We start from the raw sequence: 115,343 nt of genomic DNA, 5'->3' as shown, positions 1-115,343 counted from the left end.
ACAGTATGGGAAGATGCTCCTTGGGCATTCATGGGCGTTGACCAAATCATCTCAGGCAAAAGATCTAATCTGGAAGGTGTTAAAGTCTTCCCGGATGGTTCCATTAATGTCCTAAATGCAGAAGTGAAATAATTCAAGTCAAACGCAAGATTTAATTTCCCAAGAATTGAACGAGGCCGCTTCTTAAGAATGGTAGGAGGCGGCCTCAGTTAAATCATTTGTCGATACTGAAGGGGGCTTATGAGTTGGGTAGATATGCTTTACAAAGACTCCTCGGGGTTATTCCGTTGCTATTCATTGTATCGGTATTAGTCTTTCTGTTTATTCACTTAATTCCGGGCGATCCGGCCCGGCTTATTGCGGGTAAAGACGCCACACTTGAAGAGATTCATGGCATTCAAGAGCAACTAGGTCTCAATCTGCCGCTGTGGAATCAATACATAAACTACATGAGCGATCTACTGAGTGGTAATCTGGGCAATTCGATTCGATCAGGGATTCCAGTAACCGATATGCTAGAAAGTAGAGTAATGCCTACCTTGTGGTTAACGTTTCTCAGTATGGCTTGGGCGCTTGTCATTGGTCTTCTAATTGGTGTTATTTCAGCGGTTTATCGCAATAGATGGCCTGATCACTTAGGCACATTGACAGCCATTTCGGGGATGTCGATCCCTGGATTCTGGTTAGGTTTGGTACTCATTCAGATTTTCTCGGTAGAGCTTGGCTGGTTTCCGACCGGTGGTGTGGATTCCTGGAAGTCTTATATTCTTCCTTCCATTACACTTGGAATGGGGATTATGTCGATGCTGGCTCGTTACTCTCGGTCATCGATGCTAGAAACGTTACGGGAGGATTATATCCGAACAGGACGTGCGAAAGGCTTACGCGAGTATGTTGTTATTAGCAGGCACGCGCTGCGTAATTCTCTTATTCAGGTCGTTACTGTAGCTGGACTTCAATTTGGGTTCTTGCTTGGTGGATCGGTAATGGTTGAGACAGTTTTCAGTATTCCTGGTCTTGGAAGACTGCTGGTGGATTCCATTTTGTTCCGGGATTATACAGTTATTCAAGCTTTGCTGCTGCTGTTTTCAACACAATTTATCCTTATCAATTTAATTGTAGATTTATTGTATGGCGTACTTAATCCGAAAATCAGGTTTTCTCAGTAAGCTAGAGTAACTGAGAAACAGAATTACGATAGTTTTCTGGAGGGTGAATATAGGATTAGGAGGGATATCATGAGCGACAATTCGGCGGTAATGGGAACTAATTCCCCTATACCCGGAGAGGTAATAGCCCCGGAGAAAACAAAAGGCCGCGCGGGTGTTTTTATTCGCAAGTTCAGCAAACAAAAGATGCCCCTTGTGGCTGCATTTTTTATCATATTGCTTTTTTTAATTGCCATTTTCGGGCCATTTCTGACCCCTTATAATCCAGATGAACCGAACTATGATGCGCTAATGCAGGGGCCGTCTGCCAAGCATTGGGCGGGAACGGATGAATACGGCCGTGATATTCTAAGTCGCTTAATTGATGGTACAAGGTTGACTTTGGCGGTCAGCCTGAGTTCCGTATTGATTGCGGGTGTACTTGGAACCATCCTTGGCCTTATCAGTGGATATTATGGCGGTTGGTTGGATCGGATTATTATGCGTGGCAGTGACGTATTGTTCTCATTCCCTGATTTACTGCTTGCCATTGGGATCGTCGCTATACTTGGGCCTGGTTTATCCAACGTTGTGATTGCAGTTGCAGTCTTCGGTACACCCTCGTTCGCCCGCATTATCCGGAGCGTAACATTGTCTGCGAAGGAAACGTTGTTTGTTGAAGCAGCCCGTTCAATGGGTGCGAAGAATCGCCGAATCATTTGGCGACATATTTTTCCTGAAACGGTCCCTAGTATTATCGTTAATCTATCCATGAAAATTGGCGGGGCAATCTTAGCCGCTGCGTCATTAAGCTTTCTTGGAATGGGTGCGAAGCCAACGGAGCCCGATTGGGGGGCAATGTTAAGCATGGGGCGCGATTATTTAAGTATTGCTCCACATATCGTTTATTTTCCGGGTTTAGCTATATTTTTGACAGTACTTGCATTTAACCTGGTCGGGGACGGACTGCGCGATGCTCTTGATCCCAAAATGAAAAACTAAGGAGGGACAAGACATGACTCAAAATTTGCTGGAAGTACAAGGGCTGAAAACGGAGTTTAAACGCGGCGATGGAAGTATAACGGCAGTTGCAGGTGTTGACTTTGTGATTAAGAAAGGTGAAGTGCTGGGTCTAGTTGGAGAATCCGGCTGTGGCAAAAGTGTTACCTCACTGTCGATTATGCGGCTTCTTAAGGATACGCCAGGCAGAATTTCTGGCGGTTCTGTTCGTTTTGAGGGAACGGATCTAACAAAGGTTACGGACAAAGAGATGCGCCAGATACGGGGAAATGAAATGGCGATGATTTTCCAGGAGCCGATGACTTCACTTAATCCTGTGCTGAAGATTGGCTTGCAATTGATGGAGCCGATCATGTTGCATCTTGGTTATGGTAGGAAGAAGGCCCGTGAACATGCCATTCATATGTTGCGGTTAGTTGGTATACCACGTGCGGAAGATTTGGTGGATGAATATCCGCATCAGCTCTCTGGCGGTATGAGGCAGCGTGTAATGATTGCGATGGCGATGTCTTGCCACCCGAAACTGCTGATTGCAGATGAACCAACAACGGCGCTTGATGTAACGATTCAAGCTCAAATCCTTGATCTAATGAAGCACCTGAAAGAAGAACAGGATATGGGGATGCTGCTCATTACCCATGACCTTGGGGTTGTAGCTGAACTATGTGATCGTGTAGTTGTAATGTATGCTGGCCGTGTAGTGGAGGAAGCTTCCGTTCATGAACTATTTGCAAGACCGCAGCATCCGTATACGAAGGGTTTAATACAATCCGTTCCAAAGCTGCGTCAAAACGTACGTCGCTTGGATTCCATTAAAGGGAATGTACCTGACCTTTCACAAATGCCAACGGGCTGTAAGTTTGCACCTCGCTGCGATTATGTCACGGAGCGCTGTCTCTCGCAGGAGCCAGAGTTACTTCCGATTGAGGGACTAGAGCGAAAGAGTCGTTGTTGGCTTACACAGCAGGAGAACACGGAAGGAGGGGAAGGTTTGTGAAGGAGACTCCACTCATTGAAGTTAAAAGTCTGAAGAAGTTTTTTTCGGTGAAGAAGGGCTTTTTCGGAACTACTAGATATTTGCACGCAGTTGATGGGATCTCATTCGCTATACGTAAAGGAGAAACGTTCAGTCTTGTAGGTGAAAGTGGCTGTGGTAAATCTACTACAGGAAGATTGGTGACTCGCTTGCTGGAGCCGAATGACGGTGAAGTGTGGTTTAAGGGTCAAAATATTAGCCATATCTCAGACAATCAAATGCGTCCTATTCGTAAAGATATACAGATGGTGTTCCAAGACCCTTATGCTTCGCTTAATCCACGAATGAAGGTGAAGGATCTTGTGGCTGAACCTCTGCTTATTCATACAAAGCTCTCGTCCAAAGAACGGGATAAACTAGCATGCGAGTTACTAGAGACCGTGGGATTAAATAGTATCCACGCCGAGCGCTACGCTTTTGAGTTCAGCGGTGGACAGCGACAACGGATTGGAATCGCCCGGGCATTGTCTGTTCGACCAAGCTTAATCGTGGCAGATGAACCTGTGTCAGCACTGGATGTTTCGATTCAGTCACAAGTGCTAAATCTGTTGCAGGATCTGCAGGAAGAGTATGGCCTGACGTATTTATTCATTTCACATGATCTAAGTGTTGTTGAGCATATTAGTGATCGAATCGGAGTTATGTATCTGGGTTCCCTCGTAGAGACGGCGGATAAAGATACCTTGTATGATCGTCCAATGCATCCATACACACAAGCACTGCTATCTTCTGTACCTGTACCCGATCCTACCTTAAAGAAGGAGCGCATTATTCTGAAGGGAGATCTTCCAAGTCCGGTTGATCCACCGTCGGGATGCCGTTTTCACACAAGATGTCCTTCCTGTATGGAAATCTGTAAGCAGCATGTTCCGATATTTCGAGAAGTCGAACCAGGTCATGAGGTTGCATGTCATTTATTTGATGAAGAAATGCTGAAATTAGAGCGGTAACTGAAATTGTGTGATTACTTTTACGGAAAAGAAGGGACAGCGATGAATATCTTATTCGATTCCGCTAATGTGGCGGATACTATTGTCTATTTAGCTTATGAAGAGGAGTCTTTTCCTTTTAGGCTGGGAGCGTCCCACAAACAGTGCAGCAGTGTGACTTGGTTACATGCTCGCACTGAGGAAGAGTCTGATGTGTTAGCGGTAGGAATGGGAAAGCGCAAGGATATTACGCTTGAGAGGATTCGCCGAGCGGGTGGATCTGCTGCTCGTGCAATTCTGAAGGAAGGACGAAGTAGTGCTTCACTTGTTCGCTTAGCATCCGAGGCAATAAATAGGAATAGGGATATTTCTGCTGCTGATGAATTACAAGCTTGGATAGAAGGTTGGATTCTCGGCTTATACCGTTTTCAAACTTATCGGGGAACTACCAAGGTGGAAGGCTCTGTTGATTTACAGCTTCAATCGATAGATTGGCCTGACCTATCATCAATTGAAATGGAAGCTGTACGGGTTTCTGCACAGATACGCGCAGAAGGTGCCGTAGTTGCTCGTGATCTTGTGAATGAGGTACCTGGTACACTGAATCCTGACCGTTTTGCGGAATGGATGGCAGAATTTTTCGACCGTGATGATGCTGCTTTGAAAGTCCATATCTATCGAGGACAGGAGCTTGTGGAACTTCAGATGAATGGGTTGCTCGCAGTTGGAGCAGGAAGTAAGCACGCTCCAGCCCTTGTTGAAATTCGTTACAAGAGTAACCCTGACTTACCGATGTTAGCACTGGTAGGAAAAGGTGTAACCTTTGACTTAGGTGGCATGAATGTGAAGACGGCTAGCGATATCAGCGATGCACGCATGGATATGGGTGGTGCGGCTGCTGTAATTGGGGCTATGGATATTTTGATAAGGAAGCATGCCAATGTAAATGTGACCGCACTTATTCCAGTCGTTGATAATGTGCCAGATGCTAAGGCGATGTTACCTTCTTCTGTTATCCGCTACCCTAACGGGCTAACCGTTCAGGTTGCGAATACGGATGGCGAGGGTCGACTTATCATAGCGGATGCGCTTATTCATGCCGCAAATATCGGAGCAAAGCAAGCAATTGATATTGCTACCCTAACTGGAAATGTCGGTGCGGCGCTCGGATTAGGCATCGCGGGCATATGGGGTGATGTTGATATAACGCAGAGCCTAGTGGAGATCGGTGAGCGCAATGGAGAACGACTGTGGCCCATGCCGTTAATGGATGAATATGAAGCAGATCTCCAGAGTAATTACGCTGATCTCCGCAATGTAAGTACTTCCCCCTTTGCAGGTGCGATTACAGCAGCCTTATTTATTCGGCGCTTTATAGCAGAATCGATGAGCTGGGTTCATATTGATATGGCTGGGACGGTACAGTACAAACAGGATGTGGGATACTCAGAAGCTGGAGCGACGGGATATGGTGCACGCCTGCTCGCCGATTATGTTATGAAGCAAGTGCATCATTAACAACTGGAAGAGTGGGTGAAAGTTATGAGATTGGAAATCATCGCTACTTGTATGGATGATGCTCTAACGGCTGAGGCGAATGGCGCAGATCGTCTTGAGCTCATTACTGCCATTACGGAAGGTGGATTAACACCAGGAATAGGGTTGGTGGAGCAGGTAATCAAATCGGTTAGCATTCCTGTCTTTGTTATGGTCCGTCCGCACAGTCGATCATTCATCTATTCCACGAATGATATTTTGACTATGGCTGCAGAGATCAGGCAGATTGCAGCCAGTGGTGCTTCGGGAGTTGTTCTAGGCGCATTAACACCGGAAAAAAAGATTGATGAGCATGCGCTTGAAATATTATTGCCGTTGACAGATGGCTTACAAGTAACCTTCCATCGTGCTTTTGACGAGCTGGAGGACCAAATTGCAGGTTATCGGACGCTTTGTAATTACCCGCAAATCACTCGTATACTTACCTCTGCTGGACCAGGTCCGGCACCTGATGCCATTCCCGCTATGCGTAGGCTAGTAGAGGAATCAAGAGGTAGTTCGATAAGTATATTGGCTGGAAGTGGTTTGAAGCCAGAAGGTATTACATCTTTTATTCAACAGACTGGAGTCACAGAAGTACATTTTGGATCGGCTGTTCGTCATGGCAAAGACGCTTTGTCGCCAATCGATCCAGCAGCCCTACGGGCGTTAGCTAAGAATATTCATTCGAACGGCTAATAATAGATAGTGAAAAGGTGAATGGTTATGCATAAGGCTGAGAGCTATGTAGTAGGAATTGATTTAGGTGGAACAAAAATTGCCGCAGCATTATTCGATTCAAAGGGTACTGTGTTGAATCGGGAATTAATGGAGACAGCTGGCGCGCGCACCGCTGAAGAGGTGGTGCAGCGAATGATCGGAATGATCCGCTCTGTATCCGAAGGCCGACCGCTGATTGGGGTCGGACTGGCTTCTCCTGGAGCTGTGAACAGCCAGGATGGAATCGTAATTCACGGTACCAATCTTCCTGAATGGGATAATGTTCCACTGAAACATTGGATGGAGTCAGAACTTGGCATAGAAGTGAAAGTGGTAAACGATGCGAACGCTGCGGCATGGGGCGAGTATGTAAGAGGAGCTGGCAAAGGCTCGAACAACATGGTGTATGTTACCTTCAGCACAGGAATTGGAGCTGGAATTGTCATGGATGGTGAGCTACTGCTCGGAACGAACTCATTTGCAGGAGAACTCGGCCATAATATTATTGACCCGAACGGAACGGAATGCAGCTGTGGAAGATATGGATGCTGGGAAGTATTTGCTTCGGGTACAGCGATTCGGGACATGGCACTGCGGAGTATGGAGAGCAGAACGTCGATGATTACAGAGCTGGCTAGTAGAAGTGGTGAAAAGATTAATTCTCGACATGTCTTTGAAGCGATGGCACTAAAAGATCCGCTGGCTGTCGAGGTGATTGAGCGAACGATTCATTATATGGCGATTGGATTAGCTAACGCGGTACATACGTTTAATCCTGATCGCATTGTAATCGGTGGAGGCGTAAGCAAAGCTGGTGCACTACTGTTTCCGGCGCTGAGAGAGAAAACAGAAGAACTTGTCATGAAGCCGTATAAAGGAACTTATACTATTGAATCAGCAGGTCTGAGGGATGATGTAGGTCTTATAGGCGCTGCGGCATTATTTCATACCGTCTAGACTATCTGAACCATTTATCAAAGCTAGCAAAAACGGAGGGGCTGAAGAGATGGGTACAAGAGAAGAAAGAACGAGATGGTTCTTGCAGGATAGATTCGGTATGTTCATTCATTGGGGATTATATTCCATTCCAGCACGAGGTGAGTGGATACGTGGAAACGAGCGAATGAGTAGAGAACATTATATGACGTATTTCAATGAATTTGACGCATCTCGATATGACCCGAAGAAGTGGGCCAGCGCAGCAAAAGCAGCGGGGCAGAAGTATGCGGTCCTTACGACCAAGCATCACGACGGATTCTGCTTGTTTGATAGCAAGCTGACAGATTTTAAAGCGACTAACACGCCTGCTGGACGTGATCTCGTTCGAGAATATGTAGACGCTTTCCGGGCTGAAGGTATTGCTGTAGGTCTGTATTACTCTATTATTGATTGGCATCATGATGATTACCCTGGATATGGCGATAAAGCTCATCCGGATCGGGACAATGAAGCGGCTAAAGACAAGCCGATTGATTTTGATCAATACTTGGAGTATATGCATGGGCAAGTGAAGGAACTGTTGATGAATTATGGAAAAATCGACATCATGTGGTTTGACTTCTCCTACGACAATATGACCGGAGAGAAATGGAAAGCAACGGAGTTAATCCGTATGATTCGCTCTATCCAGCCGGATATTATTATCGACAATCGTTTAGGTGGGAATATCCGCGCGGCCGAGCCAGAAGAATATGCTGGAGATTTCTTTTCTCCAGAGCAGATCATTCCTCCCGGTGGGATTGTTGACGTGAATGGCCAATCCGTTCCATGGGAAGCATGCATTACGCTTAATGATAACTGGGGCTATCATTCCGAAGATAAAAATTATAAATCCACCCAGCAGATCATTCGCTCAATGGTCGAATGTATCAGTAAGAATGGTAATCTCCTCCTTAATGTTGGACCTGATGCTAAAGGTGAAATGACACGGGAATCACTTGTCATCCTTGATGAAGTGGGCGAGTGGATGCGCCTGAATGGTGACAGTATTTATGGCTGCGGCAGCTCATTGCTTGCTAAGCCAGAGTGGGGTCGTTATACGCAAAAGGGCAACAAGTTGTATGCGCACGTCTACGACCGTGGAATTGGCCCGATCTATTTCCAAGGCTTGAAAGGGAAGATTAAAAAGGCTAGATTACTACGTGATGGTACCGAATTAAAGGTGGAGGTGCCGTGGATGGCTGAGGAATATTCGGATGTTGACGGCGGAGCGTTTATTACATTAAAAGGGGCTAAGCTTCCCGACGAGATGGATACGGTTGTTGAGCTTGAACTTTTTGTATAGTTGTTATTCACTATTATATCTCTTATGAGAACAGATCCTAGGGATTCACCTTAGGATCTGTTTCATTTTGTTGGAAATATTAGAGGCGGGCCTTGCGGAAGCCTTCATATATATTGAGGACCGCAATTAAAATCAAGACTGCTATTCCTCCACCTACTAGCCCCGTTTCAAACTGGTTAGCTGTAGTAGTTAATAAATTAGACATGTAGTTAATGAATTCTTGGTTAAATACATTCGGATTAATAAGGATAATAGCGAATACAATAAGTACTAAAAGCTCGAGGGCCGTATTACATAATGCTAATTCTCTAGTCCATTGTCTCTTGATTAATTTATATATAGTTAATGCGACTTCTAATCCGATCACAATAAGAATAATAGGCCAATAATCAAGTAACACATGCTGATTAAAAGCTGGGGCTACGAAGTTAAGTGCGCCTTCACCGCCTCTATAGACTCTGATCAGGTGTTCAGCATTAAAATAAACAGTAGCCCAAATGGCAGTCCACAGTAAACTTCCGAACACTTCGAAGCTTGTAATTGCTTTTTTCTTATGGACAAGCGCGATATCCTTCAAATCATCAGGAGTCCATTTCCTTAATTTTGTAGTAAGTGGATGACCTTCCTTTCCTTTATCCGCCCGTTCGATAATAGCGAACACAACAGTTATCCAAAAAAAGACTTGGATTCCTACTTCAAGGAAGGTTCCAATTCCTGTACTTATAACTGCAGTAACAATATCCGAAACTGTTTTATCGCCGTTATAGCCAATCAAGTAATCAGCAACCAGAGCGATTAAAGAAACAACTACAGCGATGGGTATAATCATTTTTAATAACGTAACATATAAATCGAAATAGCGTGGGCCGATGAGATACATGGGCTGATCGCGGTACTCACTAGCTAAAATAGCTGGATTGCCCAATTTTGCAAGGACGGCTTTTACCTCTTTTTCGTCATAATCATCCGGTAACATATCCTCGATGGTTGATCGTAATTCTAATGCGATGTCTTCCCGATTTTGTTCTGGTAACCTCCGAGTAACTTCATGAATGTAAATCTCAATCAGCTTCATGGTCATCCTCCCCTTGTAATAGGCCGTAAAGTTCTTTCGAATTCTTAAGCCATTCTTCCTTTAGCTGTGAAAAAATTTCTACGCCATAGTCACTTAGAACATAATACTTACGGGGTCTGCTCTCGGATGTGTCCCAGCTGCTCGTCACTAATTCCTGTTTCTCTAATCGGCGAAGTAATGGATATAGGGTGCTTTGATCGATGATGATGCTGGATTCCTCCAACAATTGAACGAGCGAATATCCATACTGGGGTGTTCGTAATTGACTTAAAACGGCTAGCGTTAACGTACCTCTCCTAAGCTCTGTGATTAAAGAATTTAATAAAGTACTCATTCACCCACCTCATTATATTTCTCGTTTAAACGCTATTCGTCCTTGAAAGGAGGCCGAAGACGTTTATATTTACTGTGTATCATACAGTATGTGTTTTATACTATGTATCATACACTATTGTTGTTCCAACATCAATTGAATAAAATAATCTCCTAAGAAATAAATAAGAAAAAATTATATTTGAGTGAAATACTCTAATTAAAGGAGGTTGTGAAATGATTTCATTCTATAGTGATATCCCGAATGCTTCTACATGGGAGGTGGGTATTTTAATAACAATGTCCCGGACTTGTTCTTCAGAATGATGGCTCTATCTATTGCTAGCAACCAGCTGTCAAGCATTCATTGGGCGATTCCATTTGGGGAAGAAGAAGTTGCTAATATGCTGAGCCGAGCGGAGAGTGTTCTGGAGTGGTATGATGATGATCAAACCTATATTCCGAAGTGGTATTTGGCAAGCGTGTAGGATTCCTACTGAGCTTGACTCCTTATCAGTTTACTAGTATACTCATATTAACAAATCAAATAACACATAAAATAACACATAAAATAAACAAACGATGGACGTGACCAAATGAGAAGCAATGGATTCACTGAAGATAACCAATTAAGCTTATTGATCTGGTTGCGGCTGGTTAGGGTATATGAGAATAGTAACGATCTTTCCAATGAATTCTTGAAGCAATTTAACTTAACCGTTAATCAATTTGATACCTTGGTACAAATATTATTACACCAGCCTGTAACACAGATGGAAATTGCCGAGCATCTAACTATTACTAAAGGTGGGGTATCCCATATGCTTGGCAGATTAGAGAAGGAAGGATGGATTGAACGCAAACAGGATTGGAAAGTGAAGTACATTACTTTAACGGAAAAGGGCCAAACACTTATTGAGAAGGTACTGCCCTTACAATCGGATTTCCAAGCCTCGTTATTCGATCCACTGACAGATGATGAGAAGAAAGTGTTTTACAGCATGCTTAAAAAGATTCATCGCCATAGCCAAGATGAGAATCGACTCCCGCGAGGTGTTCAGTAGTGACGCAAAAGCTTTATTGATAATAAAGCTTACTTTTTTCTTCGTCAGTATACTAGTAAACTAAAATACAACATTTATTTAGGAGGCTATTATAATGAAACAACAACTAATAAACGGACAACATCATGTATCGATGATTACTAAAAACGCAAAACAAAACTTATGGTTTTATACAGAGGTACTGGGACTGAGACTTGTAAAGAAAACGGTCAATCAAGATGATCCATCCATGTACCATCTATTTTATGGAAATCGTAATGGCGCCCCTGGCACTGAGGTATCTTTCTTTGAAATGCCAAATGCAGGTCAGACCCGCAAAGGGACGAACAGTATTAGCTCTTTCTCCCTTCTTGTCCCTAGCGATGAAGCCTTGTCGTATTGGGCTAGTCGATTAGATTCTTTTGAAGTTCTTCATGAAGCGATTGTAAGTATCGGGGAACATAAGTCGCTTACTTTTTATGATAGAGATGAATTGACGATCCATTTAGTATCGGCTGAAAAAGATAACGGTATCGAGTTAGTTGAGCCGTGGATTACAGAAGACATCCCTCCAAAGTATGCCATCGTTGGGTTAGGTCCTGTTGTATTGACTGTACGTGAGACTAGCCGCACAAAGGCGGTTTTGGAAGATATCTTGGGCTATACAAAAGTTCGGACAGTACCCTCCATGGGGGATTCGAAAGTGATGGTAGATATATATGAAACAGGGAAGGGTGGTTTATACACCGAGATCCACGTCAAAGAAGTAAATGATAAAGATCGGGAGAGACCAGGGAAAGGCAGCATCCATCATGTGGCTATAAGAGTGAAGGATGTCGAAGAACTAACCGAATGGGCCTCCAAGATCACTGCCGCAGGCTTTAAAAATACAGGGGTCATTAATCGTTATTACTTCCATTCCTTGTATTTTCGGGATCCGAACCATATTCTTTTTGAGCTTGCTACAGATGGCCCAGGATTTGAGATTGATGAAACTTTTGACGCGCTAGGAGAGAATTTGACCTTACCTTCCTTTCTGGAAGAACGTCGTGAAGAGATTGAATCGAAGCTTCCTCCTATCCAATGAACCTATTATAATCATGAAAAGAGGACATAATCATGATGGAACAATATAGAGTCGATGAGAATAAAGGGTTGGAGCTAGGTTTATACACATTAGGTGATCACACCACAGATGCCTTAACTGGAAGCAGCGGTGTTCTTTTAAAAAGAAGGGCACTGTTAGCCTGTATATGACTATCTATTGCACTATGCAATATCGACATAGACATGGGCAAGAACTTATCCATTTTGTTAATCACTGGAAGTATATTATTTAAGGGTTCATTTCTGAAGAGGGGGAGTAGTGTGACGAATAGCCTTATTTCAATTAGCAGGTTGTATAGTCAAATGATTGCAGGCTCTTTACATCACACACCAGAGCAGGTCGTGAAGAAAATGGGGGCTATGCAAGCGCAAGACTACATGCAGGCGGTTTGGGCCATCGGACTACGTTCTCCTGCTACGAAATTAGCTGATATAGAGCGTGCAATCGCTGACCGTAAGATTATTCTTACTTGGACGCTGCGGGGTACGCTTCATTTCATCCCAGCAGAAGATGTAAAGTGGATGCTACAGCTCACTGCACCGCGTTTAGCATCACAAACGAAGCGGCGAATGGCTGAGCTTGGACTTGATGATCAAACACTGGAGCGCTGTAGAAAAATTATAGTGGAAGCTTTAAAGGGCGGAAACAAATGGATCGTTCGGCCCTACTTCAGTTAATAGAAGAAGAAGGCATCCATACAGGGAATCAGCGGGGTTATCATATACTCTGGAATAGTGCCTATCAAGGACTGATTTGTTTTGGTCCTATGAATGGTAAACAGCAAACGATTGTATTGTTAGAGGAATGGGTGCCAGATTGCCGAGAGCTATCTTATGAGAAATCGTTGCAAGAACTCGCCTTGCGGTATTTTACAGCCCGTGGATGGGCGACCGTTCAGGACTTTGCTTGGTGGGCAGGCATAACCCTTACAGATGCTAGACGAGGATTAGAAACTGTAAAAAATGACCTTCAATCGGCGGATATAAATGGCAGTGAGTATTGGATGTCTACCGATCAACTAGCTCGTGCGGATGAAGACTCCTCGGGTGTCTATTTACTTCCGGGTTATGATGAGTACATTCTTGGTTATAAAGACCGGAGTGCTGTACTTGAGCCTGAGAAGGCTCCTTTAATTGTCCCTGGAAACAATGGTGTTTTCCTGCCGATGATTGTTGTAGGTGGCCAAGTTATGGGTACATGGAAACGTACGATTAAGAAAAAAGGAATAGAAATGGTCATTCATCCTTTTGGAGAGCTCAGGAAGGCTGAAGAAGCAGTGTTTAAAGCTGCTGAAAAATATGCTGCATTTATCGGTCTGCCGATCCTCAATCTTAGCGTGAAACGGACAACATAATCATTATTTGCCCATAAAAGCTCATTTTTTAGGTTATCGGACTCCAATGCACTTAATTCGTTGCAAGAGCCTCATTTTGTAATCCTTGGATAGGGGGTTCAAATAGCGCTGTATAAGAAACGAAACCCGCCAAGCGTCACCTGCCGGGTTTGCTATTTCCATAAGTCGGTCAGAGCCTTTCTTAACTAGATTCGTCTAGCTAATTCTGCCCCCTCCCAAATTGCATTAAGTGCTCTGCGAGCTTGCACAGCATCCCCAATTACATGATAAGGAATGGAGCTTTCCTCCAAAAATTCCTGAAGGACTTGCTTGTTTAGAGCATGTGATCCAACTGCGATTACTACATAATCGGCTGGCAGTTTATGAAGCTCTCCATCTTTTTCAACGATTACGCTATTCTTTTGGATTGCCTTGCATTTGCTGTTGGTCATTAATGTTACGCCGTGGCCATATAGGCTTTCCATTACACAGATTTTACGAAGGATACCCAGATCATTTGCTACATCGGCTTGCATTTCTACAACAGTGATTTGATTTCCGCGTTCGACCAATAGCTCAGCAACCTCAAGACCAACCAATCCCCCTCCAATAATAACGACTCGACCTTCAGGATGGCATGTTCCCCATAATACATCATGTGAATTCACTACATGACTACTTAGAACGCCTTCGATCGGAGGAATCGTAGGGGCTGATCCGATCGCAAGAATGACTTCATCCGGACTAATTTCTTGGATAAGTTCTGGAGTGACCTCCGTATTCATTCGGATTTCCACCCCTTCACGTTTAGCAGCTTCCCCCATATTCAGAGCAGCGGCGGCCATTTCTTCTTTACGTGGCGCGGCACCAGCGATATAAAGCTGTCCACCAAGAATGTCGTTCTTCTCGCATAAAATGGGAGAATGTCCACGCCGTTTCAGTGTAACCGCCGCCTCTAATCCGGCTGGCCCACCACCGGCAATAAGTACTTTCTTGGGTGTGCCCGCTGGCTTCAATTCATATTCCCGTTCACGTCCTGTTGCAGGGTTAAATACACAGCTGATGAAAGGCACCTTCGGATTCACGAAGCCATCAAAGCAGCCTTGATCACAACCTACACATTTAACGATCGTGTCTGCACGTCCGGCTAATGCTTTGTTACAGAATTCAGGATCTGCCAGCTGAGCGCGCCCTATAGCTACGAAATCAGCCAGTCCTTCAGCAATAATTCGATCCGCAATAGCTGGATCATTAATACGTCCTACGGCGATAACTGGGATATTAACCACAGATTTAATTTGTGCTGCGTTATCTACATTGAAACCTACGGGCAGATCGATTGGAGGGACTTCATATTTAATAGCTGCGCCTGCTGGAACTCCGCGCGATACATTTATCGCATCAATACCTGCTTTTTCAGCCAGCTTTGAGAAGAGCTTCATCTCATCCAGTGTAAGTCCGCCGGGAAGATCCTCGATAGCAGAAATTCTCATCAAGATAGGGAACCCAGGCCCAACAGCTTCTCGAATGGCACGAATACAAGCGAGCGGAAAGCGGCAGCGATTCTCCCAGGAACCACCGTACTCATCCTGACGGAAGTTCATCGCTGGGCTTAGAAATTGTTGCGGCAAGTAACCATGACCGGCATGGAATTCCACACTGTCAAAGCCAGCTATTTTTGCACGTAAAGCAGCATCGGCGTAAGCTTGGACCATCTCGCTGACTTCGTGATGCTCCAGCTCCCGGGGGATTTGTGTTACACCCTCGAAAGGAACAGGGGAGGAGGAGACTTGAATCAGGTTGGGCGTTACTTTCCCTCCATGCCATAACTGAAGACAGCTTTTGCCGCCTGCATCATGAATAGCTTGAGCTAACCGGGTCATACCAGGAATGAATTTATCATCATAAATAGCTGGAGCATCCTCAGAAGCAGCCGTTGGGTGAATGGTGGTTACTTCAACTGTATTTAAGCCGTTACCGCCTTTTGCGCGTGCTACATGGTAATCAATCAAGCGCTCGCCGACATAACCACCAGGAGCGTTCATTTTTGTGCCCATGGCAGGCAAAATGACCCGGTTCTTGAGCTCCATATTTCCTATCATACCTTTGCTAAACAAATGTGCGAATTCCATGCTATAACACCCTCTCAATATATAGGTTAAAATAATATAGGTTATTTTAACCTATATTATCGAATGAAACGATAAAAGTATGTGCATAAAATCACTAAGTATTTGGCATAGAGGCAGTCCTTGAGGTAAGATAAGAAAATAGCCGGAAATGCAGTCCGGTAGTTCGGAGGATGAACATGGATATTGAAGTCTTGATTCTGGCTCAATTAATGAAAGGGTCAAAACATGGTTATGAGATTAAAAAAAATATCATTTTCGTAATGAGTAACGATAAAATCGTTAATAATAATTCGCTGTATCCGAAGCTGAAATTGTTTGAAAAGCGAGGTTGGGTGATTAAAAAAACGGAAATGCAGGAAAACCGCCCCAAACGGTATGTATATTCGATCACAGCAGAGGGTGAGGAGAGGTTTCATATCTGCTTGAACGAATTTTCACTGGAGACTATTCGTATTGATAATGAATGGTCTATTCGCCTTGCTTATTATGAGCTGCTGGATCTGGAGGCCCGCCGAAGATTACTTGATTTCAGAGAGACTTACATGAAAGAAAAGCTGGAACATTTACAACAGTTATCCTTAGTGGTTGGGAACGGTGAAGATTTGGACTACTCTGAAGAGCTATATTTTTATACCCGTAGTATGGTATTACATGAGATAGAGTTAATCCGTGAGCTTTCCCATAAGCTGGACTCCCTCGATAGGCATTGATCCGTATTACAGATATCTTCTATACTCATCTCGCCGAGAAGTCTATCTTTAGGTTTTCCACTAATTGTTGGGATCATTATTTTTATTGTGGTTTTAATTAATCAAGAAGGGGGTTTTCCTTGAGAAAAGTATACTTATTAACCGTTGGTCTTATGCTCCTGTTTATTTTTTCAGCCTGCGATCAAGAACAGGCAAGTGATTCTGTAATTAAGGAAGTAACGGTTACATCCAACGGGAGATTCATTCAATCTGACTTAAAGCCACTTGAAAGGAACACTAATTCAGAAAAAGTTAATGCATCCTTTCAAAGCCTTATAGCTGAACCGGGTGTTTCAATTCCTTATGTGAAGCTTGGAGAAATCATAGAAATCGAATTTAGCAATACAGCCCCAAACAGCTACAAATTGACAGATTATATTTTGAAAGATGATGGTACTTTTAAGTATAAAAAAGAAACAGCAGAGCCGGTAAATGTTGAATGGGCGGATAAGACAGCTACTTTTAAGCTTGATTCGAATATGGCGGCTTTTCTTAGTTCAGATAGTAAGGATTATGAATCAGGGGAAACTTTAAGGGGATTTCGATTAACAGGCGAGTGGCTAGACCAGACTAAGGAAATCACGTTTGTTATTCGAACAGATGCTAAGTAATTATGGAGATCATCATAGTGTATAAGGGAGAACCCGGGATTGCGCTTCATCAATCAAAAAGACTAACCAGAAAATCTGGCTAGTCTTTTATGTTGTTCGATCTTTTTATTTCACTTTTATGCCCATGGCTTGCGCAACCTTAGTGAATACTTCAGTGTTTTCGTATACTCCTGTAAACAACTGAGCGTTTTTGCCCATGGCCGTAATTGGAATATCCACTGCTGTATGACCTGAAGTCGTCCAGTCTACAACGAAATTCTGTTTGGAGTTAGCGATGGCAAACGGACCATCTTCTTTGGAAATGCCATCACCTGATTCATCTTCAGCGTCTACGGCTTCAATAGAGAATCCACCTGTTTCATGGTCGGCGAGAACAAGGACAAGGGTATCCGGATTCTTTTTAGCAAAATCTTTGGCAACCTGCACGGACTTATCTAACTCTTGCCCCGCTTTAATCGTCATCTTGGCATTGTTTTGGTGTGCAAATTCGTCGGTACCCTCTTCTTCAACCATCAGGAAAAATCCGTTTTTATTTGCTGCAAGCGTGTCTATCGCTTTTTTTGTCATTTCAGGCAGGGATACAACCGGGTTGTAGATATCTCCTTCACCCTCTGGCTTCTGCTGGAACATTTCCTCATTTGCAAATAATCCGAGAAGCTTGCCGTTTTTCGCCTTTTGCATATCTGTTTTATTCGTTACGTAGGAGTATCCAAGCTGCTTAGCTTTGTCTACAAGGTTACCTTGCGTACCTTTGCTTTTCTCTGAAGGATCTTCAGCTGGCTCATCTGCGAACTTACCTGGATTCCCAGCAGGATACCAGAAGTCTTCGCCTCCACCGAGAAGAACGTCAACTTTGCTCTTGGTCAGAAGCTGCAGAGCGATGTCACTTTGTTTGGAGCGATCTTCGACATGTGCACCGAAGGCAGCGCCTGTAGCATCAGTAATTTGGCTGGTAGTTACAACGCCTGTAGATTTCCCTGCTGATTTTGCATATTCCATAATGGTTTGGACGGACTTTTTATCTGCATCCATCCCGATGGCTCCGTTATAAGTCTTGACTCCGCTGGCATAGGCTGTGGCTGAAGCAGCTGAATCTGTAACAGGGACAGTGGAGCTTGTATGAATTAGTCCAGCATATGGCATAGAATCCATCGCTAGATTACCTTGTTCACCTACTGTAGCTAGGCGGATGGCATTGCGCTGGGCAGTACCCATTCCGTCACCGACAAACAGAATCACATTTCTTGTGTTAGATGAAGCTGCAGTGGCCTGATTTGGTGCTTGTGTAGTGATTACGTTGGAAACGAAGAGTGCAGTTGCTGCAGTGGCTACAATTGCCGTCTTCACGCCGTACTTTTTCGGTGATTTCATAATTTCCCTCCTAATGTATGTCTACAACCTCATACTATAGTAATTACATTAAGAGAATGTTTTCGGATATTGTAAAAAATGTAAATTGTAGCGTGCTTGAACGCATAGGATTTACAGTAGGTAAGATTTCAAAATAAAATATATCTAGGTGTATTATTACAATATTGAATATATTCATCTCCGAATACAGATTTTAAATGCTGCTCTTCCTGAAGAATAAGTAAATGGATGGCTATAATGTTAAGAAAGAATATAATTAGTGTTAATGAATTTGGATACATAAGATACAATCCAAGAAACATGAGATCAAAACCGAGAAATGCGGCATTTCTACTAAATTTATATATACCGTGCGTGATGAGCTTTGTTACAGTAGACTTATCAATCCCAACTCTCCACGAAGTACGCATGGCAATCATTGCTTGTATGAAAATGGAACATCCGAGCGTTACTACACCAACACCGATAAAGTGAATCACCGGATGATTAAAATGTTCTCCTACTAGTGTAACTATGTATGACTCCGCTAAGGAAAACGTAAACCACGCTGCTCCCCACACAAAAGTAGTAGTCTTAACGAACAGCTCGGTATAATGGATTATAGATCGTTTTTTTCCTTTAGCTAATACGTTTCCTTTAATATGATTCTTCTTGTAAAGTATAACGAGCTTCAAAAGGTAAGATATAAGGAATATGGAGAAAAGAATTAGGGATAGGATATTTTTTAGATTACTCATTGGAATTACCCCCTCACTAATACATATGAATGATTGCTCATATGTTTACTTATATCTTATTTCCTGATGCTGTGCATGTCAACTAATAGGAGGATAATGTGAAAACGTCAACGTATAAAAGATGGTGGCTAGGGGTCCTGTTTATAGCGCTTGTTGCATTAGTAAGTACTGGAATCGGAATGCTGGTCAAGCCATCGGGGGTGTCAACATATATTTCAAAAGAGTATAAGGTCACTTTGAAGTATCCCTCCGAGTGGGTAGTGAATCCAGAATATGATGAGAGGTATCAGGGGCACGACGGATTTTTTCAATTATCCGCTATTTCTGGAGAGGGGGTATCCATCGATGAAGTAGCAAACATGGATGCATTTCATCAACTGAAGCCTTATGGCTCCGATCCACAAATTATTGAACTGACACTAGAGGGGCTAAAAGTGGAAGAGAAAGCACGATTGATTGTGCCTTCTGCTGATCAGCAAGAGGAATGGAATCATCAGGCTGCTATTATTTTGAAATATCCAGAAGCGGTAAAAATAGGAGATTCCTTCTACAATTATTTTATTTTATGGGCGGATATAAAACATGTGGAGGACATAGGTCAGACTGTTCGATTTACTGAAAAACCGTAAAGTGTTTGCGCACGAAGAAAGTCTGCTGGCTGAATTACCGGTATTTCTAGGAAATATTCCAACTGCCATTTTTGTGTTTTTTGAGCTTGACGACTCGTGGGATGATCCCATGGCGGGTACACTCGTAGTGCTCTTTTGCCACCGTCACCTCTATTGGATAATATATCTTGTTTACCTAGCACAGCTTTTGGAAATACAAATTGACCAAAGTGATTCTCATTGCGCGTACTTATAACGAAGAGATCAGCAGTATCTGATATATCATAGGGCTGGATGGGGCCATCTCCAATTCTCTCCCATAACGTGACAAACTGCCCGATCTTTGTAGGTGTGATTTTTGCAACACGAAATCTAATGGATAGTGCGTTTAAATTAAATATATACGCCCCATAATCAGCATTGTGTGGTTCATGAATGAGGTCAGAGCAATCAAGATTGCACGGGTTATATACAAGCTCTTGGGTAGCGAGCAGATCACTATGAATGATACCTGAACCGCTTTGATTCTTAAATTTCATCTGTTCAAATCTCCCGGTTGAGTTCCTTAGAAACTCCTAATGTTCACTATCTTAATGCAAGAATAGGGAGTTCACAACCGTGAACAGAGCAGCTTTCCCTTGAGACTGGAGGTAGTCGTATGGAATCCATACATAAATTAATTGAAATTTTTAAGCTGAGTGTTCTGAATATAGAGTCTGTTCCTGATTCGTTCAGTTCTGAAGTGTATAAACTTACTCTTTTTAACCTAGACAACGTATACGTGAAAATTCCATACAACAGGGATAAACTAGTTCGTGAATTTGAGATGCTTGAAAGACTAAAGGGTGTTATACCCGTTCCAAAAGTATTGGATTTCTGGGACGGTGATGATAGGAGTGTCGGTGCATTGCTTCTCTCCGCTATAGATGGGGGGCCTTGTACGAGTAACCTTGATCAGAGTCTGGCGTTTCAAATCGGTAATTATCATGCCATGCTTCATGAAGTTTCCATGCCAGCGTATGGATGTTATGGATCCGATGGTTTTCAGACAGTAGAGAACAATAGCTGGAGATTATACCTGAAAAATAATTTTGAAAAGTGGAAAGAACCTTGTAAGGAGGTCCTTCATCCTGATTTATTTGAGAAATGTATTACTCACTTTGATAGCGTATATTCGGCGTTACCTGAATCGGATGGGCCTAGTGTTGTTCATATGGATTTTCGACCAGGCAATATATTAATAAAAGATAATCGAGTCGTTGGTATAATTGATTACGAGAGCGCTCGTGGTGGTTCCACTGGAATTGATTTCACAAAAATAAACCGATACGTCTGGGAAGTGAACCCGCTAACACGGCTCCCTTATGTGCAAGGCTACGAATCGGTTCGTCCTTTACTTGATCTGGAAGCTATAATACCGTTTTATAGTTTTTATGATGCTTTTAGTGCGGTAGTTTGGTGTAAAACCAGAGGGATCGAGAACAATAAGGCCTTTCTTCAGGAAAGTATAGAGGTATTGCAAAGATCTATAGAAGGAATAAATGGATGGGGAAAAATATGAAATTACTTTATTGAATAATACTAACCATAGTTAGGCTAGACTTGGTATGTTCAGAAGTGGTTATGACGAAAGTGTTTAAATTTCAAGGGAAAGAAAAGTAACTAAATAGAAGTGAAATGTTTAATCGTATGGGGGAGTATAAGCTTTGGAAATAAAGAATAAACAAGTCGAACAACGGTATTGCCCTTTATGTAAAGAATTAAATCATTGTGGTGCTAATAGTGGTGAGTGTTGGTGTTTTCACACGGAAATTCCTGCAGAACTACTAGAAAGGGTACCTTTGGAACTGAGTGGTAAAGCCTGTATCTGTCAAAGCTGTGTAGAGGCGTTTAAAAAACATTAGACAGAAATTTAACTAACTCAAGACGAAAACAGTAATTATATTGTGTATACTTAAATAGTAATATAAAAAAACATATGGGGGACACAGATGAGAAAGCCTATAATTGCAGTTGATATGGATGACACGATATGCCATCTAGTCAAACGAGCTATATACCATAACAACAATGATTTCCCCACTCATGTACTGAAGTACGAGGAGATGCTTGATTGGAATACGGATCATTTACGTCATCCAGATTGTACACAAGATGTATTCTATGGGCGGCCTGGTTTATATGAGGAGCTTGAATTATTCGACGAGCATGTTGTAGGTGAAATGGAGAAGCTACACAATGCATATGATGTTATTATTGTTACCGCGGCCCAGCCCAATGCAGTTGTTGAAAAATGGAACTGGCTTCAGAAGCATATGCCGTTTATTCCCATTGAAAATTTCTTCCCTTGCAAACGAAAGAATCTTATTAATTATGATCTTCTGATCGATGACGGGGTTCACAACTTGGTTCCTGCTTTACAGGACGGAAAGAAAGTACTCTGTATTCCGCATCCATGGAATTTGAGAGCCCGTGAACAATATGGATTTCCATTATTGACCTCCTGGGAAGGTGCGAAAGAGAAGATTGATCAGATGTTTGAAAATTCAAGAGACTAACTGATTTGAGGAGAGTTGCTCACATAGAGCAATTCTCTTTTTTTATGCTTTTTAGATTTTTTTACCTATTTTTACGTAACTACTTCATCTGTCGTAGTAATTATGGTATACTGCAACTACTACGACAGATGAAGTAATCATAGGGGGTACCATTTTTGATCAGCAGTGATGTTATACGTGGTTACAACGATACGATGATCCTCTACATGCTGCTCGATGGGGAATCCTACGGGTACGAGATTTCCAAGAATATCAGGCAGCTGACTCAGGAGAAGTATGTCATGAAGGAGACAACGCTGTATTCCGCCTTTACCCGGCTGGAGAAGAACGGATACATTGAATCCTTTTATCTGGATGAGAGTCTTGGCAAGCGGCGCACATATTACCGGATTACCCCGCTGGGTCTCGCCTATTACCGAGAAAAATGTGAGGAATGGAAGATTACGCAGGAAGTTGTAAACCAATTTATCAAGGAGTGGTGATAGTGCATGGAGACGATCATAGTATATCTGGATAATATGTTTGCTAGTCTGCCAAAGACTTCGGAACTGGAGCATTTGAAGCAGGAGCTGCTGTCCGGGATGGAAGATAAGTACCTGGAGCTGAAGCGGGAGGGCAAGTCTGAGAATGAGGCGATCGGTATCGTTATTTCGGAATTCGGAAATATTGAGGAGCTGACTGCTGAGCTAGGCATCCATCCAGCCGGACAGGAAAAGACTGTGCCCATACTTAGTGAAGAAGAGGTTTATGCTTATGCGGCTGCCAAACGTAGCTCTGGATTATGGACCGGTCTCGGTGTTTTTCTCTGCGCATGCGGGGTGGCGCTATTGATTACTCTTAGTACATTGTTTGAAAATAATGCTGATATGGCTGATAAAGGTTCGATGCTGGGGATGGTCGGAATGTTCGTGCTGGTCGCTGTGGCCGTTGGGATGTTCATTCATAGCGGCATGAAACTCGAGCGCTTCGAAAGTCTAGAACAAGGCTTTCAGCTACCTTATGCGCTCAAAACGGCGCTTCAGCGCAGTCAAGCCCTTTATGCTCCGACTTATCGCCTGGCTTTGATTGTGGGTGTCTGTCTTTGTGTGCTGTCACCTACCTTTATCTTCGCAACTTCGTATGTCAACGATGACTATGCTCCATATGGAGTTGCTGCTTTTCTGTTTATTGCGGCTGTGGCGGTGTTTCTGTTCATTTATTACGGGAATATTCAGGGAACTTATACGAAATTGCTGGAGGAGCCGAACATCACTGCAGAGAAGCAGGAAGAGAACCGATTTGTTGGAGTTGTTGGGGCTGTTTTGTGGCCGTTGGCGACGGCAATTTTCCTGTTTACGGGCTTTGTCTATGGGCGCTGGGACGTTAACTGGGCTGTATTCCCAATTGCTGGAATCCTGTCCGGCATGTTCAGCAATGTGTATCATATTCTAAAGCGCAAAAATGTCTCCTGATTATGCTGACTGCACATTAAGGTAACCTCATCCTTTGGAGGTTACCTTTTTTCTTTCGTCCAATTTGCTGGAACATCATTGACATGATGTATTAAATGTATATAATTAGGATAGACCGACGGTCGGTCTATAAAAAGGGGGACTCAGAATAAATGAGAATTTCCAAAGAAGCGGAAGAACGCAGAAATGAAATATTAGATAAGGCAGAAATGCTTTTTTTTACTAAGGGTTATGCGAGAACTACAGTGAACGACATCTTGCAGGAAATCGGGATTGCCAAGGGCACGTTCTACTATTATTTCAAGTCGAAGGAGGAGGTTATGGAAGCAGTAGTCACACGATTCATCGATGCTGGAGTGGACGTTGCGAAGATCATTGCTGCTGATTCAAAGCTCTCCGTACATGAAAAGCTACTACAAATCATAATGGCGCAGAAACCTGATTCGGAGAGAAAGGGTCACATGATTGAACAGTTTCATCAAGCTGAGAATGCACTAATCCATCAGAAAAGCTTGGCTGAAACGATTTTGAAGCTGACCCCTGTGTTGACAGAGGTGATTGAGCAGGGAATCGAAGAGAGCTTGTTCCACTGTCCTTATCCTAAAGAAACGATGGAATTTCTGTTGGTAGCCTCACAATTTTTATTGGATGAAGGGATTTTCAAGTGGCAACCGGAAGAGATTATTCTCAAAATTCAGAGCTTTATTTATATTATGGAGACTATGTTAGGAGCTGAAAAGGGAAGCTTTTCCTACGTAGCGCAAATGTTTGAGTAAGGTCCGAGCAGGGAGGATGAATGAGACGCAGGGGAGAGATTGGCAATGCTGCTACAAATTGTGAAAAAAGATTTTCAAAGAAATAAAATCATAACGATTGTTTTATTTATTTTTATGATGTTATCGGCGTTGCTTGCTGCTTGTGCTTCTCAAGTCATTATGGAATTATACGGTTCTTTAAGTCATCTGCTGGATAAATCAAAAGCTCCCCATTTTGTTCAAATGCATGCTGGTCCAATAGATCACGCAGCTATTCAAAAATTCGCCGCTACAAATCCACTTGTTAAGAATCAACAGACCGTAGAAATGCTAAGGATAGATGGCTCGAAGATTGTCTTGGGGAACAGCAATAAGTCGGAAGAGAACAGCGTAATGGATATAGGTTTTGTTAAGCAGAACCCCTCATTTGATTTGCTGCTGAATTTAGAGAATCAAGTGATTAAGGTATCTGAAGGAGAAATCGCAGTTCCTATTTATTATATGAAGCAGAATGATCTGAACATAGGTGATCAGGTTACCCTTTCTAATGGACAGTTAGATCAAAAATTTATTGTTACGGATTTTGTTCGAGACATCCAAATGAATCCAGCTATTGTTAGCTCTAAGCGCTTTGTCGTAAATGACACGGATTATAATGTACTTAAGAAGAACCATGGAGAAGTTGAGTACCTAATTGAATTTCAAATCACCGATTTAAGTAGACTTAGCGAGTTCCGGAATGCCTATCAATCCTCAGATATGCCCGGTAAAGGACCCATGATAGACTATCCTTTGTTTAAGACGCTGAATGCGCTGACAGATGGGATTATTGCAGTTGTCATTATTTTAGTAAGTATCCTTCTTATGATTATTGCCACCTTATCTTTAAGGTTTACGATGATCGCGACCTTAGAAGAGGATTATAGAAAGATTGGCGTCATGAAAGCCATTGGGATCTCGCAGCGAGATATTAGAAGGATCTATTTGGCAAAATATATGGTGATGGCAGCATGCGCTTCACTGCTAGGATATTTATTATCTTTGGGTGTGGTGCGATTGTTTACAGCGAATATCACATTGTACTTGGGGACTGCTCCGAAAACGATCCTTCAGCCTATTGTTCCAGTCTTAGCGGTCGGTCTAATTTTCTGGATGATTGTGTTCTTTTGCAGCGTTATTCTTAGAAGGTTTAATCGTATAACCGTAGTAGAGGCTTTAAGGTCAGGGACTGTGGGAGAGTTGAAAGGCAATAAAAGAAGAATAGTGCTGAGTAAGCGCAGGCATATAAATGTGAATGTTTTTCTTGGCCTAAAGGATGTTTATGGACGCTTCACCATGTTCGGATTGTTATTCTTCGTATTTGTGATCTGTCTGTTTATCATTCTTGTGCCAGTGAATATATTGAATACCCTTCAGTCCCCTCGGTTTATTTCTTATATGGGTGTAGGTCAGAGTGATATGAGAATAGATCTACAGCAATCTGATCAAATAGACAAGCGATTTAATGAACTGATAACAACGCTAAACAAGGACTCCGATATAGCTAAGTTCTCACCATTAATTACTTCTCGATTTAAAGTGCTAAGCAGCGATGGCGTATGGGAGAATATCAATGTTGAAACAGGAGATTTCTCTATTTTTCCGCTCACCTATGTAAACGGAGGAACCCCTGAAAGTAGGGAAGAGATTGCCCTTTCTGATTTGAATGCCAAGGAATGGAATAAAAGGGTAGGGGATAGCGTTCTTTTGGAGGTTGACGGCACTTCGAAAAAATTGAAGGTTAGCGGGATCTACCAAGATATAACGAATGGAGGCCGAACTGCAAAAGCCCGATTACCTTATGACCCGAAGTCCGTGCTATGGTATATCGTAGCTTTAGATGTGAATCCGAATGTTTCAGTTCAGGAGAAAATGGATCAATATGCAAAGTTATTTTATCCAGCCAAAGTTACTCCTCTAGAAAGCTATTTATCTCAGACGCTCGGGAATACGATTCGCCAATTAAAGCTGGTCACTGGCTTATCCATTGCCATCTCGATATCAATTTCAGTATTGATTACAGCTTTATTTCTAAAAATGCTGCTAGCGAAGGACGTCTCGCAAATTGCAATTTTGAGAAGCATTGGCTTTACGTTAGAAGATATTCGAAAGCAATATCAGGTAAGGCTACTACTGGTTTCGGGCTTCGGAATCATTCTAGGAACCTTTGCAGCTAATACCATCGGTCAAAAATTCACTCAATTACTCGGATCTTTTATGGGAGCATCCAAAATACAGTTTGTAGTTAATCCGGTGGTAGCTTATCTTGTTCTCCCTCTTTTTTTCATGCTCATTGTAGCACTCACAACCGTAGTAAGCACGATATCGATGAAGAAATCCAATTTATCTAAACTGATTGTCGAATGAGGGTGAGGTGGTAGTATGTTCATATTAGAGACGAAGGGGTTAAATAAAACGTTTGTAACCGGGCAAGGAACCCCACAGACGGTATTAAAAGATGTTCATCTACAGGTATCAAAGGGTGAATTCGTAGCTTTAATGGGACCTTCTGGCTCAGGGAAATCAACATTGCTCTATACGATCAGCGGTATGGACCGGATGACTTCAGGAAGTGTTGTTTTTAAAGGGCAGGACATCAGTGGTCTTTCTGAGAGTGAATTAGCTGAACTGCGTCTACATCAAATGGGGTTTATTTTTCAGCAGATGCATCTTTTAAAAAATCTGACGATTCGGGACAATATCATCTTATCCGCTTATCGAGCTAAAATCGTTAGTCGTAGAATCATCAATAACAGAGCCGCTGATCTAATGAAAAAAACCGGAATCTCCGCGCTAGCTGAACGGGATATTACACAAGTGTCGGGTGGACAACTGCAAAGAGCAGCAATCTGCAGGTCTATCATCAATGAGCCTGATATTCTCTTTGGTGATGAGCCAACAGGTGCACTGAACTCTAAAGCTGCTAGTGAAATTATGGAGATCTTAATAGATATTAATCAGGCGGGTACAACGATTGTGCTGGCTACGCATGATGCGAAAGTCGCTGCTCAGGCAGAACGGGTTCTGTATATGCTGGATGGCAGCATAGCTGCTGAGCACTGGCTTGGAAAATTCAATCACATAAATGGGGACTTAAAAGAGCGGGAAGAGAAGTTGTCGACGTGGTTGTTTAAATTGGGATTCTGATTGTATAGGAAAGGGATATTGGTCAGGCTTTGAATCGGGAAGTGTAAGCAAAGATGCTTTTTGTACGCTTATTAAGGCATACCGCGATCATGACGGCGGGGTGTAACTAAGTATATTAAAGGAGAACTTATATATGGTTGTAGTAAACGCTACTATGGAGGATATAAGAGGATGGCTGGACCTGGCGGCAGAGGTGGAGACCCTTTTTGGACCGATGGTAGAAGATCCGGATTTCACTCTAGCGTTAGAAAAAAATATCACTCGACAAAGCGCTTTTTGTGTACGAGAAAACAATGGTTCGCCAGGTTCAAGATTACTAGGAGCTGTGTTACTCTCTTCATCCAAAGCCCCTAATTACAAGATTGGGTGGTTATCTGTTTCAGCCATAGAGAGAAATAAAGGAGTCGCGACAGCCCTTCTTAACTATATTCTCGAAAGTATCGAAACCCCAGCAGAGATATTCGTTACTACATTTGGTGAGGATCATCCAGAGGGTCAACCTGCTAGAAGATTTTATCAGAAGTTTGGTTTTGTTCCTCTGCAGGATAAGGAACCGGAGGGTCCTGAAGGTGGCTCAAGGCAAAATTTTAAGCTGGCGATTACTCCCAAGGGTTCGTTATGAACAAAAAGATTGTTTTATCGACAATTTCATTGTTCTTCTTAGCGATTTCTTTCAGCCCATTGTTCAACTATATCCGTGAGTATATGATTTCAGATCAAATCAATCAGCGTTATGAGATCAACCATGCTGAAAAAGGATATAACACGTTAAACGTTCAAGAACTAACGGTTGATGATAAGCATATTAAGATTGAGGAAGAAAATACAGGCAGGAAAGCAGAATTGACAATTTGGGATGAAGAGGAGAATGTCCCGCCTGGAGATATTGTGAAAGTTCAGTTTTTATTAAATGGTCAAAAAATCTCAACCGCTGATGAAATATGGCTATCTAATCGAGAAAGAGGAAGCAGATATTTTTCATGGATAGATATCCTTACTGTAAAGGATCGAAAGACTGATGAGAAAGAAATAAGTATAGTCCAAAGACTTACAGAGGATAGTCAGCCGATGGAAAAGAGAAAATGGAAAATAATCACGATCTCACATGATGGCAGTATAGAAGAAAAGATGCTGAGTTATGCTCAAAGAAATAACAATCATCTAGGGGTGAAGCTGATCGAGTTCTCGGGTACATCACTTATGGGTATGGGCTACTATTCGGATATTACTAAAAGTTATCCAAGTGTATTTTTCCCTCTAATGTATCCATTTTTAACAGGTGTCGTGGGAATCTTCTTATTGATCATTATAGTTGTTCAATTACTGATCGAGCTTCATAATAGACGCGTTATTAGGGAAAACGGGCGATAACGGTCATAAGATATGTTCTAAAATTACTTATAATTACGAATCACCTTTAACTTGTTCAAGGTTAATAAAGCAAACAGTAGTAACAGGACTCCGATGGAACCCATGACAGGGGCTGGGCTGAAGTGATCGGACAGGAATGAAACAGCTGTAAGACCAAGTGAGGGTGCTACACTCATAATGGAGCCAAGTACACCGAAGACTCTACCTTGTATATCCTCCGAAACTTCCAGTCTGAGGATTGTATTTATCAGCAATGTACAGAATGAGAACATAAAGCCAATTAGAAGAATGATGGGAATGGCTAAGGTAGCAGTAGTGACGAATGATAATAGGAGGTACAGGGGACCCATACACAGCAGTCCAGTCATGATAAAGAAGCCGCGATTCTTTAATTTGGAGCCGAGAAACAAGATCATGCTGGAACCAATCATATAACCTAGAGGAATGCAGGCTTCCATGAGTCCAAACTGAAAGGGACTAGAATTCCATACTTTGACGGCCATCACTTGCGTTAGCATCAGTGAAGGCATAAAGAACAAAGTGAGCGTAGGAAGCATTATGATTATTGCCCGGGCGAAGGGGTATCTCCAAATATAACGAACGCCATCCGCAAGATCCTGTGTAAATTTTCTTTCTTCTTTAGGTCCGGTATTCACTCGGTTTGGGAGTGGAAGGGAGCGGACAGTAAGAACTAGTAGAAAGGAAACGAAAAATGTAGCTCCATCAAATAATATGGCATCTGCCGCTCCAAAACTCGCTACAAAAATACCTCCAGCGGAATACCCAATCGTCCGAAAGACATTCTCTGACAGGTTCAGAATCCCGACTGCTTTTTGTACATGTTCTTTTCCAACTACAGTGGTAATTGAAGCTTGATACGCAGGGGATTGGAATAATGCTGAGACTGTCGTAAGTCCCGTTAATATGGCCACGATAATGAATGATGTAGAAGACATGGAAATGGCCAAAGCAAGCGTAACTGCTAGACCGCAGCTTATCAAATCAGTGATTAACATAATGGTTCTACGATTGATCCGATCTGCGAGTGTGCCTCCTATCGATCCGAGGAAAGAACTGAGCAATAAATTGATTATCGTAATAATGGCAATCATTTTAGCGCTTCCGGTGGTCTGAAGTACCCATAAACTTAAAGCAATGCTGTGAAAGGTATTTCCAAACAAGGAAATGGAATACGAGCTGAGTAGCAGCATAAATCTCCGGTTTCCCCAAAGAGTTGGATAGGATTGAGCAGTGGTGGATGCATGTTTTCCTAATAGAGGATCTGTCATGGTAACTCTCCTCTCAACTTAAACGCTTAAGTGAATATCGAAAAAAAATTAATTAACAAAATAACGATTATTCTCTTGTTTGGAGTAGTCAGGACGATGTAATAACTCCTGCATTAGTTCAAAAGCAGTGGCTGATTTATCCCCAGTGAATATGAATTTCTGAACGTCTTCTCCAAGCATTTCTGGGCAATTACAGGTACATAGAACAGAAAGACGTGTGAATACCCCGGATTTTTCAACACAACTTCCGATAAACTCATTAATAACTATGGCCTCTTTGTAAATCCCCTCCGATAAAATTGTATTCAATTCCTCCATATTTTGAACTTTGAATATTGCTTTCTCAGGTAAAGGAAGACTGTCTTGGATAAAGTGAGTGAGCAGGGTGTTATTGAAGCTCTCCATAATTAAACAAACCTGTGAAAGATCCTCCGGCATTATCTTTTGTAGAGCTGAACGATAATTGTAAAGAACTTGCTTAAACAGCTTATCTTCAATCATGCTGTCGATCAAAATTAAGGGAATCCCTTCTACAAAATGCTTGGAAATCGAATAGAAGGATTCCTCGCGGACATCAATCAGAAAGACGGCTTCGAGTTTTCTTTCGACGATGATATCCAGTGAAGGATGGTCGGTACCAAGAGAGTATAACATCGTATGATATCCGGCATCCGTTAAACGCTGTTCCAAAGTACGGATAAATGTGAACTGGGCATAGAGTTTCCAAGGGGGCATATAAGCAGAATTATTGATAAGTATTCCTATTAATCCCGTTTTTTTATTAGCTAGCGAACGAGCTGCTAGGTTTGGAATGTAATGAAGCTCTTCAGCCAGTAACAGAATTTGATTGCGGGTTTTCTCAGGAATGGTTTGGTTATTGACGCGGTTCAGAACATAGCTCACAGTTGCAACGGAGACATTTGCTCGTAGCGCGATGTCCTTCATTGTAGTCTTTTTCACCAGTAAACTTCTCCCTTGCTGAGATATTTATTTCCAAATATTATCACTAAAACTTGAGAAGAGTCAACGAGTGACTTTATACCAAGAAGAAAATGATTTATGTGTTCATTTTTATAATTTGGGTAAATGGATTTAAGAACCTAAATCAGTCAGCGAGAAGAGGTGTGACTCATGGGAACGAATTTTAAACGGGAAGCGGGAGAGTTGTGAAACCGCTTTAGATACTGACACAAATTTGTGAAATGATTCACTTAATTATTAAGAATTTTAATATATAATTAATTTATAATCAAAATTAGGGGGAAACGAAAATGAGACTATTTAAAATGATTTTAGTGGCTGGGGTTTCGGTAGCAGTATTGGCAGGTTGTGGAGCAAATGAGGATAAAGCAACCAATCCGGCGGCAACTACGGCTCCGGCTGCTGAGCAGACAGATGCTGTCACTACAGCATCGATTGTCAATCAAGCAGATGCATTTACTAAGGCTGTTAGCAAAGATGGAAACTGGATTGTTGCGATTCTAAATGATGTAACGATTCCAGAAGAGGTTGTTGTAGCTGGAGAATTCCATGATAAAGGCGCGGCTGATGGCGACATCTACCGTAAGATTGCCCTTTATTCGCAAGATGCTGATCACAAGATCACTGCTACTTATACACTAACCGTACCAAAGTTTACAGTACAAAGTGAGAATTTGAAAGTTGAAGGCGGAACGATTAAAGGCGATGTTTATGTAGAAGCGAAAGGCTTTACTCTGCCTGAAACCGCAACGATTGATGGTAATCTTTACTTCACAAGTGAGGATCTGAAAGCATCTGCAAAGATTGATGGAAAAGTGACTGGAACAACAGAAGTTAAATAATTTCGTAATTAACTTATACAGTAGAAGCCAATCCATAGACTATGGGTTGGCTTTTTTCTTTTCGTTTATATGAACTTTAGTTGATTTTCTTAATATTGAACTTATAATATTACTACCACTACTAGGAGGAACACATATGTCTAAGGAGTATTCACGCACATATATCGAAAGTGTAAAGCTTGAAATGTTAAATAGATTGGGACTTAAGCAAGTGTTCTTTAAGGAGCAAATAGGTGACGGCCTGATTTTTGAAGCGGTTGGTTTTGATAAAGGGAGCAAGCATCGTTTTTGTGTTAGACCGAAGACGAAAACAATTGACGAATTTATTTCAGGGAAATGGATGAAGGTCCGCAGCTTTACAATCAAAAGTGTGGAAATTTAAAATTGAATTCTAAAAAGGGAACCCCATTTAAATAGGAGTTTCCTTTTTTATTTTTGAGAAGGATTCATTGATAATGTGAAGTATCGCCGTACAGATCGATGGTTGTATTGTTGTCAGTTAAGGTTACTTTACACAATGCTGTAGAGAGAATATCCGGTAGTTCCCCTAATTCCTGCAGTGATTTATTGAGAAAATGAGCCATAATGACTTTCAGGGTCATCCGATGCGTGACAATAAGTACCTCATGTCCTTCATTATCGTTAATGATACGCTCAATAGTCGGCGTTACTCTTTGTTCAAGCTGACTATAGGTCTCCCCTGGGGCTAGTGGAATAAAAAGATCAGGTCTGGTGAAAAAATGGGTATACTGTAATGGATATTCTTGTTCAATCTGATCTGTGTTCATTCCTTCCCAAATGCCCATGTTAATTTCCATTAATGAAGCTTGCTGTTGAATCGATAAACTACGATTTCCTCGCAAAATCTGCGCAGTATGCAACGCCCTTGGACTAGTACTAGAATAAATGGCTCCTAAATTCTCACCTTCCAAACGTTCTCTCAACCATTCCGCTTGCTGTTCACCCAAGGTTGTTAACGCTGAATTTTGATGTCCTTGCATTCTTTTCTGCAAATTCCATTCGGTCTGCCCGTGACGGGTTAGAAATAATACTGTCTTTTTCATTAACGAAACCTCCCTTTTGAATAGTTGTAAGTATAAGATAAATAATTATAAATAAACAATATATAATAGTTAATATCCATAATGTATAGTTATAGTAAGAAGGCCGAACATTCGTTAAATATGATTTTATTTTATATAGTTAGGAAGAAATCAGGATGAACTATCATGTATTAAAATTGTTTTATTATGTTGCGATAACAGGGAGTGTGACCAAAGCCTCCGAACGTTTGCACATAAGTCAACCCGCTATATCCGCGCAGATCCGCAAATTTGAACGGGAGAATAATATCGTATTACTAGAGGTCATAGGAAAGAGAATGGTGTTAACACCGATTGGGGAAAAACTGATCGAACCACTTGAAAAGTTATTTGCTATGGGTGAACAGGTACAGCAGATAATTGAGGATTATCATAAATTTCCTGCAGGCCATATTCGGATTGCAGGTAATTATCTGGCTACAAGTATACTCATCCCCCGGTGGGCATCATTATTCAAGCAATCTTTTCCGGAGGTTAAAATTCAGATTTCTACTGCTAATTCTCATGAAGTCATGGAACAATTAAATAACTTTGAAGCGGACGTGGCGATTTATAGTGATATGGCGTTTCCTTCTCATCATACAGGGGTGTTCGAACATCGGGAGTTGTACAAGGACGAGTATGTGTTCGTAGTTTCTTCAAATCATTCTTTAGCCAAGCAGGAGGTTAGTTTTGAGGAAGTGATGGCTGAGGCATTTATTATGAGGGAGGAAGGTAGTGCAGCCAGAGAGAGAATTGTACAATTATGTGAAGAAAGAAAGGTACAACAACCGAAGATCGAACTTCAATTTAATGGAGTAAATGAGGTTATTCAAGCCGTCATTGCCGGTTATGGGATTAGTTTTGTATCGGCGTTGTTAGCAAAGCCTTATCTTGATCAGGGTATGTTAGCCAAGGTCGAAGTGGAAAATGTAGTCTCTAAGCATTCGATATGGATGAGCCACAGAAAGAAAGAGCTTCAAGAAAGCTATATCCAGTCATTTATTAAGCTCGTCATGAAACGATTAAAAGAAGAGGATAATTTATACTCGATTCCAACGCATACACCTTAATTAAAATAACGTATGAATTACGATGTATGCATTGAACTGAGATCAAAGATTGGAATGTAATTGAAGCAACTCAGGTGCACTAATGTCTTCTGCTTCAGAAGATTTAAATTGAATGTTATATAATTGTGAGTATAGCCCATTCATTTCTAATAAAGACTCATGTGTTCCTTCCTCAACAATCGAACCCTCATTTAACACGATAATTCTAGACGCTTCACGTATGGTGGATAGTCTGTGTGCAATAACTAATGTGGTTCGATTCTTCATTAATAAATCAAGAGATTGCTGAATCATTCGCTCAGATTCGTTATCGAGTGCGGAAGTTGCTTCATCTAGAAGTAGGAGTGGAGCATCCCGAAGAAAAGCCCTGGCAATGGCTATGCGTTGTCTTTGTCCACCAGATAAAGTCGATCCATGTTCACCTAGGATAGTGTCATAACCATCCTGCATCTTCGTAATAAACTCTTCTGCACCTGCGAGCCGAGCGGCTTCTCGAATACCCTCTTCGCTAGCTGTACTAGAACTGAAGGCGATATTATCTCGTATAGTTCCTGAGAACAAATATGGGGTTTGGGGAACATAGGTAATCATTGCTCGTGCTTCTTCAAGCTGATCATGTACAGACTTTCCATAAACTGTGATGCTTCCTGCAGTAGGCTCATAAAGTCCATTACATAATCGAACGAGCGTCGTCTTCCCTGACCCGCTGGGCCCGACAACCGCGATAGTTTCTCCATGTTGTACATGAATATTTAGCCCTGTAAATAGGGAGGCTTCATTATCCGTTGTCCCCGAGTAGTTGTAGTGGACATCCTCTATTTGTAATGCAGCCACCTCTACAGAAGCAAATGTTGATGAGCTGGATTCTGGCAAAGGATGAGTAGCTCCTTCATCAGGTGCATCAAGTATAGCGAATACGCGGTCAGCTGCACCTAAAGCCTCCTGCACACCTCCCCATGTTTGAGACATATGGACAAAAGGCCATTGAACCCTACCCATCAAAATAATAAAAGCGAGTACTTCACCTGCTGATGTTCCGCCACTTAGAGCTGATAACGCAATTAAAGCGGCACATGTCACCATTACGAGATTATTGATAAAGGCGGAAGATTGCCATAAGAGACCATTTAGAAGCGATTTTCGCAGCTGCATTCTTCTTAACTTCTCACGTTCTAGCGCATATTTATTTAAGAGAGTTTCTTCAAGCGAAAAGGCTCTGACGACCTTCATTCCTTGAAGTGTTTCTTGTAAGATACCTCGTAATTCTGCCTCCTTTGCATATATTTGAGTAGATAATTTTCGTAATCTGCGATCAAAGAAACGTCCGGAAAGAAAAACAAGGGGGCCCGATCCAAGAGCTAACAGGGCGATCCAAACATCCATTCTGGCCAAATATAGAAAGGAAATGAAACAGAGAAGTAGATTATAGCCTAGATCGTATACGATGCTGTTTATCATCCCCATGGCCATCCCTGCATCCTTAGTGTTACGCGAAGTCAAATCACCTGAATGCATGGACTGAAGGTAACGGAATGGAATTCGGTGACTTTTGTCAAAGAGCTTCGCACGAATATCCCAAGCCATCCGACTCTGCATAACGAAGCGGAAGTAATGCTGCACCATAAGACAGCAGATAATGATGACACAAGCAATGGCACAGATTACAGTTATACGTGTTAATGCATCCATATTGGCATTGTGGATCGTATCAATAAATACTTGCTGAATGGCTGCAAGTCCTATGTCCATTACGAGTTTAGCAGAGAGCAGGAGTATAGCCACAATAAATCCAATTCGATAAGGGCTTGCGTAAGAGAATAATCTACGTAGAGCATACCCTAGTTTTAGATTCTTGGATTCCAGCTCATTCATACCTCTACCTCCCTGACCAGAGTAGAAATATCAGCCTTCTTCATTGAGGTCTCAACCATATTGTAATACTGTCCTTGTAAAGTCATTAACTCGAGATGAGTCCCAGCTTCAACAATATAACCCGCCTCCATATAATAAATGTGATCCGCATCTCTGATGGTAGATAGTCTATGCGCGATAACAACCGTTGTACGATCATGCATGAGTTCTTGCAGGGCCTGGCCGACAATCTCCTCATTTTGGCTATCAAGTGCAGCTGTGGGTTCATCAAGAAGGAGGAGTTTAGGCGCTCGGACAAAAGCTCTGGCAATGGATAGCCGCTGCCTTTCGCCGCCAGATAAGGTATGGCCCCGTTCCCCAATAGAAGTCTGATATTGAAGTGGGGTTCTCATAATAAATTCATGTATCCCCGCACTTTTTGCTGCTTTAATAATTTCTTCATAGGTCGCGTCAGGTCTTCCCCATGCAATATTTTCATATAAGGTTCCAGTGAACAGATAAGGCTCTTGAGAAACATAAGCCAAATGATTACGCCAAGCTCGAGGGGGGATGCTGCTTAACGGCAACTTACCAGATTGGATGCCCCCTTCAGTAGGTTCATAGGTTGCGAGTATTAATTGAAGGAGGGTGCTTTTTCCACTGCCACTAGGACCGGCAAATGCAGTTACTTTACCTGGTTCTATGGTTAGATTGACGTTAGTTAATACTTGATGATTACCATAATGAAAACCTACATTCTCAAAGGTGATAGGGCATAAACCACGAATTGTTTGGTTGTTATTCATCGGCGTTTTTTGCTGAAAATGTTCCTGATTACATTCACGGTTTTCATCTTCTTCAGGTAAATCAAGGACTTCAAACAATCGCTTACCTTGCGCCAGCGAGGCTTGTAATTCAGTCCATAGATTAGCCAGCTTTGATACAGGGTTTGTAATTTGCTCGAAACAAATAAGAAATGCTGCTACTGCCCCCACATCCAGTCTTCCTTGGATAACTAGATATCCGCCATAGGAGAGAACATATAACAATCCACTAAGAATAACGGCAAAGGGCATATTATAGCCCACAGCTTCTAAGCGTGTGACAGGTAAATGAATGTTGAAATATTGCCTAACACGTTGTGTGAATTGATTATGCAGTTTAGATGCCAGGGAGAAAGCACGCACGACCTCAGCACCCTGTACCGTATCTTGAATAAACATTTGTTGCGCAGTTTCAATTTGCTGTCTTTGCTCGTGCATGGAACGTAGGCGGGAAGTGAAGGGAATCATCACAAGTGGAACAAGCGAGCAAATCAATATAGTTCCGAGCGTTAAGGCATATTGGAGTGAGAGCAGATAAGTTAATAGAAATGTAATTTGCATCAGATTACTGAATAGTTCGATGGTCTTCTGATTGATACCTTGCTGGGCAGCTGGGGCAGAATCATTGATGCGACTAATGAGATCAGCAGAATGATACCGGTCCAAATCTTTCATCTGTACATTTAGTAATCTAGCTAGCAAAGATACCTGAAGCTTGGAGGTCGACTTGAATTCAAGCACACCTGATAAGTAAGTCAATAAGAAGCTGGCTAAAGCATCTATAATAACGATTACTAGAGCAAAGATAGCACCAGACATCAAAAAGGACATGTTCTGATTCGTAGCAGCGTTGATTATACGTCGTAAAGATTCGGCTATCCCAACTGTTGCAAGGGAAACGACGGCTGCTAAGAGACATAATATGAGGTACCAGCCTAAATAGGGTTTTCCAAGTTTCAGTAAACGCATAAAAGTGTTAGAAACTACATTGGATTTTTTGATCGAGTCTGCTTCTATGTTTGTAGATCCATTCACTTTAGACCCTCCCCACTATGGTTTGAATTTGCTGTGGTTCAATTAAAAGATAGGAGGTTCCTCATCGAGCATGACTTTTGTGGTGACGGCAAGTAATTCTCTCAATTTATCCATTCGAAGATGGTAATATAATCGATGATCGGTTCTTTTTAGTTCGATAAGGTCTAAAAAGAATAGGAAGTTGGCATGATAAGTTACTGCCGCGGGCGTTATGCCAAGTGCTGATGCAATTTCTTGTCCATAGTGAGGGCGATTCCTTATGAGCAGCAAGAAGTCTAAACGCCGTTTATCCGAGAATGCTTTTAAAAAAAGTTCAGTTTTCTCTCGATCAGCAGCAGGTCCGAATACATAATCATTAAAAATGCCGAATATAACCCAAGCGATACGAGAACTTCCTGCGTAAAAGAAGAGAACATGATTCCCAACTTGTGAGAAAAAGCTGACATGAAAAGTAGTGGGAACATCATAAACTGCAGGTTCATTTTTGTTGATATCACGAATGAATCTTTCAGGATTTGCTAGGAACAGACCTTCATAACGCTGAGAGGCTTGTTCAGACTCCCTTCTTAACTCCTCTTTCCAAAGTGAAAAGACATCCTTGTAGAACTGGTGTAAGAGCTGCATATAACGTAGCTTGGCTTCTTCGGGATAAGCAAGACACTCTAGTAATGGCCCCTGCGCTTCAATCACATCCAGCTGCGGTTTTGTTCTTGCCACAAGCTCAGCCATTAAGCGGGTATCCTTCTTAACAATCTCCCAATCGTTTCCTTCTAGCAACTCATCTAATTTATCGTAATACACACCATATACCATTTCAGCGACTACCTTTTCTGCAGGACTCTTTTCCAATCGTTTTATCCATGCTTCAGCTGTTTGTGGTTCCGGACAGGTGCAAATGGATTCATAGAAAGCAAAATCGAGAGCTTTATGAAAAAAGTTGTACTGGAAAAAAAACTGAAGCTCTCGGTAGGAGTGAGGGGATAATCGTGCTCGTGCATCTTTATGATAAGACAACGCTTGTGGATCCATTTCAAGTTTGTAATCCTCTGCTGCCTTAAGCAACTGCTCTTCACAAGCAATCATTCCCATAGAAACAATGAATTCCAAAGCTTCGTTGTACGCAAATTTTATGTTCGATAGTAAGGTATCTTTCATGTTATCTTCCATCATAACCTCCGATGTTCTTTGTTACATAATTTAAATGTTTGGATAATTCGACTAATATTTAATAATTACTTAATGTTAAAATAAACCATTCCTTTTCTTTTGTAAAGGGATATTTTACAATTCGTACTAACTGCTGGGATTCGGTTGACGTGCATGGTAAACTATGGATAAAAAACAGGAGGGCTATGATGGACCCAATCGTGTTCAAACAAATTGAATTTGTACGGAGTGTTACCGTTCGTGCAGTTGAAGTACTTTCCGAGGAAATACTAGATATTATTCCACAGGGCTTTAATAACAACATTAGATGGAACTTGGGACATATTTATTTGGTGCAAGAGAAGTTTGCTTTTCATTCCGCTAGGGAGCTTATGCAATTGCCGGAAAGCTTTGAACGGTTATTTGCAAAAGGTACTAAACCTGCAGCGTGGAGCGAGAAACCACCAACACTTAAAGTGTTAATTGAGATGCTTTCGGAGCAACCCAAACGTATTCAGGAAGCTATGCACAATCGCTTAAGTGAGCAAGTAACCCCTCTTACAACGGGCAGTGGATTAACCTTAAATACAATCGGAGAATTCATAAATTTCACACTTTACCATGAAGGGATGCATTTTAATACAATCAAACTATTAAATCGGTTTGCTGATTAGAGTCTATAGAGATCTTTAGAAGACAGAAGTCTAAGGTCAAGGGGGTATCCGATGGAGGTTGGAAGAATTTTAGGTATTGCTTATAATGTGATTCCAGTTAAAGACTTGGAGAAATCTGCAGGTTGGTTTGTGAAACATTTTGGTTTTAATATTAGGGATCGAAGAGAAGGCAACCTAAGCTTATATAGAGAGAATAGACCGATCCTATGTTTAACACAAAGTGATCATGATTCTAGAGCTGTATTCGAGGTAAGAAATAAGAAAAGATGGGTGATCACTTTCTTTACTAATGATGCCGTATCACTTCATAACAATTTGAGTTGTGAAGATGTGAAAGTCGGAAACATTAGTGACGAAGGTGAGTATGGTAAGTTTTTTGTATTTGAAGATCTGGATGGTAATTTATTTGATGTTTGGGAACACCATGATTGTGAACTGGTTTATTAGCCTCACTAAGGATATCGAGTTCAATCGATATCTTTTGTTATATATTGGAACGAAAAAAGATTTGTAATGAAAACGGTTTTATGATAATCTAATTAATGTAATACATGTAACCGGTTACACATTGGGGGATGAATTGAATCATGATGACGATTAAAGATGTTGCAAAAATAGCAGGAGTGTCGGTAGCAACCGTTTCAAGGGTGTTAAATGAATCTGGTTATGTGAATATCGATACTCGAAAAAAAGTTGAGGCAGCTATCAAAGAAATGAATTATACCCCTAATGAGGTTGCAAGGTCATTGTATAAACGAAAATCCAAATTAATTGGACTTCTATTACCTGACATTACGAACCCATTCTTCCCGCAATTAGCACGTGGGATAGAAGATCGGATGCAGGAGCATGGTTATCGGATAATCTTTGGTAATAGTGATGAGAACGAGGAAAAGGAATTGGATTATATTCAAACCTTTATCCAAAATAATGTCATTGGCATGATCTCATCCACTAATTTTCCTGAGAAAGATATTTATTCTAATTTGAAAATTCCGGTTGTATTTCTTGACCGTACTTCTAATGACAGTCCCTCCGTATATGCAGATGGCAGAAAAGGCGGACGCCTTGCTGCTCAAGAAATCATTGCACGGGGGAGCACCAAGATTACAGTCATGCAAGGACCGGCACATATTAAACCGGCGCAAGATCGATTTCAAGGTGCAATTGAAGTACTTGATGAAATGGGAATCACTTATCAAGTGATCCAGACGTCATCCTTCTCCCACACAGAAGCGGAACAATGGGCTGTAGAGTTGTTTGATAAATATATAGATACAGATGGTGTAATTGCCAGTAATGATATCGTGGCTACAGCAGTAATTCATGAAGCACATCGCTTAGGTAAAAGAGTGCCACAGGATCTCCAAATCATTGGATTCGATGATATCCCACTCAGCAGCCTGTTGTCGCCTTCGTTATCTACTATCCGTCAGCCTGCACATGACATGGGCCGTGAAGCAGCTGGTTTACTTATTAAGTTAATTGAGCAAGATAAAGTAGAAGATAAAATCATTCAATTACCCGTCAGCTTTGTGGAGCGGGAAACAACAAGAAGAAAAGAATAGATGACAACATAAGAAAGGTTGATGGACATGGCTAAGATTTGTGTAATCGGAAGTTGTTCAATGGATTTGGTAGTGACCTCATCCAAGCGACCTCACGCAGGGGAAACTGTTCTTGGAGAGAGCTTCGCTACGGTTCCAGGAGGCAAGGGAGCGAACCAGGCTGTAGCTGCTTCGCGTTTGGGCGCAGAAGTTACGATGGTTGGTTGTGTGGGTGAAGATTTCTATGGTACGGAGATCATGGAGAATTTCAAGAGAAATCGGGTTCTTATCGCTAATGTGGAACCGGTTACACATATCGAGAGCGGGACTGCTCACATCATTTTAGCAGAAGGTGATAATAGCATTATCGTTGTAAAAGGAGCTAATGATTTAGTCACTCCTGAGTTGGTTGAGCGTGCGCTTGATACTATAAAAGGGTCTGATATGGTGCTAATCCAACAAGAAATACCCGAAGAAACAGTGTCTTATGTAAGTGAGCTTTGCGATAAATTCAAAGTGCCTATGCTGCTTAATCCAGCACCTGCTCGTCCCATCAATAACACGATTATAGAAAATGCCGCCTATCTGACACCCAATGAACATGAATGTACAATTTTATTCCCTGGGATGAGTACTACAGATGCTTTACGGAAGTATCCTAACAAGCTGTTTATAACAGAAGGAAGCAAGGGCGTACGATTTTATGATGGAGAACAAGAAGTTCTGGTTCCTACTTACAAAGTTAACGCTATAGATACGACTGGAGCTGGAGATACTTTTAATGCGGCATTTGCAGTTGCTTTAGCTGAAGGTAGCTCCATTCTGGATAGTGTAAAGTTTGCCAATCGAGCAGCATCTTTATCCGTTACTAAATTTGGTGCTCAAGGTGGTATGCCAACAAGAGCAGAGGTGGAGGCGAATCTGTAATTATGAAGAAACACGGAGTGTTAAATAGTCATATTTCTAAAGTGCTTGCGGACTTAGGTCACACCGACACAATTGTCATTGCCGATGTTGGACTTCCTGTTCCACCGGGTATTCCGAAGATTGATTTGGCGGTTAAACTAGGGGTCCCTAGCTTCCAAGAGATCGTTGATATGATCTCAGAGGATATGGTCATCGAAAAGGTGATCGTTGCAGAGGAATTAGAGACTGACAATAAAGTCACCTCTCAATATTTGAATAATAAATTCAAGGGAATACCGATAGAGGCGTATTCACATGAGCAATTTAAGCAGCTGACCCAGCAGGCTAAGGTTATTATTCGCACGGGTGAAGCTAAACCATATGCAAACTGTATTTTACAAGCTGGGGTCTATTTTGGATGAAAAGGGGGTTCTAAGTGTATGCACATTACGATGAAAGATATTCATAAGTCTTTTGGCGCTAACCGTGTATTGACCGGTGTGGATTTTGAACTTAAGGATGGTGAAGTTCATGCCCTGATGGGTGAGAATGGCGCAGGTAAGTCTACGCTGATGAATATTCTGATCGGTCTGCACCAACGTGACCAAGGCACCATTCGTATAGATGATCAGGAGAAATACTTTACGAATCCCAAAGAAGCAGAACAATATGGAATCGCATTTATCCATCAGGAGCTGAATGTATGGCCAGACATGACGGTGCTGGATAATCTGTTCATTGGCAAGGAACGAACATCCAAATTCGGCCTGTTAAATAGGAAAGAGATGAAAGCGTTAGCAAATGAACAGTTTGCTAAGCTCTCTGTGACTATTCCTTTGAACCAAGAGGCAGGGGAATGTTCAGTAGGTGAGAAACAGATGATTGAGATCGCTAAAGCGCTTATGACTCATGCGAAAGTTATTGTTATGGACGAGCCTACCGCTGCATTAACCGAGAGAGAAATACAGAAACTATTTGAAGTCATTGCTTCGCTAAAGAAAGAAGGCGTCTCTATCGTCTATATTTCGCATCGGATGGAAGAGATTTTTACGATATGTGATCGAATCACCGTTATGCGGGACGGGAAAACCGTGGACACGAAGCCCATTCCTGAAACTAATTTTGACGATGTAGTTCGGAAAATGGTAGGTCGTGAATTAACGGACCGGTTCCCTGAGCGTACTTCTAAACCCGGAGAAGTGGTTCTTGAAGTTAAGAATGCTTCAAAGAAAGGGCAATTTAAAAATGCTAATTTCTCTGTACGAGCTGGTGAAATTATAGGATTCTCTGGATTAATGGGATCTGGACGTACAGAGATGATGAGAACCTTATTCGGATTAGAATCATTAGACCAAGGTGAGATTTGGGTGAAGGGACAGAAGATTACCATTCGGAATCCCAATGACGCTATGCAAGCTGGAATCGGCTTTGTAACAGAAGACCGAAAAGATGAGGGGTTAATCCTGGATTTCTCTATTCGAGATAATATGGTACTTACGAATTTATATGACTTCGCCCCTAAAGGTGTAATCAATGCTAAGAAGGAACAAGAATTCGTGGACATGCTTATTAAACGGCTGCACATTAAGACACAATCATCATCGACTTTGGTCCGGAATTTATCTGGGGGTAATCAACAAAAAGTAGTGATCGCCAAATGGATTGGTATTGGCCTCAGTGTTCTTATCCTTGATGAGCCTACACGCGGCGTCGATGTTGGGGCTAAGAGGGAAATCTATCAACTTATGAACGAATTAACGGAACGTGGCGTCGCCATTATTATGGTATCCTCAGAACTTCCTGAAGTACTAGGGATGAGTGACCGCATCGTAGTTGTTCATGAAGGGGAAATCAGTGGAGAACTTTCACAACAAGAAGCTACGCAAGAAAAAATCATGACGTTAGCTACAGGGGGGCAATAGTAATGACTACTATCAAAGATGAGAGTGTGAAAAAAGGTTTCCAAATCGGGCAAATCACGCAGAAATTAGGGCCATTACTAGGGCTAATCATTCTAATTATTATCGTAACCGTGCTGAACCCAAGCTTTATGGAACCCCTTAATATCCTGAATTTGCTTAGACAAGTCGCAATTAATGCGCTAATCGCTTTTGGGATGACCTTTGTTATTCTAACGGGTGGTATCGATTTATCAGTAGGGTCTATTCTAGCTTTATCCAGTGCCTTCACTGCCAACTTGATGTTGTCAGGCTGGGATCCAATCTTAGCTATTGTTGTGGGTTGTTTAGCGGGTGGACTAATGGGGATGGTCAACGGACTGATGATTACGAAAGGCAGAATGGCGCCTTTTATTGCTACACTCGCGACCATGACTATTTTCCGCGGATTAACGCTTGTATACACGGACGGTAATCCGATCACAGGTCTCGGTGACAGCATGACGTTCCAATTGTTTGGTCGTGGATATTTACTAGGAATACCTGTACCTGCTATCACGATGATTATCGTATTCGCTGTCTTGTGGATTGTACTGCATAAAACACCATTTGGCCGTAAAACGTATGCTATTGGGGGGAATGAGAAAGCTTCCATTATTTCAGGGATCAAAGTAGACCGCATCAAAATAATGATCTATTCCTTAACGGGTATGTTATCAGCATTGGCTGGCGCCATCTTGACCTCTAGATTGAACTCGGCACAACCAACTGCAGGTACATCCTATGAGTTGGATGCGATCGCGGCAGTAGTATTAGGGGGGACGAGCTTAACCGGTGGCCGTGGACGTATCGTAGGCACATTAATTGGTGCTCTTATTATCGGTATTCTGAACAATGGCTTGAACTTGCTCGGCGTATCATCATTTTACCAAATGGTAGTTAAAGGGATCGTTATTGCGATTGCTGTACTCATAGACCGTAAGAAAGCCGTATAAGGGGGATTCCACATGAAAAAGCTCACATTAATTTTTACTTCCTTACTCTTGATTCTTATGACGGGCTGTTCCTTAGAGCCTCCAGAGTGGGCTAAGCCTAACAGCGGCGGGGGTCCAGGGAATATGAAGATTGGATTATCCATATCTACCTTGAACAATCCGTTCTTTGTATCTGTTAAAGATGGAGTTTTGGCAGAAGCTAAAAAGCTTGGTATGGAGGTTCTCGTTATCGATGCGCAGAATGATTCGGCCAAGCAAAGTAATGACGTTGAAGATTTAATGCAAAAAGGTGTAAATGCGCTGTTAATCAATCCGGTAGACTCCTCAGCGATCTCGACGGTTGTTCAGACGGCTAACAGTCTAAATATTCCAGTGGTTACTTTAGACCGCTCTGCAGATAAGGGCGATATTAAAGCCCTTGTTGCCTCTGATAATGTAAAAGGTGGATCAATGGCAGCTGAATATATTATAGAGCAGCTTGGAAAAGGTGCAAAGGTTATAGAACTAGAAGGATCGCCGGGAGCATCAGCTACCCGTGAACGCGGGAAAGGGTTCCATGAAATTGCCGACACGGAGCTTGAGGTAATTGCGAAGCAAACTGCCGATTTTGACCGTACGAAAGGGTTGACCGTTATGGAGAACCTGCTCCAAGGGAATCCAGATGTACAAGCGGTTTTCGCTCATAATGATGAAATGGCTCTTGGTGCTATAGAAGCGATTCAGAGTTCAGGTAAGAATATTCCTGTCATCGGTTTTGATGGAAATGAAGATGCACTTAAATCCATTGAGGCGGGTAAACTCACAGGAACCGTTGCTCAGCAGCCTGCATTAATTGGACAGTTAGCGATTCAAGCAGCGAAAGACGTATTAGATGGCAAGACGGTTGAGAAACTGATTGCCGCACCTCTAAAACTGGTCGTAAAAGAATAAGTAAATGGCTATTGAAAAACACTGCATTCGCCGATTTGGTGAGTGCAGTGTTTTTGGTGTATATAAGCTTATTTTTCCTCAATTACTCTATCTGGTAACTGTGTTACATAGCTATCTGATAGATGGAGAAGCTCTAACGCACGATTGAACTCATCCTCGGTAGTTTGTTGCGCGTGGTCACCATCGCCAGATAAGGTATAATGCTGACCATCCTCGAAGCCACTGCCAGATAGGAAGAGCTCTTCATTATTTACGAAAGAACCTGTTGGCAAATAATAGCGCTGAGGAAGTAGGTTAAAAGTCGATTGATTCAATAAATCTTGTCCGAAATGAATATGATCCGCAAGAGAAACACCCAATAAATTAGATACGGTCGGTAAAATATCCACTTGTCCGCCTAGCTGTTCTTTAACACTTGGGGTTGTAATCCCCGTCGCTGATAAGATCAAAGGAATATTAATCAATTCGCGTTCCGTATATTCATGACCAAGGATTTCCTGCAATAAGACCTGATCATCCTCTTTTAGAGAGAAAATAGGAAGTCCGCGGTGATCTCCGTACAATGCAATCAAGCTGTTATCCCATACCCCATTTTGTTTGAGCTCATCGATAAAAAGACCAAGTGCATAGTCAGCATAGTTCTGAGCACGAATATAGTTTCCGACTAACGTTCCTTCATATCGTTCTGGAAGGGTCATTTTGTATTTATCCTCTGGAATGGTGAATGGATTATGCGCTGACATCGAAATGACGTGAGAGTAGAAAGGTTGATCCTTCTGATCCATTCTTGCTAGCTCCGCGGCTGTTTTCTCATACAATACTTCATCGGATGCTCCGTAAAATACAGTGTCCTCTTCACTAAAGTAAGCCTTATCGTAGTAACGATTAAATCCTAATGCACTATAAAGCTCACCACGGTTCCAAAAGTCGACTTCATTCGTATGGAAGGTTGCCGTATCATAACCCTGCGCTTGAAGTAGCTTAGGTAAGCTTGGAAGCTCTTTAGGCGCATACATTTGAGTGGCTGGGCCATCAGGTGGAACATAGAAAGAAGTATTTACAATAAATTCGGCGTCAGAAGTGTTTCCTTGTCCAACCTGTTGGTAGAAACGTGGAAAATAGTAACTGCTAGCCGCAAGCTTGTTCATATTTGGTGTGACCTCTACTCCATCAATCTTAAGATTGATTAAGAAGTTCTGGAAAGACTCCATTTGAATAATGATGAGGTTCTTTCCTTTGGCCGCTCCAAATAAAACTGGATTAGAGGTAGCTTGAATTCCTTTAGTTTCATTTATCGCTGCTTGTGTAATCTCAGAGACATCAATTTGTTCTTCTTCCTCATTGGCTAGCAGAGAATAAGCTTCATAATTGAGAATGCCCATTTGCTCGGCTTTAACAGTTTCGTTCATACTGGCTCGGTTAGGAAAAATATTCATTGCGCAAATGACGATGGAAATACAGAACAAGATCGCTACCGCTTTCCGGTTACTTTTACGCGACATGGCTTTTTTCCAGTTAAGTGCCTTTTGTTTTCTAAACATGATCAAACCAATGACAATGATATCCACGAAAATAAGCATATATTGCGGACGAAGGACCGAGAAAATACTTTTCTTAACGGCTCCTACTTGTTTGACCTGATCTAATACTTGTGAAGTAGCAATGATGCCAAAATGATTATGATATACAATGAGTGAGAAAAATAGAGTAGTAATCAACACATTGACCAGCATGTAGATGGCCATTTTTCGTTTCGTTGCGAACCATTCAATCAAGCAAAAGACTAAAAGTATAAAAGGGATTTCTTTAAGCCATGTGGTCCAAGTAGGCCCATCTTCAAATAGAAAATACCAAGCAAAATAACTTTTAACTAGCATAATGAGAGAGAAAAATAATAGAGATCTTTTACTGAGTGTACGTGGTTCTTTAAACGGCATCTCTTGTGCCCATCCTTTTCTTTTAGATTAGTTCATTCTATTACATTGAAGTGTTTAAAATCAACTAGATTGGGGTATAGATGAGGCTTATTTTCCTTAATATTACATTTGGGTGAATGAAACCATACATATTATAAAAAAAGCTTTTGAAAAATGAACTTTTTAAGGTATTCCAAACTCTTATAGGGGAGAGAGGTGAAGGTATGGATGTCGCTCGATGGGTGAAAAAAGCTAAGAAGGGAAATAAAGAAGCCTTGCTCCACTTAATTATGTCTGAAAAAGACGTTTATTATAGGCTTGCTTTCAGCTATATGAAGAATCCGCATGATGCCATGGATGCCATGGATGAAATGATCGTCACACTTTATGAAAAGATCGGTCAACTAAAGAAAGAGGAAGCATTTTATAGCTGGAGCAAGACGATCTTAGTGAATGGCTGTAAACGACTACTTCATAAGCGCGGCAAGCTGGTGCTGTTAGAGGATTGGAGTAAGGTTGACAATAGGGAAATAGGCCAAATAGTGAGTAGCAAGGATCCTTATCGCAGAAGTGAACAACAAATGGAGTTGGAGACCTTATTGTTACAAGTAAATGAGCATCAGAGAGAAGCGATTCAATTAAAATATTTTCATGATCTCGATTATCAAACAATAGCTGACATTACAAAGGTTTCGATAGGAACAGTTAAATCAAGAATTTACCATGGTTTACAAACGCTCAAAAATCAGTTCAGAGGTGATGTTGATGAATAATAATGTCGAAGAGCGATTAGCTGATGAGAAGACACGCATAGCGTCCATTACCGCACCTGAAGAATTAGAAATGAGATTAAGAAAGGCTTTGAATTCGGCTCCCGCAAAAAGAACGAAAAGAATAGCACCGATTTGGAAGGTTGCGGCGGTTGTTTTATTGGTGACAGTGATCTCTGGACAAAACTACAATGCTTTTGCTTATTATGGAAAACAGCTTTTTGGCTTTGATGAATTGCTTAATGGCACAACTTTACAACAGCTAAATGTAAAAGGGATGGGACAAAACGTCAACAAGAAGACTACGTTAGTAGATGGGACGGAACTTACCATTAACGGAATTATGGCGGACGCCAATCAATTCATTATGTATTACACGTTAACTAACCCCAATGGACTAGAGGATATGTCTGTAGACGCTTTTAGACCCTCAAAAATAAGTGGTTTTTTAACTGATTCAAACGTAGTAAGTGGGACTTCATTGATCAATGGAGGGCATACGGAGATTAAAGGACAGATGTCATTTGACAGCGTAAATCCATTTTCAAAAAAACTAACGTTACACTTTTGGCAGCAGCTAAAAGAGAACGGCCAGATGAGCGAAGGGACAGTTACGTTCCCTTATAACCCCAATGAGGCCATGGAAACTCAGATTAAACAATCGATCAATAAAAAGATAAAAGTCGACAAAGGTACGATTACCTTTAAATCAATCACAGCTACGCCAACGATGACTGTAATAAAAGGGAAGCTGGATGTCGATAATTTTGATCGAGTGCAGCTTGGATTACATGGGATACAATTAATTGTCGATGGAACACCTGTAGAGATCTTGGGTAGTGGTAATCAAACCTCATTAGGTGGAAGAACATTTGATATTCGCTTCGACACATTGCCTAAGGAGCTACATTCCATACAGCTAGTCGTTAAAGAGTTTCCTGGATATCAAAAGCTGGACGAAAAGTATTCCCTGACTTCTCTTAGTGATAAGCCATTTATGTTGGGTGATAAAGAATTATGGTTAAAGGATATCTCCAAAACTTCTCATGGCATCGAAATAACAATCTCTTCTGATGATGATGTAATGCTGGATGGTGTGTCTATAGAAACGAGCAATGAGAGTACACATTTAAAAACAACGATCAATCAAAAGGAGACAAAGCAAGTGGATGGCAAACTAATGAAAGAACGAACTTTATTATTTGATACACAAACAGTGCCTGAGTCACTACTAATAGAAGGAATGCACTATTTGAAGGCATACAATAAAGTGATTGAGATTCCTGTGAAGTGAATAAAAGTGCGATATCCATTTTTTATAACATATGGTAATCTATATGGACGTGAGAAAAGGAGGGGCACATGGATCATATAGGGGTATACGAGGTGAGTCGTCCTTCTTTAATGTCACTTCTGCTATCAATGATTTTTTCAAGTGGCATACTTTTGACAAGCGTCATAAATAATATGGATGGTAAAGTACTTTCATATATCGGATTTTTTTGGGTAATCTTTTGTCTGATAGTTGTAATCGTATTGCTCTATAGGATCATTACGATTAGAAGGTTCATTGAAATCAAGATTCTTCCGGATTCAATAATAGTTGAAAATAAAGAAATTGAAGCAAACCGAATTGAGAATATTTATGTAAAGGGCTATTTCAAACCGGTAATAGGGATTAAACCTGTAGATCATAAATTTGCTCCCTATAAATTATGTTTTAGTTTTCTTGAACAGGAATACAGGGGAATGAAAGAACTAACCAAATGGGCTGAACGTAATCAAGTTAAACTGTCTCACAAAAGATTTATGAGATGGCTCTAAGGGACTGTGACAATACAAGGGGTGTTCCAAGAGCCTTGAAATGGCTGATGGGGCGCCCCGTCTTTTTGATCTTCCTTCATCTTAGCACCAAGATGTAATATCCATTTTTTATAACATATGGTAATCTATATGGACGTGAGAAAAGGAGGGGCACATGGATCTTATAGGGGTTTATAGAGTAAGGCGTCCGTCGTTAATACCGCTGCTGGTGTATATCAGTCTGCTAATGGGGATTCAAATATTTCAAATTTATAACCTGAACTATCGCTATACCGCTAGCGACGATTTGGTGCTTTCTTGTTTACTTTATGGTCAGGCTATTATTTGTCTGATTGTCGCATTCGTGTTAGTCTACAGGATATTTACCATCAGAAGGGTTGTTGAAATTCAGATTCAACCGGAATCTATATTAATAGAAGATCTAAGAATAGAAGCAGAGCGGATTAATGATATTTATATAAAGGGATATTTTAGTCCTGTAGTTGGGATTAGACCTAAAGTGAATAAATTTGTTCCTTATAAATTATGTTTTAATTTTTTGTCCCAAAAAGATGAAGATGAAGTGATGAAACAGTTAAAAGCTTGGGCCGAACGAAATCAGATCAAAGTAACGCATAAAAATTTTTCAAGATGGCTATAAGCTCCTTTAGACTAATATACGAAATGGAAGACACTGACTCCTTGTTGGTGTCTTTTTTGATTAGCCTACACGTCATATGACATGTAACAAAGCTAAGTGGTGACAGAACGTTTCTAGCTAGAATGACATTCCGTTTGTGATACTCAGAACAGATTCGGAATTCACAAATAACCCTATAGAGGAGAATGGATTATGAAGAAAAAGACACGCAGGCTCAGCGTCATCGCACTATTATTATCAGCAGCTGTATTTACAGCATGTTCAGCACCAGTCTCCAGTAACGCAACAAACACGACTGAAGCTCAAACTACGACGGAGGAAAGGTCAAACAGCGCTAAAGTAGCTTTTAATGGAAAAGAAATCGAGACTTTCGCGGACCCTATATTTGCGCAGAAAATGAAGGAATACAATGTGAACGGATCCAATTTTGTAGTGGTTAAAGACGGAAAGGTGCTTGTGAATAAAGGGTACGGATATGCGGACAAAGAAAAGAAAACCCTTGTCGATAAGAATACCGTCTTTCAGATCGCATCCGTCTCGAAGACATTTACCGCTTTAGCAGCTCTGCAGCTAGTGGAACAAGGAAAGATGGATCTTGATCACGATATCAATACGTATCTTGGAGGAATGAAAGTACCTAATGAAACGGAAACTCCGTTAACCTTAAGAAGTATGTTGTCATACACAACGGGCTTTGATTACCCGGATAAAGCTAACTTTGTTGCACCAGAATATGTAGATCAAGACATCCCCATGAAAAAGTTTATGACGGAGCATATGCCGACGGTCGTTCGGACACCAGGTGAAGCTTACACCTATGATAATTTTGCCTTTTTACTTGCGGGTTACGCGATTGAGAACGTAAGTGGTATCCCGTTTTATAAGTATATGGAGAACCAGGTGTTCAAACCGATAGGGATGGACTCTACCAGTGCACGTTTTACCCCAGAGCTTTTAGATAGAATGGCCACACATTATGGTCCAGATGGTAAACCTCATCCAACCTTTGGGCATGCTCCTACTGATGGGCCACAGGGCAGCATCCTTTCCACAGGAGAAGATATGGCTAAATATTTAACTCTTTTTCAAGAACAGGGTAGCGTGAATGGAAAGCAAATCATTAGTAAAGAAACCACAAAGATGATGCAAACGTACTCCGTTTTTGCGAATGAATTGCTTCCGATGACGACGATTGGAGGATTTGAAGGGTATCGTAATGATCTGATGAACGGCCATCATGTGGTTCTCAAAGGGGGGAATATGCCTGGTCATCAATCCCTGATCGTATTATTGCCCGAGGAGAATACCGCTTTCTATATGTCTTATAACAATGACACAATGATGAGCTTAGATATTTATGAAGCCTTGATGGATCACTATTTCCCTGAAAAGAAAGCGCCAGAGGCGCCAACGTATCTCCCATTGCCTGCATCAGAAGCTGCTAAATATACTGGAACTTATTTGAACACAAGATTCTATTTCTTGAAATCGAACTTCACCTACGCAGATGGCAATCTGATTATGGAAACTGGAGCTAGCGGTACACATACGTTAAGAATGATTAATCCGCTATTGTTCGAAGATGAATCAGGTAATAAATTGGCCTTTAAAAAAGATCATAACGATCAGATCGAATATTTTTATTATACGAATCCTAATAGCCCAGACTTTGTTTCAGATGCTCGTAAGGTGCACACGAAGCCAGCATTCGCTGATGTATCTGAGGAGAGCGCTTATAAATCTTACATCGACAACCTGTATTCGCTTGATGTGATAAGTGCTAAATCTGGCAACAATTTCGAACCACAGGAAACCATGACACAAGGTGAGTTTATGGATGCTCTAATTCTTGCCCATGGATGGTACGGCTTTCCTCATTTAATTGAGGGGAATAAAGAATTAACGAAAAAAGGAATCCCTGGTTTTGATCGTAATGCTGTCATCACAAGACAAGTAGCAGCCGTTATGATTCAAAATTTAAAACAAGCTAAGAAAGCATCGGAAATCACGCTTAAGGGGGATACAGATGTTTGGGCCGCTGATGCGATCACAGCCTTAGTCTCTCAAGGCATCGTCGATCCAGATACAAAAGTGAATGATGACGGGACTGTCGATTTTCGTTCTAAAAAGCCTTTGCTTCGCCAAGAAGCGAGTGCAATACTTGATCTTGCTTTTGGATACTATACGTTGCCAATCAAACACTAAGGAATTGGACGCCTCAGAGGGACTCTTTGGGGTGTTTTTTTATGATAGGTTTAAGAGCTAAATGAAATTATCGGTAGTATAAGGTTATTTTAAATGCTAAAATTACCCAAAAGTATACTCTAAACAGCAAGGGGGTATTTTTTTGGATTACAAAGGGTCATCAGTGTATGACAATGCGGATTTTTTCTATAACTATTTATTAAGAAGGAACAGAGCGGATAGCCCAAATAACATTATTGAAAAGCCGGTTATATATGATTTTATGGGCGATGTACTTGGGAAAAAGGTGCTCGATTTAGGATGCGGGGATGCTAAGTTCGGATATGAGTTGCTTGAGCAGGGATGTATCTTTTACGAAGGTGTGGAAGGTTCAAGTAATATGGTCAAAGCGGCAAAAGAACTGTTAAATACATCTAAAAGTGAGATTCACCATGCTACTATGGAGAGTTGGAATTACCCAAAAGAGAAATATGATTTGGTAATCTCTCGATTAGCTATTCATTATTTACAAGACCTAGAACCAATCTTTGATAGTATCCGTAGTGCGCTTATCCCTAATGGTCAGTTTATTTTTAGTGTACAGCATCCGGTTCTAACATCATCCATGAAAAGTGCAATAACTTCAGAAAGAAAGTCGGACTGGATCGTCGATAACTATTTTGAAATGGGTAAGAGAATGGAGCCTTGGATTGGAGAAAGTGTAGTTAAGTACCACAGAACTTTTGAAGAGTATTTTCAGTCACTGAAACATGTTGGATTTAAAATAGAGGATATTAGAGAATGTAAACCAAATCCTCAGTTTTTTAATAGTGTAGGAGAGTATAAGAGAAGGATGAGAATCCCACTTTTTCTCGTGTTTAAATGTATAAAATAGTTTGTTGAAGTAACGCTAGTCTAATGAGCATATGAATGAAAAGAAATGCAATAAGGAGGACTAAGATGAAACGGATGCAGTTTATACGCCCAACCGAGCATTACGATCAAAGAATTACTGATATCGATGAGCAGATTTGTGAATTGATAAAACAACGTAAGGAAGGCTCGGATAATAATCCAGGATTCCCACCTTTTGAGTATATTTCAGATTGGGCGGCGAAGTTTGAACTCTACGAGGATTTTTTAAAATCGGTATTTGGGACATTATTTAGTGAAGAACATTTTAAGCCGATGGTCGAGCCAACGGGTTTTAGAAAACATATTGCTGTTCTACAATCTATTGAGGCAGATGAGTTCTTCTATACACTGACCTCTATACGACAATACAGTAATGCAAGTGTTATCATGCTTAGTATGGATTGGGATATTACCTCAGAATTATATGCCAATAAACTTCACCATTTTGAGCTGTATATAGGAGAAACGTACGATAGTCGAATGACGAACGGCGGAAGTTCATCAGGCCATGCAGCTTATAACTACGTAGTATCACCGCCGCTTCCTGATGATATCTCCGGTATTAAATTAGAGTTCAGGGAATTTAGTTCACCCTTAAAGAAGGATGGGACAGGTAATGAAATTGTGTTTAAGCTAGAATAACTATACAAAGTATTTTAGCAATAGAATCTAGCAGGAAGAGGTACGTCTCTATGAATCAAATGATATGGCTAACTGGACTATCAGGTTCAGGTAAAACGACGCTTGCAGAGGAACTGAAAAATCACATTGAGAATTGCTACATTCTGGACGGTGATACATTGAGGAGAGGTATTAATCAGGATCTGCAATTTAGCGAAAAGGATCGATTGGAAGTTGGTAGAAGAATTGGTGAGATTGGTAAGATTCTGCTTGATGCGAACCTGAATGTGATCGTTGCCTCGATCTCTCCGTATCGCTCCACACGTGACAAAGTCCGTTCTCTGATAGGAGAATCGTATATGGAAGTTTATGTTCAATGCCCTTTGGATGTTTGTGAGAAGAGAGATCCGAAAGGTCTATATAAACAAGCAAGAGCCGGACAAATCAAGCATTTTACGGGTATTGATTCTCCATATGAAGAGCCTGTTAGCCCGGATGTAATCGTAGAGACAGACAAGTTTTCCATAGATGAATGTGTGTCGAAAATCCTTCAATGCCAATCAGCTATGAAAATTAGAGCGGGTGCCTATCCTCCTAATTAATGAATGGAGGTACTAGAGTTGAACTCATTGAAAAATAAAATAGCAATCGTTACTGGAGCAAGCAGATCCACAGGAATCGGAACAGCCATATGCCGTTCACTTGCAAGCCAGGGGGCAGATATTTTCTTTACGCATTGGCATCCTTTTGATGAAACGGAAGGGAATGGTGGAGAAAAGGAATGGCCGGAGCAACTTTGTGCAGAACTGAAAAGCTTGGGAGTCAGGGCGAGTCACATGGAAGCAGATTTTTCCAATCCTGAAATCTCAATAAAGATTATGGATCAGGTAGAACAAACTTTAGGAAATGCTTCCATTTTAATTAACAATGCAGCTTATTGCGTGCCCACGAATTATCAGAACCTGAGCATCACTTCGTTAGATCAACACTATGTAGTGAACAATCGTGGCACGGTTTTACTCAGTACTGAATTTGCCAGAAGGTTCGAAAAGAATTATACAAAGGGGACTCCAGGTAGAATTATTTTTATGGTTTCTAAAGGGCCTGACCCTGATAACCTGGCTTATATATTGACAAAGGGTGCATTAATTGGATTAATTGAACCTCTTTCTGTTGGTTTAGCTCCGCTTCATATCACAGTCAATGGTTTTGATCCGGGTCCTACGGATTCCGGGTGGATAACGGATGAGATGAAAACTCATTTTTTACCTATGTTTCCAATGGGAAGAATCGGTTTGCCAGAAGATGCAGCTAGAGGCATTAGTTTCTTAGCGAGTGATGATTCGCAGTGGATTACGGGGCAAGTAATAAAGTCTGAAGGTGGATTTCTAGGAAAATAAAAGACATAAGTACTTCATCCTGGCTACCGATTGAACGGTAGCCTTTTTTAGCTAGTGGGCAGACTATCGCCATAAAACATGGAAAATGATGATATAATATCCAAACTCAATAATTTAGATATGAAGGGAGAAGCCCAGCATGATTACGCTCAGAAAGATCACACTAGAAAATCGACGTGCTATTTTCAATTTGGAGGTTTCAGACGATCAACGTCGCTTCGTAGCGTCCAATTTATCAAGTATGGCTTCGTGTTATGTCCTTGTAACCAATGGTGGTCATCCCTTTCCGTTTGCGATTTACGCGGATGAAGAGCCGGTTGGTTTTGTGATGATGACTTATGGTATTACTGGATATGAAGTGCCGTCCTTCGTAAATGATAGCTATTGTATTCTGCGACTAATGATTGATAAACGATACCAGAATCAGGGCTACGGCCGAGATGCCATGACAAGAATTTTAGAATTTATCCGTACTTTACCCGCAGGCCCCGCACAATATTGCTGGATTTCTTATAAGGCTGATAACTTACCCGCTAAAAGGCTCTATGAAAGCTTCGGTTTCCGTGACAGCAGCGAAATTATTGAAGACGAGTTAACAACCGTATTGGGACTTTGATTTGCCTTATACGTTTGAACGGCACGTGGTATAGGGTCCTTTTTTTGATGCAGTATCAAATCACAATTCTAGTATCGGAGATGGAACTGGCTCCCATGTATTGATCGATGTCTGATAGCAATGAGACAAACCGCTACTCGAAAATGCAAGTAACGGTTTTACTAATTATCTATATTCCAACAGTTCAATTACATTACCAAACGGATCTGCAATGGCGCTATAGATGCCTGGAGGACACTCGCGAGTTTCATCGTATAGCACTTCGATACCCAACTGCTTATATTGCTTAATGGAAGTGACTAGGTCCTCGACTTGCAGTCCAATTACAACTTGTGATTCTCTTGGATACTGAACTTGAGTAGAAAGCTCCACTTGACAGAGTACAATCGGAATAGGTTCATGCTTCAAGCTTACCAGGGAATCATCATACTGGGTGGAGATTTCGAATCCTAATTTATTACAATAGAAATCAATAGCTATTGTCATATCTGCTACGTTAATAGAAATGACGGTGATGTTTGGCATACACTCATACCTCCAGATTATTTATTGACAGCACAACATTCCTTGACCAGCCTCTAACTTACTCTTAAGACTTGAAAGCATCTGCTCCCAAGCATGCTCATGCCAGCTTCTGGTTCGGATTCTGTCCATCCCGAATGACATAACGTAACGAGTGTACCAATGGAAACAGCTTTCAACTTTACCTCAACCTGTGTTAGATTTGCGGGATCATTCATGACCTCAGCAAACGGATCAGGGCCTTTCCATTCAAAGATGAGTGAATATGGTGCGTCTATATGAAGTATTTTACAGTCAATGGTACTCATCGATTGCTTATGATTCGGATCGAAATAAAGTTCGTATTTTCCACCTTTCTTCAAGTCGACTAATGCTTCTGGTGCAAACCATTCTGATAGACGATCCGATTCAGTCCATGCCTTCCATACCAACTCTAGATTACTATTCACGACAATTTGAGATACAAGACTCATCTGATCACCTCTTTTCAAGAAGATTACTATCAATTGGATTAAGTATATGGGATTATTTAGCTTGTAAAGTCTTCTAGTTTGCTCTCTTTCGGTTAAATTTCTCAAACAATAGCAGAGGTAAATTAACGACGATTGGTGGATCATAGGGGAGCGGGTCCCTTAAGAGGATCTTTACGTGCAACTTCGTTGTATGATCCACTTCAACAGGCTCATCATTTTTACCTCGCAAACATGCATCCAGCTTAAAATAGTCAACAGGATTACGACTCCAAGGAATACCTGCTGCAAGTATGTAATACGTACCAGGTGTGATATCAGTAAATAGGCATTCGCGATTGCGCATATTGAGTGCAGTGCCGATGATTGGTTTCTGATCAGGAATGGGGCGTGGAAACAGCCCTACAAATAATAGACCGCGAAAATCCGGTGGTGTCTCTAGCTGACAGCGAATGTACATGCGTGGTGAGAATGGCAGTGTGTCAGATGTTAAGGGTGTGTGTTCATACTGATTCATATGGGAGGCTAGTTCAGAAGAGGTGGCTGCAAACTTCTTAGGCGATAGGCCAACGAATTGCTTGAACCGATGATTGAAGGAGCCGGTACTTCGGAAGCCGATCGAGAGGATAATCTTCATTAGCAACGAAGGTTGTTTCAGTAACGCTTGTTTACCTGATTCCATACGCAAGGCGGACAAATATTGGCGTGGTGAAATTCCTGTTACCTGCTTAAATATTCTCGTGAAGTGATAGGCGCTGTAACCAACCAGATGAGCGAGTTGTTCTGAAGTTATTTCTTCATCAAGATGCTCCTTCATGTATTGAATAGCTAGCTCCGTTGCGTGGATATAGCTATGATGTGGTAGATGAGTAGGCTCTATGTTAACCATCTCCTTCCTTATCATAGGGGGTTCATAGTGTGTAATATTAAAAAATCCTATATATATAGTATTTTAGGTTTTATCTGAACGCAGTACAATGCTTACTTTAAAATATGTAATAAGGAAAGCTCGAGGTGTGGTATGGACAGAGTAGCGAATATAAGAACGGAAGAGAAGAGATATCATGACTTGTGTTACGATAGTTATAATTTGTTCGAGCCAGGTTCCTGGCTACATAGACCCGTAAAGACGGTAATTGATCTATTAGAAGAATACAGAGATCAAGAAAACTTAAGTGTATTAGATTTAGGAGCTGGGATTGGTAGGAATAGTATACCCATAGCAGAATTCTTGAAAAACAGAAATGGTAAGGTTGTTTGCGTGGATTTATTAGAGTCGGCCATAGAAAAATTAGAGAGTTATAGTCAGAAATTTGGGGTCGAACCCTTTATTGTGACAAGATTATCAGACATTGAACATTTCGTTATCGATAAGGAGGAGTATGACATTATTTTAGCAGTGTCTTCTTTGGAACATGTAAGTTCGGAGAAGGTACTTCACAGAAAACTTAATGAAATGATTTATGGAACAAAAACAAATGGGACCAATTGCATTATTATCGGATCGAACATACAAGAGGTAAACCTTATAAATGGACAGGAATTAGATCCAATGTTTGAAGTGAATTTATCTACAGAGCAAATGATGAAATTATTAGTTGATCAGTACACTGGATGGGAAGTTCAACAACAATCTGTAAAACAATTAGAATATGAAATTGAAAGAAAAGGACAAGCTGTAAAACTGACAACAGACTCTATTACCTTTGTTGCTAAGAAGTTATAAAAAAACACTAGGAGATGATTATGCCTTTTACCTTTGCTCATCCTATTTTTGCACTTCCGTTTAAATATGTGAAACCAAAATATTTTAGTGCTACCGGCTTGATTCTAGGAAGTATGTCACCTGATTTTGAATATTTTATTATGCTTGAGCCCTATCAAAGTATAGGACATTCTCTAACAGGACTATTTTTGCAGGCGATTCCCCTATGTGTGATCCTTGCCGTGATTTTCCATAGTATCGTTAAGGAGATTTTAGTATTGCATCTTCCTTCAAACTATAATATCGATCAACGAGCATACAATACCTTGAGCAAGTGGAGTTTGAATTCTAAGGGCTGGGTAGTGTTTATCCTATCTGTGATTATTGGTTTCTTAACACATGTGTTCATCGACGGGTTTACGCATTTTAATGGTTACTTTGTTGAGCGATATTCTCCTCTAAGAGAATTAATGATTTATAATTTACCTCTTTATAAAATACTTCAGCATTCTTTTTCGGTATCCGGATTACTCTTGCTAATCTGGATGATAATTAGTTCTTTGTATCGACACCATGAAACGGTAACGATAATGCCAACAGTAACAACAAAACAAAAAGTTATTTTCTGGACATCAGTAGTTGTTGTAGCTGTAGCTGTAACCAGTATGAAGTTACTTTTTAGTTCGAGCAGGAATATAATTGGTATTTTTGTGGTTTCGCCTATTACAGGGGGATATTTAGGAATACTGCTTGTATCGATCATAATAAGAGGTTTACAAAAGACAAAATAATCATAATTCGTTAAATAAATTACGAGTAAGAATATCATCGCATCATTAAAGCATTCATTGGTTGTTTTTTGCAATAATAGAATTTATAAAATTTCAAGACTGCGGAGAAATGTGAAACGAATTCAATGAATGGTCTATATTCAACTGCTGGCTAAGGGGACCTTATATCCTTCGAAATGCATGTTTTAGTCGAGCTTACGGACAAATATATGTGGAAAACCGAATACAATGTCCGCCGGTAACGTAAACGAGCCGAATGTATGCGAAAAATCGAATACAATGTACCGATAGTAACATAAACGAGCCGAATGTATGCGAAAAATCGAATAGGATGAGCTTCCGGTACGTAAACGAGCCGAATGTATGCGAAATATCGAATACAATGTGTCGACGGTAACGTAAATGAGCCGAATGTATGCGAAAAACCGAATACAATGTGCCGCTGGTAACGTAAACGAGCCAAATGTATGCGAAAAACCGAATACAATGTGCCGCCAGTAACGTAAATGAGCCAAATGTATGCGAAAAATCGAATACGATGTACCGATGGTAACGTAAACGAGCCAAATGTATGCGGAAAATCGAATACAATGTACCGCCAGTAACGTAAACGAGCCAAATATATGCGAAAAACCGAATACAATGTGCCACCGGTAACGTAAACGAGCTAAATGTATGTGGAAAACCGAATACAATGTGCCGTTGATAACGTAAACGAGCCGAATGTATGCGAAAAATCGAATACGATGTGCCTCCAGTAACGTAAACGAGCCGAATGTATGCGAAAAATCGAATACGATGTGCTGCCGGTAACGTAAATGAGCCGAATGTATGCGAAAAACCGAATACAATGTGCCGCAAGTAACGTAAACGAGCCAAATGTATGCGAAAAATCGAATACAATATGCCGCTGGTAACGTAAACGAGCCGAATGTATGCGAAAAATCGAATACAATGTACCGATAGTAACATAAACGAGCCAAATGTATGCGAAAAATCGAATACAATGTGCCGCCAGTAACGTAAACGAGCTGAATGTATGTGGAAAACCGAATAATATGCCACCAGTAACGTAACCGAGCCAGCGCTCTGATTCACTCCAAGGACGCCGTCAGGTCCTTTTTTTATTATTTTAAAAATGGTTGAGAAATACATAGTTAATATGGGGAACTTTACTTATAATATTATTTTAGCGTATTTTTCCAGTGCGCTTTCAAAACCTTTATTTTATGCAACACTAGGCTGAAAGGAAGTTATCCCTTGTTTGAGACTTTGCTTTTGAATTTCTTTTTTTTATTGTTTCCAATTGTAATTTTTCTGATTTTCTTTGAGAATCGAGCTTTTGCTTATAATAGTAAGATTCTGGTTCTTCTGTCGGCAGTAACGATGTGTCTCTGTATAGCCAAACCTTTTAAACTCGATATGGGTTTTATTTTTGATTTGAGATATGTCCCGTTTATTATTGTGGCTCTTTTTGGTGGATACAAGAACGTTCTACCGCTGTATATCCTTTTAAATATCTATCGATTTTATGTGGGGGGAGAGGGTACGTTACAATCCTTTCTTTTCGCCACTTCAATCCTAATCCTGGTCCCTCTATATAGTAAAAGGTTCTTAAAACTAGATTCGAAAAGTCGCATCATCGCGGCAACAATAATTTCTTTTCTGACGATGGGATTTTACCTAATTACATTAGGTTTTACACAGGGGAGTTTAAATCGGGAATATTGGTTTCTCACCTTAAATGCCTTTACGACCCATGTCGGGGTGATGTGTATCAATATGATCTTAATAGAAAAGATTATTACTAATATTAAGAATCGCGACCGAATTATGCAATCTGAAAGATTAAATGTTGTGAGCGAGTTAGCGGCAAGTGTATCACATGAAATCAGAAACCCGCTTACAGTGACCAGCGGTTTTTTGCAGCTGTTGAATAAATCGAAGACGATCACAAGGGAGGAGAAACAGTACGTAGAATTATCTTTATTAGAATTACAGAGGGCTGAAAAAATCGTGAGCGACTATCTCTCATTTGCTAAGCCGCAATCCGATAATATGGTCTATTCCAACATGCAGCCGGAGTCAGAATATACTAAGAATATCATCATGCCTTATGCCACTATGCACAAAGTAGAGGTCAAATTTAGTTTTAATAATTCGCTATTTAAAAATTATGATCGCAATCAAATACAGCAATGTCTTATTAATCTTTATAAAAACGGAATCGAAGCCATGAAGGAAAAGGACGGTGGTACGCTGTTCATCGATATTTCGGAAAAAAAACAAAATATTATTATCAGTATTCGCGATACTGGCATTGGAATGACAAAGGAAGAAATATCGCGTCTCGGTAAACCGTATTATTCGACCAAAGCTGAAGGGACGGGACTAGGGATGCTTATGGTCTATAGTACCATTGATAAAGTGAAAGGCATTGTTGAAGTCGATAGTGAAAAAGGGAAAGGCACAACGTTCCTTATCACCATCCCAACATAACGGCAAGTTGCAGAGAGTCTTGTTTGCTGTTTATCCCCCACTAGGAGTGTGTAATACCTTTCATGAATGGATTTCGTGTCATAAGGGCAACGACCCTGTACGAAGTCCCATCTGGAGGTGCACCAATGGATATATTTGTAACTATAGGTGTTAAACTGATCATTAGCTTCTTTGGTTTGTGGATCATTACCTTTATTACTGGCCGCAAGACACTTAGCCAATTGACGCCACTCGATTTCCTGTCATCATTAATTTTAAGTGAGATTGTAGGGAATACGATATACGATGATGAGGTGAAGATCTGGCATCTGCTGTTTGCTCTTTTTATTTGGACTGCTTTATCTTTTCTGTTTGAAAAGGTGACCACTCATTTTGTGGAATTCGGGAATATGGCGGAAGGTCGGACAGTGCTGCTAATCGACGATGGCAAAGTAAATCAGGATTTGATGGAGAAATACGATATTGAGTTTACCCAACTACTGTTCATGCTGCGGCAACAAAATATTTTTTCTCTAAGTGAAGTAAAGTATGCTCTGCTCGAGACGAATGGTTCTCTGTCGGTTATGCGTAAGTCTGAAGATGAGCAGTCCTCTACTTTTTCCGTTACAGTTATTGATAAAGGTAGGGTACTGGAAGAGTCCATGCGGGGCAGGTCGATGAACAAGGAACAGATTCAGAAGCGGGTCATGGAGCAAGGCTATAAATACATTGAGGATGTTGCCTATGCTGAATTTAAAGAAGACGGAACGCTCTATATCATACCTAAAAATAAATTATAAACCTTGTTGATAAATTAACTAGTTGGTAACTTTAGGAGGATAAATTTTATGGGGATTTCTTTATGTAAAGCAGGAGTAGATGATGCAGAATTTATTCATCAGATGCAAGTCAAAGCCTTTATGCCATTACTGGAGAAATATAAGGATTATGAAACCAGCCCTGCCAATGAGTCCGTAGAAAAAATGATTGATCGAATTAATCAGTCTTTTACAGATTATTATATGATTAAGAATTCTGATATTGCTGTGGGCGGTGTCCGAATCGTTAAAAAGGAAAATAATACTTACCGTGTCAGCCCCATATTTATTATGCCAGAATACCAGGGAATGGGGATCGCCCAGCAGGTTTTTGCAATCATTGAACAGAAATACAATGATGCAAAAAAATGGGATCTGGATAGTATTGAACAAGAGCAGAGAAACTGCTATTTATATGAAAAGGTAGGATATAAACGAACAGAAGAAACAAAGCAAATAAACGATAAATTAACTTTTGTATTTTATGAGAAAGATATGGATTGAAATTTTGACAGCGGACAGTTCATGTCCACTGTCTTTTTAGATTAGATTAGATTAAAAGGATTAGATCCGAACACGCTTCACAAATAACGATAAAATCAATCCTATACCAGCAATCACTGCGATAAATATGTATGCATATGTAATTCCTGCGGTTAAAACTTCAGGCTGTGCAGCGGTTGGATGTGTGTTAGCGAATCGATTTTGTCCGCTAGACATTAGTGTAACAGCGAATGTCGTACCAAGAGCACCTGCGATTTGTTGAAGTGTATTCATGACAGCAGCACCGTCCGGATAGTATTTCACGGGTAATTGATTTAAGCCATTGGTTTGAGCGGGCATAAAGACCATTGCTAATCCGATAAACATAGCGCAGTGTATTAAAATAAAGGTCAGGCTACTGGTTTCAGTAGAGTTGCTTGTGAATAGAAAACCTGCAATGGTTACGATGGAGAAACCAAGCGGCAGCAATAGCTTCGGGCCGAATTTATCAAATATTCTCCCAGTCACTGGAGCCATAGCTCCGTTAATCACACTGCCTGGAAGGAGTAAAATTCCTGCAGCTGTGGCGGATAACAATAAACCTCCTTTTAAATATAAGGGTAATAAAATGGCAGAGGACAAAATGATCATCATTCCAAAGAAGACCATAATAAGACCTATTGTAAACATAGGATATTTAAACACTCTTAAATTTAGCATTGGCGTTTCCAATTTAAACTGTCGTAAAACAAACAGGATTAAGCTGATTACACCAACGATAAGAGGAAGATAGACAATGATTTCACTGATAGCATGGTCAGCGATGTTGCTAAATCCAAATACGATGCCACCAAATCCGAAAGTAGAAAGCAGGATGGATAAAATATCTATTTTAGGCTTAGAGATTTGGGCTACATTTTTGATGAATGTTAATCCGAATCCAAATGTAAATAATAATAAAGGTAAGCTGATCCAAAATATAAACTCCCAGCCCAAATGATCCACGATTAAACCAGATAAAGTTGGCCCGATGGCTGGTGCGCACATAATAACAAGTCCCATCATCCCCATGACAGTTCCACGTTTATGTGCAGGGAAAATTATTAGAATAATGTTCGTCATTAGGGGAAGCAATAAACCAGTTCCCAAGGCTTGCACTAAACGCGCAATTAATAAGGAGGTGAAATTGGGGGAGAGGGCAGCAATTAAAGTACCAACGATAGATAATAGCAAGGATGCTGTGAATAATTGTCTTGTGGTAAACCATTGCATTAATAGGGCGGATATCGGAACGAGGATACCTAATACAAGTAAATATCCTGTGGTTAGCCATTGAACCGTTGAGGCGTTGATTGAAAATTCATCCATTAAGTTGGTGAAAGCCATATTTAAGGCAGTTTCACTAAATAGCCCAACGAATGCTCCTAGCATAAGTGAGAAGGCCATTAGGGCGGGACGTTTAACTTGAACAGCTGCTGTTGATTCCATGATAAGGATAAACCTCTTTTCAGAAATAGATTCGAATTATTTTTATGCAAAAGATGATATGTCAACTATTGAGCAAGGAAGATGTATTTATGCCTCTCTTACATTATTCTGCACACGGGTTAACAAAGTTGTTAGCGTGGAGTAATCTGCAGGTGATAATCCTGCCGCTATAATTTCGTTTAATTTGATCGTCACCTCATTGATTGTAGTCTCTAATTTCCTGCCTTCGTCTGTGACAAAAACATTTACCGACCGACGATCTTGCGTCCTTGTTACTTTATGTATATATCCCTTGTTCTCTAAGCTAGCGATCATTCGGGCAACACTGGCTTTATCCTTCCCAAGTTGATTAGCAATCTCATTCTGAGATAGACCTTCTTTCTCAAGCAACAACGCCATTAGTAAATGTTGTTCAGGCGCAAGCCGAACGGGTGCAAGCAATTTTGTTAAATAATTGGCTATTTCTAAGTGTAAATCTCGAATAACTAAACCTAATCGGTCTTTGGAATCCATGTGATCTCTCCTAATTGAAATATAGATGATATATCAACTTTCATGATCTGTTTATATTAACATAAAGTAACTAATGCATGTCAAGTTAAAGAGAAATCAAGTACATAGGGTTAAGAAAATTTAAAGTAGAATTATAGATTTTAGTACAAGCGTGAAGACCTCTTCCACAATATATTGTTTTTAATACATTGTAGGAGGGAAAATCATGAAGCAAAGAATATCTTCAATAAGAAGAGTCAAAAGTTCTTTGAGTAAAGGAATAAAAGCGAAACGTAGTCCCGTTACGAAAAGAGTAGGGCAGCCAAGGATTCATATAAGACAAGCTAACGCATTTGAGTTGCAAGTCTTTCGATTAGTCAACGAGGAACGGACAAGTAGAGGAATTGCTGCTTTAACTCTTAATTCTCGGCTTACTGATCTTGCAGTTTTGAAGTCAAGAGATATGAGGGATAATAATTATTTTAGCCATACCTCTCCAACTTATGGTACCCCCTCTCAAATGTTAGATCGATTTGGTGTAGCTTGGCGTGCTTATGGAGAAAATATTGCGGAAGGCCAAGCCACACCTGAAGCAGTAATGAGATCGTGGATGAATAGCCCTGGCCATAGAGCTAATATTTTGGATCCTCGCTTTACGGATATTGGGGTTGGTTATGTAGGAGGAACATCTGCTAGTCGATATCAACATTATTGGACACAGCTGTTTATACAGAAACCATAAGAGATTTCAGAAAAGCCACTCTATAATGAAATACGCCTCTGATTGTGTGTCTGACCATTGAGGTGAAGTTCATTTACGGAGTGGTTTGTTTTGTATTTTTGACCTGTTTTACAGAAACCTTTCTGGATGAATGTCGTCTAACAAGATATGGAATTTTGAGGAGGGGAACTATGCGTAAAAAATGGATGCTTATAGGCGTCTTTCTGCTTATGGTAATCACTCCATTGATTGATATCACAAAGGTACAAGCTGCAAAAGTATGGTTTGACGGAACTAGTAGCGCGGAGCAACTAAAGGCACTAGCTTCGATTAATAAAATCCGGCAACAAATGGGGTTGGATGAAGTAAAACTTGATCCTGCCCTCGTTAAGGCGGCGATTAATCATGCTCGCTACGCTAATGTTAATTTTACGATAAAGACTGAAGGCGATTTATCTATAGAAGTGAAAGGTCGTGAGTTCTTTACCCAACAAACGCCTAAAAAGAATGAAACGTTCGGATATGACGTAGAATACGATCCGATCGAACGTTCGGCGGACATTTGGACAGGTCTTTTATGAATATAAATAATCTATTTTTCCACATACTATATTGTAATTACAGATACTTTAATGACCCCAAGAGAAATTGGAGTAAGCTCGTTAGAACCCTTCAACATCATGAACTTCTCTTAGTGACTGGAGGGAAGGGCAGCTTTATGATTGAGCGAAAACGGCATTCGTTTAAAGCTGGTATGTTATTCTATATTTCTCCAGATGTTAAGCATTCAATAGAGATAGAGGCTGAAGATCCCTTATGCTTTCTGTCCGTTCATTTTAACTACGCGAAGGTGAGCATGAACGAGGAGAAATGGGGAATTAGTGGTGATGTGGATTCCCTCCATTTGCAAGCTGTATCCGAATTGAAGGATTATTATCAAGTGGAAGATATCTTCAGACAAATGATTCAGAGCTGGAATACGAAGCTGCCAGGATATGAATTTGTAGCGAAGACTTTGTTACAGCAGCTTATTATTGCAATTGCTCAAAATACACAAAAACAAAGTCAAAATTACTCCACTTCATTAAAAGTGGAAAAAATTATTAATTATATGCATCAAAAGATCAATGAGAAAGTTAGCTTGAGCGAATTATCTGAGTTGGTACAGCTTTCACCTGCTTATTTATCACGAGCATTCAAAGAGATTACAGGTTATTCGATCATTGAGTTTTTTAATAAAATGAAAATTGATAAAGCGAAAGAGCTGATTCTTGAAGGAGACATTAAAATCAAAGCGGTTGCGCAAACCCTTGGATTTACGGATGAATTTTATTTCAGCAGAATTTTCAAAAGAATGACAGGCATCAGCCCTTCGGAATTTCAGAGCAAAAATGTCCATGGAGTTTAGAATAATGCATGGTATAGAGCCAATCTGACTGTTAATATGAGGTTGTTATTGTTAGCAGAAAGAAGGCTTTTTTATGTCCATGTGGAAAAGGAATTTGATCGTTTGCTGGTTTGGTATGTTTGTAACGGGTGTAGGTATGAGCCAGATTGCGCCAGTATTGCCACTTTACATTAAGCATCTTGGCGTGGATAATGCCGATTATATTGCTCAGTTTTCTGGTATTGCTTTTGGAATTACCTTTATCGTTTCAGCCATATTTTCACCCATTTGGGGGCTGGCGGCAGACAGGTTCGGACGGAAACCAATGCTTTTGCGGGCCAGTCTGGGGATGGCGATTGTGATCAGCTGTATGGGTTTTGCGCCTAATGTGTATGTATTAATTGCACTAAGATTATTACAGGGCACAATAACGGGTTATAGTACAGCTTGTACTACATTAATAGCAACTCAGACGGATAAGGAACATGCAGGATATGCTTTAGGAACTCTTTCAACAGCCAGTATTGCTGGAGCTTTGCTTGGCCCAACGATTGGTGGTTTCATTGCAGAGAGTCTGGGTTTACAAAGTTCATTTTTTGTTACGGGTGGACTGATGCTGGTTGCCTTCATTACAACGGCTTTGTTCGTGAAGGAATCTTTTCATCGTGAAGATAAAAAGACGCTAAGTATCAAGGAAGTCTGGAGCAGTGTTCCAGAGAAAAGCCTAACACTAACCTTGTTTGTGACCTTCTTTATTCTAACCGTAGCTTTATACTCTGTAGAACCGATCATTACGGTATATGTTACTCAGTTATCCAAGAGTGCTAGTCATGTGGCTCTGCTTGCTGGAATGACATTCTCTGCTTCAGGGTTGGCTAATATCATTGCTGCTCCACGACTTGGAAAGCTGTCTGACCGGATAGGGGCTCAAAAAGTCATATTAGTTGCGCTTATTGCGGCAGGACTTCTATTCATCCCACAAGCGTTTGTTCAGAATCCTTGGCAGTTAATGGGCCTTCGTTTTCTGCTAGGATTAGCTGCAGGAGGATTAATCCCTTCTGTGAATATTCTCGTTAAGAAAATCACACCGGACGCTCTTATAGGCAGAGTATTTGGCTTTAACATGTCGGCAGGTTATCTTGGCACCTTTGCAGGTTCGGTTCTAGGTGGGCAAGTGGCAGCCTGGTTTGGGATCCGGGATGTGTTTTTTGTGACGAGTGTTTTGCTATTGATCAATGCAGGTTGGGTGTATTTTAAAGTGTACAAAAAACTAAACTTAAATGGGGGAGAAGATCATGGAAGACTTGAAGAGATCAGAAACTGAAAGTATCGAAGCAAAGAAAACGGCACTGGTTGTAATCGACTTGCAGAATGGAATTATTCACAGTCCTAATAAGGCTCCGCACACAAGTACGCAGGTGGTTCAAAATGGGAGCAGCTTAGTTCAAGCTTTTACTGAAAAGGGTGCATTTGTAGTTCTTGTACGAGTATCCTCGTTAGATGGTCAAGATATGTTAAGACCTCATACAGATTTGAATATGAATGCAGCGTCCTTTCCAGAAGGCTGGGATACCTTAGTGCCTGAATTAGCTGGCTTCAAAAACGCATATGTGATTACTAAACGTCAATGGGGTGCCTTTTTCGGAACGGATCTTGATTTGCAGTTACGGCGCCGTGGGATAGATACGATTGTATTGTGTGGTGTGTCCACATCCATCGGTGTAGATACGACAGCTAGAGAAGCTTATCAGCTTGGATACAATCAAGTTTTTGTGGAAGATGCAATGACTGCTTCTACGAAAGAAGAGCATGACTATGTGTGTAAAACCATTTTCCCTAGGATCGGCAAGATTCGGTCGAGTGGGGAAGTAATATCCCTGTTAAAATAGGTTGAAAAGCCCTCATGATCTCTGTAATCCCAGAGAGCATGAGGGCTTTTGTTTGAAATCACGTACTTACATGAAGATCAGGAGTAGTATCCCAGCCAAGAAGCAGTAATAAGAGAAGTACTTCAAATTACCTTTAGCCATAATCCCCATAAACCAGCGCATAGAAAAATACGTGACGATTAGTGTAGTGATAAATGCAATGAAGTATGGAATTGCTAGTTGCGCCCGGTTTGGGTCATGGGCAATATCAGATGCACCCATAACAAGTCCGCCCAGACTGATCGGTATATACAGCATAAAAGAAAAGCGTAAAGCAGTTTCTTGCTTCATCCCCATAGCGATGGAAGAGATGACCGTTGCGCCTGAGCGACTTATCCCAGGAATAAGAGCTACAGCTTGGGCAAGTCCGACTATGACTGCATCCTTCGTTTTCAAGTCCCCATCTTGTTTACGGCCGCGAAGATTACGAATTAACCATAAAGCAACCCCAGTTACCAGCAAGGCGATGGACACGGTGTGTACAGACGAGAAAATCTCCTCGATTTGGTCCTTAAAGAACAAGGCTAAGATAACTGCAGGCATGGTGCCAATGATAATGTACAAAGAGAACATAAAATCTGACTTATATTCCTCTTTGCGGGTCAGAATAAATTGAATGAATCCAGTGATCAATCTTCCGATATCTTTGCGGAAAATAAAGCAAATCGCAATTAGAGAAGCCGTATTTGTTAGGATTTCAAATGATAGCCCATTCTGTTTTAAGCCTAGCAATTTCTGCGCGATGATCAAATGACCGCTAGAGGATACGGGGATTGGCTCAGTTGCCCCCTGAACAAATCCTAGTAACAAGTATTTAAGCCACAGTATAATATCTTCCATTTTTCCTCCCAGTATTTTTATAATCTTTTTAATCATAGCGCATTCAATGAAGAAATGACAATAGAACCATCGTGCCATATCGAAGTTCATCCCTTTAAATGAGGGCTTGACTGAACCAGTTATAATATTCTTGAATGGCTTGTTCACTAACCGAGCCTATCGCGAAAGTAAACTAAATGAGGTGGAACTATTTGTAGTTCATTAATTAAAATTCATCGGCAGGACATTCCGAAAGCCGCCAGCGTTCTGGCAGAAGCCTTCGCAAAGGATGATCCACTATATCAGCATATTTTGCCTGATGAAACAACAAGACTCCGCGTATTAAACATTTTTTTTCATCGTTATATTGAGATGTTATATCCTTATTCGGATGTTCTAACGACGTCAACTAATTATGAAGCTGTTGCCTTGGTGTTCCATTCGGAGCGTCAGAGCGGGACATTGATTTCGAACGTCAACTATATGAAACAAATTGGACTTGCGATTCTCAAGTGTTTACCGATTTGCCGAATCATTGGTGTGCGAGGATTTATTCGAGGACTAACTACTTTACGCAGTATGAGTTCCTTATGGTTATCGATGTTTGGTGATCAGAAGTATATGCATTTGGATATGCTTGTTGTGCAAGAACGTTACCGTGGGCAAGGATATGTATCAAAGATTATGATGGCGCTGCTCGCCGAATGCCGTAAGAAGAATGCATTATGTACATTAGAGACACAGACGCCAAGCAATCTTCCCATCTATGAGCATTATCAGTTCTGCACGGTTAAGGTCATCCCCTTGCCCAACAGTACACTAGAGCAATATTGTATGGTATGTACTCCAGATTCTGCGGAGTAGAAATGCGTGGATAGAATCTATGATTTTGTTTAACAAAAAATAGCATAACTTTCGAAGGATTGATATAATAGAAACATATATTCGCGTACTTTAGAACCCTATACGGATGTATACGGGTTTTATTTTTATTTGGTGAGGGTGAGGTTAACAGAAAGATGAATTGGTCGGATTTTGGTGAACGAAACAAACGATTGAATCCCCTATGGAACTTGGGGGCTGGCATGAACCTTGGTGAAATCCAACCGTACAAAGAGATGGTGTCTTTAAGCATCTTGTTACAAGTCTATTATTTGGAGCTAGAATCCAATGAGAGAAGATCCAAGGAAGATATTATAGCCCTGGCTTGGACTGCGTTGCAACGCTTTAATATCGCGAATCTCGGGACTACCGAATCCGTAGAACGTTTAGTGGACGGCCTGCTCTGGAGCGGAAATGGTGGGGATTTCGAATCCTATTATTATGATGATGCGGCTCGGCAAATGGCTGTGCAGAAATATAAGTATTTCATGGTGGATGAGGATGCGACCCGCAGCAGCTGGGAAGAGAGCGGCAGAACAATCTATCGTCTCTCCGAGTATGCCATGGAGCTCATTTTTATGAGTCATGAGATTATTGAAGAGTTCCAGATCAGCATCAAGCTGCTGGAAATTCAGATGCATATTAAGCATGGTCGTGTGATACGGGCGCTACAGGATGTGAATGAACTTATTTCCCGGGTCCGGAAAATGACCCATGAACAGCAGGAATACCGGAATGCATTGCGCCGTAATCCGAAGCATATTTTTAGTGAATTCGGAGTGGCTCGGCATCAGCGACTCGAAGAGATTCATCAGCAGTTCGATGAAGAACGTAAGCATTTTGATAATATTCATCGTTCACTGGCCCGGCTAGCCAATGACGAGAAAGATGTGATCGACTTCAATGAGATTCGTATTCTTTCTGAACGGGTCGAACTTTCTAGGCGTGTGCACGATGAACTGGCTGAGGTAGTTCTGAATATTTTTGAGGTAGAGACCAATTTAAGATTGAACTTCCCTGAATTATTCTGGGGAGCTTCCGGCTTTAACTTCCGTACTCATGTATGGGAGGAATGGGTGAAAGATGAAGGCCTGCCAAGCGGCGATAGTCTTGAATTGCTGCTCAGCGGACTGTTCGCTCCGAATCAGGATTTCGTCTATCCGCTTCCCTGGGCTTGGGAGGAACAAGAGGTTGGTTTTATTCCAGATGTAGTGATGGATGAACTTGAAGATGAGTTGGAGGCTGAGGCAGTTCAATATATTCCTAAAGGGATTCCGTGGACGGAAGTCGTTGCATTGTGGAAGCCTGTGTTCAATGCGCTAGCTCAGCAAGGGAGCTTTACATTCACTGCGGATGCTTTTACCGCAGAGGAATTAACTAGATGGGCACGTACACCAGATGCTGTCGATCTATGGGTGCAGTTTTTTCATTCAGAGATTGTTGTACAGGAACAGGCCCCGGAGAACAGCAATGGATCCGATGAATGCCAGTTACTAATCCGGCATGTACTTGCGGATGATCCTCAACTGGAGGACTTGCGCGGCAAGCTGCTGCGGACGAGCATTGCGCCAGAGCCAACCCCATGGGTACGCTGGTCTGGTCTGGATATGAGTCCTTTTATTATTACGATCGTGGAGAGGTGAGAAGTTACTAGCATGAGTTATACATTAGAACAGGTACAGCAAGCATCACGGCTATTTTTTGAATTACTTCGTAAAAAAGTAATCCCTCTCGATGATCCGGCGGCGGCAGAATGCCTTCAGGATGCAGGAACCTATGATGCACTACAATATGTTGCTAAGGAAGCAGGCTGCCGAGTGATGAATTCCGGGCACCGTCTCCATTTGCTGGTCAATCCACTCGGGTCAGTGTTCGCTACCAACTTCACCCAGTTGAAGAACAAATATTCACGAATTGAGCGCAAAACTCATTTACATATCATTAATATCATTATCCTTGTTTTTCTGGCTGAGATGGACCAGGACGAAACTCACTTTAAGTCTGGGCAAGACAGTATGTCCTACATACAGATATCTGATCAGGTGTCCTCTCTCTTTCAAGCGTGGATGCAGATGGATGCTGAAGGTCGGTTTAGCCAGCAGTGGCAATTGGATATCCAAGCGATGTCTAAAGTGTGGACCAACCTTTATATGCAAACTAAGAGTCAGGAAGAAAGTGATCTTCTGACAAGAGGGGCAGGCTCACGTATTGGGCTGATCCATGAAGGCATGAAACTCCTGGAAGAGGAGAAGCTTGTGTTCATTTCGGAGTCAGAGAAGCGGATATTCCCGCGGGAAGAGCTTTACGAAAGAATGCGGTATTTATATCATGATGTCGACCGGTATCAGGAATTAAAGAAACTCATCGGACGAACTTTAGCTGAGAAAGACGGTGCTACTTATGCCGCGGATTGAACGCATACGGATAACAGGGCTTAAATACGAGAAGATGCTCAAGAAGTATGATGATATGATTCTGGACCTCTGTAACGAAGAGGGACCATCCAACACGCTGATTACTCTTATGAATGGTGGCGGGAAAGGCGTCCTGCTGCAATCCATATTTCAGTTATTAATGCCCAAAACACCATGGGGAAAAGACAGTGAGAACCAGGTGGAAGCATTTTTTCATAACCATAAAAAACAACTTAAACCCTATACCTTTCACGTAGCGATCGAATGGCGTCTCGACAACACTGAGCGTAATGTGTATATGACGACGGGTATAGCTATGACCGCACATAACTCGCTGGATCAGCAGGATATTAAAGTGGATTACCTGCTGTATGCACTTACTGATTACGGCGAAACGTCTGAACTTACCCTTTCGACGCTGCCGCTTTTTGATGAAGAGACTGCTGAACCTACGAGTTTTGAAACGATCCAGCAATTTGTGCGAGATCGACGGGGGGAGATTGTACCTTTCGGTAGCCATAGCTCGGATTTAAAAAGATATTATGATTTCCTGGCTACCCGGGATATCCATATCGCTGAGTGGCGCAATATGCGGCGAATCAATGGGGAAGAGGGCGGTATCAAAGGTTATTTCAAAAAGAATGATGCCTTTACCAACCATAACTTATTCGAAAAGCTAATTATTCCTGAGATCGGCTCCAGTCTGAATGAGTCACCGCGAGAAGAAGACAATACGCTGCAACGGATGTTTATCGATACGGCGACAGTAGCTCAGCGCCTACCGATGCTTGAACAGCGGGAACAAGTCTACACAGAGTTTCTTGGAATGACAGCACCTTTATACGAGCTGGTGAAGCTAGGAGTAGAGGCAGAGAGCACTGTTCAAGAAACGGTACTACGTGGACGTCAGATCTATACGGTTATCCATGAAGAGTTGAGGAATGCGGAGGAAGAGCGAAGTAAGGTTGCTAATGAACTGGCTGGGCGTTATCAGGAATCGAAGCAATTGCGATTTGAGACGGACAATCTCAAGTATTTACGCAGCAAGGAAGAAATGGAACTGAAACAGGAAGAGTTTAACAAGCTCAGTGATCATCAGAGACGGGCACGTGGACGACTGGACGATTCCAAGGTTCAGGAGAAGAAGCTAGAAGTGGCTCATTTCTTGGCCAAACGTATGCTCCATACACGACAAATTGAGCAGTGGCAGAAAGAGATTCAAGCGATTGAAGGTTCTCTGGAGATGAAAGAACGTCAAGAGGTCATTCAGGCTGCCAAGGAAAAGCTTCGGAAACAATGGGATGTGGTATTCATCCTCTGGCAACAAACGATCAGAGGGTTTGGAACCGCGGAGCGAGCTCTGTCGACTGAAGAAAAAGGACTGCGTAAGGAGCGGGAGAGCTTTTTGCTGGAGTTAGCAGGCCTCGATATCCAGATTAATGAATTGACGTTATCTATTCGGCAATATTCAGAAGAGCTCGGAGCATTCGCAGCCCAGCATGGTCAGGAAGCTGCCCATGCTTCGGTAGCGGCGCTTCAACGTACAATTTCAGCTGCCAAAACGATACTTCTGGATATGGAAGCATTAGAGGAACAGCAAAAAGAGGCTGAGAATCAAAAGCTGACATTGCATAAGAATCATGCCGAGCTTAGCGAGAAACATCGTTCTTATGAACGTGAGGCAGACGAGCTTGGGGCACTGCTTGATACACAGACCTATAAAGAATCACAGTTATGGTCACAGATTGTTGTGCTGCTGGAAATGTTTGATGAACATAATCGTTTGGGAGCTACTGGCCTTTTTGAAGAAAAAGATGCTATTCAACTACGATTTATCCGAAAAATGGATGAAGTGGAGCAGCAAACGAAACGTTCCAGACGGGATTACTACAATCAGCTCATGGACGTGGAGCTTCAGAATCAATCCTACTGGCTGCCGAATTCAGATATTCTGGCGGTCAAGGATACACTTGATTCGCTTAAGATTCAATCCACACCGGGCAGTTCCTATTTAAATGATCGCCCATACCTTGAACGTGAGGAAGAGCTGGAGCGCCATCCACTCCTTCCTTATAGCCTCATTGTAACTCGTCGCGAAGCTGATAAAATCAAGCCGGATCTGCTAAAGGATACACTGTTGAAATCAGCGGTGCCGATTTTTATTCGTGAAGAGATGGCAGCTTCAGATCAAGTATCATTTAACCTTTTTGCGAACCAAGGGCCACAAATGGTACTGGAACCAGACCGTTTCTTTAACTTTAAGAGCGGTATTCAAGCGAAGCTTAAGGAGCAAGAACAAGTGCTTCAGGACGCGGAGGCTTATTTATCGAAGCTGAAATCTGTGCGTCAGGAATATGAGCGGTTATATCAAACAGAGAACACTGTGACGATTACAGCCAAACGAAATACCCTTATGAAATTGCAAAGTGAGCTTCAGCAGAGCCTTATCAATCTGGACAATGAGATAGATGAGAACGAGGGTACACTTGCTCGGATCGGTCGGGAACTTATCGAGAATAAAGCGCTTAGTGCAGAGCATGAGCAGAGAGCAGCAGCATTGCAAGGTTGGATTGAACGTTCGAAGAAACATGAACAGGATCAAAAGGAGAAGAAAAAGTATACAGATCGTAAGAGTTTAGTGAGCAAAGAGCTTGCGAGTAAGGACAAGCAACTCGAGCATCTTGAAGCGCAAATGGTAAGCCTTGGCGGAGAACGTGAGAAATGGACGGGAGATGCCAAATATGCTCTATTTCCTAGACTGCAGCATTGGTTTCCTGAGATTGTATTTCCGACATATCACCAGCTTTCAGATGATGTGGAAGTCACATCAATTGATCCCGTAGAACAGAATCTTCTGTTGCAGCAGCTTAGTACTGTTGAAAGCCTGCAGCAATCACTGACGGAGAATGAGCTTGAAATTCGAACAAGAGCCGCCCAGATCAAAGCGGCAAGCGAGAATCTAACCGAGCTTGAAGCCAGCTTGAATCAAGTGTATGAGCATTGGCGGAAGGTGACAGAACCTGCAGAATCTACCGAATCCATTATGGCTGCAAGAAACCGTCAAAAGTCGGAAACTGCTTCACTGGAAGAAGACTATCAGATGATTCACGACTCTTTCATCCGCTGCCAGACCGAATTGGAGAATTTGCAGAAGGAATTGCGTAAGGTAGAGAAAGGAATCAAAGAGAAACATGAGCGTGCCGTGGAAATTTGGAATGAGCTACTCGAGCAAAAAGAGGCGGACATTCAGGAACGTATCCAAGAGAATGAGCTTATGCTTAACCAGTGTAAACGATCTTTGGATCGAATGGATGCGCTCATTCAGACGTTATCCAATCAAATCAAGATCATGAATGCACATATTGAGGATCGGGTTAATCTACGGACTGTGCCAGAAGATTTAATGCTGAGCGTTAGAGAAAGCTGCGAGTCTCTTGTTGCTGACTGGCTTCTTCGCATTAAGGATAGCCGCGTTAGACGGGACGAGGTCTCCAGAAAGGTGAAGGAAGAGAAAAATTCATTAACCGGAAAACTCGCTAAGAATGAACGGAATTCTGAACTGGAGACCAAGATTCTAGATCGTCTAAATACGGTTCATTGGGATAACTTCGCGATTGCTCAGCAAGTCCTAGATTCGATGTTACGTAGTTCACGTGATCAGATTGAGAGCATCCAAAGCGATAAGGAAGAGATGGGTCTTTCCCGCAAAATGTGGGTAGCCCGGGCTTCTTATCGTGTAGTACAAATCATTGATATTATGAAACGAATGGAACGTCGGATGATTATTCATAATGAGAATAATTATGCCTTCCCGCTGGTACGCCTGAATTATAAAAATATCAATGTACCCAGAACAAGCGATGAGGTAGAGCCGATGGTGAGCGACTATTTCAATCGGTGTATCCATGAATTGCTTTCGAAATATCCGAAGATTGAACAAGTGCCAACACTTATAATCAAAGAGGTTATCAATGACGGACGAATCGTCTATGCGGCGCTTCAGAATCGCTTTCCGATTCTTCAGGTATATAAACCGGTAACGGAAAATTACTTCCTCTACGCCGCTCCGGAAGACTACCATTATTCCGACTGGGAAATCATCAATCGGGGTGCGCTGGATGAGGCTGTCGGCAGTGGCGGACAGCGCCAATCGGTACAACTGTTGGTCGCAATGATGATCATGACACATAAACGTGTAAATCGTGAGAACAAAGGGTGGACGGTCTTTTTATATGACAATCCATTTGGAGAAATGGTTTCAAATAACGTGCTTGATCCTGTATTTGAAATTTCTAAGGCGCTCAAATTTCAGTGGTTGATTGTTACGCCACCGGAGCTAGTGAAGAATGACGTCAGCGTTCGCTTTGGTGTGTATTGGCAGCTCTATTTCGGGGGTGTCAAAGGGGACATGTTAGAATCCACCCTAGTCAAGGGAGGAAGAAAGCTCATTCCTGTTTCGCTTTTTTGATCAGCAGCGTTTACCAGCGTTCATATTGAAAGAAGCTCTAGTAGCATAATGCTGCTGGAGCTTCTTTTTCGTTATACATTATCCTTATCTTTCTCGCTTATAACGTTTACCGGTCTCAAAGGACGCCGAAGGCGTATATGCTTACTATAATAGAATTAATAAAATTTCGAGACTGCGGAGAAATGTATACGAAAAATCGAATACAATGTGCCGCCGTAACGTATACGAGCCGAATGTATGCGAAAAATCGAATACAATATGCTGACGGTAACGTAAACGAGCCGAATGTATGCGAAAAATCGAATACAATATGCCGCCGGTAACGTAAACGAGCCGAATGTATGCGAAAAATCGAATACAATATGCCGCCGGTAACGTAAACGAGCCGAATGTATGCGAAAAATCGAATACAATATGCCGACAGAACGTAAACGAGCCGAATGTATGCGAAAAATCGAATACAATGTGCCGCCGGTAACGTATAAGAGCCGAATGTATGCGAAAAATCGAATACAATATGCCGCCGGTAACGTAAACGAGCCGGATGTATGCGAAAAATCGAATACAATGTGCCGCCGTAACGTAAACGAGCAGAATGTATGCGAAAAACCGAATACAATGTGCCGTCGTAACGTAAACGAGCCGAATGTATGCGAAAAACCGAATACAATGTGCCGCCGGTAACGTAAACGAGCCGGATGTATGCGAAAAATCGAATACAATGTGCCGCCGTAACGTAAACGAGCCAAATGTATGCGAAAAACCGAATACAATGTGCCACAGGTAACGTAACGAGCCGATTGTATGCGAAAAACCAAATACAATGTGCCGCCGACGTAAACGAGCAGAATGTATGCGAAAAATTGAATACAATGTGCCGCCGTAACGTAAACGAGCCGAATGTATGCGAAAAATCGAATACAATGTGCCGCCGGTAACGTAAACGAGCCAGCACCGTTATTCTCCCCAAATTACCCGGGAAGGGGCTTGTTATTAGGAATAAGTGCACTATGGTTCGTTAAGCGGAACCTCACTACGAAGGTATGGATACTAGTATGAATAAGGATCATTCATTGCGGAACTTCTTATGTTATATGACAGCTTCCTCTGGCTCTAAAATTTTTGGAATGGTTACCGTAAATGTAGTGCCTTGCTCAGGAAAACTTTCTACAGTGATCGCTCCACCATGATTATGTACAATATTCTGCGTGATCATAAAGCCAAGGCCTGTTCCTGTTTCTTTTGTCGTATAAAATGGCTTACCAAGTGCTTTAATCTGTTCCTCTGTCATCCCGCAACCTTCATCTTGCACACTGATTCGGGCTTCACTTTCATTTGTAAGCACATGAATATATATATTTCCTCCACTATTCATTGCTTCCATCGCATTTTTAAGTAAGTTAATAAATACCTGTTTCAGCTGATAAGCCTCACCATGGATCCATATGGAGTGATCTGTACAGACAGGGAGGATCTTTAGATTTTTCAGTGCAGCTTGTCCATTCATTAGTGTGGTGACTTGTTCTAGTAAAGATAATAAATCCACAGGTTTACTGATATGAGTCGTTTGTGGCTTGGATAAGACCAGCAGCTCGTTGACGATAAATTCGATACGTTTCAATTCTGATTCGATGATGAAAAAATATTTATCGTTCATGCGCTCGGAAGAGCGAAGCAGCTTCATAAAGCCGTTAATGGCGGTAAGGGGATTTCTGATTTCATGCGCGATTCCAGCTGCTAATTGCCCTGCGGTAGATAATTTCTCGGATTGGATTAGCCTTTCTTCTTCCAACATTTGCTGAGAGACATCTTTAAATATTCCGATAAATGCCATGCTTCCATTGAAGATAATCGGTAGTGTGAATCCATCCACAAATTTCTGCTGACCATTTAAGCAATTAATTAAGTAGCAAACAGAGCCAATCGTGTCACCACTGTAATATCTTTCCCTTCGTTCTTGAAGGATTCCATGATTGGTAAGGTCTACAATATTAGTAGTGGATGTACCCACTAATTGATTCAGGCTCTCCGCATGGATTAACTGTAAGCCCGCTGAATTCACATACTGAATAATTCCTTTTACTGTAACAACAACGGTCAGAGGTAATCCCTCCAGGAGTTGCAGGAATGATTTATCTTTTTCTAATAGACTGCACTCCGCTTCTTGCAGCTGAGTTTCTATTTGCCTGATCAAGGTCTTGTTCTCAAATTGAGTGAAATAATATAGGGGTGCACCATTAGCATCCGAAACGATAGATATGGAGATCTCTATGGATAACTGCTGTCCGGTTGGCAAGTAGTAGGCCTGTTGGAATCGATGCGGATGGATGTTCATAGAGGAAAGAGACTTTCCAAGCTCAGCAATGTCATGGATCTGACTTAGAAGAGTTCGGACAGATGGTGAAGGTGTTATTAACTCGTTATGATCGCACCCCAACAGGTTACTTAGGGCTGAATTCCATTTTAGGAACGTTCCATCTAACGAAACTAGAGCCATTCCAATTACAGCATGTGTAAAAGCAAAATCAAAATTTTGGAATTCAATGGGCCGCACTACTGTTCACCTCTCATATTGTTTCCACTATCTGTAATAGTCATAGTATAAAACATATATTCTAGTAAAATATATAAATTTTTATGTAAACAAGAATCGTTTGAAATAGCTATGTGTTGTTAAGAAAATAAGGGTGCAGGAGTCAAACGACTTCAGGTAGAATGTAGGGATATGTTGTATTTTTAGAAAGTGGAGGGGTTGTACCGTGCAATCAATCGTTGGTGAAATCCGAGATATTAATCGTTATCCAGTCAAGTCATTTGCAGGTGAACGATTGGAAACCTGTGTGATAGAACCGTATGGAATGTTAGGGGATCGCTTCTGTGCCTTTTATGATGAGTCAAAAGAGGGCTGGTGGCGGTATTTTACGGCTAGAAATAATCCTAAAATGCTTACCTACCAAGCGCAATTTATCAATGGAGAAATTCATGTAAGGGCTTCGGATGGACGAACCTTTGGGTGGGATGAGCATTTATTGGAAGAAATCCAAAGCCAAACTAAAACGCGAATTTCCATGTCTAGTATAAAAGCTTCACATCCACAGCCAGAGCACCCGCAACTGTTATCGGTGGATGGTGCCAGTATTTTACTCATTACGGATGCTAGTTTGAAGAAGCTAGAGGCTGCGTGGGGACATTCCTTAGATCAGCGCCGGTTTCGTGGGAACTTTGTTATAGCTCTAAGCGATGAATCGCTTTTCGAAGGGGATTGGATCGGCCGTCAGCTCTCCATAGGAGATGTTCAGCTACAGGTAGATAGTTTTTGTGAGCGATGTATGGTTATCACGATGGACCCGGATAGTCAGGAAAGAGACCCTAAATTATTGAAAAAACTAAACCAAGAGTTTGAACTACACTTCGGAGTTTACGCTTCTGTAGTTAAGACAGGGGAAATCAGAATCGGAGACAAAGTAGAATTAATGGAATAGATAATGATATAAACGTTCCTTTACATTCCCATGTGGATAATTTACCCTTTAAAGGAATGGAAAATTCATAGCGGGAGGGAATGTATGAAGAAGAAAATAATATCCCTGTTGATGGTATCTTTACTTTTAGTAGTTTATCTTCCTACGAATGCATTAGCAGCAGATAGTAGCAAAACGCAAACATATGTGAACACTCAGAAGGTCGCGGCAGAGAAGGCAGCATTCTTAACGGAAAAGATAGGGACGACAAGTCTCCAATATGCTCTTATCGATGGCGATAATATCGTTATGAGCGGCACAGCTGGATACAGCCATGTGGAGAGCAAGACAGCACCAAGCACTACAACGATGTATGGAATTGGCTCGACGAGTAAAATGTATACGACCGCTTCTATTATGAAGCTCGTTGATCAAGGAAAGGTAGATTTGGATGCACCTGTCGTATCGTATCTGAATCATTTTACGATGGAAGATTCACGTTATAAGCAAATCACCGTACGAATGCTGCTGAATCATTCATCAGGTCTAGGGGGTTCGAACTTATCAAACTCTTTCTTATTCAATGATTCTGATTCTATCGCCAAAGATAACTTGCTAGCGACTTTGACAACTGAGCGTCTAAAGGCAGATCCAGGAGCCTACTCAGTATATTGTAATGATGGATTTACGCTGGCGGAGTTGATTGTTGAGAAAGTCAGTGGAATGGACTTCACCACATTCATCCATCAGAATTTTACAGGTCCTTTAGGGCTTGGGCATACGAAAACGCCAGTAGATTCTGTGGATTCTAGACAGCTGGCAAGTGTATATAATGCTACCTACCCTGCCGCCTTACCCCAAGAGACGATTAACGTGATTGGAACAGGGGGCATCTATTCTACGGCTGAAGATTTGGTGCGTTTTGCAACTATTTTCACTGGAGGATCGAAGGGGATTCTGTCAGAAAAATCAATAAAAGCGATGGAGCAAGAGGAGTACAAGCGTGGAATGTGGCCGAAAGGAAAAGATAATTCGTTTGCGTACGGATTGGGCTGGGACAGTGTGAATTTATATCCATTCAATCAGTACGAGATCAAAGCTCTGACAAAGGGAGGGGATACAACTCTGTATCATACTTCACTTGTCATATTGCCTGATCAGCAGATGGCAGCAGCTGTGGTATCTTCTGGTGGGGATAGCTCAACTGATCAGATGCTTGCTAACGAAATATTGCTCAGTGCGCTACAAGAAAAGGGTGTTATCAAGGAACTAAAACCTACACCTACATTTAAAGCTTCGAACAAAGAGGCTATGCCGCAGGAATTGCTGGATTATGCTGGTGTCTATGCTGATTCTACACAACTGATGAAGATAGAGATTACAAAAGCTGGGGAACTGAGTATATCTTCGATTATGGCACCTACATTTCCAGCTCAGAAATTTTCGTATAATACAAACGGTGAATTCTTAGATGCAGCGGGTGCTAATAAAGTTAGCTTTGTGAAGGAAAGCAATGGTCGCATCTACCTTTGGATTCAAGGGTACGGGGTCATTCCAGGGCTTGGTGAGACTGCTCTTTCTCAATATGCAGCTGAAAAGCTAGAGGCGAATGCTTTATCCAATGAGGTCTTGTCAGCTTGGCAGCAGCGTCAAGGGAAATTGTATTTTGATGTCAGCGAGAAGTATAGCTCACAATTTTACATGAGTATGCCAGTAGCTGGAATTGCTATGTTCCCTGATGCACCGGGCTATATGGGCTCGAATAAAATAACCGGGCCGAATAAAGCTGAAATGACCGTGCAAATTCCAACTTTAGGTGGGCGCGATCTTGCGGATATTGTTTTTGACAATAAAGAGGGTGTGGAGTATCTCAAGGTTGGAAACCAATTATTTATTACACAGGATGCGATTAAACCTATCTATGCCGGCCCGCAATCATTGGTAACCATTCAAGCAGATGGATATGCAAGATGGTATGAAATACCTGAGACAGCATCAGGCAAGTTGATGACAGTAGGGCTACCACCTAAAGGTTCCTTTGCTGTTTATGATGCGAATGGTGTGTGTGTAGATTTCTCTACTGTCAGTGGTCTTACGCAAGTTAAACTTCCGAGTAACGGGAAAATTGTATTTGTAAGCGATGTGGGTGCGAAGTTTGAATTGACAATCAAGTAGTAATAAACCATTCAATTCTATTTTATAAAAAAATCCTGTTATCCAGATCATTGATCTGGATAACAGGATTTTTATTAGAAAATTCTATATTCCTCTATTTAAAATTCTTAGAAAACTCTTTTATTTTATCTACAAAAATCCCTTTGAGCTGATCAGTACCTTCTTTGGGAGCCTTAGCCCATCTTCTTATTTAGTAGCTCATCTTTATTTTTTTTGATAAAATCACGAATCGCTTTATATATCTTCTCGTCTCTTACTCCAGCACCTAAAATAATGCTATCAAATGCCTCAAGACTTGGCTTCTCTATTTCAATATTACAGATCTTACTCTGAGGGAGCTCGTCGGATAATACCTTTGCGCATTGCTCTGTTGCCCCTGATTTTGTAGCGTATAGAATAAGTACTGCCATTGTGGTCCCTCTTTTCAGTTCAAATTGTTCAGGTTTCAAACCACCCTCGTAAATTTAATATCTTGATAATCAAGATATTATCCATACTATCGAAAATGCAGATCTTTTGTCAAGTTAGCAACAAGTTCTCATGCGTTAATCACACACCCTTATTATGGTATCATAGGAATAATTACGCTATCGCGAACTGCATCTTTTAAGAATCAAACGATAAAGAGGGGAGTGGAGATAAGTTGAGTATCATCGTAATGCTAGTCATCTATTTTTTGCTTGGAGTATTCGTGATTAAATTAGGCATCGATAACTCTAGAAGTACACAAATTTCAAAAGAAATATTAAATGAGTTAAGAGAAATCAAAGAATTAATGATAAGAAATAAATATGAATAACTTCTTAGGATGGGGGCAACAGGAATGATCATTCCATTTTTAATATTAATCCTTGCCTTTTCTGGTTATTTTCTTAGAATATGGATTGTTGGTCCGGATAAAGAAAAACTTTCTGACGACGGCAATGAGCTAAATATAAAAGGCAAATTAATAATCGGACTTATTGGATTAATTTCAGTAATTGTAATAATGATAGCTGATGGTGTACAGGGGACGGGAATGAAGTGGTTTTGGATTGTATTTATAATTATTGCCCTAGGATTTCAGTCATTTATTGATTGGAAATTTTTAAAGCATACGAAACAACATATCGTTTCACTGATCTTGGTAGTCGAAGGTGTGGTGTTAGTTTATTTCCTTTTCTAATCGTTTGAACCATAAAGCCTAACCTCCTGCCAACGTGCACAAGGGATTAGGCTTTTTTGCTTATTGTAGATAAACGATCCTTTTGTTTTATTGATCACTTTTTCACATAAGAGGAGGGTTAAAATCTACCCTAGTTTTAGTTATTATTCGCCTATCCGAATTCATTAATGGAGCTTTATACTTTTAACGCGTGGGTATGGGCTGGTATTTGCGGAGATTCTGCTTGTCTGTGCGGAAGTGCGGGGAATCAGCCCCTCGACTAGCCGAGTGATTATGGGAGATCATTTTGCAACGGATGAATTATTTGGAGCATTTATTACAATTACTTGCATGCTGCTGTTCTGTAGGCTCTTTAAGGTTGATCTGTATCCTAATAGTTAGCCTAACGCTTCCGCTCTGTTAAAAGATAAAAATGCCCCCTATTTCCGTTAAAATACGGACAGTGTAAAAGAATCAGCTTCAGTACAATGCAATTAAGAAAGCGCCAACAAAATGCGACGCGGGGGGATGGCAGTATGAATGAAAATCAAATGCCATGGAGAGAGCGAATTAGTTATGGGCTAGGGGATACTGCGTCAAATCTGATATTCCAGATGACAACACTTTACCTTATGTACTTCTATACGGATGTGTTTGGTCTGAACCCAGGTGCGGTAGCGGTGGTATTTCTTGTTGCACGGGTAATCGACGCGATTGTCGAGCCGTTCATTGGTGTCATGATTGACCGTACGCAAACAAAGTGGGGGAAATGCAGACCCTATTTTCTTTGGCTTGCTGTTCCTTTCAGCTTAACTGCAGTACTTATGTTTTTGACGCCGGATTTTGGTGATACGGGTAAACTTGTATACGCATACATTTCGTATACCGTGCTTGGTATTATGTATTCTGGTATTAATCTACCACTGTCTGCAATCCTGCCAAGTCTGACTAGTAATTCTAATGAACGTACAGTGATCAATACGGTTCGTATGATATTCGCCGTGATTGGAGTTGTTACAGTTAGTGCTGGAACGATGCCGCTTGTGAAAGCTTTTGGTGGCGGCGATCAAGCAAAGGGGTTTCTGGTCACCATGATCCTGTTCTCAAGCATTGCACTGCTGCTGTTTCTAAACATGTTTGCGAACACTAAAGAACGCGTAAAAGCCATTGATGAAAAACCGCTTCCGATGCGAGAAGGTGTTAAAGCGCTCAAAGGCAATGTACCTTGGTTGATCATGCTTCTGATGAGCTTGTTCCTGTGGATCACAACATCGATACAAGGACAGACCAGCATTTATTACATGACCTATTATATGAAAAAGCCTGAACTCATTCCTATCGTGAATTCGATGCAATTGTTGATGATATTTTCAATGGTGATCGCTCCTTTTGTAGTAAAGAAAATTGGGAAAAGGAACACCATTATTATGGGATCAGTGGTTTCTATCCTTGGCTACCTTATTGCAATTACTGGGGGGAACTCCCTTTCTGTTCCGGTGCTGTTGGCAGGGCTTCTTATAAGCGGGCTTGGCATGGGAGTTGGAGCAGGTCTGATTTTTGCAATGATGGCCGACACGGTTGATTATGGGGAGTGGAAATCAGGTGTTCGGGCACAAGGCCTACTTTATTCAGCTGCTAGTTTTGGGGTTAAGGTGGGGATGGGACTCGGTGGAGCACTTGGTGGAGTGATATTATCGATGGGTGGTTATGTAGCTAACTCCACGGCGCAGCCAGAATCAGCATTAGCTGCGATTTCATTTAACTATTTGTGGGCACCGATTATTGGCCAAATTATTATGATTACTTTGCTGTTGTTCTATCGTCTTGACAAGGATCAACCCGTTATGATGCGTGAGCTCGAGGAACGTCGCAATTCTTCTACCGCGAATGGCTGCTTAAACATATGAATTCCAATAAATAAATTGGAGAGAGTGAGGTTGGAGAAATGATTGATTTGAAGGCAAAGCCTTTTCATCTAGATGATGAAGGGATTAAATGGGTAGAACAAACCTTAGCCTCTCTGGATTTGGCAGGCAAGGTCGGGCAGTTATTTTGCCCGATCGGTTTCACCGATGATAAGGCACACCTGGCACTTTTGACACAAGGGATTAAGATTGGAGGGATTATGTTCCGTCCCGGTCCCGGCAAGATGGTGCAAGAAACACATCGCTACTTGCAGGATACATCAGATATTCCTCTTCTAATTGCTGCTAATCTTGAAGCAGGAGGTAATGGTTCTGCGGCAGAGGGTACTTTCTTCGGTAAGCAGCTGCAAGTGGCGGCAACGGATAACACCGAAATGGCTCGTAAACTTGGCATCATTGCCGCGCGGGAGGGTGGTGCTGTAGGCTGTAACTGGGCATTCGCACCCATTCTCGATATCGACTATAATTTTCGTAACCCGATAACCAACGTTAGAACATTTGGTTCTGATCCGCAGAGAGTAGCTCGCATGAGCAAGGCATATACCGAAGCGATTCAAGAACATGGCATGGCGGTATCTATTAAACACTTCCCTGGAGATGGCGTTGACGAAAGGGACCAGCATTTGTTGACCTCTATTAACTCACTTTCAGTGGAAGAGTGGGATGCTACCTTTGGGAAGGTATATACGGATTGTATAGAAGCTGGCGCACATACGGTCATGGTAGGGCACATCGCTCATCCTGCCTATTCCAGAGAATTACGTCCGGGAATTACAGATTTGGAAATTATGCCTGCAACGTTAGCTCCTGAGCTTTTAAATGATTTATTGCGTACCAAGCTCGGCTTTAATGGATTGATTACTACAGATGCTACACCAATGGCAGGATTCACAATGGCCATGAAGCGGGAGCTAGCGGTTCCGACATCCATAGCTGCGGGTTGTGATATGTTCCTCTTTAACAAGAGTTTAGAAGAAGACTTTGCCTATATGATGAAAGGAATTGAGACTGGCATTCTGACAGAGGAGCGCGTGAATGAAGCAGTGACTCGTATTCTTGCAGTGAAAGCTGCGTTGGGACTTCATAAGAAGAAACAACAAGGCACGCTCGTTCCAGGAAAAGAAGCCCTTGCCACCCTTGCTTGCGAAGAGCATGTGCGTTGGGCTCAGGAATGTGCAGATGAGTCAGTTACATTGGTGAAGGATACACAGGAGATGCTCCCAATCCGTCCTGAGAGTCACAAACGTCTACTGGTATTCACACTAGGGGGCGAGGAAGGTTTATTCGGAGGGGCAGATATTGCACCGTACTTCATTTCCAAGCTAAAAGAGGAAGGATTCGAGGTAACGCTCTTTAATAAGAGTGAAGTAGATTTCAGTACCATGTTTGGAGGTGTAAAAGCGTTAACGGATCATTATGATGCTGCGGTCTATATTTCAAATTTGGAAACCCATAGTAATCAAACCGTTGTACGGATTAATTGGGCACCTCCATTTGGGGCAGACATGCCATGGTTTATTCAAGAAATGCCAACAATCTTCATTTCTGTAGCGAATCCCTATCATTTGATCGACGTCCCGCGTATACCAACGTTTATTAATGCCTATTCACCAAGTAATTATGTGGTAGATGCTCTGATTGAGAAGCTTGTGGGGCGTTCCTCCTTTAAAGGAGTTAATCCTGTGGATCCGTTTTGTGGCTATTGGGATACACAACTATAATCAGAATTTATAGAGATCTGTAATAGTATCAAGCGATGGAATAGGATAGTTCTATTCAATCGCTTTTTTTATAATATAATAGGACAAAAGACATCTATTGAGAGAGTGAGAGGAGGGTGCTAGTTGCAAAGCTACACCTACGAAAATATTGAGATGGACGATCATCTTCCGGTCCACATGTTTTTGCACAGTACCCATCAGGTCCCGAATCATTGGCATGATAGCATTGAAATATTATTCGTGCTCAAGGGGAAACTTGAGCTTTTCACAAAAGACAGATTTAGAGAGTTAAATGAAGAAGATTTGTTCTTGATTAATGCTAATGAAATTCATGCGATTAAAGCAGAAGAGAATAATTTGGTGCTAGCGCTGCAAATTCCAGTTTCTTATTTAATTCTGATTGAACCTCAGATCGAAAGAATGTTATTCAATTGTAATTCTGCGGCTTCTAGCTATGAAGAACAATCTAAGTTTGATGAACTTCGTACATTGCTGGCTGAGATGATGCTTCTCCACAATAAGCGCCCACAAGGGTATCATTTACGGATACAGTCCTGTCTTCTTAATTTAACTTATTTACTCATGCAAGGATTTCGTGAACAGGATCAAAGTCCTGAGAAACAGGATGATAAGCATCGAGAACGGCTATTGCGAATTACCTCTTATGTCAAAGAGAACTACAATCGGGCAATTAACATCCAGCAATTGGCCCTTCAGGAGTATTTGACTGTTCCGTATTTGTCGCGTTTTTTCAAAGCGTATATGGGTACTTCCTTTACCAAATATGTGAATGCGGTGCGTTTGGATAAAGCTGTAAAAGATTTGACGCTTACCAATCTATCGATTACACAGATCGCTCATGATCATGGGTTTCCCAATCTGAAATCCTTTAATGCGGTGTTTAAAGAGTTCTATCGACAGACACCTGGAGAATACCGGAGGACTATCTTGGACGGACGCAGTTCATTTCAGAAAAGCAGTGTGGCCCAGTTTAACTACTTTGACATGAATCCCACACAGGCGTTTGAGTCGCTATTCAAATATCTCCCTAACAAAAATTTGTCAGCTGCTTCCAATCTACCAGTGGCCCTTCCTATATATAAGCAGACCCATGAGATTTCGGTAAAGTCTAACCAAAGTAAGGAGCTTGCGCATACTTGGAAGAAGCTCATGACGGTGGGAAAGGCCAAAGAGGTATTGTTTGCAGAGGTACAAAGACATATCAAGCAAATGCAACAGGAAATTGGGTTTCAGTATATACGGTTTCACGGTATTTTTGATGATGAGATGATGATTTATGGCGAGAATGAGCGGGGAGAAGTAAGCCTGAACTTTGCTTATAGCGATTCATTATTTGATTTTTTACTGTGTTCCGGATTGAAACCGTTTTTAGAGCTTTCTTTTTTACCACGCCAGCTTGCGGGAGAGGAAGCTACTTCTGTTTTTTATAAAAAGAGCTTGGTGGGTAGTCCTAAGGACCTCGGTAAGTGGAATCAGATGATCCATCAGTTTATTACGCATTACATCCATAGATATGGCATTCATGAAGTGAGGCAGTGGTATTTCGAGGTGTGGAACGAACCGGAAATCCATATTTTTTGGCCAGATACTTATGAAGCTTACTGTGAGCTGTTCATTTCAACATTTCAAATCATCAAATCCATAGATCCTGAGCTATGGGTAGGGGGGCCAGGTGTTTTATCTTTTACGTTAATGCAGTCAGATTGGCTGACAAGGTTTATGAATGATGTGTGCAGACGAGGCGTAAAGCCTGATTTTATATCCTTTCACAGTTATCCGTATGATGAATCGTTAAGATCAACTCAAGTGATTCAGGTGGATTATGAAGAGAATCCGGATGTGTTGTTTCAGAAAATAGAGCTTTCAGCAGATACAGAATATTTATCGCGAGTCATTATAAAATTGAAGAAAACCGTATCTGAAGCTATGGGAAGGGATGTTCCTGAACTGCATATGACAGAATGGAATGCCACAGGCTCTCACCGCGATTTAGTGAATGATACATGCTTTAAGGCAGCCTATATCGTGAAAAATGTTCTGGAAAATATGGATGGTCTCCATAGTTTTGGTTATTGGACGGCTACGGATTTGCTAGAGGAGTTCAAAATGTCGTCAGAAATGTTTCATGGAGGTCAGGGGCTGATGACGTATAACGGAATACCAAAGCCATCCTTCTATGCGTTTAAACTGCTTGCAAAATTAGGCCGCCAATTCATTCATCAAGGGAAAGGATATTACGTTACTAGCAGTGATATGGGGCTGCAGGTGTTGATGTATGCTTATGCGCATATCGATTCATTGTACCAAAAAGGTGATGCCTCGCTCATTAATCGCACGAATAGATACGATGTGTTCGAAGAAGTTGGAGATATAGAGTTGACGTTGGAGCTTACAGATATTCATCCAGGCTCGTATTCTATCAAAAGACATACAATTAACAGACAAAATGGAAGCGTTTTCGACCTGTGGGTACGAATGGGGGCGCCTCATCCTATTGATGCTGACACCCTTAATTATTTGAAGCAAGCGAGCTGCCCGCAACTGACCTTTGAACAAGTCGAAATAACGAGCACCTATTCATTAATTAGTAAATTGTCTCCACATGAGGTGCAGTTGGTGGAATTGATGCGCTTATGATGGGGGGATTTACAACTGGACAGAATCCAGAGTTTGTTAAACAAAGTTCCTCGGAGTACTGCGGTTGAAGCTTGGAGAGCTCTGTGAAATAGTAGCTGATCATATGATTACTACTTGCCGATCCATTCTGGAATGACAGTGATAAAAAAGTATGGACATGACTGTAATAGTACTTCGTTTCCCGTTTAGGTAGCCTGTATACATGTGGAGGCGCGTAGGTAACAACATCAAAGAGATTGGCATAACGGTAACTCTTGCGGACATATTGTTTAAAAGCATTAACGAAGTTCGGATCGCCTACACGTGGTGAGCCATAGGTGAACAGAATAGGTGAGATGTGCGAGGTGTTGGCCGCAAGATCAATAGCACATAAAGTGGCGAGTGCTCCGCCAAGACTGTGACCAGTAATGTATAAGGTCTTATCGGGAGATAACTTAGCGAGTGTAGAGATAATCCCATCGCGTGCTGATGAGTAGATATTCGTGAAACCGCGGTGGGTAAGGGTATCTTCTTTAATGTAATTGAATCTCTCTTGTGAGGCCATAACGTTTGACATCCAATCGGTTGTGGAGCTGGTTCCGCGGAAGGCAACGATAATCTCTTGTGGAGATTCCAAAATAAATCCAAAGCGTTCCCACACATCGCTGATGGATCTTGCTTCAATCGTATCCACGATCTGATAATCTGATGGAACGACGAACGAACCGTCTTTATTTGAGAACTGCGCATAGGTCTGTCCGCAGATAGCAGCTAGAAAGATAGCCCTTTGCTCTTGATCATTTTTGGTACCCATGTGTATCCCGCCCTTCTTCCTAAACTATATTAGGGGGACGAGGGAGAGATTCCTATATCATGCGAGACCCTGTACTAATGTGAAAGGGCTAAATGGTACACCGTTGAATACTTACCTCAGATGATCTGTTATTAGGAGGTTTTACGATATGAATCTAACTTTAGTGTACGCTAATGATTAAATTACTTCGAAAGTCAAAAGTTCAGCGACGCTTAATGATTTCATTTCTGCTGCTTGCTATTATCCCACTATGTACCTTCGGCTTTCTGGCTTACCATAAATCGAATGAAGCAATCACCTCTAAGACAACTACCTTTGTTAATGATATATTACGCCTCTTAGGAAGCAAGATCGGAACAGAAGTGGCAAAATATGAGACTTTCGCTGATCAAATCATGTTGAATGGAGATATTCAGCAAGCCCTGCTCCGCTACAATAGATTGAGTGATCTTGATATTAGTAACATACATAAGAAGTTTGAAGACACTGTGTTAAGCGATAAATTTTGGTTGTTTGCTACAATCAAAACACTACAGATTCTAACTAATAATGGACAAGTTCTGTACGATTATGGATACGAAGAATTTACTACAGAGGATAAACAGCGAATATTTGCTCTGGCCAAACAGAATAAAAGTGCGGATATCTGGACCACAGCCCATACGACAGCTGGTGATAATATCCTTTCATTGGCTAGGAGGATTCCACTTTCATATGGATCAGGCGAAACTGTGGGGTTCGTCATTATGGGAATTGATGAGGAATTATTCTCACAGATTTTGTTTGGAAGCATTAATATGGGACAGGGTAGTGAACAAATCATTATGAATGATGCAGGAGAAATATTGACGAGCAACAATCACCTGTTTCATTCGGATCAAGATTTGGAAGCTAATCGTACTTTAAATCATTTGATTAATTCCCGTATGGAGACGGGGATAGTAACGCTGCGGGCGGAACCCTACTTTTTCTTAAATACACATAATGAGGTACTTCATTGGAATGTAATTAGTTTAATTCCACAAGCCTATTTGAATATGGGATCTGTGGAGATTAGAAATGAAATGTTCTTCATTGCCGTCATATGTGTAGTTGTTTCATCCTTATTTGCAACCTTCATCTCTATTAGTATCTCCACACCCCTTAAGAAGTTAGTGAGTGGAATGAACCAGGTCATGCGAGGTGATTTAAAGGTAGAAATAAACGACAAGCATCCAGATGAAATCGGATATCTTTCAGGGAAATTTGAAGCCATGATCGAGGAAATCAAACTATTGATCGAGCGTGTGGAACAAGAACAGGCACAGAAGAGGGGGATTGAGCTGCAAATGTTGCAGGCACAAATTAATCCGCATTTTCTATTTAACACATTGAGTTCGTTAAAATGGACGGCGATGCTAAGTCAAGCGGATAGTGTAAGCAATGGTTTAGGTGCACTGGCTGAATTACTTCGAAGTACAATTGTTCAGAAGAATGAACGGATAACGCTAGGGGAAGAGCTTCGGAACATCAAGAACTATGTCGTTATTCAACAAATTAGATACGGGATGTCTTTACAGGTTGATGTGCAAATTCCTGAACAGTTATTAGATACTCAAGTGTTGAAATTTTTGCTTCAGCCCATTGTAGAGAATTCGATTATTCATGGACTAAGCGGTGAGAATATGGAACCTAGGATTACAATGACTGCTGAATTGAACGGAGTGGTGTTAAAGATTAAGTTAAGCGACAATGGGAAAGGGATGAGTGCTGAAAAGTTACAGGAGATATTACAGCTTAGAGATAATCATTCAGAGAATCGATTAGCAAATATCGGTATTGGAAATGTGCGGGAGAGAATCAAATTACATTATGGAGACCCCTATGGATTAGAGATTTGGAGTAAGCCTGATCAAGGCACGGATGTTATCATCACGATACCTTATATTTCTACACTTCAGGAGGACTCAGCTGATGCGGATACTAATTGTGGATGATGAGAAAATAGTGAGGATTGCACTCAGTACACTAATTAAATGGGATGAATATGGTTTTAAATTAATGGGTGCTGTTGCAGATGGATACAAAGCTCTTGAGGTCATAGAGACAGAACCGATCGATATCGTGATTATGGATCTAGTGATGCCTAACATGGATGGACTTGAATTAATTCGAACGCTCAACGAACGGAAATTCACTGGGAAGTTTGTGGTGCTTAGTAATTATGATGATTATGCTTACGTGAGGGAAGCCATGAAACTTGGAGCAGAAGATTATATGTTGAAGCTGACGCTTAAGCCAGATGAGCTGATTCTTCTGCTGACTAAGATCACGGAGCAGTTATTAACGGAACGAGAGCTTAAAGAACAGGATATTCATATGAAAATTAAGCTTAATGAAACGCAGCTTCAGCAACGGAACAGCATATGGAGAGAGCTTCTTTTAGATCAGGAGCAGGACAAGGTTTATTTGATGCAAGAAACACAGAAGTACGGGATACCCTTCGATAGACTTGCTGGTAATCTTATTATGATAAGAATCGATGATTATGTGGAGGCGCTAAGTAACGGTAAAATTAATAACAAGAGACTACTTAGCTTTTCTATAGCGAATATTGTGAAAGAAACCGTGTCAGATCACTTTGCATTTGATTTCATAGAGATGGAGAGTCATCAGTATATTGTTATAGTTTATGAACAGAGCGGTTATTTTGAAGAACCCAGTTGGTTACTGTTAATGAATAACTTAGTGCAGATGCTTAAGCTTTATTTGAATTTAAGTGTCAGCATTACATTAAGTGATGCATTTGTAGGTTTGAAGCAGTTGAGAGAACGATACACTTTGTGTCTGCGAGCATCAACTTACAACTTTTATACAGGGCCTGCATCTGTCTTAGTTGCTGGGCATTCAAAGTTAACCCAGTCACTACACTCCATTAACTATGTGGAATGGCTGGATCAAGTCAAAGCAGCAGTTGAAGTAGGGAATACAACGCTAGTATTGGAGAACATAAGCATATTATTTAATGAGGCAAAACAAATCAAATGGGACCCGTCAGCCTTAAAATTTCACCTTTTGGGTTTATTATCTGACCTAGACAACATGATCTTAAAATGGAACACACAAGTACTACCGTCCACTGAACAAAATAGGGTAGGGGCAACCACACTCTTAGAGAGTTTTGAGAGTGATATTTCACAATCTGAGTCTATGGAAGGGCTTATTCTAACTATTGAGCAAGCGATGCAGGAAGCCATTAATCTATTGTATCAAGTTAAAAGCAATATTTATCGCAAAGAAGTATTTCGAATCACGGAGATTCTGCAAGAGAATGTTGAGAATAAAATAACGCTTGACCGTCTCGCTCAAGAAGTAAATATGAATGTTAATTATTTATGTCGTGTATTTAAGCAAGATACGGGTAGAAGCATTGTTCAATATATGAATGAACTAAAAATCAATAAAGCGATTGAATTGTTAAAGCTTCCGGATACGAGGATAAAAGAGGTGGCTTCACAGGTGGGGATAGATGATCCGTTTTATTTTAATCGAGTATTTAAGAAGATCGTAGGGCTTAGTCCTTCAGATTTCCGTAAGAAATTACTCGCAACTAAATAAGTCCAAGGAGGAGACACCTGTTATGAAATATGTGGAATCTATTAAAAATAGTTTAATATTCGCAGGTGTGATCCTATTATTATGGGCTAGCGCAGGATGTACTCCTTCGGATTCGAGCCTGAACAAAATGCAATCCTCCCAAGTGAAACATGAGTTTGCGAATAAAATTCTGAACTTAGCTGTATTTGAGGGAGGGCAAGGAAAGGATTATTGGCTCGCGGTGAAACAACAATTTGAATCAGACTATCCAGGGGTAACTGTTAATTTGACTTCAAGCCCTAAGATCATGGAAATACTTAAACCGCAAATCGCCGTTGGCAATCCACCCGATATCATTTATATCTCACAGAGTGAGACGACAGGTATGATTGAAGAAATGTTGAGAGATAAATTATTACTTGATTTGACGGATGTATTTGAAGGGAATGCTCTCGATAATCAAGTACCGCTTAAGAATAAAATGCTGGATGGTATTTTAGATTATGCTAATCCCTTAGGGGATGGGAAAATTTATGCTGCACCGTTCTATACCTCTCCAATGGGGCTAATCTATAACAAGACTCTTTTTGAGAAAAAAGGCTGGAAGCTCCCAGAGACATGGGATGAATTCTTGAAGTTAGGTGAGCTCGCTAAGAAGGATGGAAGATCACTATTCACCTACCAAGGTTTGTTCCCGGGTTATTTAGAGTCTATTTTCTGGCCGTCGGTGGCATCTGTGGGGGGGATGGAAGACGTCTGGAAGGCGGAAAATTATGAGAAGGATGCATTTAGGTCCGATTCCGTCAGGCGAATAGCCGAGGTGTTAAGTGCTATTGCACAAAAAGGTTATGTCATGCCAGGAACCGTTAAATTAAGCCATACGCAAGCACAGGCTGCTTTTCTACAAGGTAAGGCATTGTTCATTCCTTGCGGAATATGGATAGAGAATGAAATGAAAGGCACTCCACGCGAAGAAGGCTTCGAATTTGGTTTTCTCGCACCACCAGTGTTCAATAAGGGGGATCAGAGGTATGTCATGTCCTATTTGGATAGCCTGTTTATTCCCGCCAAGGCGAAGAATATTGAACTTGCCAAGGAGTTCCTGCGTTATCAATACAATGATGATATCGTTCAATTAAATGCGGAGAAATCCAAAGGGATAGTCACGGTTAAAAATGGTCTGGAAATCGTAAAGCCATACACTTCTCCAATATTCTATGATTCCGTTCAAATATCTCAAAAAGATGTAGCGCCGATTGTTTTTCAATGGAAACAAGCATCGCAGCTAGTTATCAAAGACGTAGAGGCAATATGGAACCCCATAACTGGCCTAATGAGCAATACGCTGACTGTTAAACAGTGGCAAGATGAGGTTGAGAAAATAACCAAGAGTGTGCGGGAATTAAGTTCTTCTAAAGAATAAACCTGTTTATTCCGTGTCCTAAATCGTACAGGTTTTGTTCAATTCTGTTAATGGTAGCTTTAGTATTTAGCAGTGTAAAATTGGATTAACTATATGGGATTGGATGTGACGTGAATGAGTGTGGTCATTTCAACATTAACTCTTGAAGGTGCATTATTAGAAGGAGAGAATCCTCTTCCAATGTTCAGAAACAGAGACCATCATACTAAAGTAGGGGATAATGGTACACTTACTCCAGAATTGAGACAGCAGCTGGGTGAACATACAGGTGGGAGATATTTACCTTATCGCATGCAGGATCGGTATACACGTGAAAGAAAACTGCTGGTTATGAAGTCGATTGTATTGGAAAATGACATCTTAAAAGCAGTCTTTTTACCTGAGTATGGAGGTAGACTCTATTCGCTTAAAGATAAACGTACGAACAAAGATATATTGTATACAAACCCTGTCTTTCAACCGGCTAATTTAGCTATTCTTAATGCTTGGTTCTCTGGAGGAATCGAATGGAATGTGGGACAGGTAGGTCACACCTTTACGACCGCCTCTCCCGTACATGCTGCCAAATTGATGGATGATAAGGGCAATGAATTTCTAAGAATTTATGAATATGAGCGTTGTAAAAACATTTTTTGGCAGATTGATTTTCATCTTCCTCAAGGGGCAAAGGAGCTCTCTGTCTATGTAAGAATCATTAATGATAACGAAGCGTCGGTTCCTATGTATTATTGGACAAATATTGCAGCACCGGAAACTTTGCAATCAAGAGTATTCTCATCCACTAGTAAGGTTATCTATATTGATCATCAAGTGAAGGGGTTTGGATTGGGAGATTTGCCAGTGCTTCCTTCAGTTCCAAATGAAGACTCGTCATATCCAATGAGAATTCCCTTCTCTAACGAGTATTTTTTTCAGACAGAGGCAGATTATAAATCCCCGTGGGAAGCGATTGCCTATGAGGATGGTAGTTTATTCTACGAACGTTCGACTAGCCTCTTAAGATATCGTAAGTTATTTTGCTGGGGCAACCATGCAGGTGGTAGAAGATGGTGCGATTTCTTAGCGAAGCCAGGCGAAGGTAATTATGTTGAGATACAAGCTGGGCTTGCTCCAACACAGATGCATGGACTAGACATGCCTGCAAATTCAATATGGGATTTCACTCAAATATTCGGTGTTACTCAGGTGGATGCGCATAAGGCAAATCAAAGCGACTGGTCTGAGGCTCGGGATTTTATTGAAACGCAAGTCAATGAACAATTGCAAGAAGATGAGGTGTATATTCTTCATGAGAAGTTGCAAGCTTATGCTAATTTAACACCATCAGAACTATTGCACTCAGGCTCAGGCTGGGGAGCACTCGAGGACATTCGCAGAAAGGCCCATGCTGAAAGGTCTATTCCGGATGGATTTCTATTCTTGAAATCCAGTATTGCAGCACCGCAGCTTCCATGGTTAGCCCTGTTACAAGAGGGAGGCTTGCCAGAGGGAGATGTACAAAATATTCCGGCCTCTTGGATGGTCCAAGAAGAATGGATGGAATTGCTTCGTACCAGTCTAGGGGATGCAGATAATCAAACGTGGACTTCCTACTTGCATTACGGCATTATGCTCTATGAGTATGGAATGGAAGACCAAGCTATAACTGCATGGCATCAATCGCTTGAATTGCAGCCGTCTGCTTGGGTTTATCGTAATCTGGCGATTACCTCTGAACAGAGAGGAGAGGCAGATCAGGCTCTGGTCTATTATGAACTGGCGTATTCTTTGTACAATGGCTTTCCAGACAGTGCATTTGCAGATGAGTATATTAGCATGTTAATTAGAAATAAACAATTTGCTAAGGCATGGAGTGTGTACGAATCACTTCCTGAAGAGTTCAGGCAAAGTGATCGTCTCCAAATTATTATTGGAGCTGCTGCTCAGGCGTTGGATCATAATGAATTCCTATTAAACTTATTCCAGAAAGAATTTGCTGTGATTCGTGAGGGCGAAGTTACGATTGTGGAGCTGTGGTATGAATTTCAAGCCAAAAAGCTAGCGGAGAGCCGAAATACTGTATTATCTGAAGAATTAATGAAGGAAGCCATCACCCTATATCCACCGCCTAATAACATTGATTTTAGAATAATTGGCGCTTAAACGAAGAGAGAGTTTCGATGATTTTAATCGAAGCTCTCTTTTTTAGGATGCTGAAGGTGATTAAAATTTAGATAAAATTGTGCATGCTTTGTTCAATATCGTCGATGTTAGACCTGACTTGCTTCGTTATATACTTACTTGTGAAAGCACTTTCATATTAGAGGGGGATGCTACACACGTGAAAAAAAGACAAAAGAAGCTCACCGGTTTGTTGCTTGCTATGTCGATGGTACTAACGTTATTGGCTGGTTGTGGATCAAGCAATACAACGAACAATGCTGCCCCGCCTGAAGCAACTAAGGAGAACACACCTACTGCTACAACTGAGGCTACCACCGAAGTTAAAGCTTCTGGACTAGAAGGTAAGGTAGTATTCTGGTCGATGTGGAGCAGCACAGAACCACAAGCGAAGGTTATTGAGTCAGCCGTTGCTGAATTCAAGGCAGCTAATCCAGAAGTTGAAGTGGATCTGAAGTTTACCGGTCGTGATATCTTAAAATTGATCAAGCCTGCTTTGGATGGAGGAGAGCAAATTGATATCTGGGAAGCCGATCCAGGTAGCCCAGCTGGTATTCAAGGCATGAAAGATTACGTTATGAAGCTTGATGATTTGCTTGCGGAGCCGTCCATCGGAATGGAAGGCAAGTCAGTAAAGGATTCAATAATTCCAAGCTTATTAAGCTGGATACAATCGCTATCCACAAAGTACGGTTTAGAAGAAGGTATTTATTCGATTCCGCAGCAACCGTATGCAGTACTCTTTTTCTATAACAAGGAAGTGTATGAGAAGGCTGGGATAACAAAAGCACCTGCCTCTTGGGAAGAGTTTCTTGCAGATGCTGAAAAAATCAAAGCAGCAGGTTCAGCACCGCTTACCTTTGATGACGCATATCGGGACTTATTTATTGGATCTTATCTGGCAAATGCGATGGGGGCAGATTGGGTAAGCCAGCTTGTGCAAGATAAGACCGGTGAGATGTGGAATGATCCAATCATTCTTCAATTCGCTAAAGATATGGCTAATTTAAACGCTAAAGGTTTTTTCTCTAATAAAATTGCTGGAAGTAAATATCCTGCGGCTCAGCAGGATCTCGTGCTTGGTGGGTCTGCCGCTTATCTAAATGGAACATGGCTTCCGAATGAAGTGCTTGCCACCTCAGGACCAGATTTCAAATGGGGCACGTTTCAATTCCCGGATGTTCCAAATGGAAACGGTAAAGGTGGAAAACAAGGGCTGATCTTTGGATCTCAAGGGATGTTCATTAATAAATCAAGCAAGAATGCAAAAGCTGCTTTTGAACTTATCAAACATATCGTTAGTAAGCAGATACAAGAAAAAATGGCGAAGGATGCACTTGCGATCCCAGCAACCATTGATTCTGAATGGCCTGCGATGCTTGCAGAAGCAGAGGCTGCTTTTCTAAATGCAAAAGAAAATATGCCTTGGGGTGGAGGTATTGGTGATGGAGGCGACTTTACGCTTGCTACCATTGTACCTACCTTCATGGAACTTATCACTGGCAAACTGAAGCCAGAAGAATTTGGGCCGAAGCTAAGTGCGGAAGCTAAGAAATTCTACGCCGGTAAATAAAACTGTAGTCTATATGTGGCGGTCAATAGCGGCAGCTGCATATAGATTATTTAGAGTATAAGAAAGAATAAATTGCAATTTACGCGTTCTATTTATTCTGGTACTTGAAAAAGGATTCTAACTAAAAATTAGAGGTTGACATGGCGTGTGGACAGAGCGGAGGGTCGGAAGAACCCTCCGAACCCGTAGCGGCTGGTTCATAAACGGTCAACATGCTAATTTTGGTTTTGAGCCTTATAATTTCCTTGAAAATGATGCGGGGGATACAAAGATGAGAATTAGTAAACCGATTATCATGCTATTCCTTCTGCCTGCTATCCTGGTTTATATGTCGATCTTTTTTTATCCAACCTTGCGGGCAGTGTTTATGAGCTTTTACGAGATATCTAATATAAATAGTAGTATCAGTGAATGGAAATTTATTGGTCTAGACAATTACTGGGGGTTATTTCATAATTCCTATTTTTTAAATTCTTCATTAAATGTGCTTAAGATTTGGATTATTGGTGGACTCATTGTTTTCGTTATGGCTTTTTTCTTCTCAGTGCTTATTTCCTCTGGCGTTCGTTTCAAAGGCTTCTGGAGAGCCTTGATTTACCTGCCTAATACTGTATCTGTTGTTGTCATGTCAGTAATATGGCTTCAGTATGTGTATAATCCGACCTTTGGATTGTTGACACATGTATTTCGCCTTCTTGGACTTGAACAGTTAGCCAATATTCAATGGACGGATGACCAGCATTTATTTTTATCCATGCTGATCGCTTTTTGTTTTGGATCCATTGGTTATTTCTTATTAATTCTAGGCGCGGCCATGGATCGGATTCCTAATGATTACTACGAAGCAGCATTATTGGAAGGAGCAAACACGTTATATCAGTTCTTCCATATTACTCTTCCGTTACTCCGTGATGTGTTTAAGACCACACTGGTGTTATGGACGGTTACAGCCATTAACTTCTTTGTATGGTCTTCCATCTTCGGGAGAAATGATCCACATACGATGACTCCTGGCTATTATATGTACTTGAAGGTATTTGGTGGGGAGAGAATTTCTGATACGCAAGCTTTCAATGTTGGAGCAGGGGCTGCGATTGGTGTATTGATTACTGTTGCAATTATTGGCTTTTCCTTCTTGATTGGTCTGTTGTTTAGGAAGGATCGTTTAGAATACTAGGAAGGAGGAGACAATATGCGTCTTCACTCAATCACTCGAATCATTCGATATATTCCATTAGTAGTCTGGCTTATCTTTACAGTAATTATTTTTGGATACGCATTCCTTGCTTCACTCAGCACGACAAGAGAGATATTTACGAACAAACTACTGGCGAGCGGATTTCATTTTTCTAACTATACCCGATTATTCGAAGAAACGAAGATCGGATTGTACTTTTTGAACAGTCTAGTTTACACGGTAACCTCTTGCGTAGGTATTATTGTTGTTGCAGCTCCGGCTGCTTATATATTGGGACGAATTCAGTTTAGGGGAAAACGGTTAGTTGATTTAATGTTTATCTCGGCATTATCGGTTCCGGGGCTACTGATTTCTATTCCATTATTTTCGTTATTTTATTCATTGAATTTAACAGGCTCAACATTTACGTTAATCTTTGTATACATTTTTACGAATGTCCCTTTTGCTGTATTTTTGCTTACAGGGTTCTTTGCATCCATTCCGAAAGAACTGGAGGAATCAGCAGCGATCGATGGATGTGGGCCGATTAAAGCTTTTATCAAAATCATCTTACCTATGGCACAGGCCGGTATTTTGACGTTAACGATTTTTAATGTGATGGGGATTTGGAATGAATATTTTTATGCTCTGATCTTTGCAAATAATCCGGATCGACATCCAATAGCATTAGCGCTTCAATCCATCGTAGTAGGATATACGAATACTGGTAATTATTCGGGTATTTTTGCTGCATCACTTCTGGTATTTTTGCCCACGTTTATACTTTATCTTCTTGTGTCCAGAAAGATCGTTGCAGGAATTACAATCGGTTCTGTAAAAGGTTGAGGTAATAACCACCTAGTAATATAGGTGGTTATTTGCGCACCCATAAGGATTTCTTCAGAATCTCAACTTGCGACAAGGAAACCCATACAGTACACTTTCTTTAACTAGTACAAACCTAAGATAGCTTGGGAGAGAACTTTGAAAAAGGAAGTGTTAAATAGTGGATCTAGAGATGGTCATGCAGGAGCTGGAAGCGCTTGGCAAGGAACGAACTAAGAAAATATATATATCTAATGGAGCAAAGGAACCGCTATTTGGCGTGGCTACCGGAGCAATGAAGCCAATCTTCAAGAAAACAAAAATAAATCAGCCATTGGCTGAGGAACTTTACGCGACAGGGAACTATGATGCCATGTATTTTGCCGGCATCATTGCTGATCCCAATGCAATGACGGAAGCGGATTATGACCGATGGATGGATGCGGCTTATTTTTATATGCTGTCCGACTTTGTAGTGGCAGTAACCTTGGCAGAAGCAGATATTGCACAACAAGTTGCCGATAAATGGATTGCGAGTGGTGAAGAGCTGAGAATGTCAGCGGGCTGGAGCTGTTACTGCTGGCTGCTTGGCAGTCGGCCGGATGTTGAGTTTTCCGAAAGCAAGCTTGCCGGTATGCTTGAGATGGTGGAAAATACGATTCATGATTCTCCAGAACGTACCCAATACGCAATGAACAACTTCATGTACACAGTGGCCATATCTTATTCGCCACTTCATGATAAGGCCAGTGAAACCGCAAGAACTGTAGGGCCTATTGAAGTTGATAAGGATAAGGCAAAAAGTAAATTGATTCACGCGTACGCAAATATTCAAAAAGCAGTCGACAAAGCTCAGCTTGGTTTTAAACGTAAGCATGTAAGATGTTGATCTAGCAGAAGCTTCTAGAGAAGAAAAAGGAAAAAGGATTCCCTGAAACTTCACTCTGCGTTACTATATAGAAATGACTCCAAGTGGGAGAGAGAAGGGGGAAAAGCATACATGGGCAACTTATTGGAAATTTTGCACAAGGAAGTCGTACCGGCAGAAGGCTGCACAGAGCCGATCGCAGTTGCGTATGCCGTCTCCTTGGCGGCAGAGCTTCTCGAGGAAGAAATAACGGGGATTCAGCTGCATCTCAGCGGTAATATTATTAAAAATGCAATGGGAGTGGGCATCCCTGGGACAGGCCAGACAGGTCTTCCTATCGCAGCAGCCCTCGGTGCGGTGGTCGGACGTTCGCACAAGGAGCTGGAAATTCTATCAGGCCTGACTCAGGATGAGCTAAAGCTGGCCAATGACCTGCTTGATCGAAAGCTGCTAAAAGTGGAGATAATGGACACTCCTGAGAAGTTATATATTGAAGCACAGGTGAAGACAGAGAATCATACAGCGACTGCCATCCTTGCTAAAGAACACACTAATATAGAATATCTGGCTCTGGACGGGAAAAAAGTGACACCTAAGAAGTCTAAAGCAGATTGTGGCAAGCCTGGACTTTCTGATACTGAAGCCTATGAAGGCTCTGTAGATCGGATATTCGAGTTTATAACTACGGCTCCATTTTCAGACCTTAGCTTCCTCTTGGAAGGCGCCCGGATGAACAAAGCGATTTCCGAAGAGGGACTCCGGGGCGATTATGGGTTGCAAGTAGGGAAGAAGATGAATCAGCAATCAGCTGTGAATTTGTTCGGCAATGATGTAGCGAACAAAATAATAGCGGCCACTGCTGCGGCTTCAGATGCTCGTATGGATGGCAGCGCAATGCCTGTGATGACAACAGCGGGCAGCGGTAATCAAGGCATTGCCTGTACGCTTCCCGTTATTTCTTTGGCGGAATTACTTGGTAAGGATGAAGAGACGCTGGCTCGGGCGCTTGCACTAAGTAATCTGGTCACTGTGCATATCAAGCATTATATCGGGCGGTTGTCGCCTTTATGTGGTTCAGGAATTGCAGGTGGAGTTGGAGCGAATAGCGGGATCATTTATCTCATGGACGGCACTCTTGAGCAGATCAAGCATGGGATACAGAATACGATAGCCTCTTTATCAGGCATGATTTGCGACGGTGCAAATTCAACCTGTGCGCTGAAGATATCTACCTCCACTAATACGGCGATTCAGGCAGCCACACTGGCGATGAACAATATTGCTCCTACGACCAAGGATGGAGTTATTTTCGAAGAGGTGGAAGATACTATCCGCAACATGGAGCGACTGGTTCAGGAAGGTCTGGCGGATACTGACAAGACCATTCTAAATATCATGCTCTCCAAAGGCGGAGCGAATTAGCTTCCTTTAAGGTAATAACAGGTTAGAACATCATAATATAAGACCGTCCGGTTCCCTACATGAATGGCAGGAGACTGGACGGTCTTTTTATCTATTCAGTAAGGGTATTTGTCATTGCGAAGATTTGCATTAAATTTTAACATAACTTATTCTGAGATCATAAAGGCATAAACTGATGGTATAAAAAGGAGATATTATGACGGAGAAGATAGATATAGGATGGAACTTTGAGAACAGTTATGCTCATCTGCCGGAATCCATGTTTACAAGGATTAAACCAACTCCTGTACGTAAGCCGGAGTTAGTTATTTTAAATGAACCATTGGCTGCTACCTTAGGGCTGAATAGTACAGCACTACATAGTAAGGATGGTGTTCAGTATCTTGCAGGGAATGAAGTCCCTGAAGGTACTGTGTCGCTTGCTCAAGCGTATGCTGGACATCAATTCGGACATTTTACCATGTTAGGTGACGGCCGAGCTACGCTTATTGGTGAGCAGATCACACCCCAAGGTGACCGCGTAGACATTCAGCTTAAGGGTGCGGGAAGAACACCCTATTCTCGTGGTGGCGATGGCCGAGCCGGACTCGGACCGATGCTGCGTGAATATATCATTAGCGAAGCCATGCATAGCTTGGGTATTCCCACCACTCGCAGCTTGGCAGTGGTAACTACTGGAGAAACGATCATTCGAGAAACAGAGCAGCCTGGTGCTATTCTGACCCGGGTTGCTGCAAGTCATCTACGGGTGGGTACCTTCCAATATGTTGTAGCGTGGGGTACTGTTGAGGATCTCCGTACTCTGGCAGATTATACATTACAAAGACATTATCCGGAAGTTGATTCTAAGGAGAATCGTTATCTTTTCCTGCTTCGGGAAGTGATTGGACGTCAGGCTGAATTGATTGCCAAGTGGCAGCTGGTAGGATTTATTCACGGAGTGATGAACACCGACAACATGGCGCTTAGCGGAGAAACGATTGATTATGGTCCTTGCGCCTTCATGGATGTGTATCATCCAGAAACGGTATTCAGTTCCATTGACCAGCAGGGTCGTTATGCCTATGGCAATCAACCGGGCATTGCCTCTTGGAATCTCGCGAGATTCGCGGAGACTCTCCTGCCATTGCTGGCTGATGATCAGGAACAGGCGATTCGGCTCGCTGAAGAGGAAATTGCAGATTTTAAAGAGCGGTCTTACCATCATTGGCTCACAGGTATGAGGGCGAAGCTCGGAATCTTCAACGAAGAGGTAGAGGATGTAGCGCTAATTGAAGTTTTGCTAGATTTGATGCAGAAGTATCGGGCGGACTATACCAATACCTTCCGTGCCCTAACATTAGAAAAGCTGGAAGAAACCGCTCTGTTTGGTGCAGCGGAATTTACGAAGTGGCAGGAGTTATGGCAGGCTAGACTTAGCAGACAGCAGCAATCGAAAGAGGTTTCGCTGCAGCTAATGCGCAATAGTAATCCTGCGATCATTCCGCGGAACCACAGGGTAGAAGAAGCACTCCAAGCGGCAGTGCAACAGGAAGATTACAGTGTGATGGAGCGATTGCTTAAAGCTCTTTCCAATCCTTACGCTTATTCCCCTGAACAGGATGAATACTCGGCACTACCTAAGGAATCAGCACGTCCATATCGAACCTTCTGCGGTACCTGATTTGCTGATAATGATCTAAATAATGAGGTGAAGTAAGAATGTTTCATGCATATGATGTTCTGGCTAACCAGTTGCTAGCTAATGCGAATGATCCAAGTTGGTATGTGCCCTTTGAGGTAGCCATAAATGACTTAAGCGAAGAAGAAGCTTTTTGGAAAGTAACGGAAGAAAGCAACAGTATTACTGAGATAGTGCAGCATCTGCTCTACTGGAATGAAACTTGGCAAACAAGATATAAAGAAAAGAGTATCCATGCGGTTCCTTCAGTGGATAACAATAATACCTTTGTCATTGCAAAAGGAGTAACGTTCCAAGAGCTTCAGCAACAACTATTAGAAGTTCTTTTACGTTGGCAGGAACTGATTACAAAGGAACAATTGGATGCCGATGTTCAAGAATTCCAAGGCAGTCAGTGGTGGGAAGTAATGGGCAATGTGACAACACATAACGCGTATCACGTGGGGCAAATCGTTTTTATTCGAAAGATTCAAAAGAGTTGGAATCGCACTATGAAATGAATTGAAGGACGTTAACAGATGTACATTCATCTGGCTAACGTCTTTTTTTGCGAATATCAATGAAAATAAGTTGTGTGAAAATACTTATAAATACTTATAGTCACATATATAATACTTGTAAATACTTAATTAATAACTTATGATGACTTTAGGAGGTGCATACATGATGTTTCAAGAGGAGAGATTGTTAAAAATACTCGAATATTTGAAACAACACCAATCGATGAGTGTTCAAGAGATCTGTACGCAATTTGATGTATCCAGAGATACCGCACGTAGGGATATTGTTAGATTAGTACAAGAAGGTGTTGTGATCCGAACGCATGGAGGGGTATCGTTACCTGAGTTACAAAAAGAATTGTTATCTTATCAGGATCGTTTGATCGATGAATCTGAGAGTAAACAGAGGATAGGAAAGGCTGCGGCGCAGCTTATCCAAGATCATGAGACTGTGATTTTAGATGTATCTACCACCGTGCAGTTTGTAGCAGAACAGATCAGCGCGAAGGATATTACGGTGGTCACGCACTCGATTGATAATGTAGGGATCTTGTCAAAGCGGGAGGATCTGCAAATTTATGTTCTTGGTGGTTACTTGAATGTGAAAAATCGCTTGTTATATGGCCCTTCTATTATCGATAAACTTAGTGAAATCCGTGCTGATAAAGCCTTTATTGGAGCATCCGCGATCTGTGCTGATGGGCTCTACTATCCATATGAAGAAGATGTACGGGTGAAGAGAGAAATGGCCCGAAGATCAGAACAAGTCATCTTAGTGGCTGATCACACCAAATTTATTGGCAAATCATTTTTCCGTCTAGACTTTGAGTTCGTTGACATTCTAATTACCGATCGGGAACTCCCAAGTGAGATCAGAGAAATTCTAGATCAGATGAACATCACAGTGATTGAATGTCCAGAAGAAACTGAAGAGGCTCGAGAGCAAGACTGATAACGAAACAGAGGAGGATATTTATGTCTTATATTCTGCAAAATGTACAAGTGGCGCTTCAGAATTGTATTATCCCAGCGGCTAATGTGTGGATTTCTGAAGGGAAAATCATAAAGATAGATACAGAGGATCTTTCGATTCCAGAGGGACAACATGAACGGATCGATGGTGGTGGACATTTGTTAGTACCCGGGATGATAGATGTTCATATTCATGGCGCCAATGGCTTCGATATGATGGACGGTACGGAAAAGAGTATTCAAGAGGTCTCAAGTGCTTGTGCTTCATCTGGCTGTACCTCATTTTTGGCTACATCAGTGAGTTCTACGCTAGAAGATCTTTTAGAAATGATTCGTAGTGTCAAGCGTGTGATTGGACATGAAGTGGGCGCAAAGATCGCAGGTATTCATTTAGAAGGACCTTACTTGAATCCGAAGCGAAAAGGAATGCAGAACGAAAAATATCTACGCCACCCCAACTTAGAGGAAATGAACCTGATTTTTGAAGAAGCGGGTTCACTCATTAAGATGGTTACAATTGCTCCGGAGCTGCCGGGAGGGATGGAGCTCATTTCCTTTTTGAAAGAAAAGGGTGTAGTTATAGCCATCGCTCATTCGGATGCCACATATGAAGAAGCTAAACAAGCCTTTGCGTCGGGGGCAAGTCATGTTACGCATTGTTTTAATGGCATGCGGCCTATCCATCATCGGGATCCAGGGGTAATTGTGGCTGCTTTTGAAGAGAAGCATGTAAGTCTTCAGGCGATTGTGGACAACGTCCATCTGCACCCTGCAATTATTCGATTAATGCATACCTTGAAAGGACCAGAAGGAATGGTCTTGATTACAGATGCACTGCAAGCTATGGGATTAGGTGATGGGGATTATATGTTCGGAGGCCATCATGTTACAGTATCCGAGGGGGTAGCGAGACTGAAGGATGGAACGCTAGCTTCAAGCACAGTGACTATGAATGAAGCTTTACGTTATACTGTCGAAACTGGGATTCCATTGTTAGACGCCGTAAAGATGGCTTCAACTACGCCGGCCAATATTCTTGGACTTCAACAAAAGGGGACAATAACATCTGGTTTTGATGCTGATCTGGTCCTCTTGGATGATGAATTTAAAGTGTGCTGGACAATGGTAGATGGTCAAATTTTATAAATCATGATGAATACAGGTTACTTCTGCTCAATGCAGCTGTAACCTGTATTCATGTGCGGTTATGCCAAACACGCTTTTAAAATGCCGGTTCAAATGAGTTAAATCCACAAATCCACACTCTACTACAGCGGCATAAATATCCTTAGTTTTCTCAATGGACTGCTTGGCATGCTCTACCTTGCAATTTAAGAAAAATTGATAAGGTGATATTCCAGTATGTGTCTTAAACTCTCGGATAAATTGATATTTGGAAAGTCCAAACTCTTTACAGAGATCATCTAGTTTCAATACATGTTCTAAACTGCAGTACATCATTTCCTTTGCTTTTTTGACAAATTTATTATTAATCCTGTGCTCTGTAACTAGTTCAGTATTAGATACAACATGAACCAGGTTTAACAACAGCTCACTGCATAAGGACTCCTCTTTACCATTCTGGATGGCATGACTTAGCGCTAATATGCACTGTGCCAATTTGTCATCATATAGGATGGGAGAGGAGAAGCGGAGTTCTTTTTTTCCTAGGATCTCTTGTATCAAGGTTGGCTTGATATATAGCATGACATAATCAATACCTGCTTTATCATATGAATTGCCGTCATGCGTTTGCTCTCGATTAAATAGCATTACGCCATTTTTATGAGAGGATTGCAAGCTACCCTCAAGGTTATATTGCTGAATGCCACGTAAGGTGACACCAATTGCGTATTCTTCATGGCAATGTTTTTTATAAGTGAAATCACTCATGCTAGCTGACAATGTTAGGATATCTGCCGACTTTTTATAGTTGAAACTCTCCACGCTCTTAACCTCCAAGACTTATAGGATTCCCGATATCATAATGGCAGAGTATACTAAAAATAATGCCATCAGAGTATTTAGAATTTTTTGATGATTTTGCAGAAATGCTCTGAAGATTGCCCCGAATACAACCCATGTCGTAAAAGCAAAAAATCCGATCACAGTTATAATTATAACAAACATAAATAAGGTAAGAGAAGAAGTATAGAATGGCATTACATAGCTGGGAATGACTGTTAAAGTAAATAAGAGCACTTTAGGATTCACAAGCTGCATAAGTAAACCCGAGCGAAAATTGGCATTTGGATTAGGCTTGTCTTCCATTGATCCCATCTTATAGATTTTGTAAGCTAGGTAGAGCATATATATACTCCCAATGACTTGCATAATGATCAGAATATTTGGGATGATCTCTACCAGAACACGATTCATTAAGGTAGAAAGGATAAGCAATAGCCCAAAAGCCATCGTAGCCCCGTATACATACCGCATGGTTTTCTTAGCCCCTGAATGTTGCACGGAAGAAAGAATAACAATATTGGCAGGACCAGGTGAACATGTAACTACAATGCAATAGAGAAGAAAGGAAATTATATTCATGATGACCTCCAGTAAAAGTTGTCTTATGAATATAAACCTCCTACCTTGATTGTTTATAGTACATTATTGCAGAGGAGATCAACATAATGAATAAGACGAAGCATCTAACTATTAGTACACTCACTGAGGGTGATTATGTATCTACATGCCGGGTTTTTGAAGAATCAATATCAGATGCCTTTAACAAAGAGGGATTAGGTCACTTACAAGAGGACATACAAAGTGAAACCGATCATAAAAAGCAAAAGGCGCTATCTTCACTGAAACAGGCAAACACGGATACTTATTTTTTTATCGCTAAAATCAATGGGAAGGTTGTGGGTACAATTTCCTATGGTCCATGTGGTGAGACTATTCAAATCTGTGCAGAACATCAGTTGGATCATTTGGGAGAATTGGGTAGTTTATACGTGTTGCCAAGCTATCAGGGAAAAGGGATTGGTTCGGCATTAATTAAGCAAATGATGATATTTCTACACGAACATGGGATCGAGCAATTTTGTTTGGACAGTGGCTATAAACGCGCACAAATCAAGTGGCAGCGTAAATTTGGGGAGCCTTATAAGGTTATAAAAGATTATTGGGGACCCGACTCCGATCATATGGTTTGGTTGTGTAATGTAAGGTAGCCTCAAAATGGAAAATGTATATCATATCGAATGATCGTGTCGTAATATTATATATTAAATGTCGCATTTCCCTACTAATAAAGGGCTTTGTTATGTGATATTTTATTAGTAGATGTCAGAATAACATATATACAGGAGGCACAAGCAAATGACGATAAGAATTGGTAAGATTAGCTATTGGCATGTACATGCTTGGGACTATACGAAGCAAGCTCAAGAACATGAGGATACTGTATTGGCTGCGGTTTGGGATGAAGATGCAGAGCGGGGGAAAAAAGCTGCCGAAAGCTTAAATGTTCCTTTTTTCGATTCACTGGAGGACCTGCTTGCGCAAGAGGATATAGATGCTGTCATAGTGGATGCGCCTACCAATGTGCATAGAGATATAATTGTTGCTGCGGCTAAAGCGGGCAAGCATATTTTTACGGAAAAAGTAATTGCCCCTACACATAAAGAAGTTGAAGAGATCATAAGCGCAGTGGAAGAGAACGAGGTGAAGCTGACCGTATCCTTGCCACGTCTAAATGATGGATACGCGTTAACGATTCAAGAAGTTCTAAGTCAAGAACTGCTCGGAGAGATCACCTACGTTAGAGTACGCTTATCCCATAATGGGGCTACAGAAAACTGGCTTCCCGATCATTTCTATAGCTTGGAACAATGTGGTGGCGGAGCTTTGATTGATCTGGGCTGTCATCCTATGTATTTGACGAAGCTTTTCTTAGGTCAAGAGGTGACCGGTGTAAGTGCTAATTTTGGTTATGTCACGGGCAAGGAAGTAGAAGATAATGCAGTGGTAACATTATTTACGAATTCAGGAGCAATTGGTGTGGTCGAGGCTGGTTTCGTGAATAGTCATTCGCCGTTTACCATCGAGGTACATGGAACCGAAGGAACTCTTCTTTACGGAACACCAGAGGATAAGCTTCTCCTTAGAAGTAACAAATCCGCTGACAAAGAGGAAGGATGGAAAGAAGTAGCGCTACATGCTAATCGTGAAAGCGCATTCCATCAGTGGGTTAATCATATCCAAAAGGATACTTTCGCCACCGAGAATGTTCAAATTGCTGTGGACCTTACGAGATTAATGGAAGCGGCGAATCGTTCTGCTAAAGAAGCTCGTATGGTTCGGTTAGCAGATCTAGACGCTTAACCGGTCTCCACCTGTCAGGAGGATGTTATATTGAGTAACTTTCCCTATGAGATGATGTTTGAGAAACATGATATGCTCGAGAGATTGGATATTTCAATCCAATGGGGACATTACGAGATTACAGTTCTTAGATTTCATTTGATCTCTTTTCCGCCGGGAAGAGTCATAGATTTCCATAATCATTCTGAGTTCGAGTTTCATTTTATTCCACGAGGAAAGGGAGAAGTTATTCTTGGCGATCTGCAATATCCTTTGTCGGAGGGAATGCTCTATTTAACCGGACCGGGTGTCATGCATCGCCAAGAGGCGGATCCAGAAGAATCCATGGAAGAACTGTGTCTACATGTGGACATCAAAGAGAAGATCAGAGAGGACGTAGATCCTTGGGAGGTTGCGGAGGCTGAGACCTGTGTTCAGAAGCTAAAGCAGTTACCGCTAGTTCCAGCACAAGATTATCACAGCGCTATGAAATGTTTTCTTGAAGCCTATGAAGCTTGTGAAGGTAAATTAACGGGATATTATACTTCCATTAAACATCTCGTAATTAGCATTTTATTAAAGGCAGTAAGAGCGTATGATGCTGGTGGAATTCGAACAGAAGCGCCTGTTAGAGATATGTCAACTTATCGGTACCAATATGCCATTCAATATATGGAAGCTAATTATTCAGGAGCCGTTACCTTGGAGAATGTTGCTGAAAAGCTGAATATTAGTTCAAGGCAGCTGCAGCGAGTGTTTAAACAAGTTAACGCCGAACAATCTTTCAGTAGGGCGCTTGAGGATATCCGGTTGAAAGCGGTCTGCCGTAAGCTTGAAGAAAGCAATTATCCGATCGAACAAATCGCTCAATCCGAAGGATTTACGAATGCAACGTATTTGCATATCGTATTTCGCAAGCGTTTAGGCATGACGCCAGCAACTTATCGAAATACAAAACAAACTAATTAGAAGTGAGGGTGAATGAAATGAGTAAAGTTTTTCGCGTAGGAATTATTGGGTGTGGTGGAATTGCGAACGGGAAGCATCTACCAAGTTTGAGCAGACAAAGTAAGGTTGAGATCGTTGCCTTCTGTGACATTATTAAAGAACGTGCGGAAGAAGCGGCGGAGAAATACGGAAGTTCTGAAGCTGTAGTCTATACAGAATATACTGAATTGTTGAAAGATCATTCTATTGATATTATTCACGTGCTAACGCCGAATGACGCTCATGCAGAGATCTCAATTGCAGCCCTTGAAGCAGGAAAACATGTCATGTGCGAAAAACCAATGGCTAAAACGGCAGCAGATGCCAAACGAATGGTGGAAGCGGCGAAACGTACAGGCAAGAAGTTAACCATTGGATATGACAACCGCTACAGAGAAGACAGCTTATATTTGAAAAAAGCATGTGAGTCCGGGGAGCTTGGTCATATCTATTTTGCAAAAGCACATGCCATCAGACGGAGAGCGGTACCGACATGGGGCGTATTTCTCGATGAAGAGAAGCAAGGTGGAGGGCCACTGATCGATATCGGAACCCATGCGCTGGATCTAACGCTGTGGATGATGGATAACTATAAACCGAAAGTCGTGCTGGGCACCAAATATCATGAACTCTCGCAAAAAGAAGAGGCCGCCAACGCTTGGGGACCTTGGGACCCTAAAAAGTTCACCGTGGAGGACTCAGCGTTTGGGATGGTCGTAATGGAGAATGGCGCCACAATTATGCTGGAAGCGAGCTGGGCACTCAATTCATTGGACGTACATGAAGCGAAGTGCAGCTTAAGCGGAACTGAAGCAGGCGCTGATATGAAGGACGGACTTAGAATTAATGGAGAGAAATTCAGCAAGCTGTACACCAATAAAATTGAGCTTGGGGCAGGCGGCGTTGCTTACTATGAAGGAAAAGCAGAGAGTGCACCTGACATCGAATTAAGAAAGTGGATCGAAGCTATTGAACAGGATAAAGACCCGGTTGTAACACCTGAACAGGCATATGTTGTTTCGCAAATATTAGAAGCGATTTATGAATCTGCACAAACGGGTAAGGCTGTGTATTTGGATTAGATTTTTGACAAGCA

The 115,343-nt window shown here is 41.4% G+C and carries 108 protein-coding genes and 2 pseudogenes (1 of these 110 running past the window's edge); 86 read left to right on the top strand and 24 right to left on the bottom strand.

From position 1 onward, the window contains the following. The 9 genes from M2444_RS06130 to M2444_RS06090 form a co-directional block, all read left to right on the top strand. Positions 1 to 132, top strand: the 3' end of a protein-coding gene (locus M2444_RS06130) for a glutathione ABC transporter substrate-binding protein (protein WP_094870192.1). The gene continues 1,473 nt to the left of window position 1, outside the view; only the last 132 of its 1,605 coding nucleotides appear in the window; the start codon falls outside the window, past its left edge; the stop codon is at positions 130 to 132. Positions 133 to 245: 113 nt separating this feature from the next. Next, positions 246 to 1,169 (top strand): ABC transporter permease subunit, encoded by a 924-nt coding sequence (locus M2444_RS06125; protein ID WP_094870191.1) that lies wholly within the window; start codon positions 246 to 248, stop codon positions 1,167 to 1,169. Positions 1,170 to 1,238: 69 nt separating this feature from the next. Then, entirely contained in the window at positions 1,239 to 2,150 is a 912-nt protein-coding gene (locus M2444_RS06120) for an ABC transporter permease (RefSeq protein WP_094875565.1), read from the top strand. 13 nt (positions 2,151 to 2,163) lie between these two features. Beyond that, on the top strand, positions 2,164 to 3,165 hold the full coding sequence (locus M2444_RS06115) for an ABC transporter ATP-binding protein (protein WP_094870189.1): 1,002 nt from the start codon (positions 2,164 to 2,166) through the stop codon (positions 3,163 to 3,165). Further along, the gene (locus M2444_RS06110; RefSeq protein WP_042189914.1) at positions 3,162 to 4,154 is read left to right on the top strand and encodes an ABC transporter ATP-binding protein; all 993 of its coding nucleotides are present in this window, start codon (positions 3,162 to 3,164) and stop codon (positions 4,152 to 4,154) included. Before M2444_RS06115 ends, M2444_RS06110 begins: the two co-directional genes overlap by 4 nt. Positions 4,155 to 4,196: 42 nt before the next feature. Next, positions 4,197 to 5,651 (top strand): leucyl aminopeptidase family protein, encoded by a 1,455-nt coding sequence (locus M2444_RS06105; RefSeq protein WP_280786532.1) that lies wholly within the window; start codon positions 4,197 to 4,199, stop codon positions 5,649 to 5,651. 24 nt (positions 5,652 to 5,675) lie between these two features. Next, positions 5,676 to 6,368, top strand: coding sequence for a copper homeostasis protein CutC (locus tag M2444_RS06100; protein ID WP_280786531.1), 693 nt, complete (start codon positions 5,676 to 5,678; stop codon positions 6,366 to 6,368). Positions 6,369 to 6,395: 27 nt separating this feature from the next. Then, positions 6,396 to 7,346 (top strand): ROK family protein, encoded by a 951-nt coding sequence (locus M2444_RS06095; RefSeq protein WP_094875572.1) that lies wholly within the window; start codon positions 6,396 to 6,398, stop codon positions 7,344 to 7,346. A gap of 49 nt (positions 7,347 to 7,395) precedes the next feature. After that, positions 7,396 to 8,673: an alpha-L-fucosidase gene (locus M2444_RS06090; RefSeq protein ID WP_094875573.1), complete on the top strand. Its 1,278-nt coding sequence runs from the start codon at positions 7,396 to 7,398 to the stop codon at positions 8,671 to 8,673. Between the two features lie 79 nt (positions 8,674 to 8,752). Here the strand turns inward: M2444_RS06090 and M2444_RS06085 are convergent, their stop codons facing one another. Continuing rightward, positions 8,753 to 9,748: an HAAS signaling domain-containing protein gene (locus M2444_RS06085; protein ID WP_094873466.1), complete on the bottom strand. Its 996-nt coding sequence runs from the start codon at positions 9,746 to 9,748 to the stop codon at positions 8,753 to 8,755. Further along, on the bottom strand, positions 9,735 to 10,082 hold the full coding sequence (locus tag M2444_RS06080) for a PadR family transcriptional regulator (protein ID WP_280786530.1): 348 nt from the start codon (positions 10,080 to 10,082) through the stop codon (positions 9,735 to 9,737). Before M2444_RS06080 ends, M2444_RS06085 begins: the two co-directional genes overlap by 14 nt. 262 nt (positions 10,083 to 10,344) lie before the next feature. Here M2444_RS06080 and M2444_RS06075 point away from each other — a divergent pair. From M2444_RS06075 to M2444_RS33545, 5 genes and pseudogenes are all read left to right on the top strand, one after another. Continuing rightward, positions 10,345 to 10,548 (top strand): annotated as a pseudogene (locus M2444_RS06075) (phosphotransferase family protein); the annotation flags it as partial. 108 nt (positions 10,549 to 10,656) lie between these two features. Beyond that, positions 10,657 to 11,124, top strand: a complete 468-nt coding sequence (locus M2444_RS06070; RefSeq protein WP_094873465.1) for a MarR family winged helix-turn-helix transcriptional regulator — start codon at positions 10,657 to 10,659, stop codon at positions 11,122 to 11,124. A 94-nt stretch (positions 11,125 to 11,218) separates the two neighbouring features. Continuing rightward, complete coding sequence (locus tag M2444_RS06065) at positions 11,219 to 12,190, top strand: ring-cleaving dioxygenase (protein ID WP_094873463.1); 972 nt, start codon at positions 11,219 to 11,221, stop codon at positions 12,188 to 12,190. A 32-nt stretch (positions 12,191 to 12,222) separates the two neighbouring features. Then, on the top strand, positions 12,223 to 12,360 hold the full coding sequence (locus M2444_RS06060; RefSeq protein WP_280786529.1) for a hypothetical protein: 138 nt from the start codon (positions 12,223 to 12,225) through the stop codon (positions 12,358 to 12,360). 33 nt (positions 12,361 to 12,393) lie between these two features. Beyond that, a pseudogene (locus M2444_RS33545) lies at positions 12,394 to 13,565 on the top strand (winged helix DNA-binding domain-containing protein). Between the two features lie 185 nt (positions 13,566 to 13,750). Here M2444_RS33545 and baiCD read toward each other — a convergent pair. Then, complete coding sequence (gene baiCD / locus M2444_RS06045) at positions 13,751 to 15,676, bottom strand: bile acid Fe-S flavoenzyme BaiCD (RefSeq protein WP_280786526.1); 1,926 nt, start codon at positions 15,674 to 15,676, stop codon at positions 13,751 to 13,753. 176 nt (positions 15,677 to 15,852) lie between these two features. Between baiCD and M2444_RS06040 the strand changes: the two genes are divergently transcribed. Together M2444_RS06040 and M2444_RS06035 are read left to right on the top strand one after the other, a co-directional pair. Next, positions 15,853 to 16,386, top strand: a complete 534-nt coding sequence (locus M2444_RS06040; protein WP_179283584.1) for a PadR family transcriptional regulator — start codon at positions 15,853 to 15,855, stop codon at positions 16,384 to 16,386. A 119-nt stretch (positions 16,387 to 16,505) separates the two neighbouring features. Then, complete coding sequence (locus M2444_RS06035; RefSeq protein WP_094875581.1) at positions 16,506 to 17,036, top strand: hypothetical protein; 531 nt, start codon at positions 16,506 to 16,508, stop codon at positions 17,034 to 17,036. Between the two features lie 105 nt (positions 17,037 to 17,141). Here M2444_RS06035 and M2444_RS06030 read toward each other — a convergent pair whose 3' ends face one another. Beyond that, positions 17,142 to 18,407, bottom strand: a complete 1,266-nt coding sequence (locus tag M2444_RS06030; RefSeq protein WP_280786525.1) for an alkaline phosphatase — start codon at positions 18,405 to 18,407, stop codon at positions 17,142 to 17,144. Positions 18,408 to 18,535: 128 nt separating this feature from the next. Next, positions 18,536 to 19,144, bottom strand: coding sequence for a methyltransferase family protein (locus M2444_RS06025; protein ID WP_094875584.1), 609 nt, complete (start codon positions 19,142 to 19,144; stop codon positions 18,536 to 18,538). Between the two features lie 98 nt (positions 19,145 to 19,242). Here M2444_RS06025 and M2444_RS06020 point away from each other — a divergent pair, with 98 nt between their 5' ends. Beyond that, complete coding sequence (locus tag M2444_RS06020; protein WP_094875586.1) at positions 19,243 to 19,773, top strand: hypothetical protein; 531 nt, start codon at positions 19,243 to 19,245, stop codon at positions 19,771 to 19,773. On the opposite strand, the gene M2444_RS06015 is transcribed toward M2444_RS06020, so the two are convergent. Beyond that, a complete protein-coding gene (locus tag M2444_RS06015; RefSeq protein WP_280786524.1) occupies positions 19,743 to 20,291 on the bottom strand; it encodes a MepB family protein in 549 nt (182 codons plus the stop codon). The genes M2444_RS06020 and M2444_RS06015 overlap by 31 nt on opposite strands. Before the next feature lie 119 nt (positions 20,292 to 20,410). Between M2444_RS06015 and M2444_RS06010 the strand changes: the two genes are divergently transcribed. The 10 genes from M2444_RS06010 to M2444_RS05965 all read left to right on the top strand — a co-directional run bounded on the left by M2444_RS06010 (position 20,411) and on the right by M2444_RS05965 (position 29,073). Continuing rightward, positions 20,411 to 21,313: a phosphotransferase family protein gene (locus M2444_RS06010; RefSeq protein WP_280786523.1), complete on the top strand. Its 903-nt coding sequence runs from the start codon at positions 20,411 to 20,413 to the stop codon at positions 21,311 to 21,313. Positions 21,314 to 21,458: 145 nt separating this feature from the next. Then, entirely contained in the window at positions 21,459 to 21,656 is a 198-nt protein-coding gene (locus M2444_RS06005) for a cysteine-rich CWC family protein (protein ID WP_280786522.1), read from the top strand. A gap of 87 nt (positions 21,657 to 21,743) precedes the next feature. Continuing rightward, positions 21,744 to 22,310, top strand: a complete 567-nt coding sequence (locus M2444_RS06000; RefSeq protein WP_094873450.1) for a 5' nucleotidase, NT5C type — start codon at positions 21,744 to 21,746, stop codon at positions 22,308 to 22,310. Positions 22,311 to 22,465: 155 nt separating this feature from the next. Then, positions 22,466 to 22,792 (top strand): PadR family transcriptional regulator, encoded by a 327-nt coding sequence (locus M2444_RS05995; protein WP_094873448.1) that lies wholly within the window; start codon positions 22,466 to 22,468, stop codon positions 22,790 to 22,792. A 6-nt stretch (positions 22,793 to 22,798) separates the two neighbouring features. After that, a complete protein-coding gene (locus tag M2444_RS05990; RefSeq protein ID WP_094875592.1) occupies positions 22,799 to 23,761 on the top strand; it encodes a permease prefix domain 1-containing protein in 963 nt (320 codons plus the stop codon). A 152-nt stretch (positions 23,762 to 23,913) separates the two neighbouring features. After that, a complete protein-coding gene (locus tag M2444_RS05985) occupies positions 23,914 to 24,537 on the top strand; it encodes a TetR/AcrR family transcriptional regulator (protein ID WP_280786521.1) in 624 nt (207 codons plus the stop codon). Positions 24,538 to 24,582: 45 nt separating this feature from the next. Beyond that, complete coding sequence (locus M2444_RS05980) at positions 24,583 to 26,922, top strand: FtsX-like permease family protein (RefSeq protein WP_280786520.1); 2,340 nt, start codon at positions 24,583 to 24,585, stop codon at positions 26,920 to 26,922. A 15-nt stretch (positions 26,923 to 26,937) separates the two neighbouring features. Next, positions 26,938 to 27,702: an ABC transporter ATP-binding protein gene (locus M2444_RS05975; protein ID WP_280786519.1), complete on the top strand. Its 765-nt coding sequence runs from the start codon at positions 26,938 to 26,940 to the stop codon at positions 27,700 to 27,702. 133 nt (positions 27,703 to 27,835) lie between these two features. Beyond that, the gene (locus M2444_RS05970; RefSeq protein WP_094875598.1) at positions 27,836 to 28,324 is read left to right on the top strand and encodes a GNAT family N-acetyltransferase; all 489 of its coding nucleotides are present in this window, start codon (positions 27,836 to 27,838) and stop codon (positions 28,322 to 28,324) included. Then, the gene (locus M2444_RS05965; RefSeq protein ID WP_280786518.1) at positions 28,321 to 29,073 is read left to right on the top strand and encodes a hypothetical protein; all 753 of its coding nucleotides are present in this window, start codon (positions 28,321 to 28,323) and stop codon (positions 29,071 to 29,073) included. Before M2444_RS05970 ends, M2444_RS05965 begins: the two co-directional genes overlap by 4 nt. A gap of 23 nt (positions 29,074 to 29,096) precedes the next feature. Here M2444_RS05965 and M2444_RS05960 read toward each other — a convergent pair whose 3' ends face one another. Both M2444_RS05960 and M2444_RS05955 read right to left on the bottom strand, forming a co-directional pair. After that, the gene (locus M2444_RS05960) at positions 29,097 to 30,362 is read right to left on the bottom strand and encodes an MFS transporter (RefSeq protein ID WP_280786517.1); all 1,266 of its coding nucleotides are present in this window, start codon (positions 30,360 to 30,362) and stop codon (positions 29,097 to 29,099) included. Between the two features lie 48 nt (positions 30,363 to 30,410). Then, on the bottom strand, positions 30,411 to 31,322 hold the full coding sequence (locus tag M2444_RS05955; RefSeq protein WP_280786516.1) for a LacI family DNA-binding transcriptional regulator: 912 nt from the start codon (positions 31,320 to 31,322) through the stop codon (positions 30,411 to 30,413). Positions 31,323 to 31,633: 311 nt separating this feature from the next. Here M2444_RS05955 and M2444_RS05950 point away from each other — a divergent pair, with 311 nt between their 5' ends. Further along, entirely contained in the window at positions 31,634 to 32,185 is a 552-nt protein-coding gene (locus M2444_RS05950) for a polymer-forming cytoskeletal protein (protein WP_280786515.1), read from the top strand. A 136-nt stretch (positions 32,186 to 32,321) separates the two neighbouring features. Next, a complete protein-coding gene (locus tag M2444_RS05945) occupies positions 32,322 to 32,567 on the top strand; it encodes a hypothetical protein (protein WP_042189863.1) in 246 nt (81 codons plus the stop codon). 64 nt (positions 32,568 to 32,631) lie between these two features. On the opposite strand, the gene M2444_RS05940 is transcribed toward M2444_RS05945, so the two are convergent. Next, on the bottom strand, positions 32,632 to 33,249 hold the full coding sequence (locus M2444_RS05940) for a histidine phosphatase family protein (protein WP_094873429.1): 618 nt from the start codon (positions 33,247 to 33,249) through the stop codon (positions 32,632 to 32,634). Positions 33,250 to 33,404: 155 nt separating this feature from the next. Here M2444_RS05940 and M2444_RS05935 point away from each other — a divergent pair, with 155 nt between their 5' ends. Continuing rightward, entirely contained in the window at positions 33,405 to 34,340 is a 936-nt protein-coding gene (locus M2444_RS05935) for a LysR family transcriptional regulator (RefSeq protein WP_094875607.1), read from the top strand. 42 nt (positions 34,341 to 34,382) lie between these two features. Here M2444_RS05935 and M2444_RS05930 read toward each other — a convergent pair whose 3' ends face one another. From M2444_RS05930 to M2444_RS05920, 3 genes are read right to left on the bottom strand one after another with little or no spacing between them, the layout of a single operon-like run. Beyond that, positions 34,383 to 36,212: an ABC transporter ATP-binding protein gene (locus M2444_RS05930; RefSeq protein ID WP_280786514.1), complete on the bottom strand. Its 1,830-nt coding sequence runs from the start codon at positions 36,210 to 36,212 to the stop codon at positions 34,383 to 34,385. Continuing rightward, positions 36,209 to 38,050: an ABC transporter ATP-binding protein gene (locus tag M2444_RS05925; RefSeq protein WP_280786513.1), complete on the bottom strand. Its 1,842-nt coding sequence runs from the start codon at positions 38,048 to 38,050 to the stop codon at positions 36,209 to 36,211. The genes M2444_RS05930 and M2444_RS05925 overlap by 4 nt, the downstream gene beginning before the upstream one ends. A 42-nt stretch (positions 38,051 to 38,092) precedes the next feature. Next, the gene (locus M2444_RS05920) at positions 38,093 to 39,220 is read right to left on the bottom strand and encodes an ArsR/SmtB family transcription factor (RefSeq protein WP_143812385.1); all 1,128 of its coding nucleotides are present in this window, start codon (positions 39,218 to 39,220) and stop codon (positions 38,093 to 38,095) included. Between the two features lie 182 nt (positions 39,221 to 39,402). Here M2444_RS05920 and M2444_RS05915 point away from each other — a divergent pair, with 182 nt between their 5' ends. From M2444_RS05915 to rbsB, 8 genes are all read left to right on the top strand, one after another. Continuing rightward, on the top strand, positions 39,403 to 39,870 hold the full coding sequence (locus tag M2444_RS05915; RefSeq protein ID WP_348536908.1) for a DinB family protein: 468 nt from the start codon (positions 39,403 to 39,405) through the stop codon (positions 39,868 to 39,870). A 51-nt stretch (positions 39,871 to 39,921) separates the two neighbouring features. Then, positions 39,922 to 40,317, top strand: a complete 396-nt coding sequence (locus M2444_RS05910) for a VOC family protein (RefSeq protein WP_094873419.1) — start codon at positions 39,922 to 39,924, stop codon at positions 40,315 to 40,317. A 140-nt stretch (positions 40,318 to 40,457) separates the two neighbouring features. After that, entirely contained in the window at positions 40,458 to 41,438 is a 981-nt protein-coding gene (locus M2444_RS05905) for a LacI family DNA-binding transcriptional regulator (RefSeq protein WP_042189849.1), read from the top strand. A 27-nt stretch (positions 41,439 to 41,465) separates the two neighbouring features. Continuing rightward, positions 41,466 to 42,344: a ribokinase gene (gene rbsK, locus M2444_RS05900; RefSeq protein WP_280786512.1), complete on the top strand. Its 879-nt coding sequence runs from the start codon at positions 41,466 to 41,468 to the stop codon at positions 42,342 to 42,344. 2 nt (positions 42,345 to 42,346) lie between these two features. After that, complete coding sequence (gene rbsD / locus M2444_RS05895; protein ID WP_094873415.1) at positions 42,347 to 42,745, top strand: D-ribose pyranase; 399 nt, start codon at positions 42,347 to 42,349, stop codon at positions 42,743 to 42,745. Positions 42,746 to 42,763: 18 nt separating this feature from the next. Further along, complete coding sequence (locus M2444_RS05890) at positions 42,764 to 44,245, top strand: sugar ABC transporter ATP-binding protein (protein ID WP_076286606.1); 1,482 nt, start codon at positions 42,764 to 42,766, stop codon at positions 44,243 to 44,245. 2 nt (positions 44,246 to 44,247) lie between these two features. Further along, positions 44,248 to 45,216: an ABC transporter permease subunit gene (locus tag M2444_RS05885; RefSeq protein ID WP_042189841.1), complete on the top strand. Its 969-nt coding sequence runs from the start codon at positions 44,248 to 44,250 to the stop codon at positions 45,214 to 45,216. A gap of 12 nt (positions 45,217 to 45,228) precedes the next feature. After that, positions 45,229 to 46,146 (top strand): ribose ABC transporter substrate-binding protein RbsB, encoded by a 918-nt coding sequence (gene rbsB, locus M2444_RS05880; RefSeq protein WP_280786511.1) that lies wholly within the window; start codon positions 45,229 to 45,231, stop codon positions 46,144 to 46,146. A gap of 68 nt (positions 46,147 to 46,214) precedes the next feature. On the opposite strand, the gene M2444_RS05875 is transcribed toward rbsB, so the two are convergent. Further along, a complete protein-coding gene (locus tag M2444_RS05875) occupies positions 46,215 to 48,083 on the bottom strand; it encodes an LTA synthase family protein (protein ID WP_094873411.1) in 1,869 nt (622 codons plus the stop codon). Between the two features lie 203 nt (positions 48,084 to 48,286). On the opposite strand from M2444_RS05875, the gene M2444_RS05870 reads away from it, so the two are divergent. From M2444_RS05870 to M2444_RS05825, 10 genes are all read left to right on the top strand, one after another. Then, the gene (locus M2444_RS05870; RefSeq protein WP_094873409.1) at positions 48,287 to 48,835 is read left to right on the top strand and encodes a sigma-70 family RNA polymerase sigma factor; all 549 of its coding nucleotides are present in this window, start codon (positions 48,287 to 48,289) and stop codon (positions 48,833 to 48,835) included. Further along, positions 48,828 to 50,126, top strand: coding sequence for a DUF4179 domain-containing protein (locus tag M2444_RS05865; RefSeq protein ID WP_280786510.1), 1,299 nt, complete (start codon positions 48,828 to 48,830; stop codon positions 50,124 to 50,126). The genes M2444_RS05870 and M2444_RS05865 overlap by 8 nt, the downstream gene beginning before the upstream one ends. A gap of 68 nt (positions 50,127 to 50,194) precedes the next feature. Further along, positions 50,195 to 50,656 (top strand): hypothetical protein, encoded by a 462-nt coding sequence (locus M2444_RS05860; RefSeq protein WP_143812240.1) that lies wholly within the window; start codon positions 50,195 to 50,197, stop codon positions 50,654 to 50,656. 154 nt (positions 50,657 to 50,810) lie between these two features. Next, positions 50,811 to 51,296: a hypothetical protein gene (locus M2444_RS05855; RefSeq protein WP_094878867.1), complete on the top strand. Its 486-nt coding sequence runs from the start codon at positions 50,811 to 50,813 to the stop codon at positions 51,294 to 51,296. 192 nt (positions 51,297 to 51,488) lie between these two features. Continuing rightward, the gene (locus M2444_RS05850) at positions 51,489 to 53,501 is read left to right on the top strand and encodes a serine hydrolase domain-containing protein (RefSeq protein ID WP_280786509.1); all 2,013 of its coding nucleotides are present in this window, start codon (positions 51,489 to 51,491) and stop codon (positions 53,499 to 53,501) included. A gap of 142 nt (positions 53,502 to 53,643) precedes the next feature. Next, positions 53,644 to 54,375, top strand: a complete 732-nt coding sequence (locus M2444_RS05845; RefSeq protein WP_094874758.1) for a class I SAM-dependent DNA methyltransferase — start codon at positions 53,644 to 53,646, stop codon at positions 54,373 to 54,375. A gap of 65 nt (positions 54,376 to 54,440) precedes the next feature. After that, positions 54,441 to 55,037, top strand: coding sequence for a hypothetical protein (locus M2444_RS05840; RefSeq protein ID WP_280786508.1), 597 nt, complete (start codon positions 54,441 to 54,443; stop codon positions 55,035 to 55,037). Further along, the gene (gene cysC / locus M2444_RS05835) at positions 55,034 to 55,618 is read left to right on the top strand and encodes an adenylyl-sulfate kinase (protein WP_348536909.1); all 585 of its coding nucleotides are present in this window, start codon (positions 55,034 to 55,036) and stop codon (positions 55,616 to 55,618) included. Before M2444_RS05840 ends, cysC begins: the two co-directional genes overlap by 4 nt. Positions 55,619 to 55,636: 18 nt before the next feature. Then, on the top strand, positions 55,637 to 56,416 hold the full coding sequence (locus M2444_RS05830) for an SDR family oxidoreductase (protein ID WP_094874755.1): 780 nt from the start codon (positions 55,637 to 55,639) through the stop codon (positions 56,414 to 56,416). Positions 56,417 to 56,555: 139 nt separating this feature from the next. Next, a complete protein-coding gene (locus M2444_RS05825) occupies positions 56,556 to 57,032 on the top strand; it encodes a GNAT family N-acetyltransferase (protein WP_280786507.1) in 477 nt (158 codons plus the stop codon). A gap of 165 nt (positions 57,033 to 57,197) precedes the next feature. On the opposite strand, the gene M2444_RS05820 is transcribed toward M2444_RS05825, so the two are convergent. From M2444_RS05820 to M2444_RS05810, 3 genes are all read right to left on the bottom strand, one after another. Continuing rightward, a complete protein-coding gene (locus tag M2444_RS05820; protein ID WP_280786506.1) occupies positions 57,198 to 57,557 on the bottom strand; it encodes a VOC family protein in 360 nt (119 codons plus the stop codon). 53 nt (positions 57,558 to 57,610) lie between these two features. Beyond that, positions 57,611 to 58,027 carry an SRPBCC family protein gene (locus M2444_RS05815; protein WP_280786505.1) on the bottom strand — a complete coding sequence of 139 codons (417 nt, stop codon included), beginning with the start codon at positions 58,025 to 58,027 and terminating at the stop codon, positions 57,611 to 57,613. Positions 58,028 to 58,100: 73 nt separating this feature from the next. Further along, positions 58,101 to 58,913: a helix-turn-helix domain-containing protein gene (locus M2444_RS05810; RefSeq protein WP_280786504.1), complete on the bottom strand. Its 813-nt coding sequence runs from the start codon at positions 58,911 to 58,913 to the stop codon at positions 58,101 to 58,103. Between the two features lie 132 nt (positions 58,914 to 59,045). On the opposite strand from M2444_RS05810, the gene M2444_RS05805 reads away from it, so the two are divergent. The 5 genes from M2444_RS05805 to M2444_RS05785 all read left to right on the top strand — a co-directional run bounded on the left by M2444_RS05805 (position 59,046) and on the right by M2444_RS05785 (position 64,320). Next, positions 59,046 to 59,750: a class I SAM-dependent methyltransferase gene (locus M2444_RS05805; protein WP_280786503.1), complete on the top strand. Its 705-nt coding sequence runs from the start codon at positions 59,046 to 59,048 to the stop codon at positions 59,748 to 59,750. A 20-nt stretch (positions 59,751 to 59,770) separates the two neighbouring features. Continuing rightward, positions 59,771 to 60,520 (top strand): DUF4184 family protein, encoded by a 750-nt coding sequence (locus M2444_RS05800; protein ID WP_094874753.1) that lies wholly within the window; start codon positions 59,771 to 59,773, stop codon positions 60,518 to 60,520. A gap of 1,260 nt (positions 60,521 to 61,780) precedes the next feature. After that, positions 61,781 to 63,019, top strand: a complete 1,239-nt coding sequence (locus M2444_RS05795; RefSeq protein ID WP_094874496.1) for an ATP-binding protein — start codon at positions 61,781 to 61,783, stop codon at positions 63,017 to 63,019. Positions 63,020 to 63,144: 125 nt separating this feature from the next. Beyond that, a complete protein-coding gene (locus M2444_RS05790; RefSeq protein WP_280786502.1) occupies positions 63,145 to 63,798 on the top strand; it encodes a YetF domain-containing protein in 654 nt (217 codons plus the stop codon). 48 nt (positions 63,799 to 63,846) lie between these two features. Further along, positions 63,847 to 64,320 (top strand): GNAT family N-acetyltransferase, encoded by a 474-nt coding sequence (locus M2444_RS05785; protein ID WP_280786501.1) that lies wholly within the window; start codon positions 63,847 to 63,849, stop codon positions 64,318 to 64,320. A gap of 60 nt (positions 64,321 to 64,380) precedes the next feature. On the opposite strand, the gene M2444_RS05780 is transcribed toward M2444_RS05785, so the two are convergent. Both M2444_RS05780 and M2444_RS05775 read right to left on the bottom strand, forming a co-directional pair. Next, on the bottom strand, positions 64,381 to 65,787 hold the full coding sequence (locus tag M2444_RS05780; protein WP_280786500.1) for an MDR family MFS transporter: 1,407 nt from the start codon (positions 65,785 to 65,787) through the stop codon (positions 64,381 to 64,383). Positions 65,788 to 65,874: 87 nt separating this feature from the next. Beyond that, positions 65,875 to 66,300: a MarR family winged helix-turn-helix transcriptional regulator gene (locus M2444_RS05775; protein ID WP_094878610.1), complete on the bottom strand. Its 426-nt coding sequence runs from the start codon at positions 66,298 to 66,300 to the stop codon at positions 65,875 to 65,877. A 205-nt stretch (positions 66,301 to 66,505) separates the two neighbouring features. Between M2444_RS05775 and M2444_RS05770 the strand changes: the two genes are divergently transcribed. The 5 genes from M2444_RS05770 (at position 66,506) to M2444_RS05750 (ending at position 70,276) form a co-directional block, all read left to right on the top strand. Continuing rightward, a complete protein-coding gene (locus M2444_RS05770; protein ID WP_094878609.1) occupies positions 66,506 to 67,021 on the top strand; it encodes a CAP domain-containing protein in 516 nt (171 codons plus the stop codon). Positions 67,022 to 67,191: 170 nt separating this feature from the next. Next, positions 67,192 to 67,581 carry a CAP domain-containing protein gene (locus M2444_RS05765; protein ID WP_094874502.1) on the top strand — a complete coding sequence of 130 codons (390 nt, stop codon included), beginning with the start codon at positions 67,192 to 67,194 and terminating at the stop codon, positions 67,579 to 67,581. Then, complete coding sequence (locus tag M2444_RS05760) at positions 67,578 to 68,408, top strand: AraC family transcriptional regulator (protein ID WP_280786499.1); 831 nt, start codon at positions 67,578 to 67,580, stop codon at positions 68,406 to 68,408. Before M2444_RS05765 ends, M2444_RS05760 begins: the two co-directional genes overlap by 4 nt. Positions 68,409 to 68,481: 73 nt before the next feature. After that, complete coding sequence (locus M2444_RS05755) at positions 68,482 to 69,711, top strand: multidrug efflux MFS transporter (RefSeq protein WP_280786498.1); 1,230 nt, start codon at positions 68,482 to 68,484, stop codon at positions 69,709 to 69,711. Continuing rightward, entirely contained in the window at positions 69,683 to 70,276 is a 594-nt protein-coding gene (locus M2444_RS05750) for a hydrolase (protein WP_094878606.1), read from the top strand. The genes M2444_RS05755 and M2444_RS05750 overlap by 29 nt, the downstream gene beginning before the upstream one ends. A gap of 66 nt (positions 70,277 to 70,342) precedes the next feature. Here the strand turns inward: M2444_RS05750 and M2444_RS05745 are convergent, their stop codons facing one another. After that, complete coding sequence (locus M2444_RS05745; protein WP_094874506.1) at positions 70,343 to 71,155, bottom strand: undecaprenyl-diphosphate phosphatase; 813 nt, start codon at positions 71,153 to 71,155, stop codon at positions 70,343 to 70,345. Between the two features lie 291 nt (positions 71,156 to 71,446). On the opposite strand from M2444_RS05745, the gene M2444_RS05740 reads away from it, so the two are divergent. The 5 genes from M2444_RS05740 (at position 71,447) to M2444_RS05720 (ending at position 79,582) form a co-directional block, all read left to right on the top strand. Then, a complete protein-coding gene (locus M2444_RS05740; RefSeq protein WP_280786497.1) occupies positions 71,447 to 71,998 on the top strand; it encodes a GNAT family N-acetyltransferase in 552 nt (183 codons plus the stop codon). Between the two features lie 155 nt (positions 71,999 to 72,153). Next, positions 72,154 to 73,659: a hypothetical protein gene (locus M2444_RS05735; protein ID WP_143812464.1), complete on the top strand. Its 1,506-nt coding sequence runs from the start codon at positions 72,154 to 72,156 to the stop codon at positions 73,657 to 73,659. Positions 73,660 to 73,671: 12 nt separating this feature from the next. Next, positions 73,672 to 74,430 carry a DUF6063 family protein gene (locus M2444_RS05730; RefSeq protein WP_094874508.1) on the top strand — a complete coding sequence of 253 codons (759 nt, stop codon included), beginning with the start codon at positions 73,672 to 73,674 and terminating at the stop codon, positions 74,428 to 74,430. Then, complete coding sequence (locus M2444_RS05725; protein WP_280786496.1) at positions 74,417 to 78,898, top strand: coiled-coil domain-containing protein; 4,482 nt, start codon at positions 74,417 to 74,419, stop codon at positions 78,896 to 78,898. The genes M2444_RS05730 and M2444_RS05725 overlap by 14 nt, the downstream gene beginning before the upstream one ends. Positions 78,899 to 79,291: 393 nt before the next feature. Beyond that, positions 79,292 to 79,582, top strand: coding sequence for a hypothetical protein (locus M2444_RS05720; protein WP_280786495.1), 291 nt, complete (start codon positions 79,292 to 79,294; stop codon positions 79,580 to 79,582). 406 nt (positions 79,583 to 79,988) lie between these two features. Here the strand turns inward: M2444_RS05720 and M2444_RS05715 are convergent, their stop codons facing one another. Further along, positions 79,989 to 81,452, bottom strand: coding sequence for an ATP-binding protein (locus M2444_RS05715; RefSeq protein WP_280786494.1), 1,464 nt, complete (start codon positions 81,450 to 81,452; stop codon positions 79,989 to 79,991). Between the two features lie 205 nt (positions 81,453 to 81,657). Here M2444_RS05715 and M2444_RS05710 point away from each other — a divergent pair, with 205 nt between their 5' ends. Together M2444_RS05710 and M2444_RS05705 are read left to right on the top strand one after the other, a co-directional pair. Beyond that, positions 81,658 to 82,380 carry an MOSC domain-containing protein gene (locus tag M2444_RS05710; protein ID WP_280786493.1) on the top strand — a complete coding sequence of 241 codons (723 nt, stop codon included), beginning with the start codon at positions 81,658 to 81,660 and terminating at the stop codon, positions 82,378 to 82,380. Positions 82,381 to 82,464: 84 nt separating this feature from the next. Beyond that, positions 82,465 to 84,534, top strand: coding sequence for a serine hydrolase domain-containing protein (locus M2444_RS05705; RefSeq protein WP_280786492.1), 2,070 nt, complete (start codon positions 82,465 to 82,467; stop codon positions 84,532 to 84,534). 173 nt (positions 84,535 to 84,707) lie between these two features. Here the strand turns inward: M2444_RS05705 and M2444_RS05700 are convergent, their stop codons facing one another. Next, a complete protein-coding gene (locus tag M2444_RS05700; protein WP_256990691.1) occupies positions 84,708 to 84,944 on the bottom strand; it encodes a flavodoxin domain-containing protein in 237 nt (78 codons plus the stop codon). A gap of 413 nt (positions 84,945 to 85,357) precedes the next feature. Here M2444_RS05700 and M2444_RS05695 point away from each other — a divergent pair, with 413 nt between their 5' ends. The 4 genes from M2444_RS05695 to M2444_RS05680 all read left to right on the top strand — a co-directional run bounded on the left by M2444_RS05695 (position 85,358) and on the right by M2444_RS05680 (position 91,982). Beyond that, positions 85,358 to 85,699, top strand: a complete 342-nt coding sequence (locus M2444_RS05695) for a DUF4181 domain-containing protein (protein ID WP_179281539.1) — start codon at positions 85,358 to 85,360, stop codon at positions 85,697 to 85,699. A 515-nt stretch (positions 85,700 to 86,214) separates the two neighbouring features. Beyond that, positions 86,215 to 87,585 carry an MFS transporter gene (locus M2444_RS05690; RefSeq protein ID WP_280786491.1) on the top strand — a complete coding sequence of 457 codons (1,371 nt, stop codon included), beginning with the start codon at positions 86,215 to 86,217 and terminating at the stop codon, positions 87,583 to 87,585. A gap of 38 nt (positions 87,586 to 87,623) precedes the next feature. Continuing rightward, complete coding sequence (locus M2444_RS05685) at positions 87,624 to 89,324, top strand: glycoside hydrolase family 3 protein (RefSeq protein ID WP_280786490.1); 1,701 nt, start codon at positions 87,624 to 87,626, stop codon at positions 89,322 to 89,324. Positions 89,325 to 89,447: 123 nt separating this feature from the next. Then, positions 89,448 to 91,982: a GH39 family glycosyl hydrolase gene (locus tag M2444_RS05680; RefSeq protein WP_280786489.1), complete on the top strand. Its 2,535-nt coding sequence runs from the start codon at positions 89,448 to 89,450 to the stop codon at positions 91,980 to 91,982. Here M2444_RS05680 and M2444_RS05675 read toward each other — a convergent pair. Next, positions 91,930 to 92,775 (bottom strand): lipase family protein, encoded by an 846-nt coding sequence (locus tag M2444_RS05675; RefSeq protein ID WP_280786488.1) that lies wholly within the window; start codon positions 92,773 to 92,775, stop codon positions 91,930 to 91,932. The genes M2444_RS05680 and M2444_RS05675 overlap by 53 nt on opposite strands. Before the next feature lie 173 nt (positions 92,776 to 92,948). Between M2444_RS05675 and M2444_RS05670 the strand changes: the two genes are divergently transcribed. From M2444_RS05670 to nagA, 13 genes are all read left to right on the top strand, one after another. Next, complete coding sequence (locus M2444_RS05670) at positions 92,949 to 94,751, top strand: cache domain-containing sensor histidine kinase (RefSeq protein ID WP_280786487.1); 1,803 nt, start codon at positions 92,949 to 92,951, stop codon at positions 94,749 to 94,751. Continuing rightward, positions 94,729 to 96,372, top strand: a complete 1,644-nt coding sequence (locus M2444_RS05665) for a response regulator transcription factor (RefSeq protein ID WP_280786486.1) — start codon at positions 94,729 to 94,731, stop codon at positions 96,370 to 96,372. The genes M2444_RS05670 and M2444_RS05665 overlap by 23 nt, the downstream gene beginning before the upstream one ends. Before the next feature lie 22 nt (positions 96,373 to 96,394). Further along, the gene (locus tag M2444_RS05660; RefSeq protein WP_094869265.1) at positions 96,395 to 97,774 is read left to right on the top strand and encodes a carbohydrate ABC transporter substrate-binding protein; all 1,380 of its coding nucleotides are present in this window, start codon (positions 96,395 to 96,397) and stop codon (positions 97,772 to 97,774) included. Positions 97,775 to 97,888: 114 nt separating this feature from the next. Then, complete coding sequence (locus M2444_RS05655) at positions 97,889 to 99,916, top strand: DUF5107 domain-containing protein (protein ID WP_280786485.1); 2,028 nt, start codon at positions 97,889 to 97,891, stop codon at positions 99,914 to 99,916. 178 nt (positions 99,917 to 100,094) lie between these two features. Continuing rightward, on the top strand, positions 100,095 to 101,507 hold the full coding sequence (locus tag M2444_RS05650) for an ABC transporter substrate-binding protein (RefSeq protein ID WP_094869267.1): 1,413 nt from the start codon (positions 100,095 to 100,097) through the stop codon (positions 101,505 to 101,507). A gap of 271 nt (positions 101,508 to 101,778) precedes the next feature. Continuing rightward, the gene (locus M2444_RS05645; protein ID WP_094869347.1) at positions 101,779 to 102,684 is read left to right on the top strand and encodes a carbohydrate ABC transporter permease; all 906 of its coding nucleotides are present in this window, start codon (positions 101,779 to 101,781) and stop codon (positions 102,682 to 102,684) included. A 15-nt stretch (positions 102,685 to 102,699) separates the two neighbouring features. Beyond that, positions 102,700 to 103,530 carry a carbohydrate ABC transporter permease gene (locus M2444_RS05640; RefSeq protein WP_094878221.1) on the top strand — a complete coding sequence of 277 codons (831 nt, stop codon included), beginning with the start codon at positions 102,700 to 102,702 and terminating at the stop codon, positions 103,528 to 103,530. A 160-nt stretch (positions 103,531 to 103,690) separates the two neighbouring features. After that, positions 103,691 to 104,398, top strand: a complete 708-nt coding sequence (locus M2444_RS05635) for a DNA alkylation repair protein (protein ID WP_094878220.1) — start codon at positions 103,691 to 103,693, stop codon at positions 104,396 to 104,398. Positions 104,399 to 104,509: 111 nt separating this feature from the next. Then, a complete protein-coding gene (locus M2444_RS05630; protein WP_076299336.1) occupies positions 104,510 to 105,799 on the top strand; it encodes an L-cysteine desulfidase family protein in 1,290 nt (429 codons plus the stop codon). Between the two features lie 196 nt (positions 105,800 to 105,995). After that, a complete protein-coding gene (locus tag M2444_RS05625) occupies positions 105,996 to 107,462 on the top strand; it encodes a protein adenylyltransferase SelO (protein WP_280786484.1) in 1,467 nt (488 codons plus the stop codon). Positions 107,463 to 107,500: 38 nt separating this feature from the next. Beyond that, positions 107,501 to 107,980 (top strand): DinB family protein, encoded by a 480-nt coding sequence (locus tag M2444_RS05620; RefSeq protein WP_280786483.1) that lies wholly within the window; start codon positions 107,501 to 107,503, stop codon positions 107,978 to 107,980. A 163-nt stretch (positions 107,981 to 108,143) separates the two neighbouring features. Continuing rightward, on the top strand, positions 108,144 to 108,932 hold the full coding sequence (locus M2444_RS05615; protein ID WP_280786482.1) for a DeoR/GlpR family DNA-binding transcription regulator: 789 nt from the start codon (positions 108,144 to 108,146) through the stop codon (positions 108,930 to 108,932). 23 nt (positions 108,933 to 108,955) lie between these two features. Next, on the top strand, positions 108,956 to 110,098 hold the full coding sequence (gene nagA / locus M2444_RS05610; protein ID WP_280786481.1) for an N-acetylglucosamine-6-phosphate deacetylase: 1,143 nt from the start codon (positions 108,956 to 108,958) through the stop codon (positions 110,096 to 110,098). 27 nt (positions 110,099 to 110,125) lie between these two features. Here the strand turns inward: nagA and M2444_RS05605 are convergent, their stop codons facing one another. Both M2444_RS05605 and M2444_RS05600 read right to left on the bottom strand, forming a co-directional pair. Beyond that, positions 110,126 to 110,899, bottom strand: coding sequence for an AraC family transcriptional regulator (locus tag M2444_RS05605; protein WP_094878215.1), 774 nt, complete (start codon positions 110,897 to 110,899; stop codon positions 110,126 to 110,128). A gap of 18 nt (positions 110,900 to 110,917) precedes the next feature. Further along, positions 110,918 to 111,499 (bottom strand): LysE family translocator, encoded by a 582-nt coding sequence (locus M2444_RS05600; RefSeq protein WP_280786480.1) that lies wholly within the window; start codon positions 111,497 to 111,499, stop codon positions 110,918 to 110,920. 86 nt (positions 111,500 to 111,585) lie between these two features. On the opposite strand from M2444_RS05600, the gene M2444_RS05595 reads away from it, so the two are divergent. From M2444_RS05595 to M2444_RS05580, 4 genes are all read left to right on the top strand, one after another. Next, positions 111,586 to 112,128, top strand: a complete 543-nt coding sequence (locus M2444_RS05595) for a GNAT family N-acetyltransferase (protein ID WP_280786479.1) — start codon at positions 111,586 to 111,588, stop codon at positions 112,126 to 112,128. A 148-nt stretch (positions 112,129 to 112,276) separates the two neighbouring features. Beyond that, complete coding sequence (locus M2444_RS05590; protein WP_280786478.1) at positions 112,277 to 113,281, top strand: Gfo/Idh/MocA family protein; 1,005 nt, start codon at positions 112,277 to 112,279, stop codon at positions 113,279 to 113,281. A 27-nt stretch (positions 113,282 to 113,308) separates the two neighbouring features. Then, positions 113,309 to 114,229 (top strand): helix-turn-helix domain-containing protein, encoded by a 921-nt coding sequence (locus M2444_RS05585; protein WP_094869280.1) that lies wholly within the window; start codon positions 113,309 to 113,311, stop codon positions 114,227 to 114,229. Positions 114,230 to 114,246: 17 nt separating this feature from the next. Further along, a complete protein-coding gene (locus M2444_RS05580) occupies positions 114,247 to 115,329 on the top strand; it encodes a Gfo/Idh/MocA family protein (RefSeq protein ID WP_094869281.1) in 1,083 nt (360 codons plus the stop codon). Positions 115,330 to 115,343: the final 14 nt, after the last annotated feature.

It is taken from the genome of Paenibacillus sp. PastF-3 (assembly GCF_029893135.1).
Classification (GTDB): Bacteria; Bacillota; Bacilli; order Paenibacillales; family Paenibacillaceae; genus Paenibacillus_AQ; species Paenibacillus_AQ nitricinens.
This window is presented reverse-complemented; position numbering and strand designations above follow the sequence as displayed.

Excerpts from the sequence above, each read along its gene's own strand:
- M2444_RS06120 (WP_094875565.1), top strand. The coding sequence starts at position 1,239 with ATGAGCGACAATTCGGCGGTAATGGGAACTAATTCCCCTATACCCGGA.
- M2444_RS06115 (WP_094870189.1), top strand. The coding sequence starts at position 2,164 with ATGACTCAAAATTTGCTGGAAGTACAAGGGCTGAAAACGGAGTTTAAA.
- M2444_RS06105 (WP_280786532.1), top strand. The coding sequence starts at position 4,197 with ATGAATATCTTATTCGATTCCGCTAATGTGGCGGATACTATTGTCTAT.
- M2444_RS06100 (WP_280786531.1), top strand. The coding sequence starts at position 5,676 with ATGAGATTGGAAATCATCGCTACTTGTATGGATGATGCTCTAACGGCT.
- M2444_RS06095 (WP_094875572.1), top strand. The coding sequence starts at position 6,396 with ATGCATAAGGCTGAGAGCTATGTAGTAGGAATTGATTTAGGTGGAACA.
- M2444_RS06090 (WP_094875573.1), top strand. The coding sequence starts at position 7,396 with ATGGGTACAAGAGAAGAAAGAACGAGATGGTTCTTGCAGGATAGATTC.
- M2444_RS06085 (WP_094873466.1), bottom strand. The coding sequence starts at position 9,748 with ATGAAGCTGATTGAGATTTACATTCATGAAGTTACTCGGAGGTTACCA.
- M2444_RS06080 (WP_280786530.1), bottom strand. The coding sequence starts at position 10,082 with ATGAGTACTTTATTAAATTCTTTAATCACAGAGCTTAGGAGAGGTACG.
- M2444_RS06070 (WP_094873465.1), top strand. The coding sequence starts at position 10,657 with ATGAGAAGCAATGGATTCACTGAAGATAACCAATTAAGCTTATTGATC.
- M2444_RS06065 (WP_094873463.1), top strand. The coding sequence starts at position 11,219 with ATGAAACAACAACTAATAAACGGACAACATCATGTATCGATGATTACT.
- M2444_RS06060 (WP_280786529.1), top strand. The coding sequence starts at position 12,223 with ATGATGGAACAATATAGAGTCGATGAGAATAAAGGGTTGGAGCTAGGT.
- baiCD (WP_280786526.1), bottom strand. The coding sequence starts at position 15,676 with ATGGAATTCGCACATTTGTTTAGCAAAGGTATGATAGGAAATATGGAG.
- M2444_RS06040 (WP_179283584.1), top strand. The coding sequence starts at position 15,853 with ATGGATATTGAAGTCTTGATTCTGGCTCAATTAATGAAAGGGTCAAAA.
- M2444_RS06030 (WP_280786525.1), bottom strand. The coding sequence starts at position 18,407 with ATGAAATCACCGAAAAAGTACGGCGTGAAGACGGCAATTGTAGCCACT.
- M2444_RS06025 (WP_094875584.1), bottom strand. The coding sequence starts at position 19,144 with ATGAGTAATCTAAAAAATATCCTATCCCTAATTCTTTTCTCCATATTC.
- M2444_RS06015 (WP_280786524.1), bottom strand. The coding sequence starts at position 20,291 with ATGAAATTTAAGAATCAAAGCGGTTCAGGTATCATTCATAGTGATCTG.
- M2444_RS06010 (WP_280786523.1), top strand. The coding sequence starts at position 20,411 with ATGGAATCCATACATAAATTAATTGAAATTTTTAAGCTGAGTGTTCTG.
- M2444_RS06000 (WP_094873450.1), top strand. The coding sequence starts at position 21,744 with ATGAGAAAGCCTATAATTGCAGTTGATATGGATGACACGATATGCCAT.
- M2444_RS05990 (WP_094875592.1), top strand. The coding sequence starts at position 22,799 with ATGGAGACGATCATAGTATATCTGGATAATATGTTTGCTAGTCTGCCA.
- M2444_RS05985 (WP_280786521.1), top strand. The coding sequence starts at position 23,914 with ATGAGAATTTCCAAAGAAGCGGAAGAACGCAGAAATGAAATATTAGAT.
- M2444_RS05980 (WP_280786520.1), top strand. The coding sequence starts at position 24,583 with ATGCTGCTACAAATTGTGAAAAAAGATTTTCAAAGAAATAAAATCATA.
- M2444_RS05975 (WP_280786519.1), top strand. The coding sequence starts at position 26,938 with ATGTTCATATTAGAGACGAAGGGGTTAAATAAAACGTTTGTAACCGGG.
- M2444_RS05970 (WP_094875598.1), top strand. The coding sequence starts at position 27,836 with ATGGTTGTAGTAAACGCTACTATGGAGGATATAAGAGGATGGCTGGAC.
- M2444_RS05965 (WP_280786518.1), top strand. The coding sequence starts at position 28,321 with ATGAACAAAAAGATTGTTTTATCGACAATTTCATTGTTCTTCTTAGCG.
- M2444_RS05960 (WP_280786517.1), bottom strand. The coding sequence starts at position 30,362 with ATGACAGATCCTCTATTAGGAAAACATGCATCCACCACTGCTCAATCC.
- M2444_RS05950 (WP_280786515.1), top strand. The coding sequence starts at position 31,634 with ATGAGACTATTTAAAATGATTTTAGTGGCTGGGGTTTCGGTAGCAGTA.
- M2444_RS05945 (WP_042189863.1), top strand. The coding sequence starts at position 32,322 with ATGTCTAAGGAGTATTCACGCACATATATCGAAAGTGTAAAGCTTGAA.
- M2444_RS05940 (WP_094873429.1), bottom strand. The coding sequence starts at position 33,249 with ATGAAAAAGACAGTATTATTTCTAACCCGTCACGGGCAGACCGAATGG.
- M2444_RS05935 (WP_094875607.1), top strand. The coding sequence starts at position 33,405 with ATGAACTATCATGTATTAAAATTGTTTTATTATGTTGCGATAACAGGG.
- M2444_RS05930 (WP_280786514.1), bottom strand. The coding sequence starts at position 36,212 with ATGAATGAGCTGGAATCCAAGAATCTAAAACTAGGGTATGCTCTACGT.
- M2444_RS05920 (WP_143812385.1), bottom strand. The coding sequence starts at position 39,220 with ATGATGGAAGATAACATGAAAGATACCTTACTATCGAACATAAAATTT.
- M2444_RS05915 (WP_348536908.1), top strand. The coding sequence starts at position 39,403 with ATGATGGACCCAATCGTGTTCAAACAAATTGAATTTGTACGGAGTGTT.
- M2444_RS05910 (WP_094873419.1), top strand. The coding sequence starts at position 39,922 with ATGGAGGTTGGAAGAATTTTAGGTATTGCTTATAATGTGATTCCAGTT.
- M2444_RS05905 (WP_042189849.1), top strand. The coding sequence starts at position 40,458 with ATGATGACGATTAAAGATGTTGCAAAAATAGCAGGAGTGTCGGTAGCA.
- rbsK (WP_280786512.1), top strand. The coding sequence starts at position 41,466 with ATGGCTAAGATTTGTGTAATCGGAAGTTGTTCAATGGATTTGGTAGTG.
- rbsD (WP_094873415.1), top strand. The coding sequence starts at position 42,347 with ATGAAGAAACACGGAGTGTTAAATAGTCATATTTCTAAAGTGCTTGCG.
- M2444_RS05890 (WP_076286606.1), top strand. The coding sequence starts at position 42,764 with ATGCACATTACGATGAAAGATATTCATAAGTCTTTTGGCGCTAACCGT.
- M2444_RS05885 (WP_042189841.1), top strand. The coding sequence starts at position 44,248 with ATGACTACTATCAAAGATGAGAGTGTGAAAAAAGGTTTCCAAATCGGG.
- rbsB (WP_280786511.1), top strand. The coding sequence starts at position 45,229 with ATGAAAAAGCTCACATTAATTTTTACTTCCTTACTCTTGATTCTTATG.
- M2444_RS05875 (WP_094873411.1), bottom strand. The coding sequence starts at position 48,083 with ATGCCGTTTAAAGAACCACGTACACTCAGTAAAAGATCTCTATTATTT.
- M2444_RS05870 (WP_094873409.1), top strand. The coding sequence starts at position 48,287 with ATGGATGTCGCTCGATGGGTGAAAAAAGCTAAGAAGGGAAATAAAGAA.
- M2444_RS05865 (WP_280786510.1), top strand. The coding sequence starts at position 48,828 with ATGAATAATAATGTCGAAGAGCGATTAGCTGATGAGAAGACACGCATA.
- M2444_RS05860 (WP_143812240.1), top strand. The coding sequence starts at position 50,195 with ATGGATCATATAGGGGTATACGAGGTGAGTCGTCCTTCTTTAATGTCA.
- M2444_RS05855 (WP_094878867.1), top strand. The coding sequence starts at position 50,811 with ATGGATCTTATAGGGGTTTATAGAGTAAGGCGTCCGTCGTTAATACCG.
- M2444_RS05850 (WP_280786509.1), top strand. The coding sequence starts at position 51,489 with ATGAAGAAAAAGACACGCAGGCTCAGCGTCATCGCACTATTATTATCA.
- M2444_RS05840 (WP_280786508.1), top strand. The coding sequence starts at position 54,441 with ATGAAACGGATGCAGTTTATACGCCCAACCGAGCATTACGATCAAAGA.
- M2444_RS05825 (WP_280786507.1), top strand. The coding sequence starts at position 56,556 with ATGATTACGCTCAGAAAGATCACACTAGAAAATCGACGTGCTATTTTC.
- M2444_RS05820 (WP_280786506.1), bottom strand. The coding sequence starts at position 57,557 with ATGCCAAACATCACCGTCATTTCTATTAACGTAGCAGATATGACAATA.
- M2444_RS05815 (WP_280786505.1), bottom strand. The coding sequence starts at position 58,027 with ATGAGTCTTGTATCTCAAATTGTCGTGAATAGTAATCTAGAGTTGGTA.
- M2444_RS05810 (WP_280786504.1), bottom strand. The coding sequence starts at position 58,913 with ATGGTTAACATAGAGCCTACTCATCTACCACATCATAGCTATATCCAC.
- M2444_RS05805 (WP_280786503.1), top strand. The coding sequence starts at position 59,046 with ATGGACAGAGTAGCGAATATAAGAACGGAAGAGAAGAGATATCATGAC.
- M2444_RS05800 (WP_094874753.1), top strand. The coding sequence starts at position 59,771 with ATGCCTTTTACCTTTGCTCATCCTATTTTTGCACTTCCGTTTAAATAT.
- M2444_RS05790 (WP_280786502.1), top strand. The coding sequence starts at position 63,145 with ATGGATATATTTGTAACTATAGGTGTTAAACTGATCATTAGCTTCTTT.
- M2444_RS05785 (WP_280786501.1), top strand. The coding sequence starts at position 63,847 with ATGGGGATTTCTTTATGTAAAGCAGGAGTAGATGATGCAGAATTTATT.
- M2444_RS05780 (WP_280786500.1), bottom strand. The coding sequence starts at position 65,787 with ATGGAATCAACAGCAGCTGTTCAAGTTAAACGTCCCGCCCTAATGGCC.
- M2444_RS05775 (WP_094878610.1), bottom strand. The coding sequence starts at position 66,300 with ATGGATTCCAAAGACCGATTAGGTTTAGTTATTCGAGATTTACACTTA.
- M2444_RS05770 (WP_094878609.1), top strand. The coding sequence starts at position 66,506 with ATGAAGCAAAGAATATCTTCAATAAGAAGAGTCAAAAGTTCTTTGAGT.
- M2444_RS05765 (WP_094874502.1), top strand. The coding sequence starts at position 67,192 with ATGCGTAAAAAATGGATGCTTATAGGCGTCTTTCTGCTTATGGTAATC.
- M2444_RS05760 (WP_280786499.1), top strand. The coding sequence starts at position 67,578 with ATGAATATAAATAATCTATTTTTCCACATACTATATTGTAATTACAGA.
- M2444_RS05755 (WP_280786498.1), top strand. The coding sequence starts at position 68,482 with ATGTCCATGTGGAAAAGGAATTTGATCGTTTGCTGGTTTGGTATGTTT.
- M2444_RS05750 (WP_094878606.1), top strand. The coding sequence starts at position 69,683 with ATGGAAGACTTGAAGAGATCAGAAACTGAAAGTATCGAAGCAAAGAAA.
- M2444_RS05745 (WP_094874506.1), bottom strand. The coding sequence starts at position 71,155 with ATGGAAGATATTATACTGTGGCTTAAATACTTGTTACTAGGATTTGTT.
- M2444_RS05735 (WP_143812464.1), top strand. The coding sequence starts at position 72,154 with ATGAATTGGTCGGATTTTGGTGAACGAAACAAACGATTGAATCCCCTA.
- M2444_RS05730 (WP_094874508.1), top strand. The coding sequence starts at position 73,672 with ATGAGTTATACATTAGAACAGGTACAGCAAGCATCACGGCTATTTTTT.
- M2444_RS05725 (WP_280786496.1), top strand. The coding sequence starts at position 74,417 with ATGCCGCGGATTGAACGCATACGGATAACAGGGCTTAAATACGAGAAG.
- M2444_RS05720 (WP_280786495.1), top strand. The coding sequence starts at position 79,292 with ATGCGAAAAATCGAATACAATATGCCGACAGAACGTAAACGAGCCGAA.
- M2444_RS05705 (WP_280786492.1), top strand. The coding sequence starts at position 82,465 with ATGAAGAAGAAAATAATATCCCTGTTGATGGTATCTTTACTTTTAGTA.
- M2444_RS05700 (WP_256990691.1), bottom strand. The coding sequence starts at position 84,944 with ATGGCAGTACTTATTCTATACGCTACAAAATCAGGGGCAACAGAGCAA.
- M2444_RS05695 (WP_179281539.1), top strand. The coding sequence starts at position 85,358 with ATGATCATTCCATTTTTAATATTAATCCTTGCCTTTTCTGGTTATTTT.
- M2444_RS05690 (WP_280786491.1), top strand. The coding sequence starts at position 86,215 with ATGAATGAAAATCAAATGCCATGGAGAGAGCGAATTAGTTATGGGCTA.
- M2444_RS05685 (WP_280786490.1), top strand. The coding sequence starts at position 87,624 with ATGATTGATTTGAAGGCAAAGCCTTTTCATCTAGATGATGAAGGGATT.
- M2444_RS05675 (WP_280786488.1), bottom strand. The coding sequence starts at position 92,775 with ATGGGTACCAAAAATGATCAAGAGCAAAGGGCTATCTTTCTAGCTGCT.
- M2444_RS05670 (WP_280786487.1), top strand. The coding sequence starts at position 92,949 with ATGATTAAATTACTTCGAAAGTCAAAAGTTCAGCGACGCTTAATGATT.
- M2444_RS05665 (WP_280786486.1), top strand. The coding sequence starts at position 94,729 with ATGCGGATACTAATTGTGGATGATGAGAAAATAGTGAGGATTGCACTC.
- M2444_RS05660 (WP_094869265.1), top strand. The coding sequence starts at position 96,395 with ATGAAATATGTGGAATCTATTAAAAATAGTTTAATATTCGCAGGTGTG.
- M2444_RS05655 (WP_280786485.1), top strand. The coding sequence starts at position 97,889 with ATGAGTGTGGTCATTTCAACATTAACTCTTGAAGGTGCATTATTAGAA.
- M2444_RS05645 (WP_094869347.1), top strand. The coding sequence starts at position 101,779 with ATGAGAATTAGTAAACCGATTATCATGCTATTCCTTCTGCCTGCTATC.
- M2444_RS05640 (WP_094878221.1), top strand. The coding sequence starts at position 102,700 with ATGCGTCTTCACTCAATCACTCGAATCATTCGATATATTCCATTAGTA.
- M2444_RS05630 (WP_076299336.1), top strand. The coding sequence starts at position 104,510 with ATGGGCAACTTATTGGAAATTTTGCACAAGGAAGTCGTACCGGCAGAA.
- M2444_RS05625 (WP_280786484.1), top strand. The coding sequence starts at position 105,996 with ATGACGGAGAAGATAGATATAGGATGGAACTTTGAGAACAGTTATGCT.
- M2444_RS05620 (WP_280786483.1), top strand. The coding sequence starts at position 107,501 with ATGTTTCATGCATATGATGTTCTGGCTAACCAGTTGCTAGCTAATGCG.
- M2444_RS05615 (WP_280786482.1), top strand. The coding sequence starts at position 108,144 with ATGATGTTTCAAGAGGAGAGATTGTTAAAAATACTCGAATATTTGAAA.
- nagA (WP_280786481.1), top strand. The coding sequence starts at position 108,956 with ATGTCTTATATTCTGCAAAATGTACAAGTGGCGCTTCAGAATTGTATT.
- M2444_RS05600 (WP_280786480.1), bottom strand. The coding sequence starts at position 111,499 with ATGAATATAATTTCCTTTCTTCTCTATTGCATTGTAGTTACATGTTCA.
- M2444_RS05595 (WP_280786479.1), top strand. The coding sequence starts at position 111,586 with ATGAATAAGACGAAGCATCTAACTATTAGTACACTCACTGAGGGTGAT.
- M2444_RS05590 (WP_280786478.1), top strand. The coding sequence starts at position 112,277 with ATGACGATAAGAATTGGTAAGATTAGCTATTGGCATGTACATGCTTGG.
- M2444_RS05580 (WP_094869281.1), top strand. The coding sequence starts at position 114,247 with ATGAGTAAAGTTTTTCGCGTAGGAATTATTGGGTGTGGTGGAATTGCG.